The organism is Bradyrhizobium sp. CIR48 (assembly GCF_014198315.1).
GTDB lineage: Bacteria > Pseudomonadota > Alphaproteobacteria > Rhizobiales > Xanthobacteraceae > Bradyrhizobium.
In genome coordinates this window covers 225,454-333,837 of the sequence record NZ_JACIHG010000007.1, presented here as the reverse complement: position 1 = coordinate 333,837, position 108,384 = coordinate 225,454, and the positions used below count along the sequence as shown (strand labels likewise).

Here is a 108,384-nt window from a genome sequence, read left to right as displayed (position 1 = left end):
TGGTCGCGGCCGTCGGTGACGGCGTCACCAGCGTGAAACCGGGCACGCGCGTTGCGGTCAATCCGAGCAGGCCATGCGGCCAGTGCCTGCATTGCCAGGAAGGCATGCGCAACCAGTGCGTCGACATGCGCTTCCTCGGCAGTGCGATGCGCTTCCCTCATGTGCAAGGCGGCTTTCGCGAGTTCATCACGGTCGAAACCACGCAGGCGGTGCCGATCGCGGACAAGCTCTCGCTGGCGGAAGCCGCGGTCGCAGAGCCGCTCGCGGTGTGCCTGCATGCCGGCAAGCAGGCCGGCCCCCTGCTCGGCAAGCGCGTGCTGATCACCGGCTGCGGCCCAATCGGGGCGCTGATGATCCTGGTGTCGCGCTTCGGCGGCGCCGCCGAGATCGTGGTGACCGATGTGGCCGAGGCGCCGCTCGCGGTCGCCAGGAAACTCGGCGCGACGCACGCCATCAATGTCGCAGCCAATGCCAGCGCACTCGATCCCTGGCGCGCCGGCAAGGGCGTGTTCGACACGCTGTTCGAAGCCTCCGGCAATCAGGCGGCGCTGCGCAGCGCGCTCGACGTGCTCCGCCCAGGTGCGACGCTGGTGCAGCTCGGCCTCGGCGGCGAGATGACGCTGCCGATCAATTCCATCGTTGCCAAGGAATTGCAGCTCCGCGGCACCTTCCGCTTCGATCCCGAGTTCGAGCTCGCGGTACGGCTGATGGGCGAAGGCCTGATCGACGTGAAGCCGCTGATCACGGCCACCATGCCATTCGAGAACGCGGTCGCCGCGTTCGAGCTCGCCAGCGACCGCTCGCAGTCGATGAAGGTGCAGCTTACTTTCTGAGCATGATCCGGAAAAGTGTGCAGCGGTTTTCCGAAAAGATCATGCTCAAACAAAGATCTAAAGAGCGATGAGTCTCATCGCTCTTTAGCTGCGCCGGCAGCCTGCTGGCTCTCGATCAGCCGATCGCCGACCAGCCGCACCGCGCCCCGTTTCCAGGAATAGTCCGCGCCGAGGCGCAGGCCGCTGTCGCCACGCGCCAGCACCGCGCCGGTGCGGGCGTCGCGCAGCTGGAAGCCGAAGGTGTATTCGGTGCGGCTGACCCGCCGCACCACGCCGATCAGCGATTGATCCGCGCCGAGCTCTTTTGCAATCGCGGCCTCGCAGCTGCCGCAGTCGCGTAACGCGCGCGCCTTCGCCGCCTCGCCGCTCGCGCTGCCGACGTCGACGATGCGGTAGCGGCCGGACTGGCCGAGCACGTCACGCACGCCGCCGGTGGTCTCGGCGAGGTACGATGCGTCCGAAGCGGCCGAGGTGCCCCCCGATGCGGCCGTCATGTCCTCCAGCTCGAAATCGAACACGGCGAGCGCGACCGGCGCAGGCGTGCCGAGCGCCGCAATGACCTCGCGGGCGAGGAACGCCTCGGCACGGTCCCAGGCCTCGTCGTTGTCGCCGCGGAATGTGTAGAGCTTCTCGAACAGGACCTTCTTGGCCGCGGTATCGATCACGGCGACCCGCGCCCATTGCACCAGCGTGCTCGTCTTCTGGACGCCGCCGACGACCTTGAATTTTGCATCGGCTTGCCCGGCGGGCGTAAGCTGGTAGCGCTTGTCGGCCCCGACATCCCGCCGCAGCGCGGCCATGAACGCGCCCAGCTGCTTCTCGTGGGCGGCGGTCTGGTCGACCGGCTCGCCGGACGTATCCAGATACTGGAAGTCCTCGATCGACACGCCGGCCGGTGCGGCGGCCGCCGCCTCGGTGCCCGCGCCGGCAGGCCGGACACCCACGAGGACAGCAAGGAGAAAAGCAGGGAGGATCAACCGGGAGAGGTGCATGAGCGTGGCCTCGCAGATGGAGCGGTTGGCAAATCTCGGCGGCAGCCTGACACCCTGCAACGGGGGCCGTCCCGGCGAGCGCCGGGAAAATTTCACGTCGTTGCACTGCGGTAACGCGTGGCACTTTGCGCGGCTGGCGTTCTGCCGTTTAATGCGGCGGCGACAAGCCTGTTCGCGCTAGGTGCTGCCCGATGTGGAACCGTCCGAGATTCGATCTCAAGGTCCGTCTGACGTTGCGCGTGGCCGCCATAACGGCCGCCTGCTTCGCCGCAATCTCCGCCTATTTCCTGATCGCGGCCGATCGCGCGGTGCACGCGCGCATCGACGGCATCGCCGCGATCGTGGCGAAGTCGCTGGAGCTGCAACAGGGCAAGATCCAGTGGGTGGCCGGCCCGCGCGACTTTCCCAACCTTGATCCCGTCGCGGCCTATGTGATGACGCCCGGCCTGTGTCTTGCTTTCCGTGGCCCGAGCGGCGAGATGCTGCAGCGATTCTGCAGCGGTGCGCCTGCCCCGGCGAGCCCGTCGCCGCAGGTCTTCGCGGCCTTCTATCGCAGCCTGTTCGACCCCGGCCGCGAAGCGGCACGGCCCGTGATCGTGCGCGGCGCCAAGCTCGGCGAGACGGTGGTCTCGGTCGATCCGGCCGTGCAGACGGCGGAGGCCTGGCACGAGGCCGGCCGCCTGATGATTGCGTTTGCGATCGCGCTGCCGCTGCTGTGCTTGCTGGTCTACGCCGCGCTGGCGCGCGCGCTGCGCCCGACCCGCCTGATCCGCACCGGCCTCGAGCGGATCGCCGCCAACGACCTCTCGGCGCGGCTGCCGCCGTTCGATCTGGCCGAACTCTCCGCGATCCGCGACGGCTTCAACCATCTCGCCGAAAGCCTCGACAATGCGCTCGCCGAGCGCAGCGAGCTGACGCGCAAGCTGATCGCGCTGCAGGACGACGAGCGCCGCCATCTGGCGCGCGAGCTGCATGACGAGTTCGGCCAGTCGCTGGCCGCGATCCGCGCCCTCGCCTCCTCCGCCCGCCAGACCGCCGCGCAGGACTGCCCCGCTTTGCTCGGCGAATGCGATGGCATCGCGCGGACCGCGACCAGCATGATGGAGACGCTGCGCGGCGCGCTGTTCCGGCTGCGCCCGCCCGACGTCGAGGAGCTCGGGCTGGTTGCAAGCCTGGAAGGCCTCGTCGCGGGCTGGAACGGACGCAGCCGCGGCGAGACGCGCTTTTCGATCCATTTCGACGGCGCGGTCGAGACTCTGCCCGCCGCGATCAGCGCCAACCTCTACCGCATCGTGCAGGAGGCGCTCACCAACGCCGCCAAGCACGCCGGCGCCACCCAGGTGGAACTGCATTTGACGATGGCGGCAGACGAGATCGCGCTTGCCATCGACGACGATGGTCGGCCGAGCGATGCGTCGGTCAAATCCGGCATGGGCCTGCTCGGCATGCGCGAGCGCGTTGCGGCCTTGCGCGGCCGGATGAGCTTCGAAGTCGGTGCCAACGGCGGCTCGGCGCTGCGCGTCGTCATTCCGCTCACCGCCGCCGATCGGCAGGTGCTGGAGCATGCGGCATGAGCGCGGCCGATGCTTCGATCCTGCTGGTCGACGACCATTCCGTGGTCCGCGAGGGCTATCGCTCCGTGCTCCAGAAGCAGCCGGGCCTGCGCGTCATCGCCGAGGCCGCCGACGGCGCGGAGGCCTATCGTCTTTACAAATCCGAGACACCCGACCTCGTCATCATGGATCTGAGCATGCCCGGCATCGGCGGCATCGAGGCGGTCAGGCGGATCAGGCAATGGGACAAGGGCGCAAGGATCCTCATCTTCACCATGCATCAGAATGCGGGCTTCGCCGTGCAGGCGATCCGCGCCGGCGCCAGAGGTTATGTCACCAAGACCAGCCCGCCGGAAACGCTGGTGCGGGCCGTGATGGACGTGCTCGCCGGCAAGATCGCCATCAGCCCCGACATCGACCACGAGTTGGCGCTGAGCCGGCTCGGCGGCGAAAGCTCGGCCGCCGACGTCCTCACCGCCCGCGAGTTCGAGGTGATGCGGCTGCTGCTCGCCGAGCGGACGACGGAGGAGATCGCCGAAACGCTGCATGTCAGCCCGAAGACGGTGGCGAACCTGCATTCCCTGATCAAGGACAAGCTCGGCGTCGGCTCCGACATCGAGCTGGTCCGCCTCGCGCTGCGCCAGGGACTGTTGACCGAGCCCGATCTCGGCGAAGCCTGAGCGTTCAGGCTACGCCGCGCGGCCACGGATCATTCGCGCGCGACCACGTGGTCCAGCCACGCGCAGTTAAGCGGCGGCACGCGGGGATCGGCGACGCGCACGCCGCGCGCCGCCGCATCGAGCCGCATGTCGCGCAGGCGCTTGCGCTGTTCTTCCGGCATATGGAGGCGCTCGTGGCCCCACAGCGACGGGCCGTCGAACGTCTCATGCGGCTGCCAGGTCTCGGGATCGATGACGCGCGCGCCCCAGCCATATTCGATGAAGAAGCCGGAAGGGGTGTTCACGTAGAACGAGGTCATGTGGTCGTTGGTGTGCCGGCCCAGCGTGTAGGCAACGCGGCCTTCGTCGAGCTGCGCGAGATCGTAGCCTTGTCCGACATCGTCGAGGCTGCCGAGCTCGACCATGAAATGATGCATCGCCTTGCGCCCCGAGCCGACCATCGCGAAGCTGTGGTGGCGACCGTTGACGTGGAAGAAGTACAGCCCGTACGGCTTCAGTCCGAAATCCGAGACGTGGAAGCCGAGCACGTCGCGGTAGAACGGCAGCAGGGGCTCGACATCCTCCACATTGAGCACGACGTGCCCCATGCCGAGCGCGCCGGTACGGAAGCCCGAAATCGGCCGGCCTGGCCTGAAGGGCTCGGACGCAAGCTCCGGCTTGCAAAAAGCTTCCAGCCGGTTGCCGGCGGGATCGGCGAACGAAATCAGCTCGGCGACATGCCGCTCGTCAGCGAGCGCGCGCGAGCCGCGCGTCACCTTGACGCCGTGGCTTTCGAGCCGTCCCGCCAATTGATCCAGCTCTGCCGTGGACGGAACTTCCCATCCCATCACCGCAAGGCCGGCATCGCTGCTGCCGTCCACGATCAGCCGCTGCTTGCGGTCGTCCATGCGGAAGGCGCACATCTTGCCGCCGCGATCGACCCGCTGCATGCCGAGCAGACCTGTCGCCATCCGGCCCCACTGGTCGAGCTGCGAGGAATTGATTGCGATATAGCCGAGCGCGGTGATTTCCATCGAATTCCTCCCGAAGGCATCGCGTGTGCCGCAATGCGGCGAACTTGATACCGGCCGCGCACGATCTTAACGTGGCGTTCCGCAATCGCTTCGCGTTCGCAACGATAATCGCGAGACCGCGCGCCACAAGGGAGGAAATGCGAAGTGTCCAAGGAGCGGACGGGGACGGCAGCCCCCCGGCAGTCGGAAGGCGTCCGCGCCTTCAAGCGCGGGCTCGACGTGCTGCGAGAGGTCAATCGCTCAGGCGGCATCCGTGCCGGCGACGTGGCCCGCGCGCTCGACCTGCCCCGCCCCACCGTCTATCGCCTGCTCGAGACTCTGGAGGAACTCGGCTATATCGCCCGCAGTGCCAGCGACGACCGTTTTCGCGTCACCCGCCGCGCGCTGAGCCTCGGCGACGGCTATGATCCCGGCGTGGTGATCTGCCAGGCGGCGGCGCCCTATCTCGCCGAGCTCAGCAAGGATCTGGTCTGGCCGGTCGATCTCTCCACTTACGAGAACGCGGCGATGGTGGTGCAGGAGACCACCCATTCCCGCAGCCCGCTCTCGATCGACCGCGGCATGATCGGCAAGCGCCTGCCGATGCTGCGGACGTCCGCGGGCCGCGCCTATCTCGCCGCCTGCCCGGCCCGCGAGCGCGACCTCATCGTCAGTCATCTGCGCCGCATCGACGAGGCCGACGACCGCCCCTTTCTCGACGAAGCCCGCCTCGATCGCATGATTGCCGAGACGTCCGCGCGGGGTTACGCGATTCGTAGCGAGGGCGAGTATAATCCCAAGACGGCTTCGATCGCCGTTCCCATCGTGCGGGGCGGCGTCGTGTTCGGCTGTATCTCCATCATCTGGATTCGCTCGGCGCTGGGGATCGACGAGGCGATTGCGCAGTTTGCAGCGCGGCTTCAGGAGACGGCCGCGGCCATCCCGGTTGAGGACTAGGCGGATCCGTCCGCTGGGCGGACACTTGGCGCGGCGGCGTTGAATGGGCGGCATGGCTTGGGGAAGAGATAGCCCCATGCAAAATAAATCCGTCCCCGAAGAGTTCGATGTCGTGATCGTCGGCCGTGGTCCGGTCGGCGCCACGCTCGCCAATTTGCTCGGCCTGTGCGGCGTTCGCACGCTGGTGCTGGAGCGCGAGGCGCGGACCTATCATTTGCCGCGCGCCGTGCATTTCGACGACGAATGCATGCGCGTGTTCCAGACCATCGGTTTAGCCGACGCGATCCTGCCGCAGACAATCCTCAGCCCCGGCATGCTGTTTCTGGACGCCAACGGCAAGATGCTGCTGGACTGGTCGCGCCCGCAGACATTGACCCCGATGGGGTGGCATCTCAGCTATCGCTTCCACCAGCCCGATCTGGAGGACGTGCTGATCGGCGGTCTTGCCCGCTTTCCCAACGTCACCTTGCGCAACCGCTGCGATGTGTTCGCGCTCGATCAGGACGAGCATGGCGTGCGCGTCCGCTACGAAGACCTCTCGAACGGAACACTTACCGAAGTCCGCGCAGGCTATGTGATCGGCTGCGACGGCGCCCGCTCGCTGGTCCGCCGCTTCATCGGCTCCGGCATGGACGATCTCGGCTTCCACGAGCGCTGGCTGGTGATCGACCTGCTGCTCAAGCGCGCGCGCGACGATCTCGGCGATTACAGCCTCCAGCATTGCGATCCCAGGCGTCCCGCGACCTATGTGCGCGGCACCGGCACGCGGCGGCGCTGGGAGATCACGGTTCTCCTGGACGAGGATTCCAAGGAGATCGCGCAACCGGCAAAGACCTGGGAGCTGCTGTCGCGCTGGATCACGCCTGATGATGCCGAACTCGAACGCGCCGCGGTCTACACGTTCCATTCGGTCATCGCACAACAATGGCGCAGCGGCCGATTGCTGCTCGCGGGCGATTCCGCACACCAGACCCCGCCCTTCCTCGGCCAAGGCATGTGCGCCGGAATCCGCGATGCCGCAAACCTCGCCTGGAAGCTCGCCGCAATCATCCAGGGCGCCGCCGCACCCGATCTGCTCGACACCTATCAGAGCGAACGCCAGCCGCATGTGCGCGAATTCATCGAGCTCGCCATCCGTCTCGGCGGCGTGATCAACACCAAGGCGATCGAAGCGGGCCTTGCCGCCGGCCAAGCCCGAGAGAATGCGCCGGTGAAGCTCGAGGTGAAAAAGCCCCTGCTCGGCCCCGGGCTCGCGCTCGGCGAGCTGCCCTTGGCCGGACATCTCGCGCCGCAGTTCGAGCTACGGGACGGCCGCCGCGGCGACGACCGGATCGGTTACGGCCACGTGCTCCTCGTCGAGAGTGCGACCACGCACTCATCGCGTCTTTCGCAAGCCGGAATCCAAATCCTGACCAGCGACGATGCCGCGGGCATCGGACCTTGGCTTCGCCAGCACGGCATCATCGCCGCACTGGTCCGCCCGGACCGTTACGTGCGCGGCACCGCCCGTAACGAAACCGAACTCGACCGGGTCGTCGCCGCCCTCACGCCTCCAACCCATGTGCCGTCCGCGGCCTGACCCAACACGTTTCAAGGATATCTCATGAAGCTGCTTTCTTTCATCGCCGACGGCCGCGCCTCTTTCGGCGCCGTCAAGGACAACGGAATCGTCGATCTCGGCGCGCGTATGGCGCCCTGCACCACGCTGCGGCAGTTGCTCGAAGCGGATCGCCTCGCCGAGGCGGCAAAGCTGGTCGCGTCCACGGCGCCCGATCATCCGCTCGACAAGATCAGCTTCGCCGCCGTGATCCCCGATCCCGGCAAGATCATCTGCGTCGGCCTGAACTACCGCGATCACGTCGCCGAAACCGGTCGCACCGTCACCGAGAAGCCGGCGCTGTTCGTCCGCTTTCCCTGCAGCCAGGTCGGTCATCTCCAGCCGATCGTGAAGCCGAAAGTGAGTGACGATTTCGACTATGAAGGCGAGCTCGCGCTGGTCATCGGCAAGGAAGGCCGGCACATCCCGGCTGGCCGCGCGCTCGATCACATCGCCGGCTATTCCTGTTACAATGAAGGCAGCATCCGCGACTGGCAGCGCCACACCAGCCAGTTCCTCTCCGGCAAGACCTTTGCCGAGAGCGGCAGTTTCGGCCCGTGGCTGGTGACGGCGGACGAAATTCCGGATCCGTCGAAGCTCGCCTTGCAGACGCGCCTCAACGGCACCGTCGTGCAGGACACCACCACCGACCTCCTGATCACAGGCATCCCCGAGCTGATCGCCTACACATCCACCATCTGTCCGCTCGTCCCCGGCGACGTCATCGTCACGGGCACGCCGGGCGGGGTCGGCGCCAAGCGGACGCCGCCGCTGTGGATGCGCCCCGGCGACACCGTCGAGGTCGAGATCTCAGGCATCGGAACCTTGCGCAACACGGTCATCGCCGAACCGGCCTGACCACGTCTTCAAACAATCAAAAACGACAAAGTCAGGAAACGCCATGGCCAACCTCCGCACGACATCCGCCGCCATCCTGCTGGTCACGCTGGCGCTCGCGGGCCCGCCTGCGCGCGCCGAGATCAAGGGCGATGCGATCCGCATCGGCGTGCTTACCGACATGAACGGCGTATTCGCCACTGCAATGGGTCCCGGCTCGGTCGAGGCGGCGCGGATGGCCGCGGAGGAATTCGGCGGCAAGATCAACGGCAAGCCGATCGAGATCCTGCAGGCCGATCACCAGAACAAGCCGGATCTCGCGGCTTCGCTCGCCCGCAAATGGTTCAGCGACGGTGTCCAAGCGATCGCGGATGGTGGCAGCTCCGGCGCCGCGCTCGCGGTGCAGGAACTCGTGCGCGGCAACGGCAGGATCTTCCTCATCTCCGGCGCCGGCGCCAATCAATTGACCGACGAGGCGTGCGCGCCGACCAGCGTGCAATGGACCCAGGATGCCTATTCCACCGCGACCGCCGTGGTCTCCGGCATCATGCAGACCAGCAAGGAGCCATGGTTCTTCATCACCGGCGACTATGCGTTCGGCCATTCGATCGAAGCAACCGCACGCGCCCGCATCGGCGAGCTCGGCGGCAAGGTCGCCGGCGGCGTCAAGGCGCAGCTCGGCACGCCCGATTTCAGTTCGTTCCTGCTGCAGGCGCAGTCATCGGGCGCCAAGATCCTCGCCATCAACGTCGCCGGCGACAACGCCACCGCAATCAAGCAGGCCGAGGAATTCGGCCTCGCCGACCAGGGCATCAAGATCGTGCCGATGTCGTTCCAGAACGTCGATATCGCGGCTGTCGGGCTGAAGGCGACCCGTGGCGACCTCATCGTCACCTCGTTCTTCGAGGACGTCTCGCCCGCCGCCCGGAAATTCTCCGACGCCTTCTATGCGCGCCGCAAGGCCATGCCCTCGCAGATTCAGGCCGGCGTCTATTCCGCCGTGCGTCACTATCTGCAGGCGATCAAGGACACAGATACCGACGACAGCGCCGCCGTGATGGCGAAGATGAAGGCAACGCCGGTGTCGGATGCCTACACCCCCAACGGCCGCATCCGAGAAGACCAGCGCATGGTGCATGATCTTTATCTGGTGCAGGTCAAGACGCCCGAGGAATCCAAAGGACCCTGGGATTTCGTCAAGCTGGTCGCGACGATCCCGCCCGATCAGGCCTTCCGTCCGCTCGACCGCAGCAAGTGCAGCCTGGTCGGCAAGTAACCGCTCAGGCCAAATACCGCGCCAGATAGCCTTCCATCGCATAGAGCGCGCAGAGGGCAAGGCTCGACCACACCGCGGCGCTGAAATACAGGAACATCCAGGTCAGCTCGCCCTTCCAATGGGCGATGTCGTGGGTCACCACCCAGCGCGTCGAGACGTCATGCAGGCCTTCGAGGAAGCCCAGGAACCTGCCGCCCTCGGCGTGCCCGGCCCGCCAGCGGCTGAGATACATCGGCACGTCGACGGTGACGAGGAAGGCGAGGAAGCAGGCGATGCCGACGATGCCTGACATCAGCGCCCAGCGCACCGGACCCTGGAATTCCGGCATCAGGCGGCACAGCGCGATGCCGGCGAGGAAGAAGGTCACCGCCCACAGCGAGTTCTCGATCGCGTTGTAGAGGAAGTTGGTCGTCACCACCGCGTACCAGGAGAAACACTCCGCGATGATGATGATCGGCACGATCACGAGCGCGATGTTCACCGCGGTCTCGGCGCCCGTCATCTTTCCGAACTGATGCAGGATGATGGCCCATTGCGCGACGAAGCAGAGCTCGGCCACGGTCGCAACCGTGCGGCCGACGACGACGCTCGAGAGCCAGGTGTCGAACAGGCAGATGCGCTGCACGTCGGCGCGCGGCAGGAACGAGCGGAACGCGCAGCCGAACACATAGCCGGCGCACAGCAGCAGCATCAGCCCGATGTCCGAGCCGCCGCTGAGGCTGCCCGCAGGCGTCGGGTAGAATTCGCGGTACAGCATGAACCACACCAGGATATTGGCGCCGCTCACGAGCGTGAGGGATCCCCACCACCACGCGAGGGGATTTGACCGCGCCTGCCACTGCAACATGAACCGCTCCGCAAAATTATCGATCTGACATGTCGTCGTAATAATCCTGTCACAACACGACATGCAATCACGACAAAAATCTGTGTGTGCGGCGCGGTCCGGCGCGTCCTTCAACGAAAACCCCGACGCGATATCGGTGTCCACATATCGGACAATTTTGCCGTTTTTGCCGAATCTATTGGACAGAAGCAATTTCGCCGTCTGATATTCGGGGATGACCCCGAGAGATTCATCCAAACCGCGTCATCCGCTCTCCTCCGCCGCCGCAGTGCTGGCGGAGAGTGTCGACGACGCCGCCTTCGCCACGACGCTGGCAAAGGGACTAGTCGTGCTCGAGGCGTTCAAGGCCGGGAGCACGCTGCTGGGCAACATGGAGCTGTCGGCGCTGACCGGCATTCCGCGGCCGACGGTGGCGCGGCTGACGCACACGCTGGCCGAGCTTGGCTACCTCCGCTACGACGCCGAGCGGGCCAAGTACCGCGTCGCTGCGCGGGCACTGCGGATCGCGCATCCTCTGCTGGCCGGAATGCAATTCCGCCAGATGGCGCGGCCCATGATGCAGGAGCTGGCGCTCAGCGTCCGCGGCACGGTCTCGATCGGCCTGCTCGACGCGACGTCGATGATCTATGTCGAGACCGCGCGCTCCGGCGATGTCGGGCCGCACGCGCCCGACATCGGCATGCCGATTCCCGTGGTGATGACCGCCATGGGCCGCGCCGCGGCGGCGACCCTGCCACCAGCCGATGCAGACCGGCTCGAACGGAACATCGGTGCTGAAGACCCCGAGCTTTGGTCGGCCTTCCGCGACAGATACCGGGCCGGGATCGCGCAATGCAAAAGCCGCGGCTTCTGCACCTGCTGGGGCGAGTACATGGCCTCCATCCATGCCGTCGCCGCGCCGCTGTTTCACGCGAGCGAGTCGAGGCAGTCGTTCTCGATCAATTGCGGCATCCCCGCCTTCCGGCTCCAGCCGGGCCAGCTGGAAGGCGAGATCGGCCCGCGCATCGCGGCGCTCGCCGACAGCATCCGCGCCATCGTCGGACAGGCCGAGCTCGCGCCGCCGCGCAAGACCAAGAAAATCACAAGCGCCGGAAAATGACATGGCTGGACCGCTCGAGGGACTGAAGGTTCTCGACATCGCGACGATCATTGCAGCGCCCTTCGCCGCCACGCTGCTGGCCGACTACGGCGCCGAGGTCCTCAAGATCGAGATGCCCGGACACGGCGACGGCGTAAGGTCGTTTCCGCCGTTCAAGGACGGCAAGCCACTATGGTGGAAAGCCGCCAATCGCAACAAGAAGTTTGCCACGCTCGATCTGCGCACTGGGGAAGGACTTGCGCTGTTCAAGCAGCTGCTTCCGCGCTTCGACGTGCTGATCGAGAATTTCCGTCCGGGAACGCTCGATCGATGGGGCTTGCCTAAGGAGGTGCTGTGGTCGATCCAGCCGCGCCTCGTGATCCTGCGCGCCACCGCCTTCGGGCAGGATGGCCCTTATCGCGAGCGACCTGGCTTCGCCCGTATCTTCGAGGCCATGGGCGGGCTCACCTACATCACGGGCGAGAGCGATGGCGAGCCGACCCATCCGGGATACCCGATCGGGGATTCGATCGGCGGCCTGTTCGGCGCCGTCGGCGTGCTGGCGGCGCTGTGGAAACGGGCGCGCGATCCCGATGCGCCCGGCGAGGAGATCGATCTTTCGCTGACTGAGGCGACCTTCCGCCTGCTCGACGTCCTCGCCATCGAGCACGATCAGCTCGGCACCGTTCGCAGCCGGATCGGCAATTCCAACGGCTATTCGGCGCCGGCCGCCGTGTTTTGCACCAGCGACGATCATTGGGTGACGCTCGCAGGCTCGACCAACGCGCTGTTTGCGGCGAACTGCCGGGCGATCGAGCGGCCCGACCTGATCACCGATCCGCGCTTTGCCAGCAACGACCGGCGCGTCAGGCACGCCGCCGAGCTCAACGACATCTTCGCCGGCTGGTGTGCCACCCATCCCCTTAAGGAAGTCCTCGCGCGATTCAATGCCGCGCAAGGCACGCTCGCCCCGATCTATTCGATCGACCAGATCGCCGACGACCCGCAAGTGAAGGCGCGTGAGGTGATCACCCGTGTCGCCGACAAGGATTTCGGCACGGTCGCCATGACCAATGTCGTGCCGCGCTTCACCAATGACCCCGCGCGATTGCGTCACGCCGCCGGCGACGTCGGCGAGGACAATGACGAGGTGTTTCGCAATTGGCTCGGCCTTTCGGACCAGGAGATCGAAAGGCTCACCGCGCGAAAGGTGATCTGAAATTAACAAGAAGACCAACAACAAAAAGGGAGGAAGACAACAGTGACATCATTCACGGTCACACGCCGAACCCTGCTGGGCACGCTTGCAGGCGGGCTCGCCGCCGGCTCAGGCCTGACGGTACAGGCCGAGGATGGATGGCCCTCGCGCATGGTGCGGTTGATCTCGCCCTATGGGCCGGGCGGCTCCAACGACATCTCGTTGCGATTGCTCGCCGAAGAGTTCGGCCGCAGTCTCCGTCAGCAGTTCATCGTCGAGAACAAGCCCGGTGCCGGCACCCGCATCGCCAACGACATGGTCGCCCATGCCCCGGGCGACGGCTACACCCTTCTCTACGTCGCGGCCCCCTACGCGACCGCCGAGGCGCTGTTCGGCAAGCTGACCTATGACCGCAAGGACCTGCAGCCGGTCGCGATGGTCGTGGTCGCGCCGCTGTTTCTCATCATCAGCGCCGATGCGCCGTTCAAGACGCTCCCCGAGCTGATCGCCTACGGCAAATCGAAACCGGATGGGCTGACCTTCGCGTCTCCGGGCGCCGGCTCGCAGCCGCACCTCGCCGGAGAGCTGCTGTTTCGCGACGCCGGCGTCAAGGGCCTGAACATTCCGTTCCGGGGCGATGCCGCCTCCTACACCGAGCTGCTCGCCGGCCGCGTCGATGCCACACTGACGGCGCTGCCGACCGCCCTGCCCTACATCCAGAGCGGCAAGTTCACCGTGCTCGGCGTCGCGTCGGCCGAGCGCAGCGCGCTCTACCCGCAGGCGCCGACACTGCGCGAGCAGGGTTTTCCCAACGTGGCTGCCGCCGGCTGGTACGGCTTCATGGCGCCCGCCACGACGCCGCGCGCGATCGTCGACAAGTTCCAGGGCGAGGTCCTGCGCGCGCTCGCCGAGCCGGCGATCAAGGACAAGCTAACCGCCCAGGGCCTCGAAGTGCGCGCCGGCACTGCGGCCGAGTTCGGCCAGTTCATCGACGCCGAGACGCAGAAATGGACCAAGCTGATCCGCGACGCCGGTCTCAAGGGCGAATGACCATCGGGAAGGACCGGACATGACAAGCACTCTGCTCAAACACATCGCGGCGTCCGCACTGCTTCTCGCGCTGTCGAGCGCGGCGGCGCAGGCGCAGAAGAAATACGATTCGGGCGCGTCCGACACGGCGATCAAGGTCGGCCAGACCGTGCCGCTCAGCGGCCCGGCTTCGGCCTATGCCGTGATCGGCAAGACCCAGGCCGCCTATATGAAGATGATCAACGACCAGGGCGGCGTGAACGGCCGCAAGGTCGAGCTGATCCAGTATGACGATGCCTATTCGCCGCCGAAGACCGTGGAGCAGACCCGCAGGCTGGTCGAAAGCGACGAGGTGCTGCTGACGTTCCAGATCATCGGCACCGCGCCGAACGTCGCCGTGCAGAAATATCTCAACGCCAAGAAAATCCCTCAGCTGTTTGCCGCGACCGGCGCCGCGCGCTTCACCGATCCCAAGAACTTTCCCTGGACCATGGGATTCAATCCCTCCTACCTGGTTGAGGGCCGCATCTACGCGCAATATTTGCTGAAGAACCACCCGAACGCGAAGATCGGCGTGCTCTATCAGAACGACGACCTCGGCAAGGATTATCTCGCCGGCCTCAAGGCCGGTCTCGGCGACAAGGCGAAGATGATCGTGGCCGAGACGTCCTACGAGATCACCGAGCCGACGATCGACTCGCAGATCCTGCGGCTGAAGGATGCCGGCGCCGACGTGCTGTTCAGCGCCACCACGCCGAAACAGGCGGCACAGGCGATCAAGAAGGTCGCCGAGATCGGCTGGAAGCCGCTGCACATCATCGACATCAACGCCTCCTCGCTCAGCGCCGTGCTGAAGCCGGCGGGGCTGGACAATTCCAAGGGTGTCGTCAGCGTCGGTTACGTCAAGGATGCCGCCGATCCCGAATGGAAGGACGATCCCGGCATGAAGCGCTACCTCGCCTTCATGGCAAAATACTATCCCGACGGCGACAAGGATTCGAACCTGAACGTCTATGGGTACATCACCGCGCAGCTGCTGGTTCAGGTGCTGAAACAATGCGGCGACGACCTCACTCGCGACAACGTGATGCGGCAGGCCGCCAGCCTCAAGAACGTCGAGCTCGACCTGACGCTGCCGGGGATCTCGGTCACGACCACGCCGACCGACTATCGCGTCAACAAGCAGTTCCAGATGGTGCAGTTCGATGGCCAGCGCTGGCAGAAGCTCGGCGACATCGTGACGGACGAAGCGAAAGAGCGAGGTTGTGAGAGACGCGGTGGCGGCGCTCATTGTCCTCCCGCGAGCCGCCCGCCGCTGCGGATGACATCGTCGCGTTGATCGACATGGCGCTGATATTCGGAGATCGCGCGATTGGCCATCCGGATCCGGTTCGTGTGCCCCTCCTCGACCATCATGGTGATGCGCTGCGCCAGAAACACGCAGGCCGCGAACTCATCGCCGATGGCGCCCGTCCGCGTGAGAAAGTTCCAGGCGATCTCATAGGCCTGCTCGGCGGCGGGGTTGCGGTAGTCGCTGAAGATAATGTGCGTCATCACCGGCAAAGCCGCAGGGCAGCGATCGTTCCCGTGGTCCCTTCCGACGTCCCCCAATCATGGGCTGTATTGAGTCCCCGATGGTGTTCCGGTCCCCGGAACGAAATGCACTTCCGCTGGCAGACACGTTTCGACGCTGGGTCGCAGGCCTCCAGTTCGATGCACCCGCAACGCCTCGCGCAGGAACGGTTGGCCGCGCGCGTGATTGGTCCGGCATGAACCTCAGGGAGACACAACATGCGTAAGACAATGCTGACGATCTTCACAGCTGCAATGCTCGCCGGCGCTTCCGTCGGCGCAGCATTCGCTCAAGGTGCTGGTGGCGGCGCAGGCGGCGGAGCTGGTGCCGGTGCGGGAGCCGGTGGCGCGGGGGCCGGTGGTGCGGGCGCAGGTGCTGGTGCAGGCGGTAGCGGCGCTGCCGGAGGAAGCGGAAGCGCTGGAGACGGTTCCGGCGGCGGCAGTGGTGACACCACCCATACGCAACGCGGCGGACAGGGCGCGTCCAGCGCTCCAGGCATGCGCAACGAGAACACCCCACCGACGAGCGGCACCGCACCGCGGCGCTAGCGCATGATCCGGAAAAGTGTGCGGCGGTTTTTCGAAGAGACCATGCTCAAACGATAAATAGAGCGCGATGGCGATTCATCCTGATCTCATCGCGCTTCAGTCGCCTCGTTGATCGCCCTCTTCGGAAACCGATCCTTCGAGATGCACGAAAGCGGTCCCCGCGAATCCTTCGCCGGGACCGCTTTGTCTTCACCGCTTCATGCCCGCCACATAGGCCGCGAGCTTGTCGAGAGTCTGGTAGCCGTATTCGACGGCGCCGAAGCCGATCATGCCATCGCGCTGCGCGCTGCTCGAGGCCAGCTGGCGCATCATCAGCACGGTCTTGCCATTGCTCTGCTCGGCAAAGGTGACGGTGAAGCGGAACATGCCGGGATCCTCGTCCTGGTCGACGCCGTGGTCCATCTCCATCAGCTGCGGCCGCTCGATGCGGCGGAAGCGCATGCGGTTCGGATAGACCGTGCCGTCGGGGCCGATCATGTTGAAGCGCCAGACGCCGCCGACGCGTACGTCGATCTCGAAGGTCTCGACCTTGAATCCCTTCGGCCCGAACCATTGCGGCAGATGCTTCGGGTCGGACCACGCCTCGAACACCAGATCGCGCGGCGCGTCGATCACGCGCGACATCACGATCTCACGGTCGAGCGACCATTGCGACAGAGCGGGATTGGCAGAATTCGTCATCACTCAGAACCTTTCCGTTTGGTTGTTCGGGACGGCCGCTTGGCAGCCGCCCGCTCCTTCTCTTTCTTGAGCTTCATCACGTAGGCTTCGAACCGGTCGAGCCGAGCCTCCCAGATTGCGCGCTGCTGCTGGAACCAGTCCTCCGCACCGAGCAGCGCATCCGGGCTGAGACGGCAAGTGCGCACGCGGCCGGATTTCTCCGACAGCACGAGCCCGCTCGTCTCCAGCACATGGATGTGTTTCATGAAGCTCGGCAGCGCCATGGCGAAAGGATCGGCGAGCTCCCCGACGGAGGCCTCGCCGGCGCACAGCCGCATCACGATCGCCCGTCTGGTGGGATCGGCGAGCGCTGCGAAAACCTGATCGAGGTGGGGCAATTGGTTAGCCATGAAGCTAACTATAGGCGACCCGTGCATCGGCGTCAACAATTGTTAGCCCACAAGCTAAGTAATTTGATCGCAGGCCGCGCAACGGAACCTGAAACGCGCAATTGTGAATTGGGCCGCCGGGCGCTTCCCGCTAAATGAGACCGGGGGCACCATTGCATCGTTCGTCAGGGCACGTGCCGCCTTTTGTCACATCATCATCGTTCACCAGGCGGGCGCTCGCCCGGGCCGCGCTTGTTCCCCTCGCGATCGCGCTTTCCCCGCGCCGCGCCTCCGCGGATTCCGACATGATCGCGCAGATGCGCGACATCGTCGCAAACGAGCTGGCGCCGACCGTAGCGCCGGGCCATGCGGGCGGCCTCGCCGCCGCCCTCTATGCCGGACGGCATGTCGAATTCTTCGACTACGGTCTTGCCGATGACGCCACCAAGCGGAAGGTGACGCCGGACACGCTGTTCAACCTCGCGTCTTTAAGAAAGCCGTTCGAGGCGACGCTGGTCGCACTCGGCACGCTCCGCGGCGAGCTGCGGCTCGATGACCGCGTCCCTAAATATCTTCCCGAGCTCGACGGCGATTATATCCGCCGCGTCAGCGTCGGCGATCTCGTCACGCACACCTCGGGGCTGTTGCTGCCGACCGACCATCCGCCCTGGCCGAACGATCAGTTCACGCGCGAGCAGTTCATCGCCATGCTGAACGCCTTCGCGCCGGCGCCCGGCGTCGCACCCGGCCGACAGCGCATCTACACCCATGCCGGCTACGTGCTGCTTCAGCTCGTGCTCGAGCGCTGCTACGGCACGCCGATCGGCGCGTTGATCCAGCACCGCATTCTCCGCCCCCTCGCCATGGACGCCAGCTTCATCCCCGAGCGCGGCGCGGACAGTCGCGCCGTCATGGACGGGGCCTGGATGCGGCGCGTGGTCCAGGGCTATTCCGACCAGGGCACGGCGATCGGCCCAATCGGCGACCAGCAGAGCTATTTTGATTTTCCCGGCACCGGCCAGATGTTCTCTTCCGCCCGGGATCTTGCCACCTTCGCGGCAGCCTGCGTCGACGGCCGGTCGATCGATCCACAATTGCGCGAGGCGCTGCGGATGACGCAGCGTGAAGTCTTCCGCATCGACGACAAGTTCGGACAGGGCATGGCCTGGGAGACCGTGCGTCTGCCGGGCGTCACCGTCATCGACAAGCCCGGCGGCCTCAACAATGCGTCCGGCTATATCGGGCTCGTGCCGGCGCGGCGGATCGCCATCGTCCTGCTCGCCAACCGCGGCGAATATCCGCACGAGATCGCGCGCTACAAGATCCTGCCCGCGCTGGCGCATCTGCTGCCATCGCACGCAGGCTGAGCTTTAAAACAGAAAGCCCCGGCCAGGCCGGGGCTTTCCACGCCAGGATCGGAACGGGATGCTCAGTATCTGGCGACGACCGGTCCGCCGAACTTGTAGTTCACGCCGACGCGCACGATGTTCGACTTGAGATCCACCGAATGGGTGAAGGTCTGGGCCGGCAACGCCACACCGACGTTGAAATTGTTGCTGGTCATGCTGCTGCGGCCGAGATCGACGTGAAGATATTCGGCCTTCAGCGACCAGCCGTTGCCCACGGCGTATTCGCCGCCGACGCCTGCTGTCCAGCCGACGCGGGTGTCGCGGATCGCTCCGGACTCGGTCGCGCCAGCAAAGGTGTCGGTGAAGCTGAAATTGCCCCTCACCTCGGCGATGGCGGCGCCGCCGGTGGCGTAAATCAGCCAGCTCGGCGTCGCGAGGAAGCCGATGCGGCCGCGAATGGTGGCGAGCCAATCGGCCGAGACCGACGAATTGACAGTGAAGGTGGTCGGCGCGCAGCAGGGATACACGGCCGTGCTGCTCGCGCTGCCCTTGAACCCGAAATAGTTGATGTCACCCTCGAGGCCGAGCACGGCGTTGTTGACCTGCCAGTTATAGCCGGCGGTGAAGCCGCCGGTCACACCGGAGCTGTTGATGTGTTGGGCGCCGACCGTCCCGATGGCGGTCACGCTCGAATCCGCGAAATAGGCCGCCACCGGAAACAGCGTGGTGGTGGCGGGGTTCGCGCTGCCCCACTGCCCGCCGACATTGCCGCCGACGTAGAAGCCGGTCCAGTTATAGACTGGCGCCATCACCGGCGCCTTGGTGTAATGCGCCGCGAGATCGGCCGCCTGAACGGATGCGGTGCCCAGGATGACCGAGACAACCGAGGCAGCCGCCAGCAAAAACTTGTTCATTCCAGTCTCCTTGCCCCACGCGATTGACCTCGCGTTTCGAATGCGCGCAGGTAAAAGCCAACCGGCGCAGTTAGGGCATAGGGCGGGCGCCGCTGCTCGTCTTGGGCTGCGGCGCAGTTCGCAAGGACTGTGACGTAGTGTGCGCCTCAGATCGTGCGAACAGATGACGAGTGTGACCGAGGAGCCACGCCTCATCCATCATCAGCGGCGCGCGACGCACCGCCCGTGTCGCGTCACGACAAGGCCGCCAAAGGCGCGATTCGAGACCGTGCGCTTCAGACCGAGCGCGTCAGCCCGCCATCGACGCGGATGTTCTGGCCGGTGATGTAGGCCGCGCCGTCCGAGGCCAGGAACGAGACCGTCGCGGCGATCTCCTCGACCTTGCCGTAGCGCTTCATCGGCACACTGTCGCGGCGCGCATCCAGCTGCGGCAGGCTGTCGATCCAGCCCGGCAGGACGTTGTTCATGCGGATGTTGTCGGCCGCATGGGTATCGGTGAAGATCTTGGTGAAGGCGGCAAGGCCCGCGCGGAACACCGCCGAGGTCGGGAACATGGCGCTGGGCTCGAAGGCCCAGGCGGTCGAGATGTTGATGATGGCGCCACCCTTCTGCGCCTGCATGATCGGCGTCACCAGCCGCGTCGGGCGGATCACGTTCAAGAGATACGTGTCGAGGCCGGTGTGCCACTGATCGTCGGTAATCTCCGTGATCGGCGCCCGCGGCCCGTGCCCGGCGCTGTTGACGAGCACGTCGATGCGTCCCCACTTCGTCATGGCGCCGTCAACGAGGCGCTTCAGATCGTCATTCTCCTTGTTGGAGCCGGTGACGCCGAGCCCGCCGAGCTCGGCCGCTAGCGCCTCGCCCTTGCCGGAGGACGATAGGATCGCGACGCGAAACCCGTCCGCCGCCAGCCGCCGCGCAGCCCCTGCCCCCATCGGCGGTAACGAGCGCAACCTTCTCTGCTGCCATGACCGATCATCCCTTCAGTTGAGGCGAGCCGCAGGCTCGGCCTATCATGAGGCCTTCTACAGCCAGACCTGTCGGCAGGTCCATGGTCGAAGGCATCCGTCATGAGCAACCCGAGAAGTGATTTGCTGATCCGCAATCTGCGCCCCGAGGAGATCTCCCTTGCCATCGACTGGGCCGCGGCCGAGGGCTGGAATCCGGGCCATCGGGATGCCGCCTGCTTTGCGGTTCCCGACGCGCAAGGCTTCTTCGTCGGCGAGATCGATGGCGAGCCGGTGGCGACCGTCTCCTGCGTCAATTACGATGATCGCTTCGCCTTCCTCGGCTTCTACATCGTGCGCGATAGCTTTCGCGGCGCGGGCCATGGCCTGCGCATCTGGAATGCGGCGATCGCGCATGCGGGCGCGCGCGTGATCGGGCTCGACGGCGTCGTGGCGCAGCAGGACAATTACAGGAAGTCCGGCTTCCAGCTGGCCTACGCCAACATCCGCTATGGCGGCATCGTCGCCGCGCGCTCGAGGCCGCCCACTGAGGTCGTTGCGCTCGACACGATTCCGTTTGCGCTCGTGGAAGCGGACGATGCCACCGTCTTCCCGGCCCGGCGCAGCGCATTCCTTCGCGCCTGGATCGATACATCAGGCCATGTCGGCCGCGCCCTCGTGCGCGACGGCAAGCTCGCCGCATGGGGCGTGATCCGGCCCTGCCGGACCGGCTGCAAGATCGGCCCGCTCGTCGCCGACGACCGCGCGGCGGCGGAGGCGATCGTGCAGGCTTTGCTTGCGAGCGCCGATGTCGGCGAAATCTTCCTCGACGTCCCCGCCGTCAATCGCGAGGCGATCGCGCTCGCGGAAGCACTCGGGCTCAAGCCGGTGTTCGAGACGGCGCGGATGTACACGGGAGCGATCCCGCCGCTGCGCATCGACCGCGTCTTCGGCGTGACCAGCTTCGAGCTGGGCTAGCGCATGTACTCATAGAGGCAACGTCGGCTGCTGACGGCCAAGCGGAAAGCATCTGCTCGGCTTGAGCTTTACTGGTTTTGACCCATTTGAGACATCAAGCCGGCTTGCTTTCCTCTGAAGTTTCGTCAATATCGGCCGCATGACTGTCGTCGTGATCGCGCTCGCGAACTTGTGGTGGCGCTCCACTTAGGAGCGGCACGGCTTTGTCATTCACTCAACCGTCGCCGCCGTTCATCGGCTTGCGAGGTTGCTTCATCAAAAGTCCGATTGAATGGCGGCTCCTAATTTGGAGAACCGCGATGCAAGATTCGTCAGCCACCCTCCCTGTTATCCTGACCGGCGACAGAACAACCGGACCGTTGCACCTAGGGCACTACGTCGGTTCGTTGAAGAACCGCGTCGCCCTGCAGACAACGCACCGGCAGTACCTGCTGCTGGCCGACACCCAGGCACTCACCGACAACGCGCACAATCCCGGTCGGGTGCGTGACAATGTCATTGAGATTGCGACAGACTACCTCGCCGTTGGCATCGACCCGAACCAGAGCACGATCTGCCTTCAATCGCATCTTCCGGCATTGGCCGATTTGACCCTGCTGTACATGAACTATGTCACGGTGGCGCGGCTTGAGCGCAACCCAACCATCAAGGACGAAATTCAGGCGCGAGGTTTCGGCAGGGATATTCCTGCAGGCTTTCTCTGCTATCCCGTCGCCCAAGCCGCAGACATTACCGGCTTCAAAGCGACGATTGTCCCGGTTGGAGAAGATCAAGCTCCATTGGTCGAGCAAACCAATGAAGTTATTCGTCGCATCAATCGTCAAGCTAGAGTTGACGTGTTGCCAGAAGCCCATGCGCTTATTCCTTACGTCGGGCGTCTTCCCGGTATCGACGGCAAAGCCAAAATGAGCAAGTCGCAGGGCAATACCATTCGGCTATCAGCGACGGCCGAGGAAATACGGGAGGCTGTCAGGCGTATGTTCACTGATCCAAACCATCTTAAGGCGTCCGATCCGGGTTGCGTCGAAGGCAACGTCGTCTTTACGTATCTGGATGCGTTCGACGAAGATCACATGACGGTTGAGGATTTGAAGGCACGCTATATCCGCGGCGGCTTGGGGGACAGCATTGTCAAGAAACGACTGGATGACGTTCTGCAGGCGCTTATCGCGCCAATCCGAGACCGTCGCCGCGCACTCGCTCGCGATCCCTGCTATGTGCTGCAAGTAGTTAAGCAGGGCACTGCGCGGGCGAGGGAGATAACTGATGCTACTTTGCGCGATGTTCGCGCGGCGCTTGGTCTATTCACACTGAATTAGTGGGAGGGGGGCCAAGCGGAGCTTGTATCTGGATTTGGCCCCTAGCTGCACTTGATGGATGTCCGCCACTCCGCCGCTGTCGAGGCTCGAGCAGACATCGATGCGCTGGTCCTCGCCAAGCATGAGTACACGCCCTGGCTGGACGGACTACGACGTTCAGTAGCAGCGCGTGATGTTGACGGTGTGCTCGCTGCCGCCGCGGCCGGGCACCGTCACCTGCTCGGTCGGGCAGCTCGGCACATAGGGCCGGTCGGACGGCACGACGTTCGGCGGGAAGCGATGCGACCAGTCCCAGGGGACATCATAGGTGTAGGTGTAGCGCACGTCGGTGGAGACCGGCTGCCCGGCATCGCCGAAGGGCTGGCTGTAGCCGGCGCCGTCGTAGAAGAACCCGCCGCCGCCCGGCCAGTAGACGAACGGGTTATTGCGCCGGTGGAACCGGGCTCCCGGCCCCATCGGCGCACGCGCCATCGCGCCGGAAGGCGCAGCGGTCACCCCATGCGGCGCGGCGCCGCCGGGTCTGGCAAAACTGTCGCTGGGGCTAAGGAGCAGCGCGGCTGCGCTGAGCGAGGCGAATAGCGCCCCAAGTGATCTGCCATGGGATCTGGACATCATGATACGCACCAACTCGTTTGGCTCAAGCGATAGCTCCCCGTAGCTACGCTAGGCCCGCCCGTCGCCCGCCCGCAAACGTATAATTAATTATTGGTTAAGACACGGGATTAACCGGGGAACAGGTGCGGCAAGACGCCCGGGATTCCCGGTTCATTTCAGGCACTTCGTTCCGCGGCCCGCGCTTCATAACCAGTTGATCGGAGTTGATCGCTCCCGCCGAACGCATCCCGGAACGCTCCCGCAGTGCAACCGTTGGCCCCCGACACAAGCAAGGAGCATCTCCAATGCAGAACAAGTCAAAACTCCTCTGCCTGATCACGGCATCACTCGTCGCCGGCACTGCGGCTGCCTCGGCGCAGGGCTACGATTGGAACGGATCGCGCATGGGCTGGGACCGCACGGCCCCCGCCTACGAACCGGTCCAGCCGCGCGCGTATTATCCTGATGTCGGGGGGCCCTATGGTGCGCTCAACGGCACCAACCATCCGACCCCGAGCTCGACACAGGGCGACGTCGGCCCTGACGGCAACAACAACGGCACGTTGACCGGCGGCTATCGCTGGTAAGGTCCACACTCACGGCGAGGCCCGCCGTTCTTTCGCGGACGGTGGGCCTTCGTGCGTCAGCGGCCCTGCTGCTTGCGCAGCCAATCGAGCATGTCCTGTATGTTTTCCTGCGCGTTGCCGGTGCCCTGTGTCACGATCGCGGTGTTACCGCCGCTGCGCCGGTACACCGTCGTGCGCCCCGGCTCCTTCTCGATCTTGACGTCGGCCTGAGCGGGATCGCCGCTCTGCGTGATCACCGAGGTGCCGTTCTCGTCCTGGACCACTGTGGTGTGACCGTCGGCAGCGCCGGCCGGCGCCATCGCGATCACGCTCATGAGTCCTATTCCGGATGCGAGCAGGAGCAATCTCATGTCACACCTCCATCATCGGCTGAACTGAAAGATCGCCAGCCAGTTGAAACGCCCGAACTGCCTTACCGCTCCCGTATTCATGTCTCCGATCTGGAGCAGGAGCGCGTTGGTGGAATTGCCGATCTGGGTGATCTCGGCGGTGTTGCTCGCACCGGATTGACCGATGATCGCATTGGTGGTGCCGCCCACCTGGATCACATTGGCATAGTTGCGCGTGCCGTTCTGGATGATGGTCGCATCCACCGTCCCGGTGCCGCCGATCTGGATCACCCGCGCGATATTGATGCGGCTGTTCTCTTCGATCGTCACGGGCTGAACATCGTTGCCGAACTGCACGACCGTTTCGATGCTCACGTTCCGGTTGGTCACGCTGCGCTGGACCGACCCGGCGCTCGCCTGCGTCGCCGTGCCGATGGCGGCGAGCATCGCCGCCAGCGCCAACACGTGCCTCAAGATCTGTCCGCATCGCATCGCGCTTCCCCGTTCGTTCCTGGCACCGGCGCGTTCGCTCGCGCCTTACGGGCCGGTCTGGACGATCGTCGAGGCGTTGATCGTGCCGAATTGCGCCACCGTGCCCGCATTCATCGTGCCGAGCTGCGATATCAGGCTCGTCGCCGACTGGCCGGTCTGACCGACGAAGGCAAGATTGTTCGTTCCGGCCTGCCCGATCGATGCGGAATTCGTTCCGCCGAATTGCAGGACGCCCGTGGCATTGTTGGTGCCGGTCTGCGTCACTGTCGCGCTGGTGCTGCCGCCGATCATGAACACGCCCGCCATGTTGAGCTGACTGTTCTGGTTCAGCACCACCGGCGGCCCGCCGACAGAGACGATGGTCTTGATGTCGGCGGTCTGGGCACCGGCTGATCCGGTGCCCGCCGAGCACAGGGCGAGCAAGACGGCGCCCGCGCGTCCCAAATGATGTTTCATGACATGCCTCGTCGCTTCGGGTCGGCTCACGGAGCCTGCTGGATGATCGTCGAGCCGTTCAGGATTCCGAGCTGACCAACTCCGGCCGTGTTGTTCGCACCGATCTGGCCGATCAGGCTCGAATTGGAGCCGCCGACCTGGCCGGCCAGCGCGGTGTTGGATGCCGTCGCGGTCGTGCCGCCCTGCCCGATCACCGAATTGTTGACGGTCAGGAGCGAGCCCGTCTGCAGGGTGGTCGCCGTATTGGTGGCGCCGAACTGCATCGTGGTCGCGTTGTTGTTGGTGCCGCCGCTCTGCGAAATGAACGAAGTGTTGGTCGTGCCGAACTGCAGCACGCTGGCGGTATTGCCGGCGTTTGCGTCGGCGGCCGTCAGCGCACCGAGCGCCACGAAAGTTGCAATGAAATAGGTGATCCGCATGTCATTTCCTCCGCGACAATGGGCGGGCCATCGCAATTGATCGGCCGGCCGGATTGCGGTGCATTCGAGAATGGCGCGGACGCAACCGCAACTGGCTGCGTCCGGCCAAACGGGGCTGTGTGTCAGTGCGCCGTCTGCGAGACGGTGCTGCCGTTGACGCCGAACACGCTGAGCTGGCCGACGCCGGCGGAGTTGTTCTGCAGCGCGGGGGGCCCGAACGAGTTCTGGGTGATCGCGCTGGTGTTGTTGCCGAACGCCACCTGGCCGGTGGTCGCCGAGTTCTGCACGCCGACCTGGTTCACCGTGCTGCCGTTGTTGAGCGAGGCAGCGCCGGTCCCCTGCATCGTGGACGCAGTGTTCACGATGCCGAGCTGGCTGGTCGTCGAGCTGTCATTGGTGAGGCCGTTCTGCGTGACGGACGAGCCGTTCACGACGCCGACTTGCACCGTGGTCGAGGTGTTGGCGGCCTGTGCCGCGGAGGACAGGGCGAACAATGCAACGGAAGCAAAAAACAATTTACGCATGGAGTATCCCTTTCTGGCCAAGTTGTCTGACTGAATTTGGATGCCGTCTTGGAGGAGGCCGACATCGTAGGGATACTGTGAACCGATCGTGGCCAGCGCGACAGACTGCAGTTCATGCTAATCGGTACGGACTAGACATTGCGCGAGATGTCGGCACGTCGAAGCGCCGAAATAGCTGCTATCCCGTGCCGGCGCGAATCGTCTCGGCTTCGCGCCCCATGCTGTCGATCAGCCGCACCACTTCGATCGGCGTGCGCAGCTCCAGCTTTCGCATCATCCTGGCGCGATGGACCTTCGCCGTCACTTCGCTCACGCCGAGCCTGGCCGCGATCTGCTTGGCAATCAGCCCTTCGGCCATCAGCAGCATGATCTCGCGCTCTCTCGCCGTCAGCGTCTCGACGCGCTGGCGGGCTTCACGCACCACATCCTCGCGTTCCAGCCGCCTGCGGTCGCGCTCGATGCCGTGCCTGATCGCATCGAGGATCTCCTGCTCGCGAAACGGTTTTGGCAGAAACTCGACCGCGCCGCGCTTCATGGCCTCGACCGAGACGCGGACGTCGGAATGGCCGCTGATGAAGACGATCGGAATGGGCACGCCCGTCTCGGCGAGTCGGCGCTGAAGCTCGAGGCCGGTCGGTGACGTCCCGGGAAAGCGGACGTCGAGCACGAGGCACGACGGCCCGGGCGAAATACTCTCCGCGAGAAACTCTTCCGTCGAGGCGAACAATTTTACCTGGTGTCCGGTCTCCTCGCAGAGATTTCCGATCGCCGTTCGAATCTGAATCTCGTCGTCAACGACATAAACGGTGGCTTGACCTGAATTCATTGCAGCAAACTCCCCGGCTTGTGACTCGATGGGCGAGCAACGAGCCGTCCATTCTTCTTGCAAGCTAACAAGGTGCTTGGATGAATCTGCGGGGATCGAACAATCAGCGTCCGTCCACCGGTTCGACGTCTTAGGGCCAATGCACGCCGGAAGCGAGTGAAGGCGTTCACACTTCGGGCTTCTTGATTGCAGGGATCTCGCCGCGCCACAGGCGGCATCACGGCGAGGCGCGCTATCGCGAATATGACGATCCGGTATCGTGGCCGCAGCGTCGCCAACTGCGTCATGGCATTGCTACCCATGTGCCGGCTTGAACGCCCGCCACCGGCACTTTAGCCGGATCATACGGGACGTTCAGTCAGCTTATCGAGTTCGATACCGCGCGCATCTTATCGATACGACGGGTATGCATTTCCGGCAAATCACGAAACGTCGCACCCGCGGACTTTACTTCTGGATCATGTTGCGCACCCGACCGTCGCCCCGACGAGAACGACATACTGACGATCGATACTACCTTAGATAATTTACAACCATAGCGAGCTTGCCATTTTTTCCCGCAACGAAGCCATTTCAACCAGGCGGGTTTTGATATGCGATTTGTGCCAGCAATTGCCTTGCTCGGAACTGCATGCGGCCTCGCTGCGATCTACGCCGCAGGGCCAGCCGCCATCGCCGGCGCCGGGAGCGCGGCAGACACGGCGGCGCACGCCTTGGAATCGACCAGGCGCCTGCTCGTGCTCGCCGGACGCGAAGCTCCGACATTCGGGTCCGAGTCGCCCGTGTTCCGCTACGCCGCGATTCAGCGCGGCAGCATCGAGCAGACCGTCACGGTCACTGGTGCCCTGCAGCCGGTGAAGACGATCGAGGTCGGTTCCCAGCTGTCCGGGCAGCTCGCCCGGGTCTATGTCGATTTCAACGACACCGTCAGCAAGGATCAGCCGCTCGCCTTGATCGATCCGCGCAGCTTTGCGGCCAAGGTCGACGAAGCCAGGGCCGCCCTTGCCGTCTCCAATTCGCTGGTCGACATCGCCAGAGCCAAGCTCGATCGCGCCCGGATCGATCTGCAAAACGCGAGGGGCAGCCGGGACGTGCTCGTCGCCAAGCTCGAAAGCGCGCAGGCGGTGAAGTCCTCGGCGCAGAAGACCTTGCAACGGAAACTGGCGCTGCAATCGCAAAACGTAGTGGCGACGACGGCGGTCGACGATGCGCAGACCGAGTTCACCGCACGCCTCGCCCAGGAGCGCGAGGCCGAGGTCTTGATGTCCCTCAACTCCTATTCGGTTGAGGGGGCACAGGCCGACGTCCGCCGGATCGAGGCGGAGTTGCAACAGGCGCGAATGGCCGTGCCGGAGAAGGCGGCCGTTCTCGCCGCGGCCCAGGCCGATCTCGACCGCACCGTGATCCGCTCGCCGATCGACGGCGTCGTCGTCGGCAGGTTCGTCAACGAGGGCCAGACGCTCGCGGTCGGGCTGGAATCGCGCACCACCTTCGTGGTCGCCCACCGCCTCGAGGACATGGAGATTCATGCGCAGGTCGACGAAGCCGATATCGGCCGCATTGCGCCCGGCCAGCGCGCGCATTTCACCGTGGATGCCTACCCGGACCGCCGCTTCGAGGCGGTGGTGCGGCAGGTGCGCAAGGCGCCGCAGACCCAGCAGCACGTCGTCACCTACACCGTGGTCCTGGCGACCTCCAATCTCGACGGCGCGCTGCTCCCGGGAATGACGGCCCTGGTGAAGATCGTGATCGAGCGGCAGGACGACGTCCTGAAGGTGCCGCTCGCCGCACTCCGCTTCCAGCCCTCCGGCACGCGGCAGGATCCTGCTGCACGCAGCGGGGTGTGGGTGCGCACCGCGAGCGGCTCGCTCCAGCGCATCGCCGTGACGGTCGGCGCGGCCGGCACCGAACAAGTCGCCCTCAAGAGCGGAGATCTCGACGAGGGCAGCCAGGTTGCCGTCGGCCAGGCCATCCGTCCCGCGGGAATGGAATTTCTCGGAATCAGATTCGGATCATGACCGCCTCCCCGCCGCTCATCAGCCTCCAGTCGGTCGGCAGGACCTATCGCACCGACGGCGTGGCGGTCACCGCCGTCCGCAACGTCAGCTTCGACATCGCGCAAGGCGAGATCGTCGCCGTGATGGGTCCGTCCGGCTCCGGCAAGTCGACGCTGATGAACATGATCGGGCTGCTCGACCTGCCGAGCGAGGGCGCGGTCTATCTCGAAGGGGCCGATGTCGCCGATCTCTCGGAAGATCGCCGGTCGTCCTTGCGCGCCCGCAGCATCGGCTTCGTGTTCCAGTCCTACAATCTGCTCGCGCGTCACGATGCGATCGAGAACGTCGCGCTGCCGCTGGTCTATTGCGGCGTCGGTCGCAGGGAACGCCTGACGCGCGCCGAAGCGAGCCTTCAGGCCGTCGGCATGCTGCACCGGGCCCATCATTTTCCGCGGCAGCTCTCCGGCGGCGAGCAGCAGCGCGTCGCGATCGCGCGCGCCCTGATCGCCTCCCCGCTGATAGTGCTTGCGGACGAGCCGACCGGCGCGCTCGACAGCCGCACCGGCGCCGAGATCCTGGCGCTGTTCGCCGCGCTCAACCGGACCGGCCAGACCATCGTGATGATCACGCATGATCCCGGCATCGCCGCGCAGTGCCGCCGCACGATCCACCTGCATGACGGCGAGCTCGTCGCTGACGAGACGCCGGCGCCGGCCCTGCCGAAACGGAGCGCTGCGCCATGACGATGCTCCAGGGATTCCAGATCGCCCTGCACGCCCTCAGGCTCAATCCGCTGCGCAGCTTCCTGACCATGCTCGGCATCGTGATCGGCGTCGCCTCCATCGTAACGGTGTTTGCGATCGGTTCCGGCGCGCAACTGCGCCTGCAGGAACAGATCCGCTCGATCGGCGCCAACGTCCTGATGATCACCCCCGGCGCGGTCTACCAGGGCGGCGTGCGCCTCAAGGACGGCAGCAAGCTGACGATGACGGAGAGTGACGTGCAGGCCATCCTCGAGCAGATTCCGGAAGTCCAGGCCGCGGCCGGCTCGATTGCCGGAACGGCGCAGGTCATCCACGAGGGCAAGAACTGGAATACGACGATCAACGGCACGACGACGGGGCACTTCATGGTGCGCGACTGGCAGCTCGCGACCGGCCGCTATTTTTCCGGCACCGAGGAGGCCGGAGCCGGCAAGGTCGTGATCCTCGGCAGCACGGTCGCACGCGAGCTGTTCGCTCCCGGCGACGACCCCATCGGTGCGCAGATCCGGATCATGAAGGTCCCGTTAGAGGTGGTCGGCGTTCTCGATCGCAAGGGACCCGCGCAGGACGACGTCGCCTTCGTGCCGCTCGCCACCGCCAAGCTGCGCTTTCTCGGCAGTGCCAGCAACATCAACCGGGATTCGGTCGCCTACATCATCGCCAAGGTGGCCGGCGACGGACAGATGGCGGGGGCGCGATCGGAGATCGAGAACCTGCTGCGGCAGCGCCACCGTGTCCCCGCCGGCCAGGAAGACGATTTCAAGGTCCAGGATCCGGCCGCCGCCATGGAAGCGCAGCAGGGTGCGATCCGCACCGTCGCGCTCCTGCTCGTCGCCATCGCCTCGGTCTCGCTGCTCGTCGGCGGTATCAGCATCATGAATGTCATGATCGTGTCCGTCACCGAGCGCACGCGGGAGATCGGCATCCGCCGCGCGCTGGGCGGGCGGATGCGCGACATCCGTCTGCAGTTCCTCTGCGAGGCGCTCGTGCTCTGCCTGCTCGGCGGAGCCATCGGCGTCGCCGGCGGGGTCACGCTCTCGATGACGGTCGCCCGCATGGCAGGATGGGTCACCTCGATCGACGGGCAGGCGATCGGCCTTGCCCTCGCCTTCTCGATCGCGACCGGCCTCATCTTCGGTTTTTATCCCGCGCACAAGGCGTCCAAGCTCAGCCCGATCGAGGCGCTCAAGACGGAGTGACAACATGCTGGGAGTGGCCACATCAACCCGCAGTCCAGGGAGCAGCCAGCCATGAGCCGAGATCCGCAGGACTCGATTACACCGACGCCGCGCGAGCGCGAGCTGATGATGTTGATCGCACGGGGGATGCAGAACAAGAATATCGCCTACGAGCTCAAGATCTCAGAGAATACGGTGCGGGCGCATATCGGCAACATCATGCGCAAATACCGGCTTTCGAACCGAACGCAGATCGCGATCGTGTTTACCCTGCACGCAGCACCATCCTCGCTACGCCGCGATCTTGGCAGGGTCGACCGCCCTCCGACGGCGACAAAGCCCGCGCAAGCCCCTGCACCAAGGGTGCAGACCGCGACGGATTGAACGTCCCGGCCACAATCCCTTGCGTTGCCCGACAGGCAAAACACCCGAGCCCTGGGTCAACGCGTTTGGGCAAAAATATTCCACTTTACCGAAATTCGGAAATCGCGTATGTGTCGCGGCATCCCGGCCCAACGAAGAGGGGCGTATCGCGATCGTCACGAACGCGGGCCGGGTGGCGGTGGACGTGGGTCACATCGGCGCTGAGGGTTTTGCAGGGCGGGCAACCGTGAGCAAGACCGTCGCGCACACGACCGGTGGGATCCGCGTACGGCAAAATCGTGTGGTCCTGGCGCCCGGGGTCTGTGCGCCAAGTCTTGCGGTGATGTGGCGGTCCAACCGGGCACGCGCATCAGTCATCCACGAGGCGACGGGGGCAATAGTGCAACGCTCCCCGGGGAGAGTACGACATAAGCCGTAAAGCCACTGCGCAGGGAAGGCCGGGATGCTCCGGTTGCCCTGTTACCCGCTATGCATGAAGCGCACGCAATCTGCTCTTCGCATGGCGGTCGATGGGAGCCAACCGGCTCCCGGCCTTCCCTGCGCCCTCTTTCAAATGAGGGTGAGGCGACGAAGCAAAGCTCGGGCGAGATCAGCCGCGAGGATGCGAAGCTGCGCCGCGCTGTCTGTATGTCGAAAGCGAATAAGGAATGCTGCCACAAGCTCTATCCATCACCGTCACCCTGAGGTGCGCGCACTGCGGCGCGGCAGCGACGCAGTGCAAGCCTCGAAGGGCGACGGCCCGGCTGCACCAGCTCGGCCGTTTATCCTTCGAGGCTCCGCATGCGATGCGCTCGCATCGCACGCCTCGCACCTCAGGATGACGGGATGGATACTGTCAGTGGGGAGAGATTGTGGATGGCTTGACTTCGCGCTCCGGCGGACAAGCCGCTCGCAATGACGATGTTGATGCAGCTCTGCGCCAAACTCCGCTCTCGTGCCCCGGACGCTGCGCAGCGCCACTTCGGCGGTGCGCTGCAGAGCCGGGGCCCATGTGGCTGCGAACCGCGCGGCCCTCTGGGTCCCGGCTCTGCGCAGCAGCGTAAGAACGCTGCAGCGCGTCCGGGACACGAGACTGACAAGTCCCTCCCCCAACCCCTCTTGCATCGGCGACGGGCCTTGTAACAAAACCGTCACGCAGCGAAACTAAACGAACCGGGGGCCGCGGGTTGCGGCCGAGCCGCCTCGCAGGGAGATTTCGATGCGCCGTTCACTGGTGTTGCTGTCCGCCGGACTGACAGTGCTATCCACCGGATTTGCGTCTGCCCAGAACAACACGCCCCGCAATTTGATCCTGTTCATCCCGGACGGTCTGCGCGCGCTGAAGGTCAATCCCGACACGGCGCCCGCCATGGCCGAAATCCGCGACAAGGGCGTCAATTTCAAGAATCCGCACTCGCTATTCCCGACCTTCACCATGGCCAACGGCTCGGCGATGTCGACCGGTCACTATCTCGGCGATACCGGGGTGTTTTCCAATACGATCTGGACCAACTACACGTCCGTCCCGGCCGGCGACACCGTGGTCCCCTTCATCGAGAACGACGCCGTGCTCGGTGACATCGACGAGCATTTTAAGGGCGACTACCTCAACGAGGAGACCATCCTGAAGCTCGCCCGCGACAAGGGCCTCAGCACCGCCGCGATCGGCAAGGTCGGCCCGACCTATCAGTTCGACCACACCGACAAGCCCGAGAAGGCCGGCCTGCATTCAGTCGTGTTCGACGACGCCACCGGCGGCAAGAACGGGGTCGCGCTGTCGGACGAGGTGAAGGACGCCCTGACCAAGGCCGGCCTGCCCACCACCACGCCGCCGCGCGGTGACAATTCCAAGGCGGGCGATGCCAAGACGCCCGGCACGACCGTCGCCAACGTCGCGCAGCAGGCCTATTTCGCCGACGTCGCCACCAAGGTGGTGCTGCCGATGTTCAAGGCGCGCAACAAGCCGTTCGTGCTGGTGTTCTGGTCGCGCGACCCCGATGGCAGCCAGCACAACACCGGCGACAGCCTCAACCAGATCATGCCCGGCATCAACGGTCCGACCTCGATGGCCGGCATCAAGAACGCCGACACCAACCTCGCCCAGCTCCGCAAGGAGCTGGACGAGCTCGGGCTTGCGGCCTCGACCAACATCATCGTCTCCGCCGACCACGGCTTCTCGACCATCTCCAAGGAAAGCAAGACCAGCCCCTCGGCCAAGGTCAGCTATGACGACACGCCGAAGGACCTCCTGCCGATGGGCTTCCTGGCGCTCGACCTCGCCAAGGCGCTCGACCTGCCGCTGTTCGATCCCAACGACAAGAACGCGAGGATCGAGGGCAACAAGCATCCCAAGGCCGGCAACGGCGTGCTCGGCAAGGATCCGGAAAAGCCCGACCTCGTCGTCGCCACCAATGGCGGCTCGGACCTCGTCTATCTCCCGAACAAGGACAAGAAGCTGGCGGCCAAGGCCATCAAGGCGCTGCTCGCGCAGGACTACGTGTCCGGCCTGTTCGTCGAGGACTCGCTCGGCCGCTTCCCCGGCACCCTGCCACTGTCGAGCATCAATCTGCGCGGCAAGGCAGCGACGCCGACGCCTTCGATCGTCGTCAACTTCCGCTCCTATGCCAGCGATTGCGGCGAGGCGCCGACCAACTGCTCGGTGCAGGTCGCCGACACCGTGCTGCGCCAGGGCCAGGGGATGCATGGCAGCTTCAGCCGCGGCGACACCATGAACTTCATGGCGGCGATCGGCCCGGACTTCAAAGCCGGCTTCGTCGACGAGCTGCCGGTCAGCAATGCCGACGTCGGCATGACGGCCGCCCGGCTGATGGGCCTAAGCGCGACACAGAAAGGAGAGCTGGCCGGCCGCGTGATGTCGGAAGCCATGCCCAACGGCACCGTGCCGAAGGCTTTTGCCGGCACGATGAAGTCCAAGCCCGCGGAGGGCGGCCTGACCACCGTGCTGAACTTCCAGCGCGTCGGCAGCCAGCGCTATTTCGACGCCGCCGGCTTCCCGGGCCGCACGCTCGGCCTCGAGCCGGACGGCGGCAAACAAAAAACGGCGGGGAAATAACCCCGCCGTTCAAATGCTCCTCGTCAGAGGCGCGAAATCTTACATGCCGATGTCGAACACGTTCGGCAATTGGCCCGCCAGGGGCAGCGCGGTGGCGCCGAGGAACGTCGCCACCATCGCCATCAGGCGGCGGTTGTTGTGGCGCTTGCCGCGCATCTGGCCGGCGATCCACTCCAGCATCTCGCTGTTGACCTTGGAGGCATAGGACGGGGCCCAGCTCTCGATCTCGGCATCGGCCGACAGCGCGACGCTGCGCGGCGGCACTTTCAGGCCCGAGGCGCTTGCAGCATAGTGTGCAACCGCCTTGGCGAGCAGATCATCGAAGCGGCCGCCATCGGTGCGTTCAGTCGCGGCCTCGTTGATCTCGAACAGGACCTCGGCCTCAGCGCGGCTGACCGGCTGGTCGTTGACGGCGGTGGCGGTGAGGATGCGCGTGCACCAGGCGGTGTCATCGGCATCGAGCGAGCGGGAGAAATGGACCCGGCCCTTGGTGGTCGGGCCTTCGCCCGTGATCACGCCGTCGCGCACGATGGAGAGTGCATGGGCCGCGGTATCGCGGCAGGACGGTTCAAGGGACGGCGACTCAGCAGAGTTAGGCGCAGCGGCAGACATAGTTCACTTCCAGATTTCTTCTGATCGGCCAGCATTTTCATGCCGGCGTAAAGGGGTGGTTAAACGATTCGATACGGGGATCGCGACTTTTCTAGATGGTTGCCAATTGGTCGCTGTCAGGACCGTTTTGGTTCTAGACGCGCCGGGCGGGCGTGATGGAAGTCATAAAAGGCATTATCGGGGCGAGCGAGACCGTGTGACCCCGGGTGGAGCTGTTTCGCCGCAGGTGCGGGTGTAACAATAAGTTGCTAGAAAATCGGTCCTTCAAGGAAGGAATTCACATTTTACTTTAACCGGTTCAGTTGGCGTTCACTTGGCGTTGTAAGACCCCTATAATGAGGGGGACGGCCACAGACAAATTCTCCAGTATATTCAATGTGATGAGGTAGAACCATGACACTCCCGATCGGCACCACCGCACCCGACTTCGAAGCCGAGACCACCGAAGGGAAGATCAAGTTCCACGACTGGATCGGCAACAACTGGGCGCTCTTGTTCTCGCACCCCAAGGACTTCACGCCGGTTTGCACGACCGAGCTCGGCGCGCTCGCCAAGCTGAAGCCGGAATTCGACAAGCGCGGCGTCAAGCTGATGGGCCTCTCGGTCGATCCGGTCGACCGCCATGCCAAATGGTCGGAAGACATCAAGGAGACGCAAGGCGCGGCCCCGAACTATCCGATGATCGGCGACACCGATTACAATGTCTCGAAGCTCTACGGCATGCTGCCGGCCGCGATCTCGGGCGATCCCCTCACCCGCACCGCCGCCGACAACCAGACCGTCCGCAACGTCTTCATCATCGGGCCGGACAAGAAGATCAAGCTCGTGCTGGTCTATCCGATGACGACGGGCCGGAACTTCCAGGAGATCCTGCGCGTGATCGACTCGCTGCAGCTCACCGCCAAGCATCGCGTCGCGACGCCGGCCGACTGGAACCAGGGCGAGGACGTGATCATCGCGGGCTCGGTCTCCAACGACGAGGCCAAGACGATCTACCCGCAGGGCTGGAAAGAGCCGAAGCCCTACATCCGCATCGTGCCGCAGCCGAAGTAACAACGAACTGTCATTCCGGGGCGGTGCGAAGCACCGAACTATGGTGCGCCCTTGCACACCTGAGAATCTCGAGATCCCGGGTCTGGTCCTTCGGACCATCCCGGGATGACGGTGCAGCCAGCGTCAGGCCGCCCGCACGCGGTCCAGAAAACCGTCGACCTCGGCCTTCAGATGCAGGCTCTCGCCCGACAGCGCCTGGGCCGAGGCGAACATCCGGCTCGAGGTCTCGCCGGTCTCGCTGGCGCCCTTGGCGGCGTGGCGGACATTGACGGCGACATCGGCCGTGCCCGAGACCGCGGCGCGAACGCTTGCCACGATGTTGTGGGTCGCGCTTTTCTGCTGCTCGACCGCCGCCGAGATCGAGCCGGCGATGCCGCTGATGCGCTCGATGGTCTGGCCGATTGCCTTGATGGCGGCCACCGATTCCTCGGTCGCGAGCTGCATGCTGGCGATTTGGTTCGAGATTTCGTCGGTCGCCTTGGCGGTCTGGCCGGCCAGCGTCTTGACCTCCTGGGCCACCACCGCGAAGCCGCGACCCGCATCGCCCGCCCGCGCGGCCTCGATGGTGGCGTTCAGCGCCAACAAATTGGTCTGCTCGGCGATCGAGGTGATCAGCTTGACGACGTCGCCGATGCGCGCGCCCGCCTCGGAGAGCTGCGCGATGCGCTGATCGGTCGCCTCGGCCTGCTGCACCGCCTCGGCGGAAATCTGGTTGGACTCCTGCACGCGGCGGGTGATCTCGGAGATCGATTGAGACAGCTCGTCCGAGGCCGACGCCGCCGAACGCACGTGCTCGGAGGCGTTTTCGGACGCGCCTGCCGACTGCGCCGACAGGTCGGCCGTGGAGCGCGCGACATCGGTCAGCTGCCGCGCGGCGCGCTCGAACTCGCCTGACGAGGCCAGCACCTTGTCGAGGATGCCGCCGACGCTGCCGCGGAACTCCTCGACGAAGCTGCGCAGGTCTGATTTGCGCTGCTCGGCCGCCGCAGCCGTGGCGGCCGCCTGCTCGCTGCGCATCCGCGCCCGCTCCAGCGAATTGCTCTTGAATACCGCGACGGTGCGGGCGATCTCGCCGATCTCGTCGGCGCGATCCTCGCATTCGATCGCAACGTCGCTCTGGCCGTTGGCAAGCGCGGTGAGCGAGTGCGTGACCGAGGTGAGCGGCCGGGTGATGCGGCGGACGACCAGCAGGGTCAGGACCAGCACCAGAAGCGCGGCGAGGCCCGCGGCCGCTGCCATGCTCTCGATCGCCTGGGCCAGCATGCTCTCGTACTGGATCATGGGGATGCCGACGTAGAGAATGCCGACGACCTTGCCGGCCGCGTCCGCGATCGGGAAATAGGCGGTCATGAACGATTTGCCGAACAGCGTGGCCGGCCCCTTATAGGCCTCGCCACGGCGAAGCGGCGCCTGCCCCGGATGATCGGCGGCAAGCTGGGTGCCGACGGCGCGGTCGCCGTTTTCCTTTTTCACGTTGGTGGAACGTCGCACGAACTGCCCGCTCGCATCGTCGAACACGAACAGGGTCGCATTGCCGCCGACATAGGACACCGCGCGATCGACGATGGCGTGGTCCTTGAAGTCAGGCATTTTGGGGATCTCGGCGCGCGCCACCGTGCCATCCTTCATCGTAATCTTGGCGGCCGGAACGGTCTCCGTGAAGGCCAGTGCCAGCGTGCGCAGGTTGACCTCGATGTCGCGCAAGGCGCGATCGTTGAAGGCGGATGTCAGCGACCAATAGCCGGCGCCGACCACAAGCGCGGTGTTCACGCCGATCAGCAGCACGGCACACAGAACGGCCTTCGTGCCGAGCTTGAACTGCGGCAAGAACTTCAGAATCTTGAACATGAATGGAACAACCCCCGTAATTCCTGCATAATGGTGCAGTCGGCTTACGGCCGCATTAACGACAGTTCACACCGCCGCGCGCGGCATGGTTTCCAAATCGTAAACGAGGACACCCCTGACCACGCCGAGCGCGCCTGTCATCGTCTGGTTTCGCGATGACCTTCGTTTGTCCGACCATCCGGCCCTCCATGCTGCCGTGAAAACCGGTGCGCCGGTGGTCTGCCTCTATGTGCTCGACGACGCTGTCGGACGCCCGCCGGGCAGCGCAGCACGCTGGTGGCTGGCGCAGTCGTTGCGGGCGCTTGGCGCCGAGATTGCCACGCGCGGCGGATCGCTGATCCTGCGCAGGGGACCGGCGGCCAAGGTCGTCGCAGAATTGGCCCGCGAAAGCGGTGCCCGCGCCGTCTACTGGAATGGAATTGCGCAGGCACCGCATCAGGCGGTTGAGCGGCAGCTCGAAGCCGCACTGGCAAAGCTTGGCATCGACTCGCAAGGCTTCCCCGGCGATCTCCTCGTCCCACCCTCGGCGATCCGCAACAAGGAAGGCCGGGGCTTGCGCGTGTTCACGCCGTTCTGGCGGCGCGTGCTGTCGCTCGGCGATCCACCAAAGCCCTTGCCTGCGCCGAAGCGGCTGCGCCCCGGTCCAAAGGTCGCCAGCGATCGCCTTGAAAGCTGGCAGCTCGAGCCGACCAGCCCGGATTGGGCGGGCGGCCTGCGCGAGACATGGACCCCGGGCGAAGCCTCCGCGCGGGCACGCCTGCGCGACTTCCTCAAGCACACCGCGCGCCGCTATGTCGGCGATCGCGATCGGCCGGATCGGGACGGCACCTCAAGCCTGTCACCGCATCTGCGCTTCGGCGAACTCAGCCCGCGCCAGGTCTGGCACGCGGCGCGCTTCGCCGCGGATGAAGGTCCGGCGCTCGGGCCCGGCATCGAAAAGTTCCTGAGCGAGCTTGGCTGGCGCGAATTCTGCCGTCACCTGCTCCACGACCATCCCGACCTCGCCACCGAAAACCTGCAGACGAACTTCGACGGCTTCCCCTGGAAGAGCGACAAGAAAGCGCTTGCGGCCTGGCGGCGCGGCCGCACCGGCTATCCGATCGTCGATGCCGGTCTGCGCGAGCTCTGGCACACCGGGGTGATGCACAACCGGGTCCGGATGGTGGTGGCGTCGTTCCTGGTCAAGCACCTCTTGATCGACTGGCGCGAGGGCGAAGCCTGGTTCTGGGACACGCTGGTCGACGCGGATGCCGGCAGCAATCCCGCCAACTGGCAATGGGTCGCCGGCTGCGGCGCCGACGCGGCGCCCTATTTCCGCGTGTTCAATCCGCAGCTCCAGGGCGAGAAGTTCGATCCGGATGGAACCTACGTTAGGCGCTGGGTGCCGGAGTTGAAGGACACGCCGACCACGCTGATCCACCGGCCCTGGCAGGCCACGCCGATCGAGCTTGCGAGCGCGGGCATCACGCTCGGCAAGACCTATCCGCAGCCGATCGTCGAACATGCCAGGGGACGCGAGCGTGCGCTCGCCGCCTACGCAAAGCTCCGCAAAGGTTGAGCGCTGCTTTGACACAATTTCGAAACCCGCTATCGTCATCGCTCCAATCAAACCGCGGGGGACGCAATGGACGACGACAAGCCGATCACCGAACAGGCGATGGAGACGATCACCACAGCCGTGGAAGCGACCAAGGACGCGGCGGTCACCGCCGTCAAGAAGGTCAGGAAAGCCGCCAAGAAGGTCGCGAAGAAAGTAGCGCCGAAGAAGGCCTCCAAGAAGAAGGCCAAGAAAGCCTCGAAGAAGAGTTCGAAGAAGGCTGCAAAGAAGTCGTCGAAGAAGGCGGCCAAGAAAACTGCAACGAAGGCCGCGAAGAAGACCGCCAAGACAACGGCCAAGAAAGCCACCAAGTCGAAAAAGAAGGCTCGGAAGGCCAAGCGCTGATCGGGGCGCTCGACCAGGTCTCCGGGTGCGTGCGCGCCCGGAGACAAGCCCGGGATACCCTACCCCCGCGGCCTGGATGCGCGCCGGCCCGGGTGATGCTCTCCCTTCGGATCACGGAATTCGCTGCGATGACCGCGGCGGTCCTCGGCCTTGAAGCGCCGCCGCTTTTCCGGTGAGCCGAACTGCTTGATCAGCCGCCTGCCATTGACCTTCTTGATGACGTAGCCACCCTCTGTCATCGAGAATGGCGCCTTGAGCGATCCCATATGGTCGAATTTTGTGCCGCGGGGATGCTCGAAGGGCTCGAACCAGGACGGATAGACGAAGTTCGACATCGGGAAGCCGTTGACGAGAAAAGAGTCCTCCTCCACGGCGTCGCAGACCTCATAGGCATATTGGGTGTGGCGGGTCTGGTCGGCCCACAGATTGGCCATGGGGTCCAGCACCATCTCGAACAGCTCGTGCGATGCCGCCAGGCTGACGGGCTCGTCGCCCAGCGCCTTGACGAAGATCTTCGAGATCGGCTGCCCCCGATGCGTCAGCTCGTGCCGTCCGAGGAAGTTCTTGTGGGTGGCGTCGTCAAAATAGACGAGCTGCCAGTCCGTCGGCTTCGGCTTGTGGGTGACGTCGAGATCGATGGGGTAGCCCCAGACGGGGAGGAAATGCTCGTCGTAGCATTTCTGGAGCGCGGCTGTGAGCTTGGCCATCATCCGGTCGCTCATCATCTCCTCCGCGTAGTTGATGCAGGCAATCCGGACCGGCTTCAACGATCTGCCGAGCAGCGCGCGCCTCGCCTTCTTCATGAAAATCACCGTGTGAATGTGAAGCTGAAATGCGTTCAGCCTAACATGAACCTGCCGCGCACGTCAGGGATGTATCCCGACGCCCCGCCACTTCCGCCTAGAAGCGCCGGTTGACGACGAACACGGCGGCCGCGCACATCCCCATGCCGGCAATCGCCAGCGCGTCGAGCTTCTCGCCGAACAGCAGATAGGCCATCAGCGCGGTCACGGCGGGCACCAGATAGAACAGGCTCGCGACCGAGGTCGCCGCGGCGTGGCGGATCAGCCAGTACAATAGCCCGATCGATCCGATCGAGAGCGCCACCGCGAGCCAGCCGAGCGCGAGCACGAACTCCCGCGTCCAGTGCACCACGCGGTCTTCGAACAGGAAGGCCCCGATCGCGAAGAAGATGGTGACGGACACATATTGCACGAGATTGCCTGCGCGCCAGTCGATCTGGTTGCAGTAGCGGCGCTGATAGAGCGTGCCGAGGGTGATGCTGATCAGGGAGACGACCGAGGCAAGCCAGCCAAGCCCGGCTTCACCGGTCATGGGACGGTTGTGCAGGATCAGCACCACGCCGCCGAGACCGAGCACGAGCCCGGCCCATTGCACCGGCGTCACCTTCTCGCCGAGCCAGCGGTTGGCGATGGTCGAGGTCAGGATTGGCTGCAGGCCCGGAATCAGCGCGGAGAGCCCGGCGGGGATCGAATGCGCGATCGCGATCGCGGTGCCGCCGAGATAGAAGCCGTGGACAAGAATGCCGGCGACTGCGCTATGCGCGATGCCGGTGCGATCAGGCCATTTCGGCCGCGCGATCGCCACGATGATCGCCATCAGGCCGACCACGATCGCCATGCGGATGGCGAGATAGGTCAAGGGATCGGCATTGTTGACGACGTATTTGGTGCCGATGAATCCGGTGCTCCAGAGCAGCACGAACAGGATCGGCGCGGCGCGGGCGGTCAGGGCTTCTTGATTATGATTCATTGCCGCCCTCATTGCCCCAGCGGGGGCTATGCGGCAATGCGAATTTCGTGCGGACGATGCTGCGATGCGACGGACGATTGCGGCTCAGCTCAGCCGCTCACCATTCTTCCGGACAGGGGTCGATGATCTTCCAGAGCTCGACGCCGTTCTTGATCTTTTTCATGTCGGTGGTGAGCCCGCCATTGCGGCGGATCCAGTCCTTCACCTTGTCGGGGTAGTAGGACATCAGGTCGGACGTCCCCTCGGAGCTGGTGACCTTGATGCCGAAGGTGAAGGCCTTGTCGTAATAGGCTTGGTGAAAGCCGAGGCTGGCGCGGGGCGTCACGCAGATCTTGTTCATCGGCACGATGCCGAGCACCAGCGTGCAGGCCGAGTTGCAGATGCCGTCGATGATGACGCGCTCGCCCTTCTCGCGGACGCGCTTGTACTTGGTCTTGTATTCCTCGACATAGCCGCCGTGGTCGCGGGTGATATGCAGCTCTGCCCGCGCCGGCGCGGCGGCGGCGATGGAGAGCAACAGCAGGCTCAGAAGCGTGATGCGCATGGCGGCGTGACGGCGAAAGCCTTCAGGAATGGACCGGCCTCGCAGGACCCGCGAAATGAGCCCCTGGGCCGGCAACAGGATTCTTAACCGAATAGTCTTTGGTCATACTTGTGTGGGGAATTCGTTAAGCATCCCGAAAAGGCCAAAAATGGGCAGCCTTCGGCCGCATGTCGGGCAATTCTGTCACACCCACCCGGGAATCTGAGGGATTGGCCCCGATTTCCAGGCGCCGGACGGGTGCCCTGGAGGTCCGAAGTGGCTATAGATGGCTGACCACTTCGCGCGGGTTCCGGAGAATCGAGATGAGCAAGTTGACGCTTGTAGCCGCGGTTGCTGCCCTGTCGGCCGCAATCCTAGCCCCTGGCCTCGCGGAGGCGCGGGGTCATCACCGGCACTACCGCCATTACGCCAATCCGCTGCCCTACCCGATCAGCTATCTGCACAATTACGGCCCCGGCATCACCCCCGGCACTTTCGCCTTTTACGACGGCCCATCCACCAACCATTGCTATCAGAGTGCCGCCGCCTATGTCGGCCAGGACCGCCGCCGGCACCCCTGCTACTGAGGGCGCTGGCGCGGCCTCTGCGGGCGCCTCTATTTGGCGGCGCCCGACAGCAGCAATTGCCTCTCGATCTCGTAGACCGGCAGCTTGACGAGGTCCTTGCCGACCTCGGCCCGCAGCGCCTTGCGCATAATGTCCGAATAATCGGCGCGGATCATCCCGAGCGCGCGCGGTGAGGCTACCATGGTCAGGGCCGTGGTCTCGCCAGAGCTGACAGCCGCATCGAGCCGGCCGGCAAGGCTGCGCAGGAAGGCGCGCTCGGCCTCATCGTGCCAATCGGTCTGCTCGGCCGAGCTGCGCACGCCGCCGGCAGCGGCATGCAGGCGGCCCGGCGCGTCGCTCCCTTGCGCGCTGGTCAGGGGATTGGGCTGCTCGTGCACCTCCCTAGTGTGAAGGTTCGGAAACATCTCGTCGCCGAGGTTTTCCAGAATGAGCGCCTTGCGCCCATCGCACACGACCAGCCAGCCGCCCTTGTCTAATCTCATCTTGTCCATTGCACAGCTCCAAGCAACCCGTGAGCCCGCCCTTCGAATTCGTCGAAGGCTGGCCACGCGACAAGTCTACGAACGAAGCCCCGACGGCGAATTGCGCAGGATCAAGAACCGCATCGATGTCCTGCGGGGCCATCGCAGCGCGGGCCGCAGCATTGGTCACTCGCGCGAACCTGGGATAGTCTGGCGGGGTCGAGGTCAGCCTGCGGCGGACCGGCTGAAGATTTGTTCATCAGCATTACATTTCGGTTCCGCCACAATTTGATCAGAACAACTTCGATATCCTGGATCGCGTCAGCGGAGGAAGACATCATGAATCTCAAGATCGGCCTCGTCGCCGCAGCCCTGTTCGGCGCCATGTTCGGTGCTTTGGCGACATCGCCGGCGGCGTCTGCCATGCCCATCGCGCCCGCGCCTGCAACGCCGCAGGCCTCCGGCATCGAGCAGGTCCGCATGGTCTGCGACGCCTGGGGGCGCTGCTTTTGGCGTCCGAACTACTATGGGTATTACGGGCCCCGGCCGTATTACGGCCCCCGGTATTATGGGCCGCGCTATTACGGTTACGGTCCACGCTATTATGGCCCACGCTATCGCCGCTGGTGACATCTGGAGGGGCCCTCGGGGCCCCTTCGCTTTTGCGAGATCATTCCTTGCGCCGTCATCGCCGGCTTGGAGCGATTCCGAAACTGATCCAGATCAAAGATGAAATCGGCCCGCACCGTCATTCTACGGCGATGGCGGACTTGATCGTTTTCCGATGCCCCCAGACGGGCATGAACGTACAGACGGATCTTGAGAAGCAGCTGAGGCAGGAGAGACGGAGCTTTGCATCCTTCGCCTGTCCCGCCTGCACACGGCTGCATTTCATCGACCTCGCCTCCGGCCAGCCGATGAGCCGGGAACGTTGATGGTGGCATTGATCTGACGGACGTCATGGCATGACGTCCGCAATACTACGGCCTGAAATTCGGTTTACTGAAACGCGATGTTTCGCCATTGATGGCGGTGTATCGACGTTCATTTGATTGTCACATTTCAGCAGCCGGCCAGACCCATGTTGTTCGACGCCCTCGCTCCGTCCTCCGCCCTTCAACTGATCGGCTTTGCCGACGTCGATGCGTTTCGGCCGATCGAGACGATGGAGGACGCCAGAAGCATTCCGCTCGACATTCCGAACTTCGCCGCGGCCCGCGCCGTCGTCTCCCTGCCGGCGTGCCGCATCATCATGATGAGATCGTTCGCGCGCATCCTCGACACCGCCTATCGGATGCCGGGCGGAATGGTGATCATGTCCATGACCGACGACCTCCAGGTCAACTTCAAGGGCTTGGATCTCGACGCGCGCTTCTTCGTGACGCTCCGCGGCAACGATGAATGCCACTTCGTCGAGCCTCAGACCAATCATCATGCAATGATCATCTTCTCCCCCGAGCTCAGAGACCGGGGCTGGTTCGATCAGGCCGACGATTTGCGGGCTCATGTCGCGAACCGGCCCGCCCTGCTGCACACGCGGCAGCTCCTGCTCGACATCCTGCGAACCGCCTCAATGCAGCCGCTCCTGTTCGAGACCACCGAGGCGGCGGCCCATCTGCAGGAGGGCCTGCTGCTCGCACTCGACGATCTGTTTCAGATCGATTCGATGTCGGATCGGAGCGCCTCGGTCCAGGGCGAGCGTTCGATCAAGCTTGTAGAGCGGATCGACGATTACCTCGCAGCCCATCCGACCGTACCGATCTATACCGCCGATCTCGCCGGCGAGTTCGGCGTCTCGATCCGCACCCTCGGCGGCGCAGTCAGCAAGGTGCGTGGCATGAGCCTGCACCAGTACATTCGCCTCAAGCGGCTGTGGGCGACCCGCGCCCGCCTGCTCAAGGGCGGCGGCGCCACCGTTGCCATATGTGCGCGCGCGCAGGGCTTCCATCACATGGGCGAGTTTGCCGCGGCTTACCGCGCGACGTTCCACGAGGCCCCGTCTGACACGCTGGCCCGCGGCCGGCGCAGCCGTATCCCGTCAGCCTGACGGGCGCGCAAGCCGCTGGAAGGCTTCCCCGCACCAGTGCAGGTTCGGAGAATAGTGTGTCCGTGACTTTCGGGTCTAAGCTGACGTATGACCTATTCGCGAGCGCCTTTCGACAAGCCTTATCGAAGGATACCTGATCTACGCACCGCCCAGACACGCTCCAAGGCCACAAAACGCAACGTTATTCGTGCAGCATCGCATGCGTCTATCGTGGCGAGATGACCGCACGAGATGGAGGTCTGTTAGCCACAGTAAGATACCCGGCTGCCCCAGGGCATCTGTCAGCCAGGGCAGACCATTAAGCTTTCCGAAGTGGAGCGGTGTTGCCCGTCTCGGACGCTGCGTCACGACGATTGCTCTTCTTTAGGGCCTCAATGAGGTCGATGACATTATCGCCACGACGTAGCGCCAGCTTGGGCTGCTCTCCAGAAGCCTTGCGGCGCGGCTTGGGTGCCGCTTGCAACGTGCGCGGATCAAACCCAGCCGACATCTTCGTTACGATGTGCTTGGCGAGGCCGAGCATCTCCTCGGTAATGTTCGTATTCGAGATCATGCCGAATAGTTCGCTGGGATCGCGCACCTGATCAATATTCCGCAAAAGCGTCGCAACCATGCCAACTCCTCGAGGTCCAAGAGCGAATGCGTGCCGTCCGAGGGTGGCGATGGCAACCAATTCGTTGGCAACCATTGCTTCACGAATGACCCCGTATGCGTCATGCCCCACTCGTCCCGCAGGGACGAGGTAGTACGACCCTGCACAATAGACCGGATCGATATCACCCACCGGCGCGAAGCTCTTGATTTCGATGGTGACCTCATTGTCCAGTTCGAGATTAGGCGCGTCTTCCGTTGCCGGTTGAAGCTCGACGGGGCAAGTCACCAGCGCGAGTCGCAGGAACCCATCGAAAGCGAACTCAGGGCGCTGGACCTCCTGCGTTGGCACTGGCGGGCTTAGCTTTTCCTCCAGCGCACTTGTCACGAACGAATTGAGCGTCACGTCCTCCCGTGCGGCTGCGAATGCTGCCTGCCGGTGCAGATCTGGGGGCACTCGGACATTGAACAGCCCCTTGAATGGTTTCGCCGGCTCTTTGCCCACCTCCGCGCAAGTCGCGAGATAATCCTCGACCAACTCGGCAAAAGCGGCCTCGACATCGGCTGCGCTCTCGACTTCTGTCGTGATCAGGTCGTCGATATGCAGCACGCGGATGAGGAGTTTGTTGTCCTCAAAATCGACCGACCCTTGGTAGTCGCGATAACGCACGGTGCTCATATCAGACCCAAATTCTCGAGTTGTTCTTGCAGACGGCGAACCATCGTCGGTCTCATCTCGCCATCGTGCGGCTCGTCGAGCCAGATCATCGCCTTCGTTATGCGATGCATGAACTTCCGCCTGCTCCCGCCGGTCTTTCCGGCCCTGAGCTGCTCGAAGCCCATGCCGGTGATCAGCCGTTCAAAATCGCGATAGCGAAACGTCCCTCGGCAGTCCCCGAATGAATGCTTCAGCTTGTCTGTCTGCGACATGCCCCCCGCCCGCAAGATGTAACTAAAAAACAGTTACAACATATGGCCTCCATTATCAACCCTTGGGCGATCTCAACCTTCCGAGCCCTCTAAACTCTTAGATCATCTCGGCCTCAATGTTCGAATTCGCATCGCCCACCAAAGCGGTCGTTGTGCCTCTCTGGCCCCAGGAGGGCGACGATGTCCGCCCGAAGACCAAGGCGATTACACCTACGCTACCCGTGGATCGTCAAAACCGCGCGCAAGATCAAGCCGCCCCACTTCGACTGCGAGGACCGTTGTGCTTCGGATCGATGAATTAGATCTGGCGCTCTGGAGGTGTCAGGATTGATCAGGGCAGCTCTCGAGAGGCAAATGGCGCGCTCGGAAGGATTCGAACCTCCGACCCTCGGAATCGAAATCCGATGCTCTATCCAGCTGAGCTACGAGCGCCCTTGGCCCAGGGATTGGGCCGTAACCGCGAAACACCGGACCGTTGCTGGCGAGCCAGCGCACCGGGCGGCGTTCGGATGGGTTCGAATTAGCAGAGAGGCTGGCCAATAAAAAGCCCTTCCCGCCTCGATCGAGGCGGGTCACAGCCGGCTTGTCACCAGGTTGTGTTGAAGAGGCCGAAATGCGGCTGCTGTGCCACCATCATCGGCCGGCCATACTGTGGCCCACCATACTGCGGCCCACCATATTGCGGGGCCGGATGCGCTCTGGCGACCTTACGCTTCGGCTGAGCCTGGACCTCCGGCTTCTTGGCGGCGTCGGCCTTCGAACCAGGCGTGAACTGGGCGAAGGTCTCGCGCACCCGCGCCTTGGCTGACAGCTCGGCCAAGGCCGCCGACTGGGCCTCCTGCACAGGCGGCTGGGGAGCCACAACCGCGGCGGTCTTCACAGCCGGCGCGGCAATCGTTGGCTGGCTGGTGTCGAGCACGACGCGCTCAGGCAGGTGCCGATCGGACCGGATTCGGATCAGGGGCTGATCGTTGCTTACGGTCGCAACGGCTTGCGCCACGGGCGCCGCCGGGAAAGCGAAATTCACCGCGAACAACAGTGCAAGCAAAGCTCCACCGACAAAGGTGAAATATCGAAAGATGGGCATTGGCCGCGCTCCGCCCCCCGCATCCCCGCGTGGGCTCTCCGCCTCAACAGGCGATCTCTTATTTGGTTCCTGGCCCGGCCCTTCGGTTCAAATGGCGATGCGAGGTTTTTTCGCCAAGGACCAATGAGGGTAACTTTTCCGCTACCGGAACATTCCGCCGTTAAGCACGGCGTGCTGCAACCAGCGAGCATTTCGCCTGATCGGCATTCACGTTGATGAAGCCCACGGGGATATGCGCAAAGGTCTTGCGGCTCTTCATGCTGACCGGATCCGCCAGCACGCGGCTGCGGTTGGTGAGATGACTGCCGTCGCGCCGCGCAAACGCGCAGACGATCTCGACATCCTTTACGGCATAGTCGTTGTCGTTTCGCAGCGTGAACGTCACCAGGGCTCTCGAGCCAAGGCCGCCGCGGCGCCAGGTCTGCGATGAAATCCTGAGACGACCGAGGTCTGCCATCGCCGGTGCCTGGGCTTCCGAGACCGGCGACAACGCTGCGGCCGCATCGGCCGAAGGAGCCGCCTCGACGGCCGCCAGCTCCGCCTTCACCGGCTCAGCACTGTTTCCCTTGGACAGAGGCAGCAGCATCCAGACGCCGCAGCCGACAATGATGGCCGCCATCAGCCACAGAAGGCTGCGGCCAAATGAGACGCTCGCAATTGTCACGGCCCGCGCCACTCGTTCGCCGGTCCCGGCGAAGCGCCTCAATCCGATCCGGCCGAGCCTGGCGTTCATGGTTGCATCACCGATCGCGGCCAAAGCCCATTCAACGACGGACCCCGCCACTGCTTACCTTAATCCGGAACAGGAACTAAGGTTCCCGCGCAGTTGCGAATCGGCAAGGACAGTGGCGATCACCGCCCGCCGCCGCTAACATGCGCTGCAACATCGCCGAAGGCCCGTTGGGAGAATTGAAATGCCAGTCGTCACTTGGGATCACGTCCATCTGCGCAGCCCCGATCCGGAGGCCACGGCGGCCTGGCTGCGGGACATCCTTGGTGGCGAGGTCGTGCATGCGCCGGGACGGATCGACGTGAATCTGGGCGGCGCCAGGATCTTCATCGCGCCGCTCGAGGGCGACAACGCCGTCAACCCGCCGCCTCCGCACCCGCACCAGGGTCTCGACCATTTTGGCCTGACGGTGAAGGACATCGACGCCGTTGCGGCCGAGATCAAGGCCAAGGGCGTCACGTTCACGCGCGAGCCGACCACGATCCGGCCCGGCGTGCGCATCTGCTTCATCCGCGGCCCCGAAGGCATCTCCATCGAGCTGCTCGAGCGCGACAAGAAATACACCTGATCCGGCGAGCGCCTCACCAGAGGCGACACGCAGCCGGCGCGGCTACGTCATGCTGCCGGGCATGAAGCAGCGAATGCTGACGCCCATATAGCCGTAGATCGGCCATACCATGGTGCGCCCCACCCGGTTGGGCTCGGAGATCAGGGCTTCCTCGGGAACGTCGACCCAGACGAGTTCCTGCGGCTGCCCTTCGAGCCTGGAGCCATAGCGCGGGAGGCGGACACGATAGTGCCCGTCCTTGCTGTCCCAGTCGGTGTCCGCGAGCGCCGAACCGTCGGCATCGGAGCAGCATGGCCCCTTGCCGCTGCGCAGGCCATCGAACCAGGCCTTCAGATCGGCATTGGTGTTGACGAACTGGCCGCGGTCGCGCGCGTGCCCGAAGGGGGCTGCGAGTGCAACCAGGACCAGGGCGCCTGCCAGCCGCGTCACGCTTCGCCAGCGTGTTGCGCTGCTGGAACGCCGTCGTTCGCTTTTGCAATTGGTGGGACGCGCACTGTACAGACACGGCTCATCGCCGCCGGAATCGATCCAGTTGCTCATCGTCTTGCTCCAGCACCCCGCGGCCAGTGCAACAATGGTTATGCATTTCGCGGGCCAACCCTGATTCGCAGGCGGCCGGCCTCGCCTCATCATCAGACCGTCATGACGGCGTCACGCACAAGCCGGGACAACTACGGCTCGCGGCGACAACTTCCCGTGGTCGGCCGGCAAACTGCCGCGTTGCGCGAGAGGATGCGCTTTGGCATAAAAGCGGGACCGGTTACGCCATTGGGCGATGGCGGCCGGCCTGCGGGACGTTATGAAAAACGGTCTCTACTCGATTCACGTGACCCTGCTCGATGGTCGAGCCGGCAAGGGCAGCGGCGTGATCCTTTTTCGCGACGGCAAGATCCTTGGCGGCGACGCCTACCTCTATTACACCGGCAGCTACGTGGTGAAGGACGACACCACCTTCAAAGGTGAGGTGCTGGTGCAACGACACACCTCGCCGCGCGGCGACGACAATCCGCTGTTCGGCGGTCCTGCTCCCGTGGGTATCGGCGTCAGCGGGACCTACACGGACACGCGCGCGGAAATGACGGGCACGGCGCTGGTCGGCAAGGCCAGCCTGATTTTCGGCGCAACGCTGCACAAGCTTGCTGAAGCTGATTAGGAGCATGATCCGGAAAAGTGTGCTGCGGTTTTCCGAAAAGATCATGCTCAAACAATAGAAGCTACTCGGCAGCCTGCTCCAGCGGCGCCGTGCGCGGCAGGATGATCTGGATGCGGGTGCCGCTGCCCGGTTCGGAATCGAGATCGAGCCGCCCGCCGAGCCGGTTGGTGACGATGCTGTAGACGATGTGCAGTCCAAGACCGGTGCCGCCCTGGTCGCGCCGCGTCGTGAAGAACGGATCGAAGGCGCGGCGACGGACGTCGAGCGACATGCCGCAGCCATTGTCGGAGAAGATGATCTCGACATTGTCCTTGCCGGACTCGCGCACCTGGATGTCGATCGTCCCCGGCCGGCCGTCCGGGAAGGCGTGCGCCACCGAATTGAGAAACAGATTGGTCAGCACCTGGCCGTACGGGCCCGGATAGCTGTTCATGGTCAGATCCGGCTGGCACTCGACGTTGAGCGTCAGATTGTGCTTGCGCAGGCCCGGCCTCAGACTCATCACCACCTGCTCGGTGAGGTCGCCGAGATCGAAGCTGCGCTGGTCCGAATAGTTGCGGTCGGCGGCGACCTGCTTGAACGACTGGATCAGCTCGGCTGCGCGGTTGAGATTGGAGACGAGCTGCGAGGATGCGTCGCGGCTGGTGCTGAGGAAGTCGTTGAGCGTGGAGCGGCGCAGCTCGCCCCGCTCGACCTCGGCGGTGAACATCGCGGTCTTGCGCTCCAGCGCGGAGGCGACCGTGAGGCTGATGCCGACGGGATTGTTGACCTCGTGGGCGACGCCGGCGACGAGGCGCCCGAGCGCGGCGAGCTTCTCGGCCTCGATCAGCGACGCCTGGGTCTCGCGCAGATTGCGCAGCGCCGTCTCGGCGGACTCCTTGGCTTTGCGCATCTCCTGCTCGCCGCGCTTGCGCTCGCCGATGTCGAGCGCGACGGTGACGATCCGCTCGATCTCGCCCTCGGCATCGAGCAGCGGCAGCTTGTTGACCAGCCATTGCCGCATGTTGCCGGAGGCGTCCTTGTATTCCTCCTCGTAGAAGCCGAGGCCTTTTCGAAGCTTGAGCACCCGCTTGTCGCTCTCGTCGGACTTGGCCGCGCCATAGCGCGACATCAGGTCGGCCGTGGTGCGGCCGAGCGCGTCGCCGGGTTCGATGCCGAAGATGCCGGCCATGTAGCGGTTCATCAGCACATAGCGCAGGTCGCGATCCTTGACGTTGATCACCGCGGGCACGGTGTCGATGACCTGCTGGAGCAGGCGCCGGCCTTCAGCGATGGCGTCTTCCGCCCGCTTCTGGTCGGTGATGTCGCGCAGCGTGCCCTCGTAGCGGACGATGTTGCCCGCTTCGTCCCGCACGCCGGTGGCGCTGTCGGAGAGCCACAGGATGTTGCCGCTGCGCTGGCGCACCTGGTACTCGAACTCGCGCACCATGCCATCGCGCGCCATCAGCCGCTGGTATTCGACGCGTGCCTCGGGATGGACGTAGATGGTGTGGGCGATGTCGTTGATGCTGTCGATGAGATGCTGCGGGCTGTCATAGCCCATCATCCGCGCCAGCGCCGGATTGGCGTTGAGGAGATCGCCGGAGGGCGTCGTGACGTAGATGCCGTCGACCGATCCCTCGAACAGTTTCCGGTAGCTCTCTTCGGCGAGCCGCTGCTCGGTGAGAGCGCGCACCGCCGCCTCCCGCGCCGTGTCGGCCTCCTCCAGCGCGCGGCGGAACACTTCGGCTGCGCGGGCGATGTCGCCGATCTCGTTGTCGAGGTCGGCGGACGGGATCGAGGTGTCCTTCCGGCCCGCCGCAAGCGCGCGGATCGAGCGGGCGATCTGGGCGAGCGGACGCACCGTCCTGCGCACCACGAACAAGGCAGCGCCGATGCCGATCAGCACGCCGATGGTGCCGAGCACGATGCTCTGCCATCGCGCTTCCGTCAGCGTCCGGGCAAAGTCGCGCGACAGCACGTGGCCGCGCCGATCACTGACCTCGCGCAGCAATTCGGTGACACGGCCGATCAGCCGGCCCTCGGTTCCCAGCACCTCGCGGTCGATGTCGGCGATCTGCCGCTCGCGGACGGCCACGGCCATGATGGCCTCGGCGTAATCGTTCACCGCCGATTTCAGCTTGGCATCGGCAATATTCAATCCCCGCATGTTCTGCGCGGCCTGCTCCGCCGCTGACGGGTTGCGCGCGAGCAACCCGAGCGCGATCCGGCTCTGCGCCTCCGACAGGCGCGAGGCCAGCTCACGGTCGGCGGTGCCGGAGACGGCCGCATCGAACTGTTCGCGCAGCGGCGGCAGGCCGGCGAGCAGCTGGGCGCGGCGGTCGATCAGGGTCGAGATCCGCTCGAGGCCGGTCCGATAGGTCGCGAGCCGCTCGGTCACCCCGTCGATCATGTCCTGCTGCTCGGGCGCGAGCTCGATGCGGGTCTTCTTCAGGATGTCGCTGAGGGTCGAGGCCGCCTCGCCGACCTGCTTGAACTGGATGCCGGCGCCGGGATCGGTGACGAAGTCGCGCGCGGCGAGCCGCAGCTCGTTCATGCGGCGATCGATGTCCTCGGCGAGGTCGCCGACGCTCTGGAGCCGCTGCAGCTCGGCGAAGGTCGTATCGATGTGCCGGATCGCGATCACGCTCGCGGTCGACGTGACGATGATCACCGCCAGCACCAACAGGAAGCTGCCGAAAGTGAGCTGGCCGATGGAGAGCGAGAATGTTCGCTTTTTCTCAGGGGTCGGCGTCAATTCGGCGGACATTGGGCTTTGAGGGACCGGGATATTTGGAGGCCCAATATACGACGTATTGCGGCCCCGGGGAAACATGCCTCGGGCCGCCGTTTATCCTTAATATTGGCCTCGGAGCCCCCTTGTCCGATCTATGACGGTTTGACGCTTGCCTGCCGCCGGGCCGGGATCGTCATGGCGGCGACGCCGAGGACGACGCAGGCAAGCCCGATCCAGGCGGTCCGGCTCAGGCTCTCGCCGAGCAAGGCGACGCTGATGGCGACCCCGATCGGCACCCGCAGATAGGCCTGCGCGGTGGTGCCGACCGAGCCCAGGGTCTGGATCAGGCGGAAATAGATCGCAAACGCCGCCGCCGTCGAGAACAATGCGAGCGCGATGAGCGCCACAACCGAGCTGGGCGACGGCGACAGCGTCCAGGGCTGCTCGACCGCGAGCGAGGCCGGGATCAGGACGGCGGCCCCGGCCAGCAGCGAGCCGGCTGCGGGCGCCATTGGGTCGAGGCCTTTGAAGCTGCGGCCGAAGATCGCGGCGCAGGCGTAGCAGATGGTGGCGGCGACGATGGCCGCCTCCGCGAGGAGACCGCTGCCGATGTCGTGGAACGCATCGACGCCGACGATCAGCAGGATGCCGGCCATGCCGGCGATGACGCCGAACAGCTTTCGCGGGCTCGTCGCCTCGTGGCGGGTGACGACCGCCGTGAGCAGGAAGGTGAAGATCGGGCCGGCCGAGTTGAGGATGGTGGCGAGCGCGGCATCGACATGGCGCTCGCCCCAGGCGATCAGCGTCCAGGGGATGACGCTGTTGAGCACGGCCTGGAAGGCGAAGCGCTGCCAGGTCGCTGCGTCCGTGGGCATCCTGATGCCGCGCGCCCACATCACGGCGAGCAACAGGAGGCCTGCGATCGTGGTCCGCGCCGCGATCAAGGTAATCGGGGGAATGGTGGCAACGCCGAGCTTGATGAAAGTGTAGGAGCCGCCCCACAGCGTTGCGAGCGCGACCAGGAGTGCCAGCTCGACGGCGATGTTGGTGTCCTGCCGGCTGTCCATTTCGCGCGGTCCGTCCCGTTGTCAGGACGGAACCTAGCGCGTCTGCGATCGCAGATAGTTCGTTACGTGTCGAAGTGTATTAGCCCACCGCCCCGACCTCGAACACCTCGCCGTCATAGCCGGCCTCGCGAGGAATGCGCAGCTGGCGGCCGGTTTCGGTCTTGGTCATGACAGGCATCACCGTGATGATCGACATGCCGCGGGCATGGTCGAGCGCGTCTTTCACGCTGCCCTGTTTCGCAAGGCGAATCAGATTGCGCGTGGTCGGGAACGGCAGCTTGAAGCGGCCGCTCTCGCCGCCCTCCACCGCCTCGCGCGGCGAGACCCAGATCGAATCGGTCGACTCCCTTCCGTCATGGGCGCCGAGCTGATCGGGTGGCGCCGCCGCAAGGAAGAACCAGGTATCGAAGCGCTTGGGCATGCCCTCCGGCGTGATCCAGTGCGCGTAAGGCACCAGCGTGTCGAGCGCGAGCTGAAGGTCGTTGTCGGCCAGGATGCTCAGGAAGCTGACCTTGTGCTCGTTGAGCGCGACGCGGTGCTTGTCGGCGATCTCGCCGGCTCGCCTGGCATCGACAGGCGCGCCCGTCCCCTTCGACCGCGACAGCAGGATGCCGCTCTCCTCAAAGGTCTCGCGGATCGCAGCGATGCGAAAACCGCGATCCGCCTCGCTGAGGCCTTCACCGCCCGAATACAGGTCGGAGCGCGCAACGATCTCGTTGTCGCCAGCATCGACGCTGCCGCCGGGAAACACCAGCGCGCCCGAGTTGAACTCGATCTGATGATGGCGGACCATCATGAAGACTTCGATTTCGCCGCGCCCCTTGCCGTCGGCCTTGGCGCCATCACGGAGCAGGAGGATCGTCGACGCCGGGCGTGATGCTGATGTCTCGGTCATCCAACTAACCTGCGGCGCTGGATTGCGGGCCGAGATTGGCGCGCTTGTCGACACGGGCGACGCGCGACAGCAGGTACTCGACCTCGGCCTTCGCCGTCGCCGTGATGGACGCGCCGGGCTTGCGCTGGGCGCTGGAGGCGATGATGCCGCGCTTCTGCAGCACGTATTTGCGGATGGTCAGGCCGACGCCGGGCTGCTGCTCGTAGCGGATCAGCGGCAGATGCGCGTCGAACAGGTCATGCGCGGCATCGCGCTTGCCGGCCTTGGAGAGGTTGACGACGTCGATCAGAAGCTCCGGGAAGGCGTAGCCGGTCATGGCGCCGTCGGCGCCGCGCTCCATCTCGAAGTCCAGGAACGTGCCGCCATTGCCGCAGAGAATCGAGAGCTGACGGAGCGAGCCGTCCTTCTGGAAGCCGCGAAGCGTCGTGATCTTCTCCAGGCCTGGCCAATCCTCGTGCTTGAGCATCACGCAGTTCGAATTGTCCATGACGATCTTGCGGATCACGGCGGGGGTGAACACCACCGAGAGCGTCAGCGGATAGTCCTGGAGCACCCAGGGAACATCCGGCCCGATCGCTTCCGCCGCCTGCTTGAAATAGCCGACGATCTGGTCGTCGGTCCGAAGCGACGGCGGCGGGGCGATCATGACGCCGGCCGCACCCGCGTCCATCGAGGCCTTCGCCAGCGAGCGCATGGTGGCAAAGCCCGGCGCGGAGACGCCGACGATCACCTGCATCTTCTTGGCGCGCTTGACGAAGCGCACCGCCACCTGCTCCGCCTCGGCCGCGTCCAGCTTCGGCGCCTCGCCGAGGATGCCCAGCACCGTGACGCCGTCGCAGCCAACCTCCTCGTAGAAATCGGTCAGGCGGTCGATCGAGCGCTCGTCGATCCGGCCGTCGTCGTGGAACGGCGTCGGCGCGATTGCGAAAGTGCCCTTGGCGTCGGCGGTCAGGTTCATTTAGTCCTCGTCTCTGTTCGTCATTCCGGGGCGGCTCGCAGAGCCGAACTCCGGTGCGCAATTGCGCACCTGAGAATCTCGAGGTTCCGGGTGCGATGCTTTGCATCGCCCCGGAACGACAACAACAGCCTAAAACCGCCGCGCACCCATCTTGATCTGCTCCTCGGAGAAGAAGATCTCCTTGGCGTGATCGGCGATGTCCTGGGCCTTCCAGCCCGTGTGCGGCGGTTTCCAGCCTTCCATTTCCATCATCCGCATCTCGCGCACGCCGCGGGGCCCGGACACACCCAGCACCTTGCCGGTCTGGTCGCCCGACAAGTCGCTGACCATGTATAGCACGGCCGGCGCGATGCCGTCCGGCCCCAGCGCCGCGGAGGGGTTCTCCTTATAGCGGGGCAGGTCTGCGGTCATGCGGGTCAGGGCGCCCGGGGCCAGCGTCCAGATCCGGATGTTGTACTTGCGGCCCTCGATCGCCAGCACGTTGGACAGGCCCCAGATGCCGCCCTTGGCCGCGCCGTAATTGGTCTGGCCGAAATTGCCGATCAGGCCCGAGGTCGAGGCGGTGTTGACGATGACGCCGCCGCCATTTTCCCGCATCCAGCGAAACACCGGCATGGTGCAACAAAAGGTACCCTTCAGATGCACCTTGATGACCTTGTCCCAGTCGGCTTCGGAAGCCTTGTGAAAGGTCTGGTCGCGCAGGATTCCGGCATTGTTGACCAGGATGTCGGCGCGACCGAAATGCTTGATGGCGTCGTCGAACACCGACTGGCCGCCCTCCATGGTGGAGATGTCGGCGCCGTTGGCGATCGCCTTGCCGCCTTCGGCCTTGATCGCGTCCACCACGAGTTGCGCCATCGACTTGTCGGCGCCGGAGCCGTCACGGGGACCGCCGAGGTCATTGACGACGACCGAGGCCCCTTCCCGCGCAAACAGCTTCGCGTAGGCCTCACCGAGCCCGCCGCCCGCGCCGGTGATCAGCGCGACCTTGCCGTCGAGTAGTCCCATGGTGGCTTCTCCCTGTTTTGTTTTTCTTCGCCTCTTCCCGCGTGCGGGGAGAGGCCTGAAATCGAGCGCAGCTTGATTTCAGGGTGAGGGGGAGCCTCCGCGAGCTCAACTGTCACTGTCCCCGGGGAAACTCCCCCTCACCCCACCCTCTCCCCGCAAGCGGGGCGATGGAGTGAAGCACCAGTGTCCGCCTAACCCAGTACCGTCTTGCCGTTCTTGATCACGGTGACACCGCGCGACTTCACCTTGGCTTCGAACGAGATCACGTTGGCGTCCTTCCAGAGGTCCATGGTCACGGTCTCGCCGGGATAGACCGGCGAGGAGAACCGCGCGACGTGCTGGCGGAAGGCGCTCGCGTCGTAGTCGGCGTAGGTCTGCAGCACGCCGCGGCAGGTGATGCCGTAGGTGCACATGCCGTGCAGGATCGGACGCGGAAAGCCGGCCTTCTTGGCGAACTCGGGATCGCTATGCAGCGGGTTGCGGTCGCCGCAGAGGCGATAGACCAGCGCCTGGTCGGGGCGCGTGGTGATGTCGATGGTCTTGTCGGGTGCGCGTGACGGGATCTTGTGCGGATCGGGCTGGGTCAGGCTCGGCCCGCCAAAGCCGCCGTCGCCGCGGGCGAAGCGCGAGGCGACGAGGGTCGCGAGCTTCTCGCCCTTCTCGTTCTTCAGCACGGTCTGGTGCGCGATGACGACGCCCTTGTCCTTGCCCTTGTCGTAGACTTCGACGACGGAAGAGTCGGCCGTGATGTGCGCGGCGACCGGCAGCGGCTGGTGGAAGGTGATGTCGCGCTCGCCATCGACCACCATGACGCGGTTGAGGTTCATCTCGCCGGGACCCGCGCCCCACGCCGCGACGGACGCGAATGTCGGCACCACCTTGAGCGGCCGCGGCGTCAGCGTGCCCTCGTTGACGAAGGCGAGCTCATTCTCGTCCATCGGATCGGCGCCGAGCCCGATGCCGTAGGCGTAGAGCATCACCTCGCGATCGGTGTAGGCGTATTTCTGGCCGAGGTTTTTCAGTCCTTTGAGCTCTTCGTATCTGGCGGACATGTTGTTTGTCTTCCTCCCGAGTTTCTTATCCGCAGGCGGCGATGCCCATGAATGTGCCCTCTCCCCTTGTGGGAGAGGGCAGCACCGCTCTTGCAACAAAGTCACTTGGGTGAGGGGTTGGCTCCGCATTGACACTTCTCGTGCGGAGAGAGACCCCTCACCCGGCAGCCTTCGGCTGCCACCCTCTCCCACAAGGGTAGAGGGTTACATCTTGCTTCGTGTCAGGCAGGCGTGAAGAACGGCAGTGGCGCGCCATCCGTCGGCTTAAACACCACTTTCACCTTCTGGCCGATCTTGAGCTTCTCCAGATCGCAGTCGACGAAATTGGTCTGCACCGACGGCCCCTCCTTCAGCGTGACGTAGCCGATGGCGTAGGGGCCGGTCGGCGACTTCCGCATCAGGCTCCAGGTGTAGATCGTCCCCTCGCCCGAGGCTTCCTCCCACACCGTCTTGTCGGAGTAGCAGAACGGGCAGATCGAGCGCGGGAAATAGTGCGCTTCGCCGCACGCCGTGCAGCGCTTGATCATGAACTTGCCCTGCTTCGCCGCATCCCAGAACGCGGCGGTCTCGGGGTTCGTGACCGGTGCCGGATATTTCTTCGTCTCGCTCATCACACGCGCTCCAGAATGGCCGTCGAGGCGGCGTGGCGAACTCCCAAAAGGCCGCCGGTGCCGTGAGCGATGGCGAGATCGCAATTCTTGACCTGCACCTTCGGATGCGCCTCGCCGCGCAGCTGCCGCACGGCCTCGATGATCTTGGTCATGCCGCCGCGGTTGACCGGATGGTTGCTGCAGAGGCCGCCGCCGTCGGTGTTGAATGGCAGCTTGCCGACGCCCGAGATCAGATTGCCGTCGGCGACGAACTTGCCGCCCTCGCCTTTCTTGCAGAAGCCGAGATCCTCGAGCTGCATCAGCACCGTGATGGTGAAGCTGTCATAGATCGAGGCGTATTTGATGTCCTTCGGCGTGATGCCGGCTTCCTCGAACGCACGCGGGCCGGACCAGATGCCGGCGGAGTAAGTGAGATCGAGATCCTTGCCGCCGCGCGGGCCCTTCATCGCCTCGCCATGACCGATCAGCTTGACCAATGGCTTCTTCAGGCTCCTGGCGATCTCCGGCGTCGTCACGATCAGCGCGCCGCCGCCGTCGGAGACGACGCAGCAATCCATACGATGCAGCGGATCGGAGATCATCGGCGAGTTCAGGACATCCTCGACGGTGACGACGTCCTTGAGCATCGCATGCGGATTGTATTGCGCGTGATGCGAGGCCGCGACCTTGATCCAGGCGAGCTGCTCTGAAGTTGTGCCGTAGTCGTGCATATGGCGCATGGCACACATGCCATAGGCATTGTGCGTGGTCGCCCCGTAAGCGGATTCGAAATCGACCTCGGCACCGGCCGCACGCGGCGGCATCACACCGGTGCGCGGCTTGCCGGCAAGTGTGATCAGCGCGATCGAGCACTTGCCCGCCGCGATCGCCTCGGCGGCATGGCCGAGATGGATGATGTAGGAACAGCCGCCGGTCTCGGTGGAGTCAACGTGGCGGAGCTTCTTGGTGTTCAGGCCGAGATAGTCGACCATCGGCCAGGCGCCGCCGGGCGCATCGCCCGCGCAGAAATAGCCGTCGACATCGTCCTTGCTGATCCCGGCATCCTCGATCGCGCCCTTGGCGACCTCGGCGTGGAGCTGGGCGGTGGATTTGTCCGGCGCATGCCGGGTCGGGTGTTCGTAGATCCCGGCAATGTAGGCCTTGCCCTTGATGGTCAAACTTCAGGTCTCCGCTGGCGTTTCTTAATTGCCCCGTTTTTCTGAACCGCACTGGGCAGATTGGCAAGCGCGGAAATATTCCGCCCCGCGAGAGAGCAGCGGGTCGGCGCAACTCCCAATCCCGTCATCCTGAGGTGCGAGTGATGGGGCGCAGCGCGCCCATCAGGAGCCTCGAAGGATGCACGGCCAAGCTATCTCGACGCCCGCGCAGCGACAGCCGGGCCGTCGCCCTTCGAGGCTTGCCGAAGAGGCGAGCGCCTCAGGGTGACGGTCTAGATGACCGGCTCGCTCTCACATCGCAGACACACCCCCACATCCTCGCGGCCCATCTCGCCCGAGCTTTGCTTCCGTCTCGCTCCCTCCTTGAACAGAGGGCGCAGGGAAGACCGGGTGCCGGCTGGGCACCCACGGTCCGCTGTGCGCGATTGCGCGAAGAACAGATGCACAGCGGCATACAGGTGCAGCCAAACATCCGGCCTTCCCTGCGCAGTGGCTTTACGGCTTATGTCGTGCTCTCCCCGGGGAGCGATGCACTATTGCCCCCGTCGCCTTGCAATTACTCGCAAGACTTGACGCCAGCCTGCGGGCGTCAGGACCACACGATTTTGCCGTACGCGAGACCGCGCCCGTCGTGCACGAGACAATCGCCCGCGCGACGCAGCCCGCGTCCACCGCCGCTCACCCCGCGTTTCGTGACGATCGCGATACGCCCCTCTTGAGGGATGAGGTGGTGGACCGATACGACAATTCCGAATTTCGGTAAAGTGGAATGTTTTTGCGCGCGGGGATTGACTCGTCTCTTGGATGTTTCGCCCGGCGGTAACACAAGGGGTGGTGTCGTAGGGTGGGCAAAGCGACTTGTCCGCCGTAGCTCGGAGAGCGAAGGCGGAAGCGTGCCCACGTCTTTTGCGCAATCATGGCGAGGTCGTGGGCACGGCGCTTCGCGCCTTTGCCCACCCTACGGGACCTTGCGCCGTCCCAACCAGTTGCCTTCCGTCAGGTCGGGCTGTGCGGCACGGGCCTCAGCGGTTGCCTCCGCAGCCCTGGGAAAATGCCCGTCGCGATCGGGGTCCGCGACTTGCAGGCATTCGAACTCATCATTGCCGTAGAACCATCTGCTCCATCCGAGATGCGAGCGGTAGTGCTGCAACGACACCGGAAGGAGCACGGCGGCGACATTCTCAAACAGCGCATCCGTGGGCTCGCCGACCAGCGGTCGCCGTCCTGCGTCGAGTTCGTGGTAGATCGTCCAGAACGTATCCTGGGCGGTCTGCTGTCCCATTGAAAACACGATCATCTCCGGAAACCTGAACTTCAGCCAGAATCCGGTCGTGTAGGCGAAGCCCGGTCCTTCGCCATCGGAGAAGACATGCGTGCCAAACCAGCCGTGATTGCGAACTTTCTCGACGAAGTTCTGCTCGTGCTTATCGAGCCGATCGGGAGGCGCATCAAGAGCTGTGAACGTTGCTCGCTCGTCCGATACGAGGGGTGAAAGACAGACTCTTCGCTACGAGGCGGTGCTCGGGCGCGCGCGATAACGGAACGCGGTCAGCCCGGCGAACATCAGGCCGAGGACGAGAAAAACAGCGCCTCCCTTCACGCCAAAACTGTCCTGGTGTTGGCGCTCGTCCGCGTCGTCGACGATCAGGGGCCGCGCATCAGGTCTGCCCGTGAGATAGCGGATCTTGATCTGTCTGACGGTCTGGACGCCGTTGCGCGTGATCTGCCGCCAGAACGCCGGGCTGATATGGGTCGGTCCGTAGGCCTGCTGTCGTCCGCTCTTGTCGGTCCACGCCAGCGTCACGAGATAGCTCGGGGCCTCACCGGCCTTGTTCACCTCACCGTAGGCGCGGGTCACATCGGCGGTGGCGTCATCGCCATGGGCGAGGATCTCATTCAACGTGCTTTGCTCAATGTAGGAGTTCACCAGCATGTAGCCGCCGAATGGAAGCATCACAGCAGTCAGGGTCCCGAGGATGTAAGGAAAGGGACGCCTGGCTCCGGCGGCGATCGTCGCACTCCCCGGCCCGCCTCGACGCGCCGACCATGTCTGCCATCCGATCACGAGCATCAGGAGCACGGCGCAAACGCCTGCTCCCGCCGCCATGAACCTGGACGTGGACCGGATATGGTTCAGATGGTCGTCGAGATCCTCGACAATGACCGGAAGCGATGCATCGTCGTCAACAGCCTGAATGGGAATCGTCAGGAGCTTGAGCTGGTTGCCAACCATGATCCGAGCCGCATAGGCAGCACTGACCGCAATGCCCGTGCGCTCGCGCTGGACGCCATCCCTGCCGGTCCACTGCAATCCGATCGACAGATTTTCGTCGACATAGCGCGGCCAGCCGCCGTCAAACACGAACGGAAACCGCGGCGAGACGACTTTGGCCGAAATGATCTTTCCGGTGGTGCCATAGCCATCGCGCATGACGCGTTCGATGGCATGCTGATTCCAGAACATCCCCAACGCCGCCAAAACACCGACGGCCAGAAACAGGATCAACACAGTGCGCAATGACATCGATCATCGCCCCGCATAGCGCAGGGCCGCATCGCCCGGCGCGCCTCACTATCGCAAGTTGCTGATATCGCGGCGCCACAACTCTTGTCAAACGGATGAATTGTCGTCCGCTGGCGTACGGCGGATTAGCCGATGGCGTAATCCGCCGTATTGATCGCCACGGCAATAGGTGTGGCGGATTTACGCTTCGCTAATCCGCCCTACGAGACCGCCCTACTCCGCCGCGATCTGCCTTGGCGCAGGCGGCGGGTTGGCCAAGTCCGCGGCGAGTTGGGCGTAGCGGGCCTTGGCGTCCGCGACCGCTTTCTCCTTCACCGGGCCGTAGCCGCGGATGCGGTCGGGCAGCGACAGCAGTTCCACCGCGGTGTCGATCGTCACCGGCGACAACAGGCCGAGCACGGTGGCGACGTCCTTCTCGTAGCCGGCGATCAGGTCGCGTTCGAGCTTGCGGTCGGCGCTGCGGCCGAAGATGTCGAGCGGCGTGCCGCGCAGGAATTTGAGTTTCGCCAGCACGCCGAAGACGTTCAGCATCCAGGGGCCGAAGGCGCGCTTCTTCGGGCGTCCCAGCGCGTCGAGGCCACCGCCGAGGATCGGCGGCGCCAGGTTGAAGCTGAATTTGAAGTCGCCCTCGAATTGATCGCGGAGCTGCTGGGCGAAGGCCCCGTCGGTGTAGAGGCGCGCGACTTCGTATTCGTCCTTGTAGGCCAAGAGCTTGGCGTAGTTCACCGCAACCGCGCGCGGCAGCGCATCGCCATAACCGCCCTTCACTGCGGCATCGCGCACCTGGTCGATCAGCTTGCGGTAGCGCTTGGCGAGACGGCTGTTCTGATAGGCAGCGAGGTGCTTGGCGCGGTGCTCGATGACCTCGTCGAGGCTCATGGCGTCCAGCGTCTTGGGCGCAGCCACCTGGTCCGTACCCTTCAGCATGTTGGCAAGACGTGCGGGATCGGCGACCGCGAGCCGGCCGAGGCGGAAGGCTTCCTTGTTCATCTTGATCGAGACGCCGTTGACCTCGATCGCCTGTTCGATCGACTCCGCCGACAGCGGGAACAAGCCCTTCTGATAGGCGTAGCCCATCATCATCATGTTGGTGGCGATGCTGTCGCCGAGCAGCTGCTCGGCCGGCTTGGTGAAATCGAAGAACACCGAGTCCTTGTGCAGCGCGGTCTCCAAGAGCCCGTTCAGCTTGCGGGTCTGGAAGTTGAAGTCGCGGTTGAGGACGAAATCGGCGGTGGGGATGACGTGGCTGTTGATGATGCCGCGCGTCCGGGTGGAGTCGCAGAGCGAGATCGTGTCCTTGGCGACCGCGACCACCTCATCGGCGGCGAGCACGAGATCGGCCGTGCCGGTGACGATGCGCGAGCAGGTCACTTCCGCGGGGTGATCCGACAGGCGGACATGGCTGAGCACCGCCCCGCCCTTCTGTGCAAGGCCGGACATGTCGAGGATCATCGAGGCCTTGCCCTCGATATGGGCGGCCATGCCGAGCAGCGCGCCGATGGTGAGAACGCCGGTGCCGCCGACGCCGCCGACCGCGATGTTATAGGGCTTGTCGAGCGTCGGGCGCGAGGCCGGCTCGGGCAGCGCGCCGATATCGGCAAGCTCAGCCGGCGCACGGTGGCGCGGCTTGCCGCCGTCCACGGTGACGAAGGACGGGCAAAAGCCCTTGAGGCAGGAATAATCCTTGTTGCAGGAGGACTGGTTGATGGCGCGCTTGCGACCGAACTCGGTCTCCAGCGGCTCAACCGAGATACAATTCGACTGCACCGAGCAATCGCCGCAGCCTTCGCAGACCGCGGGGTTGATCATGACGCGGCGCGCCGGATCTTCCATCAGGCCGCGCTTGCGGCGGCGGCGCTTTTCGGCGGCGCAGGTCTGCACGAACACGATCGCCGAGGTGCCCTTGTGTTCCCGGCACATCTTCATGACGTTCTGCAGCTCGTCGCGATGATAGAGCTTCACGCCCGGCGCGATGGTGCTGGCCGGATAGGCGTCGGGCGCCTCCGAGACAAGATAGATCTCGCGGATGCCTTCGGCGTGGAGCTGATGGGTGATCTGCTGCGGCGAGAGATCGCCGTCATGGCGCTGGCCGCCGGTCATGGCCACCGCGTCGTTGTAGAGGATCTTATAGGTGATGTTGGTCTTGGATGCCACCGCCTGGCGGATGGCGAGAAGGCCCGAGTGGAAATAGGTGCCGTCGCCGAGATTGGCGAAAATGTGATTCTCGTTGGTGAAGGGTGCGATGCCGACCCACGGCACGCCCTCGCCACCCATATGCGTAAAGGTCTCGGTCGAGCGGTCCATCCACAGCGCCATGAAGTGGCAGCCGATGCCGGCGAGCGCGCGGCTGCCTTCGGGGACCTTCGTCGAGGTGTTGTGGGGACAGCCGGAGCAGAAATACGGAGTGCGGGAGACAGGGGCGACCGCTTGCATCTGGGTGGCCTGACGGCCGTTGAACCAGTCGGCCTTGGCGCGGAGCATCGAAGCAATCTCAGGATTGAGATTAAGTCGAAGCAGACGCTCGGTAAGCGAGGTCGCAAGCGAGGCGACGCTGAGCTCGGCGGCGAAGGTCAAAAAGCGCTTGTCGTGCTCGTCCATCTTGCCGACGATGCGCGGGCGCACGTCGTCGCGCCAGTTGAACAACACCTGCTTGACCTGGTTCTCGACGATCTCGCGGCGCTCCTCGACGATGAAGATCTCCTCCAGGCCGACGGCGAATTCATGCACGCCTTCCGGCTCCAGCGGCCAGGGCATGCCGATCTTGTAGAGGCGAAGGCCGATCTTGGCGGCGACCTCTTCGGTGACGCCGAGCTCGCGCAGCGCCTGACGGACGTCCTCATAGCTTTTGCCTGACGCCATGATGCCGAAGCGGGCGTTCGGCGAATCCATGGTGACGCGGTTGACCTTGTTGGCGCGCGCAAAGGCGATCGCGGCAAAGCCCTTGTAGTCCTGCAAGCGCCGATCCTGCTCGAAGCGATCGTCGGGCCAGCGCAGGTTGAGTCCGCCTTGCGGCATCTCGAAATCGGTCGGGATGATGAACGGCTTCATCTCGTCGGTGAGGTCGATCTCGGCGGTGGTCTCCACCGTCTCCGTGATCACCTTCATGCCGACCCAGCAGCCGGAATAGCGCGACATCGCGATGCCGAGCAGGCCCATCTCGATCATCTCGTGGATGCTCGAGGGATAGAGATACGGCATCAAGGCCGACATGAAGGCATGGTCGGACTGATGCGGGACCGTCGAGGATTTTGCGCCGTGGTCGTCACCGGCGAGACAGAGCACGCCGCCGTTCTTGGCCGAGCCTGCGGCATTGCCGTGGCGGAACACGTCGCCGCAGCGATCGACGCCGGGGCCCTTGCCGTACCAGATGCCGACCACCCCGTCATATTTCGCGCCGGGCGAGAGGTTAAGCTGCTGCGAGCCCCAGACGGCGGTGGCCGCCAGATCCTCGTTCACGCCGGGCTGGAACTTGATGTTGTATTGTTCGAGATGCTTGCGGGCGGCAAAGAGCTGCTGGTCGTAGCCGCCGAGCGGCGAGCCGCGATAGCCGGAGATGAAGCCCGCGGTGTTGAGGCCGCTGGCGCGGTCACGCCGGATCTGGGCCATGGGCAGGCGGACCAGGGCCTGGATGCCCGTGGTGAAGACGTGTCCGGTTTCCTGGGTGTATTTTTGATCGAGACTGATCGGACCCTGGTTGATTCCCATGCTGTCCTCTTTATCGCCCTGTTTCAGGTCTTTCCGACTTAAGCCGTTGCCTTCCCGTTGTTTTTAGCTAGGGCGCGCCGACCAATCTCGCCACTCTATGTCGGATATTTCACGATCCGCATCACAAATCTGGACCAAATGGAGCCCTGGGTAAAAATCGCAATTTCGTGGCCTGAAACACGTTGGGCATTTTCAATTTGTGTCACCATACCCCCACTGTGGCGAAATGAACTGATGCCCCTATCGTGCCAGATGCGGGCGATTGGTCGCAGGAGAGACTTTCGATGCGGACGATTCTGGCTGGCGCGGCTGTTGTCGGCTTGGCGTTGTGCAGTGCGGTTGCAAGCGCAGCCGGCGCCGCCGAGCCGTCGCCGGAGCTGATCGCCTACGGCAAGACGCTGGTCGAGGCCGGCGACTGCGCAGGCTGCCACACCGCCGATCCGGCAAAACCGTTCGCGGGCGGCAAGCGCATCGACACGCCGTTCGGCGCGATCTATGCGCCGAACCTGACCCCGGACCGCGACACCGGGATCGGCGCCTGGAAAGATGCCGATTTCACCCGCGCATTGCGCACCGGCGTCGCGCCCGACGGCTCGAACTACTATCCGGCGTTCCCTTATCCCTACTTCACGAAGATGACGAAGGACGACACGCTGGCGATCCGCGCCTATCTCGGCACGCTTGCGCCCGTCGTCAACCGCAACAAGCCGCCGGAGCTGCGCTGGCCGTTCGGCTATCGCGGCCTGATGCGGGTCTGGAACGCGATGTATTTCAAGCCCGGCCTGTACGAGCCGGACCAGAGCCAGAGCGCGGCGTGGAACAGAGGTGGCTATCTCGTCACCGGGCTCGGTCATTGCGGGGCCTGCCACACGCCGAAGAACTATTTTGGCGCGGACAAACAGGCGCAGGCGCTCTCGGGCAACGAGGTCGGCGGCTGGTACGCGCCAAGGCTCGACGGCGCCTCCCGCACAGGCCTGAAGTCGTGGAGCGAGGCGGACATCGCCGAATATCTGCAGAGCGGGCGCAATGCCAGGAGCCATGCCGGCGGGCTGATGGCGGAGGTGGTCGTCAACTCAACGGCGAAGATGAGCGATGCCGATGTGCGCGCGATCGCGGTGTACCTGAAGAGCCTGCCGCCGTCGCGGCGCGAGACCATCGTGACGCCGCCTGATGATGCCGAGATGAAGGCGGGCCAGGCGGTCTACGCCAAGCTCTGCATCGCATGCCATGAAGCCGACGGCTCGGGTGCGCCGCGGATCTATCCGCCGCTGCCCGGCAATGCGCTGCTGCAATCGATCAATCCATCCTCCACCTTGCGCATCATCCTCGACGGCGCCCACACCGTGACTACCCCGCGCGCGCCCAACACCGGCGAGATGCCGCCCTATGCCAAGCTGTCCAATGAGGAGATCGCTGCGGTGACGAACTACATCCGCAACGCCTGGGGCAATGCGGCCCCACTGGTGACGCCGGCGCAGGTCGCGAAGGCAAGGAAGCAGGGGCGAATGGGGAGTAGCGAATAGCCAGATCTATCCGCTATTCGCCATTCGCGCGCGCGGCGCTCACCTCTCCTCATCCCCGGTGAACACGAATTTCGGCATCTCCCATTTGTAGCGAACCGCGAGCAGGCGGAAGCTCAGACCGAGCACGAAGGTCAGGATGGTCCAGAGCTCGGCATTGAGGTTGAGGCCGAAGGCGGTGGCGTAGAACAGTCCCGTCACGACCGAAACGCTGGCGTAGAGTTCGGATCGGAACAGCAGCGGCACGTCGTTGCAGAGCACGTCGCGCAACACGCCGCCGGCGCAGCCCGTCACCATGCCCGACACGATCACGATCGGCAGCGAGGCATCCATCTGCCAGCCGACGTTGCAGCCGATCATGGTGAAGACGACGAGGCCGATGGCATCGAGCACGATGAACGCGAGGTGCAGCCGATGCACCAGCCGCGCGATCAGGATCGTGAGCAGCGCCGCACCACCCGGCAGCGCGAGGTAGATTGGGCTCGCCACCCACACCAGCGGGTAGTGACCGAGAAACAGGTCACGCAGCGTGCCGCCGCCGAGAGCGGTCACGCAGGCCAGAAGACAAACGCCGACATAGTCCATGCTGCGCCGGCCGGCGGCGAGTGCCGCCGTCATGCCCTCTGCCGTGATGGCGACGAGTCCCAGAAGATGCAGCACGCTATCCGTCGGCGGCAGGCTCCACATCGGCTTGTTCCCTTCGTCGCGCCATGGAACCGCGTCCAGTTCCCAGCCAGACAGGTTCCCGATTCCCGCCGGGAGGGCAACATCCGACGAAAGCATAAAACGGGCGGAACAGAATCTCGCATCCCCGGGTTGTCACGGCGCAATCAACGAGGAGATTGAATCGATGGCTGACGACCGTTTTCCCAACGATCCGTACCGCCCGAACCTCGCCGACGATGAGTATCTTCGCGCGGCGCGCCGGGATGCCGACCTTCAGGCCGACCCCGAGCTTGGCGAAGGCCCCGCTTCCAGCGGCAAGGTTGCGTTGTTCGCCGTTGCGATTGCGCTGGTGCTGGGTGCCGTGTTCTACGGCCTGAACAATACCACCACTAGCAACCAGGCCAGCAACGCACCGGCCTCGCAGACGGCACAGACGCAGCCCACCAATCCGGCCGCGCCTCCCGGCATGCGCGACGTGACACCACCGCGCAACAACGCCGAGCCGGGCGTGACCACGGGTGCGGCGCCGAGCAAGCCGGCCCCGGATACGCAGAAGCCGTCTGACGGCGCGAAGTAACACTTAGCAATAGCGCGTGAAAGCGGCGGGACTCAAAAAGTCCCGCCGCTTTTCGTTTCCTGGGCTGATCGTCGCCTCTAGCTGAACATCTTGTTCAGCTCGCCGCCGGGATAACCGCTGCCGAGCTCGGTGAACGTACCCTTCTCCGCCATCTCCTTTGCGGCGCGCATGAAGCCGCCCCAGGCGGCGCGGGCGAGCGAGCCGCCGACGCTGATCCGGCGGACGCCGAGATCGGCGGCCTCTTGCAACGACAGGCCGGAGGCACCGATCAGAAGATTGAACGGTTTGGGTGCGACAGCCTTCACCACGGCAGTGATGTCCTCGCGGGTCTTCAGGCCCGGCGCATAGAGGCAGTCGGCCCCGGCATCGGCGTAAGCGGTGAGCCGGTCGATAACGAGCTTCAAGTCGGTCACGCCCCACAAATAGGCTTCGCAGCGGCCGACCAGCAGCGTGCCGCTGTCGCCGATCGCCTTGCGCGAGGCCTTGATGCGCTCGACCGCGAGTGCGCGATCATAGAGCGGCCTGTCCTTGTCGCCGGTGGAATCCTCGATCGACAGGCCGGCGACGCCGGTGCGCACGCAGCGCTCGACATTGTCCGCGACCCTGTCAGGCTCGACCGCAAAGCCGCCCTCGAAATCGGCGTTGACGGGGATGTCGACGGCCGAGCTCAATGCTGCCAGGTGCTGACAGACGTCCTCGACGCTGACGTGGTTGTCGGCCTTGCCGATGGTCCAGGCGAAGCCCGCGCTCGACGACGCAATCGCCTTGAAACCGAGATGCTGCAACGCCTTGGCACTGCCGATATCGACCGGATTGGGCAAGATGAAGCACCCGCTTTCGTGCATCTTCTTGAAGGTCGCGCGCTTGTCCGCGGTCGTGACGTGCATGTTTCTTCTCCCTTGTTGGCCGCGCAGACATAGGCGCGCCGACACGGCAGCGCCAGTGCGCACCCGGCAGCGCTAGTGCGCGTCGTGCACCGCCCGGCTGTCCTTGGGCGCCTGCTCGCGATCATTCATGCCGTAGTCCCTGACGACGCTGGCGATGCGCAAATGATAATCGGCAAAGATCTGCGCCCTGCCCTTCGCCTGGGTGCGGCGATGCTCCATCGTGTTGCGCCAGGCCTGCACCGCCGCCTCGTCGCGCCAGAACGACACCGACAGGATCTTGCCCTTCTCGGTCAGGCTCTCGAAGCGCTCGACCGAGATGAAGCCGTCGATGGTTTGCAGGATCGGCTTCAGATCGGCTGCGAGGTCGAAATAGTCCTGGCGGTGTTCCGGCTTCGGCCAGACCTCGAAGATCACGGCGATCATGGGCATCTCCTGCTGCTATCGGGCCTACAATACCACCTTGCGCAGGAAGGTGCGCTCTTCAGCGAGGATGAATTTGTGTTCCTCGGCGAAATGGAAATTCGCCATGCCCTCCGCATCCTGCCGCAGCCGCGCGCGATAGGCCTCGTATGCGGCCAGACTCTCGAAGCTGATCAGCCCGAAAGCGATGTTGTTGGTGCCCTCATGCGGCATGAAATAGCCGATCAGGTCACCGCCGCATTTCGGGATGATGGTGAGCCAGCGCTTCGAATATTCCTCGAACTGCGCGCGCTTGAACGGGTCGATCTGGTAGCGGATGAAGACGGTGACGGACATGATGGTTCCTGTTTCTTCCGTCACTGCGAGCGCGGTCTCGTAGGGTGGGCAAAGGCGCGTCAGCGCCGTGCCCACCATTTCTCCGTAATAGCAACAGAACGTGGGCACGCTTACGCTTTGCCCACCCTACGCCTTCTCGCAATGACGACGTAGTGAGAACCTACGCCCTTGCCCGACCACAATGCTTCGGCTACCATCGAAGCATGAAATCAGGACCCGACATCGCCCTGGTCGCTTCGCTGGTCGGCGATCCCGCGCGCGCCAACATGCTCACCGCGCTGATGAACGGCCGCGCGCTCACGGCGAGCGAGCTGGCGCAGGAGGCCGGCATCACGCCGCAGACTGCGAGCTCGCATCTGGCCAAGCTCGAGGCCGGCGGGCTGGTCGAGCCGGAGAAGCAGGGCCGCCACCGCTACTATCGCCTCACCGACGACGACGTCGCCAGCGTGCTCGAGGGCCTTGCAGGCCTTGCCGCGCGCACCGGGCACATGCGCGTGCGCACCGGGCCGAAGGATCCCGCCTTGCGGCGCGCGCGGATCTGCTACGACCACCTCGCCGGCGATCTCGGCGTGCAGATGCTCGATTCCCTGCGCGAACGGAATCTGGTCAAGCAGAAGAAGCAGGACATCGAGCTGACGGCCGAGGGCGAACGCTTTCTCGCCAGGCATTTGCAGATCTCGCCCGGCATGCTCACCCATCCACGTCGCCCGGTGTGCAAGGCCTGCCTCGACTGGAGCGAACGGCGCCATCATCTCGCCGGCACACTGGGGGCCGCCATGATGCAGCGCTTCGCCGAGCTGAAATGGGCGGCGCGCGATGCCACGCCCGGCAGTCGTGTCGTCAACTTCACCCGCACCGGCGAGAAGCAGTTTGCCGCGCTGTTCGGCGACGGGAAGGACTGACCCACGCGCCGCCACACCGGCAACGCGCGCCTCAAATGCTCCTGGCCCCGGCGTCATGGAGGATTGCTGCCGGGCCGGCCGCCGACACCAGCGTCTGTCGCGCCAAGCCGCATGCCGGGAACGTTCATGCCGCATTCAGGTCATGATTGGCAGGTTTGGATCGCGCCGTGCCGGCATGTTGCAAAATTAACATGTCGAATCGTGTCTTTTGAATCATTGTGCGCCGCAAGCGCCAAGCTCCCAAAGACCTGCCTCCAAAGACCTGCCTCCAAAGACTTGCCTCCAAAGACCTGCCTCCAAAGACTTGCCCCCAAAGACTTGCCCCAAGGACGAGAAGGAAGATCACATGAAATACCTGTTCGCCGCCGCCATGCTCGCCAGCGCGGTTGTCGGTTTCAGCGAGGCCGCCAGCGCCGCGCAGGGTTGCGGCCCGGGTTGGTATCGTGGCGCCTACGGCGGCTGCCGCCCGATGCGCGGCGCGGTCGTCGTGCGCCCCGCCCCGGTGGTGGTCGCTCCGCCAGTCGTCGTCGTGCCGCGCGCGCGTGTGTGCCCCTATGGCTTCCGCTGGTACGCCGGCCGCTGCCGCCCGTTCTGATCTCTTTGCATCGCAAAGATGGCCGCGCAGGTTCGGCCTGCGCGGCCATCTTCGTTTTCTTGTTCGTTTTCAGGCTTGCCGCCGACTAATCGTCCGCCGTGGAGTTTGAGCGGCCAGAAACGAAACGGGGACCGCGGCTGCGATCCCCGTCTAAATTCGCGGCTTGCCGCGGCTCACCAGTGGCGGCGGTGCCAGCGCCGGCGACGCCAGCCCCAATGACGGTGACCCCAGCCCCGGTGGCGGCCATGCCAGTGAACCTGTTCCGGCGTCAGCTTGGCGGCTTCCTCGCCGGTGGTGACGGCAGGATGAGCGTCGGGGTTGCCTTGCGGCATGCGCGCGGGATCGCCGACCGGCTGCGGCGACAACGGCGCGGCCTGCGCGGTCGCGGCGAAGGCGGCGGCGCCCGCCGTCACTCCCAATGCAAGTTTCAAAAAGTTCCGGCGCTCCATGACATGTCCTCTAGGCTATCGAGCAAGTGATGCAGAGGGAGTGTCGCGGTCACGACATGAACCAAGGCTGAATCCTGTGTTCAGATTCAGAAATGAAGTGAGATGGAGAATTCGTAGCCTGGATGGACCTTGCTACTTCGCAAACTCCTGCGCCAGCACCAGCGTCTCGCGCGAACGCTTGACGTCGGGCCAGTCGCGGTTGAAATCGGCGACGAGCTGGTTGAGCGCATCGCCTTTCAGCATCGCCGCGAGCTTGGCCTCGTCATCGAACTGATACATCGCCTGATGCAGCGAGGGATCATCCAGGCTCCAGAATCGCCAGGCTTTGCTCACGCCGAATGCCTTCACCGCGTCGGGCACATGTTCCGTCTCGTACCATCGGTCGAAAGCGGCGCGCTTGCCGGGATCGGTGACGATGGCGCGAACGACGAAGAAGGCAGCGGGCATCGGATTTCCTCCTGTTGTTTGAACCGAGACTAACCGCTTCGGCCGCCGGCGACAAAATAGTTCGGAGCCGGTGTCGGAACGTGCGCCCTTCGCTCGTCCTTTGTTCGAAATAGGACACGGAGACAGCAAATGGCCGATCTCACCCTGACCACCTTCAATTGGGTTCCCGAACCGCCGCGAGGATTCGTGCGCGACCTTCGCGTGCGCTGGGCGCTCGAAGAGGCCGCGCTGCCCTATCGCGTCGCAAGCGCCCCGTTCGACGATCGCGGCGCCGCACATTTCGCGCATCAGCCTTTCGGCCAGGTGCCCTGGCTGACCGACGGCGACCTCTCGATCTTCGAGACCGGCGCGATCCTGCTGCATCTCGGCGGGCTCAGCGCGAAGCTGATGCCGACCGATCCGCGCGGTCGCACTGAAGCGACGGAATGGGTGTTCGCGGCGCTCAACTCGGTGGAGATGGCCAGCCTGCCCTGGGGAATGTCGAAGTTCATGGGCCATCCGACCGACACGGCGGCGTGGAAATTCGTGGACGACTTCCTCAAGCTTCGGCTGAAGCATCTCGAGCCGGTGCTGGCCGGCCGCGAATGGCTGGCCGGCTCCTTCTCCGTCGCCGACATCCTGATGTCGGACGTGCTGCGCGTCGTCGATGGTTTTGGCGGCCTGGCGGACAGTCCTGCCTGCCGCGCCTACGTCGCGCGCGCCACGGCCCGCCCAGCCTTCGCCAAGGCCCACGCCGACCAGATGGCGCATTTCGCTGCGGCGGATAAGGCACGCGCGTAGTTCGTAGGGCGGACTAGGCGAAGCCGTAATCCGCCAACGCCTGCATCCGGCGATAAAGACATTGGCGGATTACGCTGTCGCTAATCCGCCCTACACCTCACACCAGCTTCAGCGGCGCGTCGGCGACCACGCGCAGGTCGATGTTGCCGATCAACGCCGCCCGGCGTGCCTCCGCAGCACTAATGGCGTCGTTCGTCTGCCGCAACGTGCTGACGTTCGAGCCCAGCGACACGATCCCGCCAAGTACCAACGCGATCGATCCGAGGGCTGCGGTCTGACCAAAGCCAAACACACCGAGGATCGTGATCAGCAACAGCGCGGCCCCACCGCCGATCGCGATCTTGGACGCCAGGATGTACTTCCGGCACCGCTCGGCGATCTCGGCGAGAGCCTCGATCCGGTCTTCGATGTCGGAGATTTCGTCGGTCGGATCGTCTTCAGTCATTGGATCGAGGATGCCAAATCAGCAGGACGCGGTATCCCGCATGCGCAAAGCGACATGCGGAACCTCTGCAAAAGCCCGGATGTCGCTGCGCTCATCCGGGCTACGTTCCCTCACAACGGCAAATTGTCGTGCTTCTTCGCCGGCGCTTCCACCTTCTTGTCCTTCAGCATCGCCAGCGCCCGTGCGATGCGCTTGCGGGTCGAATGCGGCATGATGACGTCGTCAATGTAGCCGCGTTCGGCGGCGATGAAGGGTGACAGGAAGCGGTCTTCGTATTCCTTGGTGCGCGCGGTGATCTTGTCGGGGTCGCCGATGTCGGAGCGGAAGATGATCTCAACCGCGCCCTTGGCGCCCATCACCGCGATCTGGGCGGTCGGCCAGGCGTAGTTCATGTCGGCGCCGATCTCCTTGGAGGCCATGACGTCGAAGGCGCCGCCATAGGCCTTGCGCGTGATGATGGTCACCAGCGGCACGGTGCATTGCGAATAGGCGAACAGCAGTTTTGCGCCGTGCTTGATCAGGCCGCCATATTCCTGCGCGGTGCCCGGCAGGAAGCCCGGCACGTCGACGAAGGTGACGATCGGGATGTTGAAGGCATCACAAAAACGAACGAAGCGCGCGGCTTTGCGCGAAGCGTCGCTGTCGAGCACGCCGGCCAGCACCATCGGCTGGTTGGCGACGAAGCCGACGGTACGGCCCGCGATGCGGCCGAAGCCCGTGACGATGTTCTTGGCGAAGCTCTCCGCTATCTCGAAGAAGTCCCCCTCGTCCACGACCTTCAGGATCAGCTCCTTCATGTCGTAAGGCTTGTTCGGATTGTCCGGGATCAGCGTATCCAGGGACATGTCGACGCGACCGATGTCGTCGAAGCTCGGCCATTCCGGCACGCCGTCACTGTTGTTGGACGGCAGGAAGTCGATCAGGCGACGCATCTGCAAGAGCGTCTCGACGTCGTTCTCGAAGGCGCCGTCCGCGATCGAGGAGCGCGTCGCGTGCACCGAGGCGCCGCCGAGCTCTTCGGCGGTGACGACCTCGTTGGTGACGGTCTTCACGACGTCAGGACCGGTCACGAACATGTAGCTGGTGTTCTTCACCATGAAGATGAAGTCGGTCATCGCAGGCGAATAGACGTCGCCGCCGGCGCAAGGGCCCATGATGACGGAGATCTGCGGGATCACGCCGGAGGCGAGCACGTTGCGGCGGAACACGTAGGAATACCCGGCGAGCGCGGCGACACCCTCCTGGATGCGGGCGCCGCCCGCGTCATAGAGGCCGATGATGGGCGCCCGCGCCTTCATCGCCATGTCCTGGAGCTTGGTGATCTTCAGCGCGTGCGTTTCCGACAGCGAGCCGCCGAAAACCGTGAAGTCCTTGGCGAACACGAACGTCTTGCGGCCGTTGACGGTGCCCCAGCCCGTGACGACGCCGTCGCCGGGCACCTTGGTCTTCTCCATGCCGAACTCGGTGGAGCGGTGCTCGACGAACATGTCGAACTCCTCGAACGATCCCTTGTCGAGCAACAGCTCGATACGCTCACGCGCGGTCAGCTTGCCGCGGGCGTGCTGCGCCTCGATGCGCTTCTCCCCGCCGCCGAGCTTTGCGCCGGCGCGACGGTCTTCAAGGGCGTCCAGGATGTGTTTCATTTGCTCCCGCCAGTTCTTAAGTGATGCGGGGTTCTAACACGGCATTTTGCGGACCGGAAAGCGCCTTTCCGCGCCGCAGGGCTGCCCTGTCCGGGCTAAAAGCGTGAGAGATTACAAAGTTTTGCCCGGGAGGCGAGCATGGACGAGAGAATGGCCGAGACCGGTGCGGCGACGGGCGGCGTCAATATCCTGCTGCGACTGGAGGGGCTCACCCTGTTTATCGGGATGGTGATGCTTTACTGGGCCTGGGACGGCTCCTGGCTGGTTTTTGCCCTGCTCTTCTTCGTCCCTGACCTCAGCTTCCTGGCATACCTGTCCGACGCCAAATTCGGCGCGCTGGTCTACAACGCCGCCCACGGCTACATGGCGCCGGTGTCGCTGCTGACGCTGGGCTTCGGCCTCGGCTCGCCGCTCACCTTGTCCATCGCCTTGATCTGGCTCGCCCATATCGGCATCGACCGGGCGCTCGGCTATGGCCTGAAATATTCCGCCGGGTTCGGCTTCACTCATCTGGGCCGGATCGGGCGGCAAAAAGACGCCTGACGCGCACGAATTTGGTCGCCCGGCCCGGTTGACCGGGCCTGCCGATTCAGGCTTGCTTCGCGCTCGCGATCAGGCGCCGAATGTTGCGTGAGCTCAGTTGGTACGGCGGCGGTCATTACGCCTTGGCTCGAGCATCACGCAAGCATCACTGAGATGTCCGCGACGGTCGTCCCCCTGCCGCCGAACTCGTCGTCTCAAACCATCGACTTCCTGCGGCGGATGGCCAGCATGGTGTCGGGGCGGAACGGCGAGATGCTGCTGCGCGCCGCAAGCCTGATCGAGTCGCTGGGGCAGCGGGCCATGTCGGCCGAGCGGCTCTATCATGAGCAGCTGGATGCGAGCACGCGTAACGCCGAGCTGCGCGGGGCCGCCGATCTCGCCTCCGATGCCATGGTCGGCCAGATCGAGGTGCTGCGGGCGCAGCTTGCCGAGGTCACCGCGGCAGCCGCCGCCGAGCGCGCCGCCTTCGATGCCGAGCGCGGCAAGCTGATCGGCCTGATGCAGAATGCCGAGAGCCATATCGGCAAGCTCACGACCGAGCTGGACAGCTTGCGCGCCTCCGTCGACAGCTTCAACGCGACCGCGGTCTCCGTGCCGATCGAGGTGCTGCGGCTGGCGCGGACGCAGTTCGATTTCCTCTCCGCAGGGTTTGCCCGCAAGGGCGACGTGATCTCGCAGGCGATGAGCGAGATCGGCGGCTTTGCGATCGACCAGGCGCTGACGGCGAAGAAGAGCGACACCGCCTGAGGCGGTCGCCCCTGCCTACGTCGAGCTCAACCCGCATGTCGGCGGCAATCCGAAGACGGCCGCCGAGTCGCGCAAGGCGGTGGAGGAGTTTTTGCAGGTGTTGTTCAAGTTGGGATGAGAGGCATCTCGGCCTGCACCGGTGCCGTAGGGTGGGCAAAGCGTAGCGTGCCCACGAATCGTCGCTCACGGCATAAAGATCGTGGGCACGGCGCTACGCGCCTTTGCCCACCCCACGGCGGCTGCGCTCGACGAGAACGATTGCACCACTCACAGGCTAGATCGCGCCGATCTCGGTAAGGCAGGCTTGCGTCAGTGTCATGCGCTCGCCGACGAGTCGCGGCTCCTTGCAATCCATGTTGAGCGCGAACACCGTGTGCGTCTCGCCCTTCTCGGCCCAGCCCACCATCCAGCCGAGCGATGGCTCGCCGCGCTCGGCGCCCAGCAGGCCGGATTTGGCGCGAATGACGCTGTCGCCGACCTTGGTCACCGGCAGGATGTCGGCGACCAGATCCTGGCTGCGCTTGCTGATCGGCAGCGCGCGGCGACGCAGCCGGTCGACGAAATCGATCTGCTCGACCGGGTCGATGCGCAAATTCCCGGTGAGCCAGAACTGGTCGATGCCGCCGCCGATGTCGCGGTTACCGTAGTCGAACTCGTCGACATACTTTTGCATCCGCTCCTGGCCAATGCGGCGGGCGATCTCCTGATAGACCGGCACTGCGCTCACGGCGATCGCGCTACGCAGCGTGTGATCCTTGTTCCAGGCCTCGATCGGACGCTTCACGCCATCCCAGGCAAACACGTCCTTGTCGGGGTGAGTGACGACGCCCGTCTCCAGCGCGATCAGCGAGTTCGGAATCTTGAAGGTCGAGGCCGGCAGCTTGCCTTCGCCCGAGCGCTCCTTGTCGCTGGCGACGACCAGGTAGTCCTCGACCTTGTAGCCGACGAAGGTGCCTGATGTACCGAGGTCGGTGAAGCGCTTTGCGAGGCTATCGCGGATCTCGTTGCGCGGCGGCGCGACATGGGCGAGCGCGCGCGATGGCAGGATGGCAGATGCGGCGAGAAGGCCGAGAGTGGAGCGGCGGGTGAGCAAGAGCGATGTCCGTCAAACGATGAAAGTGATCGCGACCATGCCGCCGCTCCATGGTGAAACGATGACAGATCATGCTCTACCGCCCCCGGCCCGACAGCCGCAGCACGAACACCAGCACTTCGGCGACGGCCTTGTAAAGGTCCGGCGGGATCTCCTCGCCGAGCTCGACCTTGGACAGCGCGCCGGCCAAAACCTCGTTCTCCTCGATCGGGATGTCGTGAGCCCTGGCGATCTCGACGATCTTTTCGCCGATCGTGCCCTTGCCCTTGGCGACGACGACGGGCGCGCCAGAGCCTTTCTCGTAATGCAGCGCGATGGCGAGCTTGGATGGGTCGCTCATGTCGCCCGATCCAGGAAGTGGCCGGCGCGGGCCGGTGCCGGCTGCGGCGGCGTGCCCTCGCGGACCAGAATGTCACCGGGCTTGAGCTCGGCTCGCGTCAGCGCCTGATTGAGCTCGCCGATGCCAGCGCGCAGCTGCTGCACCGTCGCCGGCCGCTCCGCCCACATCCGCACGAAAGTCTTGTCGCCGTTCAGCGTGATCAGCGCGTGCACAGGGCCGGCCGGCTCGACGTTGAGCGAGAAGCGCGCGCGCCAGGCGCGCTTGGCGGCATCGGCGGATTCGCCAGCGCCATCGCGCGAGATCTCGAACTGCGCCATCGCGGTGCCCTGCGGCGTTGCGAAGGGAATCTCGAAATTCCACTGCGGCATTGCCGGGTCGATGCGGTGGTGGCCAGAGGCGTCAGTGCGATCCGGGAGCGAAGCGACCTGCAACAATGTCTGCCGCGCGATCGCGGCATCGGTGTCGTCGAGCAGGCGATGCACGGTTGCGGACAGCGGCGTGTCCGGCGCGAGCGAGGGCGAGGCAATCGCCTGCGGCGAGGGCAATGCACCACGGAACGGCGGTGGCGTCGCACGTGCGGCTGCTTCGAAGATGTGGCCGTCGGGCACGGCTTTGTTCGAGCCGGGCACGTTGCCGGTCAGGCGCGGCAGGTTTTCCGTGACCTCCTGCAGGAGGCTCGCGGCAAGCCCCGCGGACATGGTGCGCGGCATCGCGGCTTGCTGAGCGTTGCCGACGACGTCCGCCAGCACCGCGGCCGCGAGATTGGCACTGCGCAATGTCTGCGCGATCTCGGGGCCGGAAGCGGACGCGGACTGCGCGGCCTCACCTGCGGCCTGAGCAGGCGCAGTGGCGACCTGCGGTGTCCCTGTCGTCGCAGCGGGAGTTGCAGCGCCCTGTGGCGCGGCGGTTTCGAGCGTGGTCAGGGTCTGGCGCAGCACCAGCAGCGCCGCCTTCAGGTCGGGCGTCGTGCCGGCGGGCGGCCTCGCTCCCGCGGCCAGCGAAGCCTCGAAGAACAAGCCGGATTTCTGGAACGCGGTTTCGACATCGGCGCCATCGAGCCCGGGACTGAGCGGCGTCTGCTGCGCCAGCACGTCCAGCACGGCCTGCTTCAAGCCCGCAGGTAGATCGCTGCCGGTGACGACGGATGCCAGATTGGCGAACAGTGGCGCCTGGCTGCCTTGTTTTGTGGCGGCCTCGGCCGAGGCCGCGGTGACGGCGACCTGCTCCAATGGCGTCAGCGTGTTGCGTGTCGCGGTCGCGGACGGCGCCAGCGGCGGACTTTCCACCACCGAGGCCGCACGCGGCGTCAGCGTAATCTGATCGGGAGTTGCCTCGCCTGCCCCGTTCATCACGGCGAGCCTGATCGTGCCGTCGTTCTGCGAGACCGCCAGCTGGAGATTCTGCCCCGGCGTCAGCGCCACCTCCGACATCACGTCCATCGAGAGGTTGGCGATCGCGATCCGCACCAGATTGCCGGCCATCACACTGACGACCCTGGCACCGACGACGCTGCCGGCCTGCAGCACGAGGTCCGGCGTCGTCGCATCAGCCAGGGGGCTGGCGGCACTGACGGGGAGGATGGAAGTGACCGGGGTCGGCATCTCAGGGGCCCATGGAGCGCTGGCCACACCCTAAGGCCGCCGTCGTAAACCTCTCGTTAAGGACCTTCGGCTGCGGACGCCTTTGCCGCCGCCAGAACCGCCACGGCGGCCTCGAAATCCCTGAGACGGGTGGCCCGGCGGCTGGCGGCCTCCTCGTCCGCGCCCCATTGGTCGATGTTCCAGTCCTCATCGACATGGGCGGCGGCCCAGACCTGGCCGGCGTCGCGCACGCCATGAGCCAGCGCCAGCGCCAGCAGCGCCGAGCCGGTCAGGGTCGTCACCACGTGGAGTGCGGCGACCGACCAGGCGTCGCCCGGCAGCGCGGCGCGCGCGGCCTCGACCGCCTCGTCGGGCTGCTTCACATGCATGACGCCCTCGGACAGGATGAAATGCGCGCCCAGCGTCTCCGCGGCCCAGAACAGCACGGGATCCCAATGCGCGGCCTCGCGGGCGACCAGCCCTTCGGGATGGCCGGCACGATAGAACAGCAAGTCGGACTCGAAATATTTCGCGAGGTCGTCGCTGACCAGTTCGACGCGGTCGACAACGCCCTCGACCACGCTGTTGGCGATCCGCGTCAGCGGCATGGTCATGGGGTCGATGCTCTCGCCCTGAGCCGCCCATTCCGCGGCCACGGCATCGGCGAGCGCGCGCGACGGAATCACCACCTGGCGGCCGGAGGGCGTGCGGATCGGCTTGCCGTCGAGCGTGATGGCGAAACCGCCTTCGGCTTCGGTCGCGCTCGCCTCCTTGTAGAAGCGCTTGCGCTGCGGCGGGCGCGCGGACGCGCGCGCCGATTCCCGCGGGTCCGGTGGAGGTTGCCCTGCTGCTTCTTCGAACAATTCGCGCATCGTTTTTTCGGTCCCTGTCGTCGGTCAGATTATCTGTCTCGTCATGGCTTCGCCACGACCATGAGTGCTGCTAGTTCGCGCAAGCGCGTGAGTAAGTGCCGCGATCGGCTGGGCCCAGTCCCGCAGCTGCGGCGGCGTCGAGGCACTTTGTGACGCGATCGCTGAACGAGTTACGCGGAAGCGGCTGGTAGTTGTAGCGCGGCGGCGCGTCGACTTGCGGAACCTGCGGCACCTCGATCTTCGGCGGCGGTGGCGGCTGAGGCAGCGGTGGGGCGAGCCGTGAAGCGTCCGGCAGCACGTATTGCGCGTGGGCGGCCTGCCCCACACATAGCGCGGCCAACAGCACAAGATAGATCGAGAGCCGTGTCATGGAGGATATGTCGTGGGTCTACCACCCCCGTTCAACCCGGCTATTCTTCAGGCGCGTTCTCGATTGGATCAAACCGGCTTGCATCCAGCCCCAGCAGATTCCACGACTGCTGCATGTGCGGCGGCAATGGCGCGGTGGCGTCGATCACGCCGCCGCGCGGATGCGGAATGACGATGCGGCGCGCCAGCAGATGCAGCCGGTTTTGCAGGCCGCCCGGCAGCTGCCAGTTCTCGATGTTGAAATATTTGGAATCGCCGACGATGGGATGGCCGATATGCTCCATGTGGGCGCGCAGCTGATGGGTGCGTCCCGTCACCGGCTTCAGCGACACCCAGGTCAGCTTGTTGCCGGCGGTCTCGACCACCGCGTAATATGTCACCGCGTGGCTGGCGCCCTCGTCGCCATGCTGGGCGATGCGCATGATGGTGTCGTCCTCGCTCTCCTCCTTGGCGAGGAAGGTCGAGATGCGGCCCTGCTTCGGCTTCGGCAGGCCCGGCACCAGCGCCCAATAGACTTTTCGCGCCGAACGTGAGCGGAACGCGCCGGTCAGATGCGAAGCGGCAAACCGCGTCTTGGCGACCAGCAGACAGCCTGACGTCTCCCGGTCGATACGATGCACCAGGCGTGGCTTCTGGCCCTTGGAATCGCGCATCACCTCCAGCATCTGGTCGATGTGCCGCGTCATGCCCGAGCCGCCCTGCACGGCAAGGCCGGCCGGCTTGTTCAGGACGAGGACGTCGTCGTCCTCAAAGATCGTCATCTCCTTCAGCGCCTTGAGGGTCTTCTGGGCGGCTTCCGAGAGCTCGCCGACGCCCTTCGGCGTGTCGAGCTTGAGCGGCGGAATGCGGACGCTCTGGCCCTCCTCCAGGCGGTCCTTGCTGTCGACGCGCTTGCCGTCGACGCGCAGCTCGCCTTTGCGGACGACACGCTGGATGTGGGAGAACGACAGGCCGGGAAAGCGCGCCTCGAGGAAACGATCGACGCGCATGTTGTTCTCGTCGGCGGTCACCTTGACGGTCTGCACCTTGGTCGGCAGCAGCGCCTCGACGGGCTTTTCGGGCGCGGCCCTTTCCAGCTCGGCTTTCGGCGCGCGCCGCTCGGCGCGCTCGCCGGCAAAGCGCGGCGGCTTGCTGCCGCCGGGCTTGCCACCCGGCCGCGGTCCAGCCTTAGACGCGCTACGCGCCTTGAACGGGCGGGATTCCTTGCGCTCGTCGCGCGAGCGGGGCTTTGGATCGGTTCTTTTGATGCGGCGGCTCATGGTTGCCTGCGTACCCTAAAAGCCGGGTCCCGTCACGGCGAAATGGCCGTTTTTAGCGCGGGCCGCCCCGCTCCTTCCTCAGCTTGGCCCAATAATCCAGCCGCTTCCTGATCTCCCGCTCGAAGCCGCGCTCGGGCGGGTCGTAGAACGTTTGGCGGCCCAGGGCTTCCGGGAAGTAGTCCTGCCCGGAGAAGGCGTCGGGGGCGTCGTGGTCGTATTCGTAAGATGCGCCGTAGCCTTCGGACTTCATCAGCTTGGTCGGCGAATTGAGGATGTGCTTTGGCGGCAGCAGCGAGCCGGCCTGCTTGGCGACCTGCATCGCCGTGCCGAAGGCGGTGTAGACCGCATTCGATTTCGGCGCGGTGGCGAGATAGACGACGGCCTGCGCGATGGCGAGCTCGCCTTCGGGATGGCCGAGGAAATCGAACGCGTCCTTGGCCGCATTGGCGATGACGAGCGCTTGCGGATCGGCAAGGCCGATGTCCTCCACCGCCATCCGCACGACGCGGCGGGCCAGGAACAGCGGGTCCTCACCGGCATCGAGCATGCGCGCGAGGTAATACAGCGCGGCGTCGGGATCGGAGCCGCGCACCGACTTATGCAGCGCCGAGATCAAATTGTAATGGCCGTCGGCCGATTTGTCGTAGATCGGCGCGCGGCGCTGCAAAATCTCCTGCAACTGCGCGGCATTGAAGATCTCGTCCGCCCGCGCCGAACGCCAGACCTCTTCGGCGAGCGTCAGCGAGGCGCGGCCATCGCCATCGGCCATGCGCACCAGCACCGCGCGCGCTTCCGCATCGAGCGGCAGCTTGCGACCTTCGACCTCCTCGGCATGCGCAAACAGTTTTTCGATCGCGGCGGCATCGAGCGAGCGAAACACCAAGACGCGCGCACGAGAGAGCAACGCCGCGTTGAGCTCGAAGGACGGATTCTCCGTGGTGGCGCCGACCATCACCACGGTGCCGTCTTCCATCACGGGCAGAAACGAATCCTGCTGGGCGCGGTTGAAGCGATGCACCTCGTCGACGAACAGCAGCGTGCCCTTGCCCATCTCGCGGCGGGCGCGCGCGGCGTCGAAAGCTTTCTTCAGGTCGGCGACGCCGGAGAACACCGCGGAGATCTGCTCGAAATGCAGGTCGGTCGCATCCGCCAGCAGCCGCGCCACCGTGGTCTTGCCGGTGCCGGGCGGGCCCCAGAACACCAGCGATCCCAGCGTGCGCGTCTCCAGCATGCGCGTCAGCGCCCCGTCGGGACCGAGGATGTGGTCCTGGCCCACGACCTCCGACAGCGCGCGCGGGCGCAACCGGTCCGGCAGCGGATGCGGAGCGTCGTGGTCGAGCCCCGCCGCGGCAAAGAGCGTTGGCGTTTGTGGTCGCTTCGGACTCATCCGCCCAGCGTGACGTTGATCTGCTGGCCGCCGCGCACCAGCGTGATACGCCAGATCCGCGGGCGCTCTCCGGCCGCCTTTTCGAGGTCGCCGGTCCTGCTGATCTTCTGGTTGTTGACCGCCAGAATGATATCGCCCTTCTGGAAGCCGACATTTGCGGCCGCACTGTCGCCGCCGAGATCGGTGATCACGACACCCTCGGTGTCGGCGTCAAGATGTAGCTCGTCGGCGACCGCCGGCGTGATGGTCGAGACCTTCGCGCCCTGGAACGGCGAACGCGCGGTGACGACGAGCTCGTTACGTCCCGTATCGGGCGCGGTCTCCAGCGCCACCGTCAGCTTGAGCGGCTTGCCGCTGCGCTGCACGTCGATCTGCGCGCTGCCGCCGAGCGGACGAGTGGCGAAGCGATAGTCGAAGGCGTTGGGATCATCCACGGTCTGGCCATCGATCCCGGTGATGAGATCCGAGGACTTCAGGCCGGCCTTCGCGGCGGGGCCGTTCGACACCACGCTCGCGACCAGCGCGCCGGTCGGCGAACGCAGGCCGAGGCTCTCGGCGATCTCGGGCGTCACCGCCTGCAATTTTGCCCCGAGCCAGGGACGCTTCACCGCCTTGCCGCCGCTCTTGGCGGAGGCGACGACGACACGCACCATGTTGGCAGGGATCGCGAAGCCGATGCCTTGCGAGCCGCCGGAGCGCGAATAGATCGCGGTGTTGATGCCCGCGAGCTTGCCGGCCATGTCGACCAGCGCGCCGCCGGAATTACCGGGATTGATCGCCGCATCGGTCTGGATGAAGAACTGATAGTCGGTGATGCCGACCTGCGTGCGCGCCAGCGCCGAGATGATGCCGTGAGTCACGGTCTGGCCGACGCCGAAGGGATTGCCGATCGCGAGCACGACGTCGCCGACCAGCAATTCGTCGGAATTGGTGAAATCGAGGGTCGGGAATTTCTCCTTGGTGTCCTTCAAGCGCAGCACGGCAAGATCGGTGCGCGTATCCTTCAGCAGGATCTCCGCCTCGAACTCGCGCTTGTCCGACAGCGACACCTTCACCTGGTCCGCGCCCTCGATGACGTGGACGTTGGTGACGACGAGGCCGGACGCATCGACGATGACGCCGGAGCCGAGCGAGCGCTGCATCTGCTCGGGCTGTTGGCCCGGCACGCCGAAGAAGCGGCGGAAGATCGGATCGTCCAGCAGCGGGTTGCGGTTCTGCACCACCTTGGCGGCATAGACGTTGACCACGGCCGGCTGCACCCGCTGCACGATCGGCGCATAGGACAGCCGCAGCTCGGCCGGCGATGACGGGACCCGACGGTCCTGCGCAGCAGCCGGGTTGAAGTGGGCGGAAAAGCCTATGCACAATGCCGTGACGACGGCGGTCCGGATCGATCGAAACATTCCTACCTCTTGGAAAAGACGCCGGAATATAGGCGCGTTCGTCCCCCAATAGAAGGGCGCCGGGCGGCAATATTCGGCCTCGGTCTGACGTCTACGGCCTGCAAGCCAAGCGTGCGGAACGGCGATTTGTCTTGCCTCGTGGATTGGCATGACACGCATCATCTTGCATCCTTGCTCGCGGTGGATTCGGTTGCGGCGAATTTACATCACCGGGAACCAGGCAACCGATGCGCGTCGTCGCGGGGCAGTCATCAATCGTTCCTAGCCTCACCGCCTACGACTTGGGGAATTGGTCAAACCATGGAGTCATGACGTGAGCAGGACAAGGATTGCAGCCACGGCGATTGGCCTCGCCGGAGCGTTGGCGGCCTCGCAGGCCCAGGCCCAATCAGCAAGCAGCAGCGAGCAGGAGATCGCGCTGCTCAAGCAGCAGCTGAAGATGCTGGAGCAGAAGCTCGACAAGCTCCAGAGCCAGACCGCGGCGAACACGGCGGCCGCGGCAAAAGCCAAAGCCGAAGCAAAGGCAGAGGCCAAGGCCGAAGCGCGGTCGGAGGCGAAGGTCGCCGTGGCCAACGCGAACGCGGCGATCCCGGTCAAGGGCCCGGCACCGGCATCCGGCGTCGTCGTGACCATGCCGAACAACCGGCCGACCATCTGCACCGCGGACCAGGCCAATTGCGTCGCCATCACCAGCCGCCTGCACTGGGATGTCGGCGGCTATGACTATCGTCCCAACACGGCAGCGACCGTGCCGCAGAAGCTCGACAGCGGCCAGAACGTCCGCCGCGCGCGCATCGGCGTCACCGGCAAATTCTTCAACGACTGGAACTTCGCGCTGGTCTACGATTTCGGCGGCTCGTCCGACGGTTTTGGCGGCACGGCCCCTGGATCACTGCCGGGCGGCGGCCTCTCCGGCGTCGAGAACGCCTATCTCAGCTACACCGGCTTGAAGCCATTCGGCGGCAAGATGGCGATCGAAGCCGGCATCATGGACCTGCCCTACACGCTCGATGAGGCCACGAGCTCCAACGACATCATGTTCATGGAGCGCGCCTCGGCCGGCATCATCGCGACCAATATCGCCGCCGGCGACTTCCGCTCCGCGGCCGGTACGCGGTGGTACAACGACCAGCTCTGGATCGGCGGCTACGTCACGGGGCCATCGACCGGCGCGATCCACTCGGCTTCCAGCGCGGCACCGGCAGGCACGAGCGAGCAATACGGCGCTGTGGCGCGCATTGCCGGCAACCCGATCAGCGGCAAGGACTATTCGGTGCATATCGGCGCCGACGCCCAGTGGCTGATCCAGCCGCCGCGCAATCTCATTGCCAATACGCAGACCGTCACGCTCAGCGATCGTCCGGAATTGCGTCTCGACCCCACCACGCTGATCTCGACCGGCGCGATCGCCAATGCCTCGGGTGCGCAGGTCTACAGCATCGAAGCCGCGGCGACCTACGGCCCGCTCATCGTTCAAGGCGAGTACTTCTGGTACAATGTCGACCGGACCGCCAACACCGGCGTGCCGCTGGTCGGCGCACCCAGCCTGAAATTCCAGGGCGGCTACGCGCAGGCCGGCTACGTGTTGACGGGGGAAGGCCGCAGCTACAACGCGGCGAACGCGTCCTATAGCGGCGTCAAGCCGGCGCATCCGTTCTCGCTCGACGGCGGCGGCTGGGGTGCGTGGGAGATCGCGGGGCGCTTCTCGACGATCGACCTCAACAATCAGTTGGGCACGGCGACCGGCATCGCCGGCGGACGGCAGACCGTCTATACGCTGGCGCTCAACTGGTACGTCAACGGCAACGTCCGCTTCATGCTCGACTATCTGCACGGCACGGTGTCGAGGCAAGCCTCGCCGATCTCAACCGCAGATGTCGGCTCGAAGTTCGATGCGGTCGCGATGCGCACGCAGTTCGCGTTCTAAACTCGCTGTCGTCCCGGGGCGCGCGCAAGCGCGAACCCGGGACCCATAACCACAGGGAGTAGTTTGGCGAAGTCTCAGAGTTGGCCGCTCGCGCTACAACTTCTTCCTGGGGTTATGGATCCCCGCGTTCGCGGGGATGACACCGAGAGTGAGGCGCCAGCTTTACGACCAACTCACGCCGCGCGCTTCGGCTTCTTCACGACCGTCGGCGCCGGTGCGCAGGACAGGCGCTGCTGGTGGCTCTCGCCCCAGGCCTTCAGGATGTCGATCACCGGTTTGAGGCTCTCGCCGAGCTCGGAGAGGCAATATTCGACGCGCGGCGGCACCTCGGCATAGACCTTGCGGATGACAAGCTTGTCCTCCTCCAGCGCGCGCAGCTGCTTTGTCAGCATGCGCTGGGTGATGCCGGGCATCCGGCGGCGCAGTTCGCCGAAACGCTGGGTGCCGCTCTGCAGATGGTAGAGGATCACGCCCTTCCACTTGCCGTCGATCAGATCCAGCGTCGCCTCGACCGAGCAGCCCGGGCGACGGGCAAAATCGCGCCGTTTCATGCGTATTTTCCCAATAGTATCCAAACAGGGACTATATCCCCGAATTTACAGTACTTGCCAAATTGGAGCCAGCGCGACAGTTAGCAGGTCAGGCGCGCCCATGCCAAGCTGCGCCCCATCTGATGGAGACAAGCCATGAAGGCCGTCGGCTACAAGAAATCGCTCCCGATCGAGGATCAGGATGCGCTGATCGATTTCGAGACCGCAAAACCCGAGCCCAAAGGGCGCGACATCCGCGTCGCGGTGAAGGCGATCTCGGCCAATCCGGTCGATTACAAGGTACGCAAGCGCGCAGCGCCGCCCGAGGGCGAGACCAAGATCCTGGGCTACGACGCGGCAGGCGTGGTCGACGCCGTCGGGCCTGAAGTCACGCTGTTCAAGCCGGGCGACGAGGTGTTTTACGCCGGCTCGATCCTGCGCCAGGGCACCAATTCCGAATTCCACCTGGCCGACGAGCGCATCGTCGGCAACAAGCCGAAGAGCCTGTCGTTCGCGCAAGCCGCTGCCCTTCCCCTCACCTCCATCACCGCCTGGGAATTGCTGTTCGATCGGCTCGGCGCGGTGCCCGGCAAGAGCGTCGATCCGCGCACGCTGCTGATCACGGGCGGGGCGGCGCCGTCGGCTCGATCCTGATCCAGCTCGCGCGCCGCCTCACCGGCCTCACGGTGCTCGCCACCGCGACGCGGCCGGACTCGCAGAAATGGTGCCTCGATCTCGGCGCGCATGCGGTGATCGACCACGGCAAGCCGATGAAGGAGCAGATCGAAAAATTGAAGCTGCCGCCGGTCGCGCTGGTGGCGAGCCTCACCTTCACCGATCAGCATTACAAGGCGATCGTCGAGTTCATGGCGCCGCAGGGCCGGTTCGGCCTGATCGACGACCCCCCTGAATTCACCATGAGCACGTTCAAGGGCAAAGCGATCTCGGTGCACTGGGAATCGATGTTCACGCGCTCCTCGTTCCAGACATCAGACATGATCGCGCAGCATCATTTGCTGAACGACGTCGCCGACCTCGTCGACAAAGGCGTGCTACGCACCACGCTCGACCAGACTTTTGGCACGATCAACGCCGCCAACCTCAAGCGCGCGCATGCGCTGCTTGAGAGCGGCAAGTCGCGCGGCAAGATCGTGCTGGAGGGATGGTAGGCGAAGGCCTCGTAGGGTGGGCAAAGGCGCACTTGCGCCGTGCCCACCAACGCTCAACGAGGACAGGAGTGGTGGGCACGCTTCCGCCTTCGCTCTTCGAGCTACGGCGGACAAGTCGCTTTGCCCACCCTACCGCTCCTACGCTTCCGCCGCGCCCTCGACGAACAGCAGCCGCCGCTCCAGCGCCGTCTGCCGCAGCTTCAGCGCCTCGGCATATTCCGGCGAGGCGTACCATTCCTTCAGCCGCGCCATCGACGCGAATTCGACGATGACGATGGCCTTGGCTGGAAGGTTGCCTTCGGCAAGCTCGGCCTTGCCGCCGCGGACGAGATAACGCCCGCCATACTGCGCGATCGTCTCTGCGGCGAGCACACGATAGGCTTCGAACCCCTCGGGATCGCGCATCTCGACTTCGGAAATCACATAGGCTGTCATGCGCGGCTCAGGCGATGGTGTTGACGATGCCGCCCTCGGCCCGCAGCGCCGCACCGTTGGTCGCCGACGCCTCCTTCGACGCGGCATAGACCACCATGTTGGCGATCTCGTCGACGCTGGCGAAGCGTTGCAGCAGCGAGCTCGGGCGATGCTGCTTGACGAAATTGGCTGCAGCCTCGTCGACCGACTGGCCATTCTGCTTGGCGAGATCCTTCACAAAGGTCTCGACGCCCTCCGACATGGTCGGGCCCGGCAGCACGGAATTGATGGTGACGCCGGTGCCGCGGGTGAGCTGCGCCAGACCGCGCGCGACCGAGAGCTGGGCCGTCTTGGTCATGCCGTAGTGGATCATCTCGACGGGAATGTTGAGCCCGGACTCCGATGAGATGAAGACGATGCGGCCCCAATTGCGCTTGAGCATGCCCTTCAGGTAGGCTCGCGACAGCCGCACGCCGCTCATGACATTGACCTCGAAGAAACGACTCCAGTCCTCGTCCGGAATCTCGAAGAAATCCTTGGGCTCGAAGATGCCGGCATTGTTGATGAGGATGTCGACCTCGGGCAGCGCCGCAACGAGCGCCTTGCAGCCCGCTGCGGTCGAGACGTCGGCGGCGATACCGCGCACCTTCGCGCCCGTCCCTTCCAGCTTGCGCACGGCGGCATCGACCTTGTCCTGGCCGCGCCCGTTGATCACGACGCTGGCACCTGAGGCAGCGAGGCCTCTGGCGATGGCGTGGCCGATGCCGGCGGTCGAGCCGGTCACGAGGGCGGTCTTTCCAGAAAGGTCGATCTTCATGTCTCATCTCCATCGATGTCGGTGGAGATATCGGGCGCTCGACATGAGACCGCAATTGGCGCTCACTCACGCGTGAGAAGGACACGGGCTCGTCGCCACGGCGAAACCCGGGACTACGAGACGAGCACAGATAAGGTATCGGCGACGGCCAACAAAAAAGCGGCGCCCGAAGGCGCCGCTCTCTGAATTCAATACCGGTCGGCTTACGCCGCCTCGGCTTCCTTTTCCTGCACCGGACCGGAATCCTGGCCCTTGGCATCGACGTCGCGATCGACGAACTCGATCACGGCCATCGCGGCATTGTCGCCGTAGCGGAAGCCGGCCTTGATGATGCGGGTGTAGCCGCCCTGGCGGTCCTTGTAGCGAGGCGCCAGCACGTCGAACAGCTTCTTGACCTGGTCCTTGTCGCGCATCTCGGAGATCGCCTGGCGGCGCATGGCCAGCCCGCCCTTCTTGCCGAGGGTGACGAGCTTCTCGACGATCGGACGCAATTCCTTCGCCTTCGGCAGCGTGGTGACGATCTGCTCGTGCTTGATCAGCGCGGCGCACATGTTGGCGAACATCGCGCGGCGATGCTCGGCAGTGCGATTGAGCTTCCGATGAACCTTGCCGTGACGCATTTGACTATTCCTTACGTAAAAACTGCCGCGACGGTTCGTCGGACATGTTGCTCAGGTGGGCTGCCTGCGTTCGCCCTAGGTCGCGAATAGCGAATGGCGAGTATTCGCTATTCGCCACTCCCAACTCGCTCAGTAGTGATCCTCGAAGCGCTTGGCGAGCTCGTCGATGTTCTCCGGCGGCCAGCCCGGCACTTCCATGCCGAGATGCAGACCCATCTGGGCCAGCACTTCCTTGATCTCGTTCAGCGACTTGCGGCCGAAGTTCGGAGTGCGGAGCATTTCCGCCTCGCTCTTCTGCACGAGGTCGCCGATGTAGACGATGTTGTCGTTCTTCAAGCAGTTGGCCGAACGCACCGACAGCTCGAGCTCGTCCACCTTCTTGAGGAAGGCCGGGTTGAAGGCGAGGTCCGGGATGATCTCCTGGGCGACTTCCTTGCGCGGCTCTTCGAAGTTGACGAACACGTTGAGCTGATCCTGCAGGATGCGCGCGGCGTAAGCCACGGAGTCATCCGGCGAGATCGCGCCGTTGGTCTCGATCGTCATGGTCAGCTTGTCGTAGTCGAGGATCTGGCCCTCACGGGTGTTCTCGACCTTGTAGGAGACCTTGCGGACCGGCGAGTACAGGCTGTCGACCGGGATCAGGCCGATCGGCGCGTCCTCGGGGCGGTTGCGCTCGGCGGGCACGTAGCCCTTGCCGGTGGCGACCGTGAACTCCATGCGGATCTCGGCGCCCTCGTCGAGCGTGCAGATCTGCAGATCCGGGTTCAGCACCACGACGTCGCCGACGGTCTGGATGTCGCCGGCGGTGACGACGCCCGGGCCCTGCTTCTTCACGACCATGCGCTTGGGGCCTTCGCCCTGCATCTTGATCGATATGTCCTTGATGTTGAGCACGATGTCGGTGACGTCCTCACGAACGCCAGCGATCGAGGAGAACTCGTGCAGCACGCCGTCGATGTGCACCGACTGCACCGCCGCGCCCTGGAGCGAGGAGAGCAGGATGCGACGCAGCGCGTTGCCGAGCGTCTGGCCGAAGCCGCGCTCGAGCGGCTCGGCGACGATGGTCGCGAAACGGTTCGAATCGCTGCCGGGCGTGACCTGGAGCTTGTTCGGTCGAATCAGTTCTTGCCAATTTTTCTGGATCGTCACTGTTTCACCCATACAGGCCAGTCAATTTGAGAACTCAAATACTGGCGTTGGAGAAAGGCCGCGGATCATTCCCGCGGCTTCTTAAAAAAGTCATTGCGGGCGCCAATGCGCCCGCAACTCGGGATCAAACGCGCCGACGCTTGCGGGGACGGCAACCGTTATGCGGGATCGTGGTCACGTCGCGGATCGAGGTGACGGTAAAGCCTGCGGCCTGAAGCGCGCGGAGTGCCGACTCGCGGCCCGAACCGGGACCTGCGACTTCGACTTCCAGCGTGCGCATGCCGTGCTCCTGCGCCTTCTTGGACACGTCCTCGGCGGCAACCTGCGCGGCGTACGGGGTCGACTTGCGCGAGCCCTTGAAGCCCATCGTGCCGGCGGAAGACCAGGCAATCGTGTTGCCCTGCGCGTCGGTGATGGTGATGGTCGTGTTGTTGAACGACGAGTTCACGTGCGCGACGCCGGAGGCGATGTTCTTGCGCTCACGACGACGAACGCGGGTGGCTTCCTTGCCCATAGAGTACCTTTCCTGAAGATCTCAAACGCCGCCGTAATGCCAGCGGCTACACCTGTGGAACGAAAGGCGCGTGGCGAACGGGTCATCCCTGTTCGCCACACGCCGCGATTGGATTCGAAAACTTACTTCTTCTTGCCGGCGATGGCCTTGGCCGGACCCTTGCGCGTGCGCGCATTGGTGTGGGTGCGCTGGCCGCGCACCGGCAGGCCGCGACGATGACGCAGGCCGCGATAGCAGCCGAGGTCCATCAGACGCTTGATGTTGATGCCGACCTCACGACGCAGGTCGCCCTCGACGAGATAGTCGCGGTCGATCACTTCGCGGATCTGGAGCACTTCGGCGTCGCTCAGCTGATTGACGCGACGATCCACGGGGATCTTCACCTTCTCCAGGATCTCACCGGCGATCTTCTGGCCGATGCCATGGATGTACTGGAGCGCGATCAGCACGCGCTTGTTGGTCGGGATGTTCACGCCGGCAATACGGGCCACGGCCTTCTCTCCTGTTGCCGATCCCTCGTCAGGAATCGGTCTTTAAGTGCTTGGTTTCTCGGGCAGGTGTTCACAAACGCGAACACGACGCCCACCCCTAGTCTTCCTGGGGCCCGGCATCGTTTGAAACTATCCGACTTGGATGCGGGGCTTATTAGGGGATTCCAGGGGCTTTCGTCAACCGCCGCTAGCGCTTAGCTCGCTTTTTCGTGACCTTTTTTGCGGCCTTTCTGGCACCCTTCTTGACAGCCTTCTTGGCGGTCTTTTGGGCTGCCTTTTTCGCCGCTTTCTTGACGGTCTTCCCGGCGGCCTTCTTGCCGGCTTTCTTGGCCGTCTTCTTGGGACCCCTCACCGCCGTCTTGGCGGCCTTTTTGGCCGATTTGACGGGTTTTTTGGTCGTTTTGGCCGGTTTTTGGGCTGTTTTCCTGGCCGTCTTGCTCGCCTTGGCCTTCTTGGCCGGGCCCGCCTTGGCTGCGCTTTTGGCGTGGGTCTTGGGCTCGACCGCCCCCAGCGCCAAGAGCTGGCGATGGATGGCGCGGGTGACCTCGTCGATGGCCATCATACCGTCGATGGTCGAAAGCTTCCGCCGCTCGGAATAGTAGTGAATCAGCGGTTCCGTCTGGTTGCGGTAGCTGGCTAACCGCTTGGTCAGGACCTCCGGGGTGTCGTCGAGTCGGACCTCCTCCCCGCGCTCACGCATCTGGGCGACGCGGGTCTCGACACGATTCAGCAACGCGCTCTCGTTGACGCGAAGCTCGATCACGGCGTCGAGCTTGAGATGCTTGTGCTTGAGCAGCTCGTCCAGCGCCTCGGCCTGCGGCACGGTGCGCGGGAAACCGTCGAGGATGAAACCGCTCTTGGCGTCCGGCTGGTCGATCCGATCGGAGATGATTCCGACCACGACCTCGTCGGGTACGAGACCACCGCTGGCCATGATCTCCTTGGCCTTCAGCCCGACTGGCGTACCGGCCGCAACCGCGGCACGCAGCATCTCGCCGGTCGAGAGCTGGACGATGCCATAACGCTGCACCAAGAGCTGCGCCTGGGTCCCCTTGCCCGACCCCGGCGGTCCCAGAAGTATAATTCTCATCGGCGTACGCCCCCCGGATTGGTGAGCGATACCTCGCGCACCTGTGTTTGAAGATCGAGAATAGTGCAAACCACAATCAGCGCCGCACCACCACCCATTTTATAAACTAGCGCATTCCCGTAGGCCAAGAACACCTCGGGAATCAACGAAAGCGCAGTCAGGTAGCTGGCGCCGATCACGGTGGTCAGCGACACCACGCGGTCGAGATAGCTAGCTGTTGCCTCGCCCGGCGTGACGCCGGGAATCACGCCGCCCTGCCGGGCAAGCGATTCGGCGGCATGATCGGGATCGATGACAAAGGCCGTGTAGACGAAGGCGAGCGCGAATACCGCGATCGATCCGAAAACGATGTGAGCCTTCTCGCCGAACTGAAGATGCGCGCTGATGGTTTCGACCCAGGATCCGTCATCGGCACCGAAGATGAAGCCGGCAAAAATCACTGGCAGCGAGATCGCCCAGGGCGCGACGGTCGCGGGCAACAGGTAACCGGCGCTGTTGATCTTGAGCGGCAGCACCGCCGAACGCGAAGGCAGCGAGCGCTCCCCGACGCGGCGCGCGGCAAACTGCACCGGAACGTTACGCCGCGCGCGCTCGACGAAGACGATCAGCGCGACCACCACGATCAGGAAGACCGCGTTGCTCGCCAGAACATTGCCGGAGATCGCTCCTCGTCGCAGCTGGGTGAGGAGGGTCGCAACATCGGACGGCAGCGAAGCCACGATGCTGACGGTTAGGACGAGCGCGAGGCCATTGCCGATTCCGCGACGCGTGATCTGCTCACTGAGCCAGATCAGAACGAACACGCCGCCGACGAGCGAGACCGTGGCGCTCAAGACGAACCAGTCGCCGGGATGGACGACAAGTCCCGGCATTTGCCGCATGGTCGAGGCGATGCCAAAGGCCTGAAACGTAGCAAGGAGCAGCGTCAGGATCAGGGTGATACGCGCCAGCTTGCGCCGACCGGCCTCGCCCGATCGTTCGAGCGCCCTCATCCTTCGCCACACCACAGCGACGAGCTGAACAAGAATTGCGGCAGTCAGATAAGGAAACAGGGACAGCGAGAAGATCGAAAGCGGGGCGATCTTGTTTGGCGCGAACCCGCCATGCACCGCGACACCCGCGACCGGAATCTGGGTGCCGAGCCTGAAGAGGAGCAGCGCGCCGATCGTGAAAGCGATTCGGCGCGCGAGCTCCCTGCTCATCTACGGCGGCCGCGCAGCTTCGACTTGCGGATCAGGCCTTCATACTGGTGCGCCAGCAGATAGCCCTGCACCTGTGCCACCGTATCCATGGTGACGCTGACCACGATCAGCAGTGAGGTACCGCCGAAGTAGAACGGTACCGAGGCGTAGGAGATCAGGATCTCCGGGATCAAGCAGACGATCGCGAGATAAATCGCACCAAGCACGGTGATACGCGAGAGCACGTAGTCGATATATTCCGCAGTGCGCTCGCCGGGACGGATGCCCGGAATGAAACCGCCGTGCTTCTTCAGATTGTCCGCGGTCTCGGTCGGGTTGAACACGATCGCGGTGTAGAAGAAGGCGAAGAACACGATCAGCGCCAGATACATGATCAGGAACAGCGGACGGCCGTGGCCGAGCTGGGTCGTGATCCACTGGAACCATTCCGGCCCGCTGCCCGCGTTGAAGTTCGCAACCGTCGTCGGCAGCAGCAGCAGCGAGGACGCGAAGATCGGCGGGATCACGCCGGAGGTGTTGAGCTTGAGCGGCAGATGCGAGGACTGGCCCTCGAACATCTTGTTCCCGACCTGGCGCTTCGGATACTGGATCAGGAGACGGCGCTGCGCGCGCTCCATGAACACGATGAAGGCAATCACGGCGACCGCCATGATGATGACGACCAGGATCAGGCCGGTCGACATCGCGCCCTGACGGCCGAGCTCGAGCATGTTGGCGAGCGCGGCGGGCAGCTCGGCGACGATGCCGGCGAGAATGATCAGCGAGATGCCGTTGCCGATGCCGCGCGAGGTGATCTGCTCGCCCAGCCACATCAGGAACATGGTGCCGCCGGTCAGCGTGATCGCGGTGGACAGGCGGAAGAACAGGCCGGGGTCGCTGACGACGTTGCCGGCGCCCTCGAGGCCTACCGCGATGCCGTAGGACTGGAACGCGGCCAGGATCACCGTGAGATAGCGAGTGTACTGGTTCAGCAGCTTGCGGCCGGACTCACCTTCCTTCTTCAGCGCCTCGAGTTGCGGCGAGACGGTGGTGAGGAGCTGGATGATGATCGAGGCCGAGATATACGGCATGATGTTCAGCGCAAAGATCGCCATGCGGTGGATGCCGCCGCCGGCGAACATGTTGAACATGCCGAGGATGCCGCCCGCCTGGGAGCGGAACACCTGCTCCCAGATATTGGGATCGATGCCGGGGAGCGGGATGTAGGTCCCGAGCCGATAAACGAGCAGCGCACCCAGGGTGAACCAGATGCGCTTCTTCAGTTCGTCAGCCTTGGCAAACGCACCGAAATTGAGATTGGCTGCCAGTTGTTCCGCTGCAGAGGCCATCTTGGACTTTCTCCCGCCGCCTATTGCGCCATCATGCCCGCGGCCGGGCTACATTATACCGGACACCGGACATTATCTGGGGCTCGGCTTCGATAAGTCCACGTCCCGCACGCGTAAAGGCCCGCTAGCCGCGGGCCAATGACGCAGTTGTTACGCCGCCTCGCCTTCTTCCTTGGCAGGGGCGAGGATCTTCACCGAGCCGCCGGCCTTCTCGACCGCGGCGATCGCGGTCTTGGTGGCGCCGTGGACTTCGATGTTGAGCTTGGACTTGAGCTCGCCACGGCCGAGCAGCCGCAGGCCGGCCTTGGCGCGGCGCAGCACGCCGCCCTTCACCAGGGCCTCGACGTTCACGACGCTGCCGGCGTCGATCTTCTTGGCGTCGACCGCTTCCTGGAGCCGGTCGAGATTGATCTCGGCGAACTCGACACGGAAGATGTTGTTGAAGCCGCGCTTGGGCAGACGGCGATGCATCGGCATCTGGCCGCCTTCGAAACCCTTGATGCGCACGCCGGAACGCGCGGTCTGACCCTTGCCGCCGCGGCCGGACTGCTTGCCCTTGCCCGAACCGATGCCACGGCCGACGCGCATGCGCTTCTTGCGCGAGCCGGCGTTGTCGGCGATATCGCTGAGCTTCATCGCCCTTCTCCTTATTTACTTCTCGTCGACGATGCGGACGAGATGGTGAACCTTCTCGATCATGCCACGGACCGCCGGGGTGTCCTGCAGTTCGCTGGTGCGACCGATCTTGTTGAGCTTGAGCCCGATCAGCGTCGAGCGCTGCGAGTGATGGCGGCGGATCGCGCTGCCGGTCTGCTCGAGCTTGATCGTCTTGCTGGCCTTGGCCATGGGAGTCTACTCCAGAGCTTCCGTTAGTCGGCGGCCGCCTCGGCATCACCACCGATACGGCGGGACTGCAGAGTGGACACCTTGATGTTGCGGCGGGCTGCGACCGAACGCGGCGAATCCTGATGCTTCAGCGCGTCGAAGGTCGCGCGAACCATGTTGTAGGGGTTCGACGAGCCGATCGACTTGGCGACCACGTCCTGGACGCCGAGCGTCTCGAACACGGCACGCATCGGGCCGCCGGCGATGATGCCGGTACCGGCGGGAGCTGCACGCAGGTAGACGCGGCCCGCGCCATGACGGCCGGCGATGTCGTGATGGAGCGTGCGGCCCTCGCGCAGCGAGACGCGGGTCAGGTTGCGCTTGGCGGACTCGGTGGCCTTGCGGATCGCTTCCGGCACTTCGCGCGCCTTGCCGTGACCGAAGCCGGCGCGGCCCTTCTGGTCGCCGATCACGACCAGCGCTGCGAAACCGAAGCGCTTGCCGCCCTTGACGACCTTGGCCACGCGGTTGATGTGGACGAGCTTGTCGACGAACTCGCTGTCGCGCTCCTCGCGCTCCCTGCGTTCACGTCCGCCGCCGCCGCGTTGATCGCGTCCACCACGTTGTTCGCGTTCTGCCATTTTTCCAATCCTTCAGAGGCTTGCGCCTCAATCCTCAAATTCTGTTAGAAGCTCAGCCCGCTCTCACGCGCCGCGTCGGCAAGAGCCTTGACGCGCCCGTGGTAGAGGTAGCTGCCGCGATCGAACACGACTTCCTTGACGCCCTTCTCGGCGGCGCGCTCGGCCAGCAGCTTGCCGACCGCCTTCGCTGCATCGATGTCGGCGCCGGTCTTGCCGCCGTCGCGCATCGACTTCTCGAGCGACGAGGCAGAGGCCAGCGTCTCGCCCTTGAGGTCGTCGATGACCTGGGCGTAGATGTGCTTGGACGAGCGGAACACCGACAGACGCGGACGACCACCACCGGAGCGGCGCAGCTTCAGCCGCACACTCCGCTTGCGCCGGGCATTGGTAACCTTGGCTTTGGACATGACCGGCTCCGTTACTTCTTCTTGCCTTCCTTGCGGAAGATGAATTCGCCAACATACTTCACGCCCTTGCCCTTGTAGGGCTCCGGCGGGCGATAACCGCGGATCTCGGCCGCAACCTGGCCGACGCGCTGGATGTCGCTGCCCGCCACCGTGATCTCGGTCGGCTTCGGCACGGTGATCGTGATCCCCTCGGGGATCGTGTAAATCACGTCGTGGCTGTAGCCGAGCGCGAGCTGCAGGTTCTTGCCCTGCATCGCGGCGCGGTAACCGACGCCGGTGATTTCGAGCTTCTTCTCGAAGCCCTTGGTGACGCCTTCGACCAGATTCGCGACCTGGGCGCGAGCGGTACCATAGAGCGCGCGCGCGCGATTGGTCTCGAGCCGCGGCTTGACCTTGATCTGGCCGCTCTCGAGCTTCACCTCGACGTCGTCATGAACGACGAACTGAAGCTGGCCCTTCGGCCCCTTCATCTTGACGGTCTGCCCATCGACGGTCGCGGTAACACCCGACGGCACCGCCACAGGCCTTTTGCCAACACGTGACATGGATCAAAAATCCTTCTCAGAACACCGTGAAGAGGACTTCACCGCCCACATTCGCGTCGCGCGCGCTGTGGTCGGCCATGATCCCCTTCGGCGTCGACAACACCGAAATGCCGAGCCCGTTGTTGACCCGCGGCAGGTTCTTCACCGAGGCGTAGACGCGACGCCCGGGCTTGGAAACACGTTCGATCTCGCGGATGACGGGCTCGCCGTCGAAATACTTCAGCTCGATCTCGATCTCGCTGCGGCCCGAGGAATGCTCGAGCGTGGCGTAACCGCGGATGTAGCCCTCGGACTTGAGGACCTCGAGCACGTTCTCGCGCATCTTCGAGCCAGGCGTGGAGACCTTGGTCTTGGAGCGCATCTGCGCGTTGCGGATACGGGTGATCAGATCGCTGATTGGATCGTGCGTAGACATCTAAACGACCCTCCTTACCAGCTGGACTTCACGAGGCCCGGGACCATGCCCTTGGAGCCAAGTTCGCGCAGCGCGATACGGGACAGCTTGTTCTTGCGGTAGTTCGAGCGCGGGCGACCCGACAGCTCGCAACGCAGGCGGATGCGGGTTGCCGACGAGTTGCGCGGCATTTCCGCCAGCTTCAACGTCGCAGCGAAACGCTCCTCCATCGGCAGCTTCTTGTCGGCGATGATCGCCTTCAACCGCTCGCGCTTGGCGGCGGCGTTCTTCACCATCCGCTTGCGCCGGTTGTTCTTCTCGACTGAACTCTTCTTTGCCATGCTTGGCTCCTGGGTATCCGCGTTTGAGAGGCTTTAGGTCAGCGTCTCACTGCCGGAACGGGAAATTGAAAGCGGTCAACAAGGCCCTCGCCTCTTCGTCGGTCTTGGCCGTGGTGCAGACGGTGATGTCCATGCCGCGGGCTTCCGTGACCTTGTCGAAGTCGATCTCGGGGAAAATGATGTGCTCCTTGATGCCGAGCGAGTAGTTGCCGCGGCCGTCGAAGCTCTTCGGGTTCAGGCCGCGGAAGTCGCGGACGCGCGGCAGCGCGACCGTCACCAGGCGATCGATGAACTCGTACATGTGGGCCTTGCGCAGCGTGACCTTGCAGCCGATCGGCTGGTTTTCACGCAGCTTGAAGGTCGCGATCGCGATACGCGAATAGGTCACGATGGCCTTCTGGCCTGCGATCTGGGTCAGCTCGGCAGCGGCGGTCTCGGCCTTCTTGCGATCGTTGACGGAATCGCCAACGCCCATGTTCAGCACGACCTTGTCCAGACGCGGAACCTGCATGACGTTCTCATAACCGAACTTCTCGGTCATGGCCGTGCGGATCTTCGCATCGTATTCCGCGCGCAGGCGCGGCGTGTAAGCGGCCTCAGCCATCGATCTCAGCTCCCGAGCTCTTGGCGATGCGGACCTTCTTGCCGTCCGCCAGAATCTTGAATCCGACGCGGGTCGGCTTTCCGTCCTTGCCGACATACGCGATGTTGGACAGTTGGATCGGCGACTCCTTCGAGATGATGCCGCCCTCCTGGGCCTGCGTCTGCTTCTGGTGACGCTTGACCATGTTGATGCCGCGCACCAGCGCCGTGCCGGCGTCGGGACGCACTTCGAACACTTCGCCGGTACGGCCCTTGTCGCGGCCGGTCAGCACGACGACCTTGTCGCCCTTGCGGATCTTGGCAGCCATCACAGCACCTCCGGCGCGAGCGAGATGATCTTCATGTGGTTCTTCGCGCGCAGCTCGCGCGGCACGGGCCCGAAGATACGGGTGCCGACCGGCTCGGACTGGTTGTTGATCAGAACGGCGGCGTTGCGGTCGAAGCGGATGACCGAACCGTCGGCGCGGCGGATGTCCTTGCGGACGCGCACCACGACGGCCTTCATCACGTCGCCCTTCTTCACCTTGCCACGCGGAATTGCTTCCTTGATCGAAACGACGATGATGTCGCCGATCGTGGCGTAGCGGCGCTTGGAGCCCCCGAGCACCTTGATACACATGACACGGCGTGCGCCAGAATTGTCGGCCACGTCGAGGTTGGTCTGCATCTGAATCATTGATGCACCTCGTCCTCTTCTCTTTGCGCCAGCCCAGCCGGCGCTCAACATTTCCCTGAAGTCAGTCGGCTAAAGCCAACAGATCAGGCGCTTTTCTTGTGTTCGCCCCGGATCACGACCCAGCGCTTCAACTTCGAAATCGGCTTCGATTCCTCGATCCACACCATGTCGCCCGGCTTGAACTCGTTGCTCTCGTCGTGCGCGTGGTAGTTCTTCGAACGGCGGATCGTCTTCTTGTAGATCGGGTGCGTGAAGCGGCGATCGACGCGCACCACGATGGTCTTGGCTTGCTTGTCGCTGACGACCACGCCCTGCAAAGTACGTTTCGGCATCTTCGTAAGCCTCTTACTTCTTCTTCGCGCGCGTCTGCGCGGCGACGGTCTTGATCCGGGCGATGTCACGACGGGCCTCGCGCAGGCGCGAGGTGTTCTCGAGCTGCCCGGTGGCGCGCTGGAAGCGCAGGTTGAAGCGCTCCTTCTTCAGGTTCAGGACAGCATCGTCCTGCTGGTCGGGGCTCATCGCGCGGATGTCTTCGATCTTCATCTGGGCCATGGCCATTACTCCGCAATGCGCTCGACGAAGCGCGTCTTGATCGGCAGCTTGGCGGCCGCCAGGGTCAGCGCCTCACGCGCCGTCTGGGTGTTGACGCCGTCGATCTCGAACAGCACCCGGCCCGGCTTCACGCGCGCGACCCACAATTCCGGCGAACCCTTGCCGGAGCCCATGCGGACTTCGGCCGGCTTCTTCGACACCGGAACGTCGGGGAACACGCGGATCCAGACGCGGCCGGCGCGCTTCATGTGGCGGGTCAGCGCGCGGCGAGCGGCTTCGATCTGGCGCGCGGTGACGCGCTCAGGCTCGGTCGCCTTCAGGCCGAACTGGCCGAACGCCAACGTCGCGCCCGAAGACGCAACGCCGTGGATGCGGCCCTTATGCGCCTTCCGGAACTTCGTTTTCTTAGGTTGCATCATGGCTTTAAGCCCTCAAATTCCTGTGCGGCTTTAGGCTGCAGCCGTATCGCGGCGCTGACGGCCACCACGATCACCACTGCCACCCGTCTCGCCTTCGGCCATTCTCTTGTCCTGGGCCATCGGATCGTGCTCGAGGATCTCGCCCTTGAAGATCCAGACCTTGACGCCGCAGGTGCCGAAGGTCGTGAACGCGGTCGCAACGCCGTAGTCGATGTCGGCGCGCAGCGTGTGCAGCGGCACGCGACCTTCGCGGTACCACTCCATGCGCGCGATTTCCGCACCGCCCAGACGTCCCGAGCAGTTGATGCGGATGCCTTCCGCGCCAAGACGCATCGCCGACTGAACGGCGCGCTTCATGGCACGGCGGAACGCCACGCGGCGCTCGAGCTGCTGCGCGATCGACTCGGCCACCAGCGTCGCATCGAGCTCCGGCTTGCGGATTTCGACGATGTTGATGACGACGTCGGACGAAGTGATGTCCGCGACCTTCTTGCGCAGCTTGTCGATGTCCGCGCCCTTCTTGCCGATCACCACGCCCGGACGAGCCGAGTGGATGGTGACGCGGCACTTCTTGTGCGGACGCTCGATCACGATGCGGGCGACGGCCGCCTGCTTGAGCTCCTTGTGCAGGATCTCACGGATCTTGACGTCTTCGTGCAGCAGCTTGCCGTATTCCTGCTTGCCGGCGAACCAGCGGGAATCCCAGGTGCGGTTGATGCCGAGACGCAGACCGATCGGATTGATCTTTTGACCCATCGTGTTCTCCTGCGCCCTTAAGCGGCTGCTTCGGCTTCGACCTGACGAACGATGATCGTCAGCTGCGAAAATGGTTTGTAGACACGGCCCGAGCGGCCACGGCCACGGGCGGCGAAGCGCTTCATCACGAGGCCATTGCCGACGAAGGCCTGCGCCACGACGAGATCGTCCACGTCGAGATCGTGATTGTTCTCGGCATTGGCGATAGCCGATTCCAGGCACTTCTTCACGTCGACCGCGATCCGCTTGCGCGAAAACTGCAGATCGGCGAGCGCAGCAGCTGCCTTCCGGCCGCGAATGAGCTGGGCGACCAGGTTGAGCTTCTGCGGGCTCACCCGCAGCATCCGGGCGACCGCCTTGGCCTCGTTTTCGGCGAGGCTCCGTTCGCGCTTAGGTTTGCTCATCGTTTAATCCTCAAGCCTTCTTGGCTTTCTTGTCGCCGGAGTGGCCATGGAAGGTCCGGGTCGGCGAGAACTCGCCGAACTTGTGACCGACCATTTCCTCGTTGACGGCCACCGGCACGTGCTTCTGACCGTTGTAGACGCCGAAGGTCAGGCCGACGAACTGCGGCAGGATCGTCGAGCGACGGCTCCAGATCTTGATGACGTCGTGACGGCCGGACGCGCGGGCGGCATCTGCCTTCTTGAGCAGAGAACCCTCGACGAACGGGCCTTTCCAGACTGAACGAACCATGTCCGGCGTTCCTTACTTCTTCCGCTTGTGGCGGCTTAGGAGAATGAATTTGTTGGTCGACTTGTTGGTGCGGGTCTTCTTGCCCTTGGTCGGCTTGCCCCACGGGGTGACCGGGTGGCGGCCGCCCGAGGTACGACCTTCACCACCGCCGTGCGGATGGTCGATCGGGTTCATCGAAACACCGCGGTTGTGCGGCTTGCGGCCCAGCCAACGGTTGCGACCGGCCTTGCCGATCGAGGTGTTCATGTGATCCGGGTTCGACACCGCGCCGATCGTGCCGCGGCAACGGCCGTGCACCAGGCGCTGCTCGCCCGAGTTCAGGCGGATGATCACGTAGTCCTGATCGCGGCCGACGAGCTGGGCGTAGGTGCCGGCCGAACGGGCGAGCTGGCCGCCCTTCCCGATCTTGACCTCGATGTTGTGGATGATCGTGCCGACCGGCATGTTGCCGAGCGGCATGACATTGCCCGGCTTCACGTCGACGTAGTTGCCCGCGATGATGGTGTCACCGACGGACAGGCGCTGCGGCGCCAGGATGTAGGCCTGCTCGCCGTCCTGATACTTGATCAGCGCGATGAAGCCGGTGCGGTTCGGATCGTACTCGAGACGCTCGACCGTCGCGGGGACGTCGATCTTCTCGCGCTTGAAATCCACGGTGCGCAGCGTCTTCTTATGGCCACCGCCACGGAAACGCACGGTGATGCGACCGGTGTTGTTGCGGCCGCCCGAGGAGTGCTTGCCCTCGGTGAGCGCCTTGACCGGCTTGCCCTTGTAGAGGGCCGAACGATCGACCATGACCAGCTGGCGCTGGCCCGGCGTCGTAGGATTGAATGTCTTCAGTGCCATCGTCGTACGACCTTACAGACCGGTGGTGACGTCGATCCGGTGGCCCTCTTCGAGGGTCACGATCGCGCGCTTGGTGTTCGACTGCGAGCCGAGATTGCCGCGGAAGATCTTGGTCTTGCCCTTGCGGACCAGCGTGTTGACGCTCTTGACCTTGACGTCGAACAGCTTCTCGATCGCTTCCTTGATCTGCGGCTTGGTCGCCTTGGCGGCCACCTTGAACAGCACCTTGTTGTGCTCCGAGGCGATCGTTGCCTTTTCAGTCACGACCGGCGACAGGATCACGTCGTAGTGGCGAGCCTCGATGTTCTTCGTCATTTGAAGCGCGCCTCCAGCGCATCGATGGCGGCCTTGGTCAGAACGAGCTTCTGACGGCGCAGGATGTCGTAGACGTTGATGCCCTGGATCGGCAGCACGTCCATGTTCGGGATGTTGCGAGCCGCAGCGGCGAAGCCGTTGTTGAGCTCGGCGCCGTCGATGATCAGCGCGTTGGTGAGCCCCAGACCCGAGAAGTGACCGAGCAGCGCCTTGGTCTTGGCGGCTTCCAGCGCGGCCTTCTCGATCACGACGAGATCGCCGTCCTTGGCCTTGGCCGAGAGCGCATGCTTCAGCGCCAGCGCGCGGACCTTCTTCGGCAGGTCGGTGGCGTGCGAACGCACCACCGGACCGAAGGCACGGCCACCGCCACGGAACTGCGGCACGCGGGCCGAGCCGTGACGAGCACCGCCGGTGCCCTTCTGCTTGTACATCTTCTTGCCGGTGCGCCAGATCTCGGCGCGGCCCTTGGCCTTGTGGGTGCCGGCCTGACGCTTGTTGAGCTGCCACTGCACGCAGCGCGCAATGATGTCCTGGCGCGGCTCAAGGCCGAAAATGGTGTCGGACAGCTGGACCGAGCCGGCTTCCTTACCTTCGAGGGTGGTGACCTTCAATTCCATCTCACGCACCCTCCTGCTGGGCCGCAGCCTCGGCTTCGCCACCGGCAACCTTGAACTTGCCGGGCTTCGGAGCTTCCTTCGGCAGCGGCTTCTTGACGGCGTCGCGCACGCGGATCCAGCCGCCCTTGGAGCCGGGAACGGCACCTTCGACGAGGATCAGGCCGCGCTCGACATCGAGCTGAACGACGCGAAGGTTGAGCGTGGTGATGCGGTCGACACCCATGTGGCCGGGCATCTTCTTGTTCTTCCAGGTCTTGCCGGGGTCCTGACGGCCACCGGTCGAACCGATCGAGCGGTGCGAGACCGAGACGCCGTGGGTGGCGCGCAGACCGCCGAAGTTCCAGCGCTTCATGCCGCCGGCGAAGCCCTTACCGACCGAGGTGCCGGTGACGTCGACGAACTGGCCGACGACGAAGTGGTCGGCAAGGATCTCGGCGCCGACCGGGATCATGGCATCCGCGGTGACGCGGAATTCCTCGACCCGGCGCTTCGGCTCGACCTTGGCGACCGCGAACTGGCCGCGCTCCGCCTTGGGCATGTAAACGGTCTTGCGGGCACCAGAACCAAGCTGGAGCGCCACGTAACCGTTCTTCTCTTCGGTACGGTGGCCCACGACCTGGCAATTGCCGAGCTTCAGCACGGTCACGGGGATATGTTCGCCGGCCTCAGTAAAGACCCGCGTCATCCCGACCTTTTGTGCGATCACTCCGGAGCGCATCGGCTTGCTTCCTGTTCTTTCTGTCCGCCTTAAGCGAACGGGATCCAAAAATCTTAGAGCTTGATCTCGACGTCGACACCGGCGGCCAGGTCGAGCTTCATCAAAGCATCGACGGTCTGCGGGGTCGGATCGACGATGTCGAGCAGGCGCTTGTGAGTGCGCATCTCGAACTGCTCGCGGCTCTTCTTGTCGACGTGGGGCGAACGGTTGACGGTGAACTTCTCGATGCGGGTGGGCAGCGGAATGGGTCCGCGGACCTGCGCGCCGGTGCGCTTCGCCGTGTTCACGATCTCGCGGGTCGACGTATCGAGGATACGATGGTCGAACGCCTTGAGACGGATACGAATGTTTTGGCCGTTCATTGCCGTGCTTTCTTTAGTGAGTGGCGAGTAGCGAGTAGCGAATAGAAATCCCTATTCGCCACGCACCATTCCCTATTCGCTTGTTACTCGATGATCGAGGCGACGACGCCGGCGCCGACGGTGCGGCCACCTTCGCGGATCGCGAAGCGGAGCTTCTCTTCCATCGCGATCGGCACGATCAGGTGCACTTCCATCGCGATGTTGTCGCCCGGCATCACCATCTCGGTGCCTTCCGGCAGGTGCACGACACCGGTCACGTCGGTGGTGCGGAAGTAGAACTGCGGACGGTAGTTGGTGAAGAACGGGGTGTGGCGACCGCCCTCTTCCTTGGTGAGGATGTAAGCCTCAGCCTTGAACTTGGTGTGCGGCTTGACCGAACCCGGCTTGCACAGCACCTGGCCGCGCTCGACGTCTTCGCGCTTGGTGCCGCGGAGCAGCGCACCGATGTTGTCGCCGGCCTGGCCCTGATCGAGCAGCTTGCGGAACATTTCGACGCCGGTGACGGTCGTCTTCTGGGTGGCACGGAGACCGACGATCTCGATTTCCTCGCCGACCTTGACGATGCCGCGCTCGACACGGCCGGTCACGACGGTGCCGCGGCCCGAGATCGAGAACACGTCTTCAACCGGCATCAGGAACGGCTGGTCGATCGGACGCTCCGGCTGCGGGATGTACTCGTCGACGTTCTTCATCAGCTCGAGGATGGCGTCGTGGCCGAGCTTCTTGTCGGAATCTTCGAGAGCGGCGAGCGCCGAACCCTTGATGATCGGGATCTTGTCGCCCGGGAAGTCGTACTTCGAGAGCAGCTCGCGGACTTCGAGCTCGACGAGCTCGAGCAGTTCCGGATCGTCGACCATGTCGCACTTGTTGAGGAACACGACGAGCGCGGGCACGCCGACCTGGCGGGCGAGCAGGATGTGCTCGCGGGTCTGCGGCATCGGGCCGTCAGCGGCGGACACGACCAGGATCGCACCGTCCATCTGGGCGGCGCCGGTGATCATGTTCTTGACGTAGTCGGCGTGGCCGGGGCAGTCGACGTGGGCGTAGTGGCGGTTCGGCGTCTCGTACTCGACGTGCGCGGTCGAGATGGTGATGCCGCGCGCCTTCTCTTCCGGCGCCTTGTCGATCTGGTCGTACGCGGTGAACGTCGCACCGCCGGCTTCGGCGAGAACCTTGGTGATCGCCGCGGTCAGCGACGTCTTGCCATGGTCGACGTGACCGATGGTGCCGATGTTGCAGTGCGGCTTGTTACGTTCAAACTTTGCTTTGGCCATTTGACTCTCCGTTCAATCGTCAGTTCGTGACCGACGACAATCAGGCAAACTTCTTCTGGACTTCTGCCGACACGTTGGCCGGCGCTTCTGCGTAGTGGTCGAACTGCATGGTGAAGGTTGCGCGACCCTGGCTCATCGAGCGCAGGTTATTCACGTAACCGAACATGTTCATGAGCGGCACCATCGCATTGATGACGTTGGCGTTGCCGCGCATGTCCTGACCCTGGATCTGACCGCGCCGCGAATTCAGGTCGCCGATGACCGAGCCGGTGTAGTCTTCCGGGGTCACCACTTCGACCTTCATGATCGGCTCGAGCAGGACGGACTTGCCCTTCTGCAAGGCTTCGCGGAACGCCGCGCGCGATGCGATTTCGAAGGCGAGTGCCGACGAGTCGACGTCGTGATACTTGCCGTCGACGAGCTGAACCTTGACGTCGACCACGGGGAAGCCCGCGACGACACCAGAGCTCATCACGCTGTTGAGGCCCTTTTCGACGCCGGGGATGTATTCCTTCGGAACCGCACCACCGACGATCTTGGACTCGAACTCGTAGCCCTTGCCGGGCTCGTTCGGCTCGACCACGATCGACACTTCCGCGAACTGACCGGTACCGCCGGTCTGCTTCTTGTGGGTGTACTTGACCTCGGCCTTCTTGGTGACGCGCTCACGGAACGCAACCTGGGGCGCGCCGATGTTGGCGTCGACCTTGTAGGTACGCTTGAGGATGTCGACCTTGATGTCGAGATGGAGTTCGCCCATGCCCTTGAGGATGGTCTGGCCGGACTCCTGGTCGGTCGACACGCGGAAGGACGGATCCTCCGCAGCGAGCTTGGCCAGCGCCACGCCCAGCTTTTCCTGGTCGGCCTTGGACTTCGGCTCGATCGCGATCTCGATGACCGGCTCGGGGAATTCCATCTTCTCGAGGATCACCTGCTTGTCGGGATCGCACAGCGTGTCACCGGTGCGCGCTTCCTTCAGGCCGGCCAGCGCGACGATGTCGCCGGCATAGGCTTCCTTGATGTCTTCGCGGTTGTTCGCATGCATCAAGAGCATGCGCCCGATACGCTCCTTCTTCTCGCGGGTCGAGTTCACGACGCCGGTGCCGCTCTGCAGAACGCCGGAGTAGATGCGGCAGAAGGTGA

122 protein-coding genes, 1 tRNA gene and 4 pseudogenes (2 of these 127 cut by a window edge) are annotated in these 108,384 nt (G+C 64.5%); 40 read left to right on the top strand and 87 right to left on the bottom strand.

Translation table 11 applies throughout. The features are described 5' to 3' along the window. Positions 1 to 833 carry the 3' portion of an L-idonate 5-dehydrogenase gene (locus GGD66_RS23125; RefSeq protein WP_183259084.1) on the top strand. It extends 199 nt beyond the left edge of the window, so only the last 833 of its 1,032 coding nucleotides appear in the window; its start codon lies beyond the left edge, outside the window; it ends in the stop codon at positions 831 to 833. A gap of 74 nt (positions 834 to 907) precedes the next feature. Here the strand turns inward: GGD66_RS23125 and GGD66_RS23120 are convergent, their stop codons facing one another. Continuing rightward, the gene (locus GGD66_RS23120; protein WP_183259083.1) at positions 908 to 1,825 is read right to left on the bottom strand and encodes a DUF3280 domain-containing protein; all 918 of its coding nucleotides are present in this window, start codon (positions 1,823 to 1,825) and stop codon (positions 908 to 910) included. Positions 1,826 to 2,016: 191 nt separating this feature from the next. On the opposite strand from GGD66_RS23120, the gene GGD66_RS23115 reads away from it, so the two are divergent. Beyond that, the gene (locus GGD66_RS23115; RefSeq protein WP_183259082.1) at positions 2,017 to 3,399 is read left to right on the top strand and encodes a sensor histidine kinase; all 1,383 of its coding nucleotides are present in this window, start codon (positions 2,017 to 2,019) and stop codon (positions 3,397 to 3,399) included. After that, complete coding sequence (locus GGD66_RS23110) at positions 3,396 to 4,058, top strand: response regulator transcription factor (protein ID WP_018320653.1); 663 nt, start codon at positions 3,396 to 3,398, stop codon at positions 4,056 to 4,058. Before GGD66_RS23115 ends, GGD66_RS23110 begins: the two co-directional genes overlap by 4 nt. 29 nt (positions 4,059 to 4,087) lie before the next feature. Here GGD66_RS23110 and GGD66_RS23105 read toward each other — a convergent pair whose 3' ends face one another. Then, positions 4,088 to 5,071, bottom strand: coding sequence for a VOC family protein (locus GGD66_RS23105; RefSeq protein ID WP_177237278.1), 984 nt, complete (start codon positions 5,069 to 5,071; stop codon positions 4,088 to 4,090). Between the two features lie 144 nt (positions 5,072 to 5,215). Between GGD66_RS23105 and GGD66_RS23100 the strand changes: the two genes are divergently transcribed. The 4 genes from GGD66_RS23100 (at position 5,216) to GGD66_RS23085 (ending at position 9,717) form a co-directional block, all read left to right on the top strand. Continuing rightward, positions 5,216 to 6,007 carry a DNA-binding transcriptional regulator gene (locus GGD66_RS23100; RefSeq protein ID WP_092260082.1) on the top strand — a complete coding sequence of 264 codons (792 nt, stop codon included), beginning with the start codon at positions 5,216 to 5,218 and terminating at the stop codon, positions 6,005 to 6,007. Positions 6,008 to 6,083: 76 nt separating this feature from the next. Continuing rightward, the gene (locus GGD66_RS23095) at positions 6,084 to 7,586 is read left to right on the top strand and encodes a bifunctional 3-(3-hydroxy-phenyl)propionate/3-hydroxycinnamic acid hydroxylase (protein ID WP_092260084.1); all 1,503 of its coding nucleotides are present in this window, start codon (positions 6,084 to 6,086) and stop codon (positions 7,584 to 7,586) included. Between the two features lie 24 nt (positions 7,587 to 7,610). After that, the gene (locus GGD66_RS23090) at positions 7,611 to 8,462 is read left to right on the top strand and encodes a fumarylacetoacetate hydrolase family protein (RefSeq protein ID WP_092260087.1); all 852 of its coding nucleotides are present in this window, start codon (positions 7,611 to 7,613) and stop codon (positions 8,460 to 8,462) included. A 43-nt stretch (positions 8,463 to 8,505) separates the two neighbouring features. Further along, on the top strand, positions 8,506 to 9,717 hold the full coding sequence (locus GGD66_RS23085; RefSeq protein ID WP_183259081.1) for an ABC transporter substrate-binding protein: 1,212 nt from the start codon (positions 8,506 to 8,508) through the stop codon (positions 9,715 to 9,717). Positions 9,718 to 9,721: 4 nt separating this feature from the next. On the opposite strand, the gene GGD66_RS23080 is transcribed toward GGD66_RS23085, so the two are convergent. Beyond that, entirely contained in the window at positions 9,722 to 10,564 is an 843-nt protein-coding gene (locus GGD66_RS23080) for a hypothetical protein (RefSeq protein WP_018320659.1), read from the bottom strand. Between the two features lie 214 nt (positions 10,565 to 10,778). Between GGD66_RS23080 and GGD66_RS23075 the strand changes: the two genes are divergently transcribed. The 4 genes from GGD66_RS23075 to GGD66_RS23060 are packed head-to-tail and all read left to right on the top strand — an operon-like array spanning position 10,779 to position 15,208. Next, on the top strand, positions 10,779 to 11,663 hold the full coding sequence (locus tag GGD66_RS23075; RefSeq protein WP_092260091.1) for an IclR family transcriptional regulator: 885 nt from the start codon (positions 10,779 to 10,781) through the stop codon (positions 11,661 to 11,663). 1 nt (position 11,664) lies between these two features. Continuing rightward, positions 11,665 to 12,861: a CaiB/BaiF CoA-transferase family protein gene (locus tag GGD66_RS23070; RefSeq protein ID WP_183259080.1), complete on the top strand. Its 1,197-nt coding sequence runs from the start codon at positions 11,665 to 11,667 to the stop codon at positions 12,859 to 12,861. 42 nt (positions 12,862 to 12,903) lie between these two features. Further along, on the top strand, positions 12,904 to 13,890 hold the full coding sequence (locus GGD66_RS23065; RefSeq protein ID WP_183259079.1) for a tripartite tricarboxylate transporter substrate binding protein: 987 nt from the start codon (positions 12,904 to 12,906) through the stop codon (positions 13,888 to 13,890). Positions 13,891 to 13,909: 19 nt separating this feature from the next. Beyond that, a complete protein-coding gene (locus GGD66_RS23060) occupies positions 13,910 to 15,208 on the top strand; it encodes an ABC transporter substrate-binding protein (RefSeq protein WP_246788959.1) in 1,299 nt (432 codons plus the stop codon). Here the strand turns inward: GGD66_RS23060 and GGD66_RS23055 are convergent. After that, entirely contained in the window at positions 15,157 to 15,423 is a 267-nt protein-coding gene (locus GGD66_RS23055) for a hypothetical protein (protein WP_018320664.1), read from the bottom strand. The genes GGD66_RS23060 and GGD66_RS23055 overlap by 52 nt on opposite strands. Positions 15,424 to 15,660: 237 nt before the next feature. On the opposite strand from GGD66_RS23055, the gene GGD66_RS23050 reads away from it, so the two are divergent. Continuing rightward, complete coding sequence (locus GGD66_RS23050; RefSeq protein ID WP_177237279.1) at positions 15,661 to 15,990, top strand: hypothetical protein; 330 nt, start codon at positions 15,661 to 15,663, stop codon at positions 15,988 to 15,990. A 189-nt stretch (positions 15,991 to 16,179) separates the two neighbouring features. On the opposite strand, the gene GGD66_RS23045 is transcribed toward GGD66_RS23050, so the two are convergent. Together GGD66_RS23045 and GGD66_RS23040 are read right to left on the bottom strand one after the other, a co-directional pair. Next, positions 16,180 to 16,671, bottom strand: a complete 492-nt coding sequence (locus tag GGD66_RS23045) for an SRPBCC family protein (protein ID WP_177237297.1) — start codon at positions 16,669 to 16,671, stop codon at positions 16,180 to 16,182. Continuing rightward, a complete protein-coding gene (locus tag GGD66_RS23040) occupies positions 16,671 to 17,060 on the bottom strand; it encodes a helix-turn-helix transcriptional regulator (RefSeq protein ID WP_183259078.1) in 390 nt (129 codons plus the stop codon). The genes GGD66_RS23045 and GGD66_RS23040 overlap by 1 nt, the downstream gene beginning before the upstream one ends. A 284-nt stretch (positions 17,061 to 17,344) precedes the next feature. Here GGD66_RS23040 and GGD66_RS23035 point away from each other — a divergent pair, with 284 nt between their 5' ends. After that, positions 17,345 to 18,406 carry a serine hydrolase gene (locus tag GGD66_RS23035; RefSeq protein ID WP_177237280.1) on the top strand — a complete coding sequence of 354 codons (1,062 nt, stop codon included), beginning with the start codon at positions 17,345 to 17,347 and terminating at the stop codon, positions 18,404 to 18,406. 62 nt (positions 18,407 to 18,468) lie between these two features. Here GGD66_RS23035 and GGD66_RS23030 read toward each other — a convergent pair whose 3' ends face one another. Together GGD66_RS23030 and GGD66_RS23025 are read right to left on the bottom strand one after the other, a co-directional pair. After that, positions 18,469 to 19,302, bottom strand: coding sequence for an outer membrane protein (locus GGD66_RS23030; RefSeq protein ID WP_183259077.1), 834 nt, complete (start codon positions 19,300 to 19,302; stop codon positions 18,469 to 18,471). A gap of 275 nt (positions 19,303 to 19,577) precedes the next feature. Then, positions 19,578 to 20,271 (bottom strand): annotated as a pseudogene (locus tag GGD66_RS23025) (SDR family oxidoreductase). Positions 20,272 to 20,372: 101 nt separating this feature from the next. Between GGD66_RS23025 and GGD66_RS23020 the strand changes: the two are divergent. Both GGD66_RS23020 and trpS read left to right on the top strand, forming a co-directional pair. Next, complete coding sequence (locus GGD66_RS23020) at positions 20,373 to 21,227, top strand: GNAT family N-acetyltransferase (RefSeq protein WP_183259076.1); 855 nt, start codon at positions 20,373 to 20,375, stop codon at positions 21,225 to 21,227. Between the two features lie 299 nt (positions 21,228 to 21,526). Further along, complete coding sequence (gene trpS / locus GGD66_RS23015) at positions 21,527 to 22,546, top strand: tryptophan--tRNA ligase (RefSeq protein WP_092260114.1); 1,020 nt, start codon at positions 21,527 to 21,529, stop codon at positions 22,544 to 22,546. A gap of 156 nt (positions 22,547 to 22,702) precedes the next feature. Here trpS and GGD66_RS23010 read toward each other — a convergent pair whose 3' ends face one another. Further along, a complete protein-coding gene (locus GGD66_RS23010) occupies positions 22,703 to 23,161 on the bottom strand; it encodes a hypothetical protein (RefSeq protein WP_177237281.1) in 459 nt (152 codons plus the stop codon). 284 nt (positions 23,162 to 23,445) lie between these two features. Here GGD66_RS23010 and GGD66_RS23005 point away from each other — a divergent pair, with 284 nt between their 5' ends. Further along, positions 23,446 to 23,727, top strand: coding sequence for a hypothetical protein (locus tag GGD66_RS23005; protein ID WP_018320671.1), 282 nt, complete (start codon positions 23,446 to 23,448; stop codon positions 23,725 to 23,727). Between the two features lie 56 nt (positions 23,728 to 23,783). On the opposite strand, the gene GGD66_RS23000 is transcribed toward GGD66_RS23005, so the two are convergent. The 6 genes from GGD66_RS23000 to GGD66_RS22975 form a co-directional block, all read right to left on the bottom strand. Further along, on the bottom strand, positions 23,784 to 24,077 hold the full coding sequence (locus GGD66_RS23000) for a hypothetical protein (protein WP_092260116.1): 294 nt from the start codon (positions 24,075 to 24,077) through the stop codon (positions 23,784 to 23,786). Between the two features lie 12 nt (positions 24,078 to 24,089). Then, positions 24,090 to 24,521: a curlin gene (locus GGD66_RS22995; RefSeq protein ID WP_244550738.1), complete on the bottom strand. Its 432-nt coding sequence runs from the start codon at positions 24,519 to 24,521 to the stop codon at positions 24,090 to 24,092. Between the two features lie 72 nt (positions 24,522 to 24,593). Beyond that, positions 24,594 to 25,004 (bottom strand): curlin, encoded by a 411-nt coding sequence (locus GGD66_RS22990; protein WP_183259075.1) that lies wholly within the window; start codon positions 25,002 to 25,004, stop codon positions 24,594 to 24,596. 26 nt (positions 25,005 to 25,030) lie between these two features. Then, positions 25,031 to 25,423, bottom strand: a complete 393-nt coding sequence (locus tag GGD66_RS22985; RefSeq protein WP_092260120.1) for a curlin — start codon at positions 25,421 to 25,423, stop codon at positions 25,031 to 25,033. Positions 25,424 to 25,545: 122 nt separating this feature from the next. Continuing rightward, on the bottom strand, positions 25,546 to 25,947 hold the full coding sequence (locus GGD66_RS22980) for a hypothetical protein (RefSeq protein ID WP_026202398.1): 402 nt from the start codon (positions 25,945 to 25,947) through the stop codon (positions 25,546 to 25,548). 178 nt (positions 25,948 to 26,125) lie between these two features. Beyond that, the gene (locus GGD66_RS22975) at positions 26,126 to 26,773 is read right to left on the bottom strand and encodes a response regulator transcription factor (RefSeq protein WP_018320676.1); all 648 of its coding nucleotides are present in this window, start codon (positions 26,771 to 26,773) and stop codon (positions 26,126 to 26,128) included. A gap of 593 nt (positions 26,774 to 27,366) precedes the next feature. On the opposite strand from GGD66_RS22975, the gene GGD66_RS22970 reads away from it, so the two are divergent. The 5 genes from GGD66_RS22970 to GGD66_RS22950 all read left to right on the top strand — a co-directional run bounded on the left by GGD66_RS22970 (position 27,367) and on the right by GGD66_RS22950 (position 34,148). Then, the gene (locus tag GGD66_RS22970; protein ID WP_183259074.1) at positions 27,367 to 28,791 is read left to right on the top strand and encodes an efflux RND transporter periplasmic adaptor subunit; all 1,425 of its coding nucleotides are present in this window, start codon (positions 27,367 to 27,369) and stop codon (positions 28,789 to 28,791) included. Continuing rightward, a complete protein-coding gene (locus GGD66_RS22965; RefSeq protein ID WP_183259073.1) occupies positions 28,788 to 29,513 on the top strand; it encodes an ABC transporter ATP-binding protein in 726 nt (241 codons plus the stop codon). Before GGD66_RS22970 ends, GGD66_RS22965 begins: the two co-directional genes overlap by 4 nt. Then, positions 29,510 to 30,733 carry an ABC transporter permease gene (locus GGD66_RS22960; RefSeq protein ID WP_018320679.1) on the top strand — a complete coding sequence of 408 codons (1,224 nt, stop codon included), beginning with the start codon at positions 29,510 to 29,512 and terminating at the stop codon, positions 30,731 to 30,733. The genes GGD66_RS22965 and GGD66_RS22960 overlap by 4 nt, the downstream gene beginning before the upstream one ends. Before the next feature lie 51 nt (positions 30,734 to 30,784). Next, positions 30,785 to 31,096 carry a response regulator transcription factor gene (locus tag GGD66_RS22955; RefSeq protein ID WP_018320680.1) on the top strand — a complete coding sequence of 104 codons (312 nt, stop codon included), beginning with the start codon at positions 30,785 to 30,787 and terminating at the stop codon, positions 31,094 to 31,096. Positions 31,097 to 32,294: 1,198 nt separating this feature from the next. Further along, positions 32,295 to 34,148, top strand: coding sequence for an alkaline phosphatase family protein (locus GGD66_RS22950; protein WP_183259072.1), 1,854 nt, complete (start codon positions 32,295 to 32,297; stop codon positions 34,146 to 34,148). 39 nt (positions 34,149 to 34,187) lie between these two features. Here the strand turns inward: GGD66_RS22950 and GGD66_RS22945 are convergent, their stop codons facing one another. After that, the gene (locus GGD66_RS22945; RefSeq protein ID WP_177237282.1) at positions 34,188 to 34,760 is read right to left on the bottom strand and encodes a hypothetical protein; all 573 of its coding nucleotides are present in this window, start codon (positions 34,758 to 34,760) and stop codon (positions 34,188 to 34,190) included. Positions 34,761 to 35,153: 393 nt separating this feature from the next. Between GGD66_RS22945 and GGD66_RS22940 the strand changes: the two genes are divergently transcribed. Then, positions 35,154 to 35,813 carry a peroxiredoxin gene (locus tag GGD66_RS22940; protein WP_018322333.1) on the top strand — a complete coding sequence of 220 codons (660 nt, stop codon included), beginning with the start codon at positions 35,154 to 35,156 and terminating at the stop codon, positions 35,811 to 35,813. A 123-nt stretch (positions 35,814 to 35,936) separates the two neighbouring features. Here the strand turns inward: GGD66_RS22940 and GGD66_RS22935 are convergent, their stop codons facing one another. After that, positions 35,937 to 37,661: a methyl-accepting chemotaxis protein gene (locus tag GGD66_RS22935; RefSeq protein WP_183259071.1), complete on the bottom strand. Its 1,725-nt coding sequence runs from the start codon at positions 37,659 to 37,661 to the stop codon at positions 35,937 to 35,939. A gap of 166 nt (positions 37,662 to 37,827) precedes the next feature. Between GGD66_RS22935 and GGD66_RS22930 the strand changes: the two genes are divergently transcribed. Together GGD66_RS22930 and GGD66_RS22925 are read left to right on the top strand one after the other, a co-directional pair. Next, positions 37,828 to 39,219 carry a deoxyribodipyrimidine photo-lyase gene (locus GGD66_RS22930; protein WP_246788957.1) on the top strand — a complete coding sequence of 464 codons (1,392 nt, stop codon included), beginning with the start codon at positions 37,828 to 37,830 and terminating at the stop codon, positions 39,217 to 39,219. 66 nt (positions 39,220 to 39,285) lie between these two features. Further along, positions 39,286 to 39,603: a histone gene (locus GGD66_RS22925; protein ID WP_183259070.1), complete on the top strand. Its 318-nt coding sequence runs from the start codon at positions 39,286 to 39,288 to the stop codon at positions 39,601 to 39,603. A 59-nt stretch (positions 39,604 to 39,662) separates the two neighbouring features. Here GGD66_RS22925 and GGD66_RS22920 read toward each other — a convergent pair whose 3' ends face one another. The 3 genes from GGD66_RS22920 to GGD66_RS22910 form a co-directional block, all read right to left on the bottom strand. Continuing rightward, positions 39,663 to 40,406 carry a hypothetical protein gene (locus GGD66_RS22920; protein WP_183259069.1) on the bottom strand — a complete coding sequence of 248 codons (744 nt, stop codon included), beginning with the start codon at positions 40,404 to 40,406 and terminating at the stop codon, positions 39,663 to 39,665. Positions 40,407 to 40,503: 97 nt separating this feature from the next. Then, positions 40,504 to 41,376, bottom strand: a complete 873-nt coding sequence (locus GGD66_RS22915; protein WP_183259068.1) for a DMT family transporter — start codon at positions 41,374 to 41,376, stop codon at positions 40,504 to 40,506. A gap of 97 nt (positions 41,377 to 41,473) precedes the next feature. Beyond that, complete coding sequence (locus GGD66_RS22910; RefSeq protein ID WP_183259067.1) at positions 41,474 to 41,920, bottom strand: hypothetical protein; 447 nt, start codon at positions 41,918 to 41,920, stop codon at positions 41,474 to 41,476. Positions 41,921 to 42,222: 302 nt separating this feature from the next. Here GGD66_RS22910 and GGD66_RS22905 point away from each other — a divergent pair, with 302 nt between their 5' ends. Next, a complete protein-coding gene (locus tag GGD66_RS22905) occupies positions 42,223 to 42,486 on the top strand; it encodes a hypothetical protein (RefSeq protein WP_018322326.1) in 264 nt (87 codons plus the stop codon). Between the two features lie 29 nt (positions 42,487 to 42,515). Here GGD66_RS22905 and GGD66_RS22900 read toward each other — a convergent pair whose 3' ends face one another. Beyond that, positions 42,516 to 42,977, bottom strand: a complete 462-nt coding sequence (locus GGD66_RS22900; RefSeq protein WP_092260144.1) for a host attachment protein — start codon at positions 42,975 to 42,977, stop codon at positions 42,516 to 42,518. Positions 42,978 to 43,286: 309 nt separating this feature from the next. On the opposite strand from GGD66_RS22900, the gene GGD66_RS22895 reads away from it, so the two are divergent. The 3 genes from GGD66_RS22895 to GGD66_RS22885 all read left to right on the top strand — a co-directional run bounded on the left by GGD66_RS22895 (position 43,287) and on the right by GGD66_RS22885 (position 44,994). Further along, positions 43,287 to 43,577, top strand: coding sequence for a hypothetical protein (locus GGD66_RS22895; protein WP_038950354.1), 291 nt, complete (start codon positions 43,287 to 43,289; stop codon positions 43,575 to 43,577). A gap of 47 nt (positions 43,578 to 43,624) precedes the next feature. Beyond that, positions 43,625 to 43,882 carry a hypothetical protein gene (locus GGD66_RS22890; RefSeq protein ID WP_183259157.1) on the top strand — a complete coding sequence of 86 codons (258 nt, stop codon included), beginning with the start codon at positions 43,625 to 43,627 and terminating at the stop codon, positions 43,880 to 43,882. A 146-nt stretch (positions 43,883 to 44,028) separates the two neighbouring features. After that, positions 44,029 to 44,994: an AraC family transcriptional regulator gene (locus GGD66_RS22885; protein WP_183259066.1), complete on the top strand. Its 966-nt coding sequence runs from the start codon at positions 44,029 to 44,031 to the stop codon at positions 44,992 to 44,994. Between the two features lie 298 nt (positions 44,995 to 45,292). On the opposite strand, the gene GGD66_RS22880 is transcribed toward GGD66_RS22885, so the two are convergent. From GGD66_RS22880 to GGD66_RS22860, 5 genes are all read right to left on the bottom strand, one after another. Continuing rightward, on the bottom strand, positions 45,293 to 46,264 hold the full coding sequence (locus GGD66_RS22880) for a toxin-antitoxin system HicB family antitoxin (protein WP_183259065.1): 972 nt from the start codon (positions 46,262 to 46,264) through the stop codon (positions 45,293 to 45,295). Then, the gene (locus GGD66_RS22875; protein ID WP_183259064.1) at positions 46,261 to 46,515 is read right to left on the bottom strand and encodes a hypothetical protein; all 255 of its coding nucleotides are present in this window, start codon (positions 46,513 to 46,515) and stop codon (positions 46,261 to 46,263) included. Before GGD66_RS22875 ends, GGD66_RS22880 begins: the two co-directional genes overlap by 4 nt. 355 nt (positions 46,516 to 46,870) lie before the next feature. Beyond that, positions 46,871 to 46,947, bottom strand: a tRNA-Arg gene (locus tag GGD66_RS22870). A 154-nt stretch (positions 46,948 to 47,101) separates the two neighbouring features. After that, positions 47,102 to 47,602, bottom strand: a complete 501-nt coding sequence (locus tag GGD66_RS22865) for a hypothetical protein (protein WP_183259063.1) — start codon at positions 47,600 to 47,602, stop codon at positions 47,102 to 47,104. A gap of 160 nt (positions 47,603 to 47,762) precedes the next feature. Beyond that, positions 47,763 to 48,335, bottom strand: a complete 573-nt coding sequence (locus tag GGD66_RS22860) for a hypothetical protein (protein ID WP_183259062.1) — start codon at positions 48,333 to 48,335, stop codon at positions 47,763 to 47,765. Positions 48,336 to 48,516: 181 nt separating this feature from the next. Here GGD66_RS22860 and GGD66_RS22855 point away from each other — a divergent pair, with 181 nt between their 5' ends. Beyond that, positions 48,517 to 48,900: a VOC family protein gene (locus GGD66_RS22855; RefSeq protein ID WP_183259061.1), complete on the top strand. Its 384-nt coding sequence runs from the start codon at positions 48,517 to 48,519 to the stop codon at positions 48,898 to 48,900. A 42-nt stretch (positions 48,901 to 48,942) separates the two neighbouring features. Here GGD66_RS22855 and GGD66_RS22850 read toward each other — a convergent pair whose 3' ends face one another. Beyond that, positions 48,943 to 49,440, bottom strand: a complete 498-nt coding sequence (locus tag GGD66_RS22850; protein WP_183259060.1) for a hypothetical protein — start codon at positions 49,438 to 49,440, stop codon at positions 48,943 to 48,945. Positions 49,441 to 49,699: 259 nt separating this feature from the next. On the opposite strand from GGD66_RS22850, the gene GGD66_RS22845 reads away from it, so the two are divergent. Further along, entirely contained in the window at positions 49,700 to 50,053 is a 354-nt protein-coding gene (locus GGD66_RS22845; protein ID WP_026202721.1) for a GrlR family regulatory protein, read from the top strand. 61 nt (positions 50,054 to 50,114) lie between these two features. Here the strand turns inward: GGD66_RS22845 and GGD66_RS22840 are convergent, their stop codons facing one another. The 11 genes and pseudogenes from GGD66_RS22840 to GGD66_RS22790 form a co-directional block, all read right to left on the bottom strand. After that, on the bottom strand, positions 50,115 to 52,802 hold the full coding sequence (locus tag GGD66_RS22840; protein WP_183259059.1) for a PAS domain S-box protein: 2,688 nt from the start codon (positions 52,800 to 52,802) through the stop codon (positions 50,115 to 50,117). A gap of 119 nt (positions 52,803 to 52,921) precedes the next feature. Then, positions 52,922 to 53,836, bottom strand: coding sequence for a DMT family transporter (locus tag GGD66_RS22835; RefSeq protein ID WP_183259058.1), 915 nt, complete (start codon positions 53,834 to 53,836; stop codon positions 52,922 to 52,924). A gap of 79 nt (positions 53,837 to 53,915) precedes the next feature. Continuing rightward, positions 53,916 to 54,731: an NUDIX hydrolase gene (locus GGD66_RS22830; RefSeq protein WP_183259057.1), complete on the bottom strand. Its 816-nt coding sequence runs from the start codon at positions 54,729 to 54,731 to the stop codon at positions 53,916 to 53,918. A gap of 4 nt (positions 54,732 to 54,735) precedes the next feature. After that, entirely contained in the window at positions 54,736 to 55,689 is a 954-nt protein-coding gene (locus tag GGD66_RS22825) for a dihydrodipicolinate synthase family protein (protein WP_183259056.1), read from the bottom strand. Positions 55,690 to 55,818: 129 nt separating this feature from the next. Further along, complete coding sequence (locus tag GGD66_RS22820; RefSeq protein WP_092260163.1) at positions 55,819 to 56,697, bottom strand: SDR family oxidoreductase; 879 nt, start codon at positions 56,695 to 56,697, stop codon at positions 55,819 to 55,821. Between the two features lie 191 nt (positions 56,698 to 56,888). Continuing rightward, on the bottom strand, positions 56,889 to 57,749 hold the full coding sequence (locus GGD66_RS22815; RefSeq protein ID WP_183259055.1) for a MaoC family dehydratase: 861 nt from the start codon (positions 57,747 to 57,749) through the stop codon (positions 56,889 to 56,891). Positions 57,750 to 57,970: 221 nt separating this feature from the next. After that, positions 57,971 to 58,360, bottom strand: a complete 390-nt coding sequence (locus tag GGD66_RS22810) for a Zn-ribbon domain-containing OB-fold protein (protein WP_018322310.1) — start codon at positions 58,358 to 58,360, stop codon at positions 57,971 to 57,973. Next, complete coding sequence (locus tag GGD66_RS22805; protein WP_018322309.1) at positions 58,360 to 59,517, bottom strand: thiolase domain-containing protein; 1,158 nt, start codon at positions 59,515 to 59,517, stop codon at positions 58,360 to 58,362. Before GGD66_RS22805 ends, GGD66_RS22810 begins: the two co-directional genes overlap by 1 nt. 958 nt (positions 59,518 to 60,475) lie before the next feature. Next, positions 60,476 to 60,904, bottom strand: a pseudogene (locus GGD66_RS22800) (DUF4262 domain-containing protein); the annotation flags it as partial. A 120-nt stretch (positions 60,905 to 61,024) separates the two neighbouring features. Next, a complete protein-coding gene (locus GGD66_RS22795) occupies positions 61,025 to 62,023 on the bottom strand; it encodes a hypothetical protein (protein WP_246788956.1) in 999 nt (332 codons plus the stop codon). Between the two features lie 231 nt (positions 62,024 to 62,254). Then, complete coding sequence (locus tag GGD66_RS22790; protein ID WP_092260171.1) at positions 62,255 to 65,746, bottom strand: indolepyruvate ferredoxin oxidoreductase family protein; 3,492 nt, start codon at positions 65,744 to 65,746, stop codon at positions 62,255 to 62,257. Between the two features lie 284 nt (positions 65,747 to 66,030). Here GGD66_RS22790 and GGD66_RS22785 point away from each other — a divergent pair, with 284 nt between their 5' ends. Continuing rightward, entirely contained in the window at positions 66,031 to 67,269 is a 1,239-nt protein-coding gene (locus GGD66_RS22785; protein WP_092260173.1) for a cytochrome c, read from the top strand. 39 nt (positions 67,270 to 67,308) lie between these two features. On the opposite strand, the gene GGD66_RS22780 is transcribed toward GGD66_RS22785, so the two are convergent. Further along, complete coding sequence (locus tag GGD66_RS22780) at positions 67,309 to 67,953, bottom strand: trimeric intracellular cation channel family protein (protein ID WP_018322304.1); 645 nt, start codon at positions 67,951 to 67,953, stop codon at positions 67,309 to 67,311. 163 nt (positions 67,954 to 68,116) lie between these two features. Between GGD66_RS22780 and GGD66_RS22775 the strand changes: the two genes are divergently transcribed. Further along, on the top strand, positions 68,117 to 68,509 hold the full coding sequence (locus tag GGD66_RS22775) for a hypothetical protein (RefSeq protein ID WP_018322303.1): 393 nt from the start codon (positions 68,117 to 68,119) through the stop codon (positions 68,507 to 68,509). Between the two features lie 77 nt (positions 68,510 to 68,586). Here GGD66_RS22775 and GGD66_RS22770 read toward each other — a convergent pair whose 3' ends face one another. From GGD66_RS22770 to GGD66_RS22760, 3 genes are all read right to left on the bottom strand, one after another. Continuing rightward, positions 68,587 to 69,396 (bottom strand): oxaloacetate decarboxylase, encoded by an 810-nt coding sequence (locus GGD66_RS22770; protein ID WP_183259054.1) that lies wholly within the window; start codon positions 69,394 to 69,396, stop codon positions 68,587 to 68,589. 72 nt (positions 69,397 to 69,468) lie between these two features. Beyond that, positions 69,469 to 69,819: an antibiotic biosynthesis monooxygenase gene (locus GGD66_RS22765; RefSeq protein ID WP_026202720.1), complete on the bottom strand. Its 351-nt coding sequence runs from the start codon at positions 69,817 to 69,819 to the stop codon at positions 69,469 to 69,471. A gap of 24 nt (positions 69,820 to 69,843) precedes the next feature. Next, on the bottom strand, positions 69,844 to 70,152 hold the full coding sequence (locus tag GGD66_RS22760) for an NIPSNAP family protein (RefSeq protein ID WP_018322300.1): 309 nt from the start codon (positions 70,150 to 70,152) through the stop codon (positions 69,844 to 69,846). A gap of 203 nt (positions 70,153 to 70,355) precedes the next feature. Between GGD66_RS22760 and GGD66_RS22755 the strand changes: the two genes are divergently transcribed. After that, on the top strand, positions 70,356 to 71,054 hold the full coding sequence (locus tag GGD66_RS22755) for a winged helix-turn-helix domain-containing protein (protein ID WP_183259053.1): 699 nt from the start codon (positions 70,356 to 70,358) through the stop codon (positions 71,052 to 71,054). A gap of 346 nt (positions 71,055 to 71,400) precedes the next feature. Next, positions 71,401 to 71,649, top strand: coding sequence for a GCG_CRPN prefix-to-repeats domain-containing protein (locus tag GGD66_RS22750; RefSeq protein WP_026202719.1), 249 nt, complete (start codon positions 71,401 to 71,403; stop codon positions 71,647 to 71,649). A gap of 173 nt (positions 71,650 to 71,822) precedes the next feature. Here GGD66_RS22750 and GGD66_RS22745 read toward each other — a convergent pair whose 3' ends face one another. Then, positions 71,823 to 72,098 (bottom strand): twin-arginine translocation signal domain-containing protein, encoded by a 276-nt coding sequence (locus GGD66_RS22745; RefSeq protein WP_018322297.1) that lies wholly within the window; start codon positions 72,096 to 72,098, stop codon positions 71,823 to 71,825. Between the two features lie 132 nt (positions 72,099 to 72,230). Beyond that, positions 72,231 to 72,545, bottom strand: coding sequence for a hypothetical protein (locus GGD66_RS22740; RefSeq protein WP_177237287.1), 315 nt, complete (start codon positions 72,543 to 72,545; stop codon positions 72,231 to 72,233). A 129-nt stretch (positions 72,546 to 72,674) separates the two neighbouring features. Between GGD66_RS22740 and GGD66_RS22735 the strand changes: the two genes are divergently transcribed. Further along, positions 72,675 to 73,325, top strand: coding sequence for a glutathione S-transferase family protein (locus GGD66_RS22735; protein WP_183259052.1), 651 nt, complete (start codon positions 72,675 to 72,677; stop codon positions 73,323 to 73,325). A gap of 97 nt (positions 73,326 to 73,422) precedes the next feature. Here the strand turns inward: GGD66_RS22735 and GGD66_RS22730 are convergent, their stop codons facing one another. Then, positions 73,423 to 73,770, bottom strand: coding sequence for a hypothetical protein (locus GGD66_RS22730; protein ID WP_183259051.1), 348 nt, complete (start codon positions 73,768 to 73,770; stop codon positions 73,423 to 73,425). 110 nt (positions 73,771 to 73,880) lie between these two features. Continuing rightward, entirely contained in the window at positions 73,881 to 75,413 is a 1,533-nt protein-coding gene (locus tag GGD66_RS22725) for an acyl-CoA carboxylase subunit beta (RefSeq protein ID WP_183259050.1), read from the bottom strand. Between the two features lie 138 nt (positions 75,414 to 75,551). On the opposite strand from GGD66_RS22725, the gene GGD66_RS22720 reads away from it, so the two are divergent. The 3 genes and pseudogenes from GGD66_RS22720 to GGD66_RS41610 all read left to right on the top strand — a co-directional run. Continuing rightward, positions 75,552 to 75,956: a DUF4260 domain-containing protein gene (locus tag GGD66_RS22720; RefSeq protein WP_183259049.1), complete on the top strand. Its 405-nt coding sequence runs from the start codon at positions 75,552 to 75,554 to the stop codon at positions 75,954 to 75,956. Between the two features lie 153 nt (positions 75,957 to 76,109). Then, on the top strand, positions 76,110 to 76,703 hold the full coding sequence (locus GGD66_RS22715; RefSeq protein WP_183259048.1) for a hypothetical protein: 594 nt from the start codon (positions 76,110 to 76,112) through the stop codon (positions 76,701 to 76,703). A 13-nt stretch (positions 76,704 to 76,716) separates the two neighbouring features. Further along, a pseudogene (locus tag GGD66_RS41610) lies at positions 76,717 to 76,821 on the top strand (carboxymethylenebutenolidase); the annotation flags it as partial. Positions 76,822 to 76,977: 156 nt separating this feature from the next. On the opposite strand, the gene blaOXA reads toward GGD66_RS41610, so the two are convergent. The 8 genes from blaOXA to GGD66_RS22675 all read right to left on the bottom strand — a co-directional run bounded on the left by blaOXA (position 76,978) and on the right by GGD66_RS22675 (position 85,006). Then, the gene (gene blaOXA, locus GGD66_RS22710; RefSeq protein ID WP_183259047.1) at positions 76,978 to 77,796 is read right to left on the bottom strand and encodes a class D beta-lactamase; all 819 of its coding nucleotides are present in this window, start codon (positions 77,794 to 77,796) and stop codon (positions 76,978 to 76,980) included. A gap of 76 nt (positions 77,797 to 77,872) precedes the next feature. After that, positions 77,873 to 78,136 carry an EscU/YscU/HrcU family type III secretion system export apparatus switch protein gene (locus GGD66_RS22705; protein ID WP_126258121.1) on the bottom strand — a complete coding sequence of 88 codons (264 nt, stop codon included), beginning with the start codon at positions 78,134 to 78,136 and terminating at the stop codon, positions 77,873 to 77,875. Beyond that, positions 78,133 to 79,737: a flagellar hook-length control protein FliK gene (locus GGD66_RS22700; protein ID WP_183259046.1), complete on the bottom strand. Its 1,605-nt coding sequence runs from the start codon at positions 79,735 to 79,737 to the stop codon at positions 78,133 to 78,135. Before GGD66_RS22700 ends, GGD66_RS22705 begins: the two co-directional genes overlap by 4 nt. A 56-nt stretch (positions 79,738 to 79,793) precedes the next feature. Continuing rightward, positions 79,794 to 80,588 (bottom strand): ATP12 family chaperone protein, encoded by a 795-nt coding sequence (locus GGD66_RS22695; RefSeq protein ID WP_092260195.1) that lies wholly within the window; start codon positions 80,586 to 80,588, stop codon positions 79,794 to 79,796. Positions 80,589 to 80,658: 70 nt separating this feature from the next. Continuing rightward, on the bottom strand, positions 80,659 to 80,958 hold the full coding sequence (locus tag GGD66_RS22690) for a hypothetical protein (protein WP_092260197.1): 300 nt from the start codon (positions 80,956 to 80,958) through the stop codon (positions 80,659 to 80,661). Positions 80,959 to 80,998: 40 nt separating this feature from the next. Continuing rightward, positions 80,999 to 82,216: an RluA family pseudouridine synthase gene (locus tag GGD66_RS22685; protein ID WP_092260199.1), complete on the bottom strand. Its 1,218-nt coding sequence runs from the start codon at positions 82,214 to 82,216 to the stop codon at positions 80,999 to 81,001. A 52-nt stretch (positions 82,217 to 82,268) separates the two neighbouring features. Next, positions 82,269 to 83,603, bottom strand: a complete 1,335-nt coding sequence (locus tag GGD66_RS22680) for a replication-associated recombination protein A (RefSeq protein ID WP_018322284.1) — start codon at positions 83,601 to 83,603, stop codon at positions 82,269 to 82,271. Further along, positions 83,600 to 85,006: a DegQ family serine endoprotease gene (locus GGD66_RS22675; RefSeq protein WP_018322283.1), complete on the bottom strand. Its 1,407-nt coding sequence runs from the start codon at positions 85,004 to 85,006 to the stop codon at positions 83,600 to 83,602. The genes GGD66_RS22680 and GGD66_RS22675 overlap by 4 nt, the downstream gene beginning before the upstream one ends. Before the next feature lie 313 nt (positions 85,007 to 85,319). Here GGD66_RS22675 and GGD66_RS22670 point away from each other — a divergent pair, with 313 nt between their 5' ends. Beyond that, positions 85,320 to 86,933, top strand: a complete 1,614-nt coding sequence (locus tag GGD66_RS22670; protein ID WP_183259045.1) for an OprO/OprP family phosphate-selective porin — start codon at positions 85,320 to 85,322, stop codon at positions 86,931 to 86,933. 173 nt (positions 86,934 to 87,106) lie between these two features. Here GGD66_RS22670 and GGD66_RS22665 read toward each other — a convergent pair whose 3' ends face one another. Then, entirely contained in the window at positions 87,107 to 87,484 is a 378-nt protein-coding gene (locus GGD66_RS22665) for a helix-turn-helix domain-containing protein (RefSeq protein WP_092260206.1), read from the bottom strand. Positions 87,485 to 87,619: 135 nt separating this feature from the next. On the opposite strand from GGD66_RS22665, the pseudogene GGD66_RS22660 reads away from it, so the two are divergent. Next, positions 87,620 to 88,632 (top strand): annotated as a pseudogene (locus tag GGD66_RS22660) (zinc-binding alcohol dehydrogenase family protein). Between the two features lie 138 nt (positions 88,633 to 88,770). Here GGD66_RS22660 and GGD66_RS22655 read toward each other — a convergent pair. The 32 genes from GGD66_RS22655 to fusA all read right to left on the bottom strand — a co-directional run. Beyond that, complete coding sequence (locus GGD66_RS22655) at positions 88,771 to 89,067, bottom strand: DUF1330 domain-containing protein (RefSeq protein ID WP_183259044.1); 297 nt, start codon at positions 89,065 to 89,067, stop codon at positions 88,771 to 88,773. Positions 89,068 to 89,074: 7 nt separating this feature from the next. Then, positions 89,075 to 89,863, bottom strand: a complete 789-nt coding sequence (locus GGD66_RS22650) for an SDR family NAD(P)-dependent oxidoreductase (protein WP_183259043.1) — start codon at positions 89,861 to 89,863, stop codon at positions 89,075 to 89,077. 203 nt (positions 89,864 to 90,066) lie between these two features. After that, positions 90,067 to 90,483, bottom strand: coding sequence for a 50S ribosomal protein L17 (gene rplQ / locus GGD66_RS22645; protein ID WP_018322277.1), 417 nt, complete (start codon positions 90,481 to 90,483; stop codon positions 90,067 to 90,069). A 129-nt stretch (positions 90,484 to 90,612) separates the two neighbouring features. Further along, positions 90,613 to 91,644: a DNA-directed RNA polymerase subunit alpha gene (locus tag GGD66_RS22640; protein ID WP_008136316.1), complete on the bottom strand. Its 1,032-nt coding sequence runs from the start codon at positions 91,642 to 91,644 to the stop codon at positions 90,613 to 90,615. Positions 91,645 to 91,756: 112 nt separating this feature from the next. Next, entirely contained in the window at positions 91,757 to 92,146 is a 390-nt protein-coding gene (gene rpsK / locus GGD66_RS22635; RefSeq protein ID WP_007603045.1) for a 30S ribosomal protein S11, read from the bottom strand. A 122-nt stretch (positions 92,147 to 92,268) separates the two neighbouring features. Further along, positions 92,269 to 92,637, bottom strand: a complete 369-nt coding sequence (gene rpsM / locus GGD66_RS22630; protein ID WP_008549231.1) for a 30S ribosomal protein S13 — start codon at positions 92,635 to 92,637, stop codon at positions 92,269 to 92,271. A 187-nt stretch (positions 92,638 to 92,824) separates the two neighbouring features. Beyond that, positions 92,825 to 93,727: an adenylate kinase gene (locus tag GGD66_RS22625; RefSeq protein WP_183259042.1), complete on the bottom strand. Its 903-nt coding sequence runs from the start codon at positions 93,725 to 93,727 to the stop codon at positions 92,825 to 92,827. After that, positions 93,724 to 94,929 (bottom strand): preprotein translocase subunit SecY, encoded by a 1,206-nt coding sequence (locus GGD66_RS22620; protein ID WP_183259041.1) that lies wholly within the window; start codon positions 94,927 to 94,929, stop codon positions 93,724 to 93,726. Before GGD66_RS22620 ends, GGD66_RS22625 begins: the two co-directional genes overlap by 4 nt. Beyond that, positions 94,926 to 96,257, bottom strand: coding sequence for a preprotein translocase subunit SecY (gene secY / locus GGD66_RS22615; RefSeq protein WP_018322274.1), 1,332 nt, complete (start codon positions 96,255 to 96,257; stop codon positions 94,926 to 94,928). The genes GGD66_RS22620 and secY overlap by 4 nt, the downstream gene beginning before the upstream one ends. 150 nt (positions 96,258 to 96,407) lie before the next feature. Continuing rightward, complete coding sequence (gene rplO / locus GGD66_RS22610; RefSeq protein WP_018322273.1) at positions 96,408 to 96,893, bottom strand: 50S ribosomal protein L15; 486 nt, start codon at positions 96,891 to 96,893, stop codon at positions 96,408 to 96,410. A 15-nt stretch (positions 96,894 to 96,908) separates the two neighbouring features. Beyond that, on the bottom strand, positions 96,909 to 97,103 hold the full coding sequence (rpmD, locus tag GGD66_RS22605; RefSeq protein ID WP_018322272.1) for a 50S ribosomal protein L30: 195 nt from the start codon (positions 97,101 to 97,103) through the stop codon (positions 96,909 to 96,911). Positions 97,104 to 97,126: 23 nt separating this feature from the next. Continuing rightward, on the bottom strand, positions 97,127 to 97,723 hold the full coding sequence (gene rpsE / locus GGD66_RS22600; protein WP_018322271.1) for a 30S ribosomal protein S5: 597 nt from the start codon (positions 97,721 to 97,723) through the stop codon (positions 97,127 to 97,129). A 44-nt stretch (positions 97,724 to 97,767) separates the two neighbouring features. Next, positions 97,768 to 98,130, bottom strand: a complete 363-nt coding sequence (gene rplR, locus GGD66_RS22595; protein WP_007603036.1) for a 50S ribosomal protein L18 — start codon at positions 98,128 to 98,130, stop codon at positions 97,768 to 97,770. 11 nt (positions 98,131 to 98,141) lie between these two features. Next, the gene (rplF, locus tag GGD66_RS22590; protein WP_018322270.1) at positions 98,142 to 98,675 is read right to left on the bottom strand and encodes a 50S ribosomal protein L6; all 534 of its coding nucleotides are present in this window, start codon (positions 98,673 to 98,675) and stop codon (positions 98,142 to 98,144) included. Positions 98,676 to 98,691: 16 nt separating this feature from the next. Beyond that, complete coding sequence (gene rpsH / locus GGD66_RS22585) at positions 98,692 to 99,090, bottom strand: 30S ribosomal protein S8 (protein WP_018322269.1); 399 nt, start codon at positions 99,088 to 99,090, stop codon at positions 98,692 to 98,694. Between the two features lie 14 nt (positions 99,091 to 99,104). Then, complete coding sequence (gene rpsN / locus GGD66_RS22580) at positions 99,105 to 99,410, bottom strand: 30S ribosomal protein S14 (RefSeq protein WP_018322268.1); 306 nt, start codon at positions 99,408 to 99,410, stop codon at positions 99,105 to 99,107. Between the two features lie 46 nt (positions 99,411 to 99,456). Then, complete coding sequence (gene rplE, locus GGD66_RS22575; RefSeq protein WP_018322267.1) at positions 99,457 to 100,014, bottom strand: 50S ribosomal protein L5; 558 nt, start codon at positions 100,012 to 100,014, stop codon at positions 99,457 to 99,459. Further along, a complete protein-coding gene (gene rplX, locus GGD66_RS22570; RefSeq protein WP_007603031.1) occupies positions 100,007 to 100,321 on the bottom strand; it encodes a 50S ribosomal protein L24 in 315 nt (104 codons plus the stop codon). Before rplX ends, rplE begins: the two co-directional genes overlap by 8 nt. Then, positions 100,321 to 100,689 carry a 50S ribosomal protein L14 gene (rplN, locus tag GGD66_RS22565; RefSeq protein ID WP_007603030.1) on the bottom strand — a complete coding sequence of 123 codons (369 nt, stop codon included), beginning with the start codon at positions 100,687 to 100,689 and terminating at the stop codon, positions 100,321 to 100,323. Before rplN ends, rplX begins: the two co-directional genes overlap by 1 nt. An 83-nt stretch (positions 100,690 to 100,772) precedes the next feature. Beyond that, on the bottom strand, positions 100,773 to 101,021 hold the full coding sequence (rpsQ, locus tag GGD66_RS22560) for a 30S ribosomal protein S17 (protein WP_007603028.1): 249 nt from the start codon (positions 101,019 to 101,021) through the stop codon (positions 100,773 to 100,775). Between the two features lie 13 nt (positions 101,022 to 101,034). Continuing rightward, entirely contained in the window at positions 101,035 to 101,241 is a 207-nt protein-coding gene (gene rpmC / locus GGD66_RS22555; protein WP_026202715.1) for a 50S ribosomal protein L29, read from the bottom strand. A gap of 5 nt (positions 101,242 to 101,246) precedes the next feature. Further along, positions 101,247 to 101,660 carry a 50S ribosomal protein L16 gene (rplP, locus tag GGD66_RS22550; protein WP_008136349.1) on the bottom strand — a complete coding sequence of 138 codons (414 nt, stop codon included), beginning with the start codon at positions 101,658 to 101,660 and terminating at the stop codon, positions 101,247 to 101,249. A gap of 30 nt (positions 101,661 to 101,690) precedes the next feature. Further along, a complete protein-coding gene (rpsC, locus tag GGD66_RS22545; protein WP_014494500.1) occupies positions 101,691 to 102,416 on the bottom strand; it encodes a 30S ribosomal protein S3 in 726 nt (241 codons plus the stop codon). A gap of 17 nt (positions 102,417 to 102,433) precedes the next feature. Next, complete coding sequence (rplV, locus tag GGD66_RS22540) at positions 102,434 to 102,820, bottom strand: 50S ribosomal protein L22 (protein ID WP_008136353.1); 387 nt, start codon at positions 102,818 to 102,820, stop codon at positions 102,434 to 102,436. Between the two features lie 10 nt (positions 102,821 to 102,830). Then, the gene (gene rpsS, locus GGD66_RS22535; protein WP_008136357.1) at positions 102,831 to 103,109 is read right to left on the bottom strand and encodes a 30S ribosomal protein S19; all 279 of its coding nucleotides are present in this window, start codon (positions 103,107 to 103,109) and stop codon (positions 102,831 to 102,833) included. 12 nt (positions 103,110 to 103,121) lie between these two features. Beyond that, entirely contained in the window at positions 103,122 to 103,955 is an 834-nt protein-coding gene (rplB, locus tag GGD66_RS22530; RefSeq protein WP_183259040.1) for a 50S ribosomal protein L2, read from the bottom strand. Positions 103,956 to 103,967: 12 nt separating this feature from the next. Next, positions 103,968 to 104,270 (bottom strand): 50S ribosomal protein L23, encoded by a 303-nt coding sequence (locus GGD66_RS22525; protein WP_018322264.1) that lies wholly within the window; start codon positions 104,268 to 104,270, stop codon positions 103,968 to 103,970. After that, positions 104,267 to 104,887 carry a 50S ribosomal protein L4 gene (gene rplD, locus GGD66_RS22520; protein ID WP_020508797.1) on the bottom strand — a complete coding sequence of 207 codons (621 nt, stop codon included), beginning with the start codon at positions 104,885 to 104,887 and terminating at the stop codon, positions 104,267 to 104,269. The genes GGD66_RS22525 and rplD overlap by 4 nt, the downstream gene beginning before the upstream one ends. Position 104,888: 1 nt before the next feature. Then, complete coding sequence (gene rplC / locus GGD66_RS22515) at positions 104,889 to 105,605, bottom strand: 50S ribosomal protein L3 (protein ID WP_018322262.1); 717 nt, start codon at positions 105,603 to 105,605, stop codon at positions 104,889 to 104,891. A gap of 53 nt (positions 105,606 to 105,658) precedes the next feature. Next, the gene (gene rpsJ, locus GGD66_RS22510) at positions 105,659 to 105,967 is read right to left on the bottom strand and encodes a 30S ribosomal protein S10 (RefSeq protein ID WP_002712302.1); all 309 of its coding nucleotides are present in this window, start codon (positions 105,965 to 105,967) and stop codon (positions 105,659 to 105,661) included. Positions 105,968 to 106,050: 83 nt separating this feature from the next. Then, the gene (gene tuf / locus GGD66_RS22505) at positions 106,051 to 107,241 is read right to left on the bottom strand and encodes an elongation factor Tu (RefSeq protein ID WP_008136415.1); all 1,191 of its coding nucleotides are present in this window, start codon (positions 107,239 to 107,241) and stop codon (positions 106,051 to 106,053) included. A 40-nt stretch (positions 107,242 to 107,281) separates the two neighbouring features. Next, positions 107,282 to 108,384, bottom strand: the 3' portion of a protein-coding gene (fusA, locus tag GGD66_RS22500; protein ID WP_018322261.1) for an elongation factor G. Its footprint extends 970 nt past the window's final position; only the last 1,103 of its 2,073 coding nucleotides appear in the window; the start codon falls outside the window, past its right edge; it ends in the stop codon at positions 107,282 to 107,284.

Bases quoted from the DNA above. Each gene is read 5' to 3' on its own strand.
- rplX (WP_007603031.1), bottom strand. From the start codon at position 100,321: ATGGCTGCCAAGATCCGCAAGGGCGACAAGGTCGTCGTGCTGACCGGC.
- GGD66_RS23020 (WP_183259076.1), top strand. From the start codon at position 20,373: ATGAGCAACCCGAGAAGTGATTTGCTGATCCGCAATCTGCGCCCCGAG.
- GGD66_RS22900 (WP_092260144.1), bottom strand. From the start codon at position 42,977: ATGGACAAGATGAGATTAGACAAGGGCGGCTGGCTGGTCGTGTGCGAT.
- GGD66_RS23105 (WP_177237278.1), bottom strand. From the start codon at position 5,071: ATGGAAATCACCGCGCTCGGCTATATCGCAATCAATTCCTCGCAGCTC.
- GGD66_RS22945 (WP_177237282.1), bottom strand. From the start codon at position 34,760: ATGTCTGCCGCTGCGCCTAACTCTGCTGAGTCGCCGTCCCTTGAACCG.
- GGD66_RS22820 (WP_092260163.1), bottom strand. From the start codon at position 56,697: ATGGGACTACTCGACGGCAAGGTCGCGCTGATCACCGGCGCGGGCGGC.
- GGD66_RS23050 (WP_177237279.1), top strand. From the start codon at position 15,661: ATGCGTAAGACAATGCTGACGATCTTCACAGCTGCAATGCTCGCCGGC.
- GGD66_RS22695 (WP_092260195.1), bottom strand. From the start codon at position 80,588: ATGCGCGAATTGTTCGAAGAAGCAGCAGGGCAACCTCCACCGGACCCG.
- GGD66_RS22770 (WP_183259054.1), bottom strand. From the start codon at position 69,396: ATGCACGTCACGACCGCGGACAAGCGCGCGACCTTCAAGAAGATGCAC.
- GGD66_RS22740 (WP_177237287.1), bottom strand. From the start codon at position 72,545: ATGCCCGCTGCCTTCTTCGTCGTTCGCGCCATCGTCACCGATCCCGGC.
- GGD66_RS22785 (WP_092260173.1), top strand. From the start codon at position 66,031: ATGCGGACGATTCTGGCTGGCGCGGCTGTTGTCGGCTTGGCGTTGTGC.
- rplC (WP_018322262.1), bottom strand. From the start codon at position 105,605: ATGCGCTCCGGAGTGATCGCACAAAAGGTCGGGATGACGCGGGTCTTT.
- GGD66_RS22745 (WP_018322297.1), bottom strand. From the start codon at position 72,098: ATGGAGCGCCGGAACTTTTTGAAACTTGCATTGGGAGTGACGGCGGGC.
- GGD66_RS23120 (WP_183259083.1), bottom strand. From the start codon at position 1,825: ATGCACCTCTCCCGGTTGATCCTCCCTGCTTTTCTCCTTGCTGTCCTC.
- GGD66_RS23090 (WP_092260087.1), top strand. From the start codon at position 7,611: ATGAAGCTGCTTTCTTTCATCGCCGACGGCCGCGCCTCTTTCGGCGCC.
- GGD66_RS22810 (WP_018322310.1), bottom strand. From the start codon at position 58,360: ATGAGCGAGACGAAGAAATATCCGGCACCGGTCACGAACCCCGAGACC.
- rplB (WP_183259040.1), bottom strand. From the start codon at position 103,955: ATGGCACTGAAGACATTCAATCCTACGACGCCGGGCCAGCGCCAGCTG.
- GGD66_RS22735 (WP_183259052.1), top strand. From the start codon at position 72,675: ATGGCCGATCTCACCCTGACCACCTTCAATTGGGTTCCCGAACCGCCG.
- GGD66_RS22915 (WP_183259068.1), bottom strand. From the start codon at position 41,376: ATGAATCATAATCAAGAAGCCCTGACCGCCCGCGCCGCGCCGATCCTG.
- rpsH (WP_018322269.1), bottom strand. From the start codon at position 99,090: ATGTCTACGCACGATCCAATCAGCGATCTGATCACCCGTATCCGCAAC.
- GGD66_RS22680 (WP_018322284.1), bottom strand. From the start codon at position 83,603: ATGAGTCCGAAGCGACCACAAACGCCAACGCTCTTTGCCGCGGCGGGG.
- GGD66_RS23070 (WP_183259080.1), top strand. From the start codon at position 11,665: ATGGCTGGACCGCTCGAGGGACTGAAGGTTCTCGACATCGCGACGATC.
- GGD66_RS23045 (WP_177237297.1), bottom strand. From the start codon at position 16,671: ATGACGAATTCTGCCAATCCCGCTCTGTCGCAATGGTCGCTCGACCGT.
- GGD66_RS22875 (WP_183259064.1), bottom strand. From the start codon at position 46,515: ATGTCGCAGACAGACAAGCTGAAGCATTCATTCGGGGACTGCCGAGGG.
- GGD66_RS22720 (WP_183259049.1), top strand. From the start codon at position 75,552: ATGGACGAGAGAATGGCCGAGACCGGTGCGGCGACGGGCGGCGTCAAT.
- rpsE (WP_018322271.1), bottom strand. From the start codon at position 97,723: ATGGCAGAACGCGAACAACGTGGTGGACGCGATCAACGCGGCGGCGGC.
- GGD66_RS22715 (WP_183259048.1), top strand. From the start codon at position 76,110: ATGTCCGCGACGGTCGTCCCCCTGCCGCCGAACTCGTCGTCTCAAACC.
- GGD66_RS23110 (WP_018320653.1), top strand. From the start codon at position 3,396: ATGAGCGCGGCCGATGCTTCGATCCTGCTGGTCGACGACCATTCCGTG.
- GGD66_RS23085 (WP_183259081.1), top strand. From the start codon at position 8,506: ATGGCCAACCTCCGCACGACATCCGCCGCCATCCTGCTGGTCACGCTG.
- rplR (WP_007603036.1), bottom strand. From the start codon at position 98,130: ATGTCCAAAGCCAAGGTTACCAATGCCCGGCGCAAGCGGAGTGTGCGG.
- GGD66_RS22625 (WP_183259042.1), bottom strand. From the start codon at position 93,727: ATGAGAATTATACTTCTGGGACCGCCGGGGTCGGGCAAGGGGACCCAG.
- GGD66_RS22960 (WP_018320679.1), top strand. From the start codon at position 29,510: ATGACGATGCTCCAGGGATTCCAGATCGCCCTGCACGCCCTCAGGCTC.
- GGD66_RS22860 (WP_183259062.1), bottom strand. From the start codon at position 48,335: ATGAACGCCAGGCTCGGCCGGATCGGATTGAGGCGCTTCGCCGGGACC.
- GGD66_RS22980 (WP_026202398.1), bottom strand. From the start codon at position 25,947: ATGCGTAAATTGTTTTTTGCTTCCGTTGCATTGTTCGCCCTGTCCTCC.
- GGD66_RS23030 (WP_183259077.1), bottom strand. From the start codon at position 19,302: ATGAACAAGTTTTTGCTGGCGGCTGCCTCGGTTGTCTCGGTCATCCTG.
- GGD66_RS23010 (WP_177237281.1), bottom strand. From the start codon at position 23,161: ATGATGTCCAGATCCCATGGCAGATCACTTGGGGCGCTATTCGCCTCG.
- GGD66_RS22940 (WP_018322333.1), top strand. From the start codon at position 35,154: ATGACACTCCCGATCGGCACCACCGCACCCGACTTCGAAGCCGAGACC.
- GGD66_RS23005 (WP_018320671.1), top strand. From the start codon at position 23,446: ATGCAGAACAAGTCAAAACTCCTCTGCCTGATCACGGCATCACTCGTC.
- GGD66_RS22760 (WP_018322300.1), bottom strand. From the start codon at position 70,152: ATGTCCGTCACCGTCTTCATCCGCTACCAGATCGACCCGTTCAAGCGC.
- GGD66_RS22905 (WP_018322326.1), top strand. From the start codon at position 42,223: ATGAGCAAGTTGACGCTTGTAGCCGCGGTTGCTGCCCTGTCGGCCGCA.
- rpsS (WP_008136357.1), bottom strand. From the start codon at position 103,109: ATGGTTCGTTCAGTCTGGAAAGGCCCGTTCGTCGAGGGTTCTCTGCTC.
- GGD66_RS22700 (WP_183259046.1), bottom strand. From the start codon at position 79,737: ATGCCGACCCCGGTCACTTCCATCCTCCCCGTCAGTGCCGCCAGCCCC.
- rplD (WP_020508797.1), bottom strand. From the start codon at position 104,887: ATGGAATTGAAGGTCACCACCCTCGAAGGTAAGGAAGCCGGCTCGGTC.
- rpsQ (WP_007603028.1), bottom strand. From the start codon at position 101,021: ATGCCGAAACGTACTTTGCAGGGCGTGGTCGTCAGCGACAAGCAAGCC.
- GGD66_RS22685 (WP_092260199.1), bottom strand. From the start codon at position 82,216: ATGAGCCGCCGCATCAAAAGAACCGATCCAAAGCCCCGCTCGCGCGAC.
- GGD66_RS22985 (WP_092260120.1), bottom strand. From the start codon at position 25,423: ATGCGGATCACCTATTTCATTGCAACTTTCGTGGCGCTCGGTGCGCTG.
- GGD66_RS23095 (WP_092260084.1), top strand. From the start codon at position 6,084: ATGCAAAATAAATCCGTCCCCGAAGAGTTCGATGTCGTGATCGTCGGC.
- rpsN (WP_018322268.1), bottom strand. From the start codon at position 99,410: ATGGCAAAGAAGAGTTCAGTCGAGAAGAACAACCGGCGCAAGCGGATG.
- secY (WP_018322274.1), bottom strand. From the start codon at position 96,257: ATGGCCTCTGCAGCGGAACAACTGGCAGCCAATCTCAATTTCGGTGCG.
- GGD66_RS22865 (WP_183259063.1), bottom strand. From the start codon at position 47,602: ATGCCCATCTTTCGATATTTCACCTTTGTCGGTGGAGCTTTGCTTGCA.
- GGD66_RS22655 (WP_183259044.1), bottom strand. From the start codon at position 89,067: ATGACAGCCTATGTGATTTCCGAAGTCGAGATGCGCGATCCCGAGGGG.
- GGD66_RS22850 (WP_183259060.1), bottom strand. From the start codon at position 49,440: ATGAGCAACTGGATCGATTCCGGCGGCGATGAGCCGTGTCTGTACAGT.
- rpsC (WP_014494500.1), bottom strand. From the start codon at position 102,416: ATGGGTCAAAAGATCAATCCGATCGGTCTGCGTCTCGGCATCAACCGC.
- GGD66_RS22935 (WP_183259071.1), bottom strand. From the start codon at position 37,661: ATGTTCAAGATTCTGAAGTTCTTGCCGCAGTTCAAGCTCGGCACGAAG.
- rplO (WP_018322273.1), bottom strand. From the start codon at position 96,893: ATGAAGCTCAGCGATATCGCCGACAACGCCGGCTCGCGCAAGAAGCGC.
- GGD66_RS22750 (WP_026202719.1), top strand. From the start codon at position 71,401: ATGAAATACCTGTTCGCCGCCGCCATGCTCGCCAGCGCGGTTGTCGGT.
- tuf (WP_008136415.1), bottom strand. From the start codon at position 107,241: ATGGCCAAAGCAAAGTTTGAACGTAACAAGCCGCACTGCAACATCGGC.
- rpsK (WP_007603045.1), bottom strand. From the start codon at position 92,146: ATGGGCAAGGAAGCCACCCGCGTTCGTCGTCGTGAGCGCAAGAACATC.
- GGD66_RS22725 (WP_183259050.1), bottom strand. From the start codon at position 75,413: ATGAAACACATCCTGGACGCCCTTGAAGACCGTCGCGCCGGCGCAAAG.
- GGD66_RS22650 (WP_183259043.1), bottom strand. From the start codon at position 89,863: ATGAAGATCGACCTTTCTGGAAAGACCGCCCTCGTGACCGGCTCGACC.
- GGD66_RS22825 (WP_183259056.1), bottom strand. From the start codon at position 55,689: ATGAACCTGACCGCCGACGCCAAGGGCACTTTCGCAATCGCGCCGACG.
- GGD66_RS23075 (WP_092260091.1), top strand. From the start codon at position 10,779: ATGACCCCGAGAGATTCATCCAAACCGCGTCATCCGCTCTCCTCCGCC.
- GGD66_RS22990 (WP_183259075.1), bottom strand. From the start codon at position 25,004: ATGAAACATCATTTGGGACGCGCGGGCGCCGTCTTGCTCGCCCTGTGC.
- rplQ (WP_018322277.1), bottom strand. From the start codon at position 90,483: ATGCGTCACGGCAAGGTTCATCGGAAGCTCAATCGCACTGCCGAGCAT.
- GGD66_RS22840 (WP_183259059.1), bottom strand. From the start codon at position 52,802: ATGTCCGCCGAATTGACGCCGACCCCTGAGAAAAAGCGAACATTCTCG.
- GGD66_RS22620 (WP_183259041.1), bottom strand. From the start codon at position 94,929: ATGAGCAGGGAGCTCGCGCGCCGAATCGCTTTCACGATCGGCGCGCTG.
- GGD66_RS23055 (WP_018320664.1), bottom strand. From the start codon at position 15,423: ATGACGCACATTATCTTCAGCGACTACCGCAACCCCGCCGCCGAGCAG.
- GGD66_RS22675 (WP_018322283.1), bottom strand. From the start codon at position 85,006: ATGTTTCGATCGATCCGGACCGCCGTCGTCACGGCATTGTGCATAGGC.
- GGD66_RS22950 (WP_183259072.1), top strand. From the start codon at position 32,295: ATGCGCCGTTCACTGGTGTTGCTGTCCGCCGGACTGACAGTGCTATCC.
- rplF (WP_018322270.1), bottom strand. From the start codon at position 98,675: ATGTCACGTGTTGGCAAAAGGCCTGTGGCGGTGCCGTCGGGTGTTACC.
- GGD66_RS22920 (WP_183259069.1), bottom strand. From the start codon at position 40,406: ATGAAGAAGGCGAGGCGCGCGCTGCTCGGCAGATCGTTGAAGCCGGTC.
- GGD66_RS22955 (WP_018320680.1), top strand. From the start codon at position 30,785: ATGAGCCGAGATCCGCAGGACTCGATTACACCGACGCCGCGCGAGCGC.
- GGD66_RS22965 (WP_183259073.1), top strand. From the start codon at position 28,788: ATGACCGCCTCCCCGCCGCTCATCAGCCTCCAGTCGGTCGGCAGGACC.
- GGD66_RS23080 (WP_018320659.1), bottom strand. From the start codon at position 10,564: ATGTTGCAGTGGCAGGCGCGGTCAAATCCCCTCGCGTGGTGGTGGGGA.
- GGD66_RS22975 (WP_018320676.1), bottom strand. From the start codon at position 26,773: ATGAATTCAGGTCAAGCCACCGTTTATGTCGTTGACGACGAGATTCAG.
- GGD66_RS22640 (WP_008136316.1), bottom strand. From the start codon at position 91,644: ATGGGTGAAACAGTGACGATCCAGAAAAATTGGCAAGAACTGATTCGA.
- rpmC (WP_026202715.1), bottom strand. From the start codon at position 101,241: ATGGCCCAGATGAAGATCGAAGACATCCGCGCGATGAGCCCCGACCAG.
- GGD66_RS22525 (WP_018322264.1), bottom strand. From the start codon at position 104,270: ATGACGAAGAACATCGAGGCTCGCCACTACGACGTGATCCTGTCGCCG.
- GGD66_RS22885 (WP_183259066.1), top strand. From the start codon at position 44,029: ATGTTGTTCGACGCCCTCGCTCCGTCCTCCGCCCTTCAACTGATCGGC.
- GGD66_RS22830 (WP_183259057.1), bottom strand. From the start codon at position 54,731: ATGACCGAGACATCAGCATCACGCCCGGCGTCGACGATCCTCCTGCTC.
- GGD66_RS22730 (WP_183259051.1), bottom strand. From the start codon at position 73,770: ATGACTGAAGACGATCCGACCGACGAAATCTCCGACATCGAAGACCGG.
- GGD66_RS23000 (WP_092260116.1), bottom strand. From the start codon at position 24,077: ATGAGATTGCTCCTGCTCGCATCCGGAATAGGACTCATGAGCGTGATC.
- GGD66_RS22780 (WP_018322304.1), bottom strand. From the start codon at position 67,953: ATGTGGAGCCTGCCGCCGACGGATAGCGTGCTGCATCTTCTGGGACTC.
- rpmD (WP_018322272.1), bottom strand. From the start codon at position 97,103: ATGGCCAAGGCCAGCAAGACGATCAAGCTCGAGCAGACCGGCAGCGCG.
- GGD66_RS22815 (WP_183259055.1), bottom strand. From the start codon at position 57,749: ATGTCCGCCAGATACGAAGAGCTCAAAGGACTGAAAAACCTCGGCCAG.
- GGD66_RS23115 (WP_183259082.1), top strand. From the start codon at position 2,017: ATGTGGAACCGTCCGAGATTCGATCTCAAGGTCCGTCTGACGTTGCGC.
- GGD66_RS22855 (WP_183259061.1), top strand. From the start codon at position 48,517: ATGCCAGTCGTCACTTGGGATCACGTCCATCTGCGCAGCCCCGATCCG.
- GGD66_RS22845 (WP_026202721.1), top strand. From the start codon at position 49,700: ATGAAAAACGGTCTCTACTCGATTCACGTGACCCTGCTCGATGGTCGA.
- trpS (WP_092260114.1), top strand. From the start codon at position 21,527: ATGCAAGATTCGTCAGCCACCCTCCCTGTTATCCTGACCGGCGACAGA.
- rpsJ (WP_002712302.1), bottom strand. From the start codon at position 105,967: ATGAACGGCCAAAACATTCGTATCCGTCTCAAGGCGTTCGACCATCGT.
- GGD66_RS23060 (WP_246788959.1), top strand. From the start codon at position 13,910: ATGACAAGCACTCTGCTCAAACACATCGCGGCGTCCGCACTGCTTCTC.
- rplP (WP_008136349.1), bottom strand. From the start codon at position 101,660: ATGATGCAACCTAAGAAAACGAAGTTCCGGAAGGCGCATAAGGGCCGC.
- GGD66_RS22765 (WP_026202720.1), bottom strand. From the start codon at position 69,819: ATGATCGCCGTGATCTTCGAGGTCTGGCCGAAGCCGGAACACCGCCAG.
- rplN (WP_007603030.1), bottom strand. From the start codon at position 100,689: ATGATTCAGATGCAGACCAACCTCGACGTGGCCGACAATTCTGGCGCA.
- rplV (WP_008136353.1), bottom strand. From the start codon at position 102,820: ATGAGCAAACCTAAGCGCGAACGGAGCCTCGCCGAAAACGAGGCCAAG.
- GGD66_RS22665 (WP_092260206.1), bottom strand. From the start codon at position 87,484: ATGAAACGGCGCGATTTTGCCCGTCGCCCGGGCTGCTCGGTCGAGGCG.
- GGD66_RS22880 (WP_183259065.1), bottom strand. From the start codon at position 46,264: ATGAGCACCGTGCGTTATCGCGACTACCAAGGGTCGGTCGATTTTGAG.
- rplE (WP_018322267.1), bottom strand. From the start codon at position 100,014: ATGGCTGAGGCCGCTTACACGCCGCGCCTGCGCGCGGAATACGATGCG.
- GGD66_RS22775 (WP_018322303.1), top strand. From the start codon at position 68,117: ATGGCTGACGACCGTTTTCCCAACGATCCGTACCGCCCGAACCTCGCC.
- GGD66_RS23035 (WP_177237280.1), top strand. From the start codon at position 17,345: ATGATCGCGCAGATGCGCGACATCGTCGCAAACGAGCTGGCGCCGACC.
- GGD66_RS22835 (WP_183259058.1), bottom strand. From the start codon at position 53,836: ATGGACAGCCGGCAGGACACCAACATCGCCGTCGAGCTGGCACTCCTG.
- GGD66_RS22790 (WP_092260171.1), bottom strand. From the start codon at position 65,746: ATGGGAATCAACCAGGGTCCGATCAGTCTCGATCAAAAATACACCCAG.
- GGD66_RS22755 (WP_183259053.1), top strand. From the start codon at position 70,356: ATGAAATCAGGACCCGACATCGCCCTGGTCGCTTCGCTGGTCGGCGAT.
- GGD66_RS22690 (WP_092260197.1), bottom strand. From the start codon at position 80,958: ATGACACGGCTCTCGATCTATCTTGTGCTGTTGGCCGCGCTATGTGTG.
- GGD66_RS22925 (WP_183259070.1), top strand. From the start codon at position 39,286: ATGGACGACGACAAGCCGATCACCGAACAGGCGATGGAGACGATCACC.
- GGD66_RS22705 (WP_126258121.1), bottom strand. From the start codon at position 78,136: ATGAGCGACCCATCCAAGCTCGCCATCGCGCTGCATTACGAGAAAGGC.
- GGD66_RS22895 (WP_038950354.1), top strand. From the start codon at position 43,287: ATGAATCTCAAGATCGGCCTCGTCGCCGCAGCCCTGTTCGGCGCCATG.
- GGD66_RS23040 (WP_183259078.1), bottom strand. From the start codon at position 17,060: ATGGCTAACCAATTGCCCCACCTCGATCAGGTTTTCGCAGCGCTCGCC.
- GGD66_RS22970 (WP_183259074.1), top strand. From the start codon at position 27,367: ATGCGATTTGTGCCAGCAATTGCCTTGCTCGGAACTGCATGCGGCCTC.
- GGD66_RS22910 (WP_183259067.1), bottom strand. From the start codon at position 41,920: ATGCGCATCACGCTTCTGAGCCTGCTGTTGCTCTCCATCGCCGCCGCC.